Source organism: Rhodovibrio sodomensis, from assembly GCF_016583645.1.
GTDB classification, from domain to species: Bacteria; Pseudomonadota; Alphaproteobacteria; order Kiloniellales; family Rhodovibrionaceae; genus Rhodovibrio; species Rhodovibrio sodomensis.
In genome coordinates this window covers 1-86,498 of the sequence record NZ_NRRL01000008.1, presented here as the reverse complement: position 1 = coordinate 86,498, position 86,498 = coordinate 1, and the positions used below count along the sequence as shown (strand labels likewise).

Below are 86,498 nucleotides of genomic sequence, written 5' to 3'. Positions count from 1 at the left end.
CTCTCTCTGGAGGGCGCCATCCCCTCTCCCTCGAGGGGAGAGGGCGGGGCCCGCGACCCGCAGGGTCGTGGGAGGGTGAGGGTGGGACTGCCCGGCATCCACCGGCAAACCCACCCTCACCTGTCCTCTCCCCTCAAGGGAGAGGGACCCGCCGCAACGGCCGTTCGACGGGCAAGCGCGGCGCCCATGGGCGCCGCGCTTTAGGTACACGCACATATCCAAGGAGGACGAACCTTGGCCGATAAGAGCTACAAGGTTGTCGGGATCGGCAACGCCGTCGTCGACGTGCTGGTCAACGTCGAGGACAGCTTCCTGGAGAAGCACGGCCTGACCAAGGGCGGCATGCAGCTGGGCGACGAGCAGACCGCCGATCAGCTGTATCAGGACATGCCCGCGGGGCTGGAGTGCTCCGGCGGATCGGTCGGCAACACCGTCGCCGCGCTGGGCGCGCTCGGCGCCAAGGCCGGCTACATCGGCAAGGTCGCCGACGACGAGCTGGGCCTGGTCTACGCCCACGACATGAAGGCCAACGGCGTCACCTTCGCCACCGACCGCGCGGACGGGCAAATGACCACCGCGCGCTCGCTGGTCGCGGTCACCCCGGACGCCCAGCGCACCATGTACACCTCGCTCGGCGCGGCGATCACGCTGTCCAAGGACGACGTCGACACCGACCTGATCGCGGAGGCCGAGGTGCTGCTGCTGGAGGGCTATCTGTTCGACAGCCCGCAGGCCAACGAAGCCTGCCACATCGCCCTGCCGGCGGCGCGCAGGCACGGCACCAAGACGGCGATCAGCCTGTCGGACGCCGGCTGCGTCGAGCGCCATCTCGAGGAATTCCGCAAGATCCTCGACGACGGGCTCGACATCCTGTTCGCCAACGAGGAGGAGGCCAAGACGCTGTCCGGCGCCGGCGACGTCTGGTCGGCGGTCGAGTGGCTGAAGCGCGACGGCCTGATCGCGGTCGTCACCCGCAGCGAACGGGGCTCGATCGTGGTCGATGGCGGCGCGCAGACCGAGGTCGCAGCGGTCAAGCCGGCGCAGCTGGAGGACACCACCGGGGCGGGCGACATGTACGCCGCCGGCTTCCTCTATGGCCTGACCCACGGCTGGTCGCATGCCGACAGCGGTGCGCTCGGCGCCCGTCTGGCGGCGGAAGCGATCGCCCACCTGGGAGCCCGCCCGCGCAAGGACATCAAGCCGCTGCTGAAGCAGGCGGCGTAACCCCCCGCCCCAACAGCCTTCGGCGGCCTTCGCCGGCGGCCGCAAGCCCGGTACCGGACGCTTCCGGTGCCGGGCTTTCTTGTACCCGCGCGCCTGAAGTGCGCCCGGTTGTCGCAGATTGTCTGCGCACGAACGCGAGGCAAACGCGCTCATCGGCGGTTCACCGACAGACGAACGCGGTCGAAATAGTTTTGTGCAATGCAACAACGGAAAAAGTGAATCGGCATTTTTCTATCGGTTCGGCAGTCTGCGCCGTGTCGAAAGGCCGGGGTCGCCGGATCGCCGGATGCGAATACCCGAGCCGACGTTCAAGGCCCCCGTCCAAGGCGACCGATGCGGGCCAAGCGGAAGGGAGCGCGTGCCGCCATGCAAAACCTCAACCTGTGGCTCGCCGTGGACCGCCTGCGCGCCGTCGCCGGAGAGGATCCGGAAAGCGCGCGCGAGCTGTCCGAGCTGATCGACCTGATCCGCGCGCTCGACGGCACGCACGACACCGGCGACGCCGCGCATATCTGAGTTCGTGCGGCGCCGGGCTCCCTCGGGCCCGGCCGAGCTCCACCGACCCGACGTTGTTCCAAAGGGGACCCGACCGGCATGACCGATCCGACGACGACCGCCAGCAAGACCGAACGGCTCGACGAGGCGCTCGCCTGTGTGCGTAAGTACGGTCGGCAGACCGCGGCCGACACGCGCGCGATCGAATCTGCCATTCGCGACCTGCGCACCCGGATCGACAGCCGCGCGCGCGAGCTGGAGCCCGCGGAGGCCTAGAGGCGCCTGGCGTCGAACTCCTCCTGGCTTTCACGGATCGCCTCGTCCAGTGGGAGGAGGGGCGAGGGGAGGAGGGACCACGCGCATCCGTGCCGCGGGCAACCTCCTCTCTCCTCCCAGGGGAGGAGAAGGAACCGTTACGCTTCCACCGTCAGTCCCTGCACCGCCGCCACCGCGGCGCGCGCGTCGTCCACGCTCGCGTCCAGGTGAGTCAGCAGGCGCAGTTTGCGTCTGCCGATCCGGCCCACCTTGACGCCGCGCTCGCGTAGGCGCGCGCAGACGGTGTCCGCGTCCGGGGCACTGTCGGCCAGTTCCGCCACGACAATATTGGTCTCCACCGGCAGGACGCGCTTGACGATCGGCGCCGCGGCCAGGTCGGCACCCAGGTCGCGGGCCATCGCGTGGTCGTCGGCCAGCCGGTCGACGTGGTGGTCGAGGGCGTGCAGGCACATCGCCGTCAGCACACCGGTCTGGCGCATCGCCCCGCCCCAGCGGCGCTTCAGCAGCCAGGCGTCGCGGATGAACTGCGCGCTGCCCGCCAGCACGGCGCCGACCGGACAGCCAAGCCCCTTGGTGAACGCGAGCCAGGCGCTGTCGTGATGCCGGGCGTAATCGGCCGCCGGGACGCCGGTGGCGACGCTGGCGTTGAGCACCCGCGCGCCGTCCAGATGCGCCGCCAGGCCGTGGTCCCGGGCGGTCCGCGCCACCGCGTTCAGCTGATCGACCGGCCAGACCGCACCGCCGCCCAGGTTGGACGTCTGCTCGGTCACCAGGAGACGGCTGCGCGGGGCGAAGCTGGACGGCGGACGGAGCGCGGCCGCGACTTGGTCGGGCGTGAACAGGCCGCGCTCGGCGTCCAGCGGGTGCATCATCACCCCCGACAGCGCCGCCGGCCCGCCGCTTTCGGCGAAGATGATGTGGCTTTCCCGGGCGCAGATCACCTCGTCCCCCGGGCGCGTGTGCACCGCGATCGCGATCTCGTTGCACATCGTGCCGGACGGCAGGAAGACCGCCGCCTCCATGCCGAACAGCGCAGCGACCCGCCGGTTCAGGTCCAGGGTGGTCGGGCAGGCATCGTGGCGCTCGTCGCCGGTCTCGGCGTCCAGCACCGCTTCCCGCATCGCCCGGGTCGGCCGGGTCTGGGTGTCGGAGGAGAAGTCGATCATCGGCGGCTTCCTGCGTGCGCGTCGTGGGCGGGTGGGCGAAGCGGTGCAGCGGGTCCCCTCTCCTCCACTGGGAGGAGCGGGCTAGGGAGAGGAGGTGAGCACGTCGCCGAGAGCACGGCATCCTCCTCCCCTAGCCCCTCCTCCCCAGCGGAGGAGGGGAATTAGTTGCGGGACCAGGGCGGTCGCCCATGGATACTAACCCGGCACCGCCAGCGGGCGAGGCCCCCCGTTGAAACCCGGGTGCGGTTTATGGTGAAGATCGGGGTCGGCCGCGCCGGACGGTCGCAGGCCACACGCTCGTGTCGGGCGCAACGACCAGGAAGATAGGACGGCCACCGGTGGCTCAGATCATCTTCGACAGCCTGATCCGCAGCTCGACCCTGGCCCTGCTGGCCGTGGGCTTGACGATGGTCTACTCGGTGCTGCGGTTCCCGAACTTCGCCCACGTCGAGTTCGCGCCGCTGGGCGCCTACGTCGCGCTCGCCGGCGCCACCGTGGCCGGACTGCCGCTGGCGCTGAGCGCGGTGATCGGGATCGCGGTCTGCGGCGGTGCGGGCATCCTGGCCGATCGACTGGTGTTCCAGCACCTGCGCGACCGCTCGCCGATCATGCTGATGATCGCGGCCTTCGCGCTCGGCATCGCGATCCGGGAGACGCTGCGCGCGATCTTCGGGCCCAGTCCGCGCAACTTTCCGCTGCCCCTGCAGGCGCCGATGGAGGTCCTGGGCGCGAGCGTGACCACCGTGCAGCTGGTGATCATCGCCTCGGCGGTCGCCTGCATGCTGATCTTCCACGGCCTCTTGACCTACACCAAGCTGGGCGTGGCGATGCGCGCGGCCGCGGACAACCCGAACCTGGCGCAGGCGAGCGGCATCTTCACCGAACGGATCATCCGCGCGGTCTGGTTCATCGGCAGCGCGTTCGCCGGCCTGGGCGGCATCCTGCTGGGCCTGGATACGCAGATCTATCCGATGATGGGCTTCTCGGTGATCGTGCCGGTGTTCTGCGCGGCGATCCTGGGCGGCATCGGCTCGCCGTACGGCGCCATGCTGGGCGCGCTGGTGCTGGGCTTCGCCGAGAACGTCGGGCTGTCGATCAACTTCGCCTTCCTCGGGTCCCTGGTCGGTGTCGACCGGGACTTCCTGTTCATCCCCGCGGGCTATAAGCCGGCGATCGCGTTCGTCTTCCTGATCGCGGTGCTGCTGCTGCGCCCGCAGGGCATCATGGGGGCGGCGCGGCGATGATCGAGTTCCTGACCTACCTGCTCACGATCATTGGCATCTGGGCGATCCTGGCGCTCAGCCTGAACCTGCAGTACGGCCTGACCGGCCTGGTCAACCTGGGCCACATCGCGTTCTTCATGCTGGGCGCCTACGGCTCGACGATCCTGACGGTCGTGGTTGGGACCAACGTCGTCGTCGGGCTGATCGGCGGGGTGCTATTGGCGGCGGCGTTCGGCGCGCTGATCGCGCTGCCGACGGCGCACCTGCAGCAGGACTACTGGGCGATCTCCACCCTGGCGGCGGCGGAGATCGTGCGGCTGTTCTTCAAGAACACCACGATCGGCGGCACCTACCAGGGCGGCCCGCACGGCTATTCCGACATCCCGCAGCCGCTGTTGGACACGCTGGGCAACCAAGGATTCGGCATCTTCTATCTGGTCCTCGTCGCAGGGTTCGTGGCGCTTTCCTGGGGGCTGGTGCAGTGGCTGACCGGAATGCCGTTCGGCCGCGCGCTGAAGGCGATCCGGGAGGGCGACGAGGTGCCGCGGGCGCTGGGCAAGGACGCGCGCTGGCTGCGCATCCGCGCGATGGCGCTGGGCGGCGGCGTCGCCGGGCTGGCGGGGGTGCTGTACGCGCACTTCAACGCCTTCGTCGATCCGACCTACTTCAAGCCGCTGGAGACCTTCATCGTCTGGTCGATGGTGATCCTGGGCGGGGCCGGCAACCACCTGGGCGCGCTGGTCGGCTCGCTGATCATCCAGGCGATCTACAACTCCACCCGGTTCCTCGCCGGTGCAGTGCCGATCGACGCCGATACGCTGGGCTCCCTGCGCATGGTGGCGATCGGCGTGCTGATCATCCTGGTGATCATGTTCCTGCCGAACGGCCTGGTGCCCGAGCGCGTGCGCCGCTACGCCCACACCCGCAGGCGGCAGGGGAGCGACTAGGGTCATGGCCGAACCGCTGCTGCAGACCGACAACGTGCGCAAATCCTTCGGCGGGCTGACCGCGCTCGACGGCGTCTCGCTGGAAGTGCGCGCCGGCGGCGTGGCCGGGCTGATCGGGCCGAACGGCTCGGGCAAGACGACGCTGTTCAACGTGATCTCCGGCTTCGCCGCGCCCGACGTCGGCGAGGTCCGGTTCGACGGCGCGCGGATCGATGGGTTGAGCCCCGACCGGATTGCCCGGCGCGGGCTGGTCCGGACCTTCCAGGCCAGCCTGAACCCGCAGGCGATGACGGTCATGGAAAACCTGCTGCTCGCCCCGCAGCAGCAGGTCGGCGAGGGCGTGCTGGCCGCGCTGTTCCGCCCGGGGGCGATCCGCCGGCAGGAGGATCAGGCGCTCGAGCGCGCCTGGGAGATCCTGGCGCAGATCAAGCTGGACCACCAGGCGGACACGCCGGCGGGCTCGCTCTCCGGCGGGCAGAAGAAACTTTTGATGATGGGTCAGGCGCTGATGGTGCGGCCCAAACTGCTGCTGCTGGACGAGCCGGTCGCCGGCGTGAACCCGCGGCTGATCGACGGCATCGTCGGCGTGATCCGCGCGCTTCAGAGCCAGGGTCAGAACTTCCTGATCGTGGAGCACAACATGCAGGTCGTCCGCCGGCTGTGCGACAGCGTCACCGTGCTGGACGCCGGGCAGATCATCGCCAGCGGCGCGACCGACGAGGTGCTGCAGCGCGACGACGTGCTGCGCGCCTACCTCGCCCGGCAGAGCGGGCGGTGAGGGGACCCGCCGCCGCGTCGGGCAGCCCACGCGTAAGGGGAGAGGCAAGCCCATGGCCGTGATCGACGTCGACGGGCTGACCTGCGGCTACGGCGAGACGCAGGTGCTGACCGAGGTCGACCTGCACGCCGAGAAGCAGGAGATCGTGACCATCATCGGCCCGAACGGGGCGGGCAAGTCGACCCTGTTGAAGGCGGTGATGGGCTACCTGTATCCGACCGCCGGGCAGATCCGCTTCCAGGGCGAGGACGTCAGCCGGCTGCGTCCGGACCAGCGGGTGGTCCAGGGGATCGCCTACGTACCCCAGCTGGACAACGTGTTCCCCTCGCTCAGCGTGGAGGAGAACCTGCGGATGGGCGGCTACACGCTCGCCAAGGGCACGCTGAAGCAGCGCATGGAGGCGCAGTACGCGGGCTTCCCGCGCCTGGCCGAACGGCGCAAGCAGCGGGTCAAGACGATGAGCGGCGGCGAACGGCAGATGCTCGCCATGGCGCGCGCGCTGATGACCGAGCCGGACCTGCTGATGCTCGATGAACCAAGCGCCGCGCTCAGCCCGCAGATGGCCGACGAGGTGTTCCAGAAGGTGCAGGCGATCAACGCCGAAGGCCGCACCATCCTGATCGTCGAGCAGGAGGCCCAGCATTCGCTCGAGATCTCCCACCGCGGCTACGTGCTGGCGGACGGGCGCAACGCCTTCGACGGCAAGGCGCAGGATATCCTGAACGACGACAAGATCCGCCAGGCCTACCTCGGCGGTCAGGTGGCGGAAGCCGACGGCTGACCCGAGCACCGCTCAACCCGCCACCGGGTTAACAACCGGGCCAGTGATTGCTATCTCTGCCGGTAACGCGACAACAACAAGACCCGGACCGCGTGAACCGGGCCCATGGCGTGACGAAGCGGCCGGCGCGCAGGCACGGCCACAGCCGCGCCGGCGGGACGTCCAGAAGACCGGGCAAGCATCAGGGCAAACGCGGTCCCGCCGCTCAGCATCTTGCCCGCGACACAGAATCCGAACGCCGCCCGAGCCGGGCCGCGTGGCGGCAAGCGGCCTCCAGGGTCCGGCGGCGGCAGGACCAAGGGAGGCACCGTGATGCACAGTCTGAAACGTACGGTTGCCAGCGTGGTTGCGCTGGCCGCGACGGCCGGCCTGAGCGCCGGCCCGGCGGCGGGCGAGCCGATTCAGCTGGGTCAGCTGACCTCGCTGACCGGCACCAACGCGGTGGTCGGTCAGGACATGGAACGCGGCATGCAGCTGGCCGTCCAGCGGGTCAACAACGGCTACGAAGTGCCGATGGACGGCGGCGAAACCCGCAAGCTCGGTCCGGGCCTGCTCGACGGCCGCCAGGTCGAGGTGATCGTGGAGAACACCGAAAGCCGGCCGGCCTCCGCGATGGATGCGGTCCGCAAGCTGGTCAACGTCGACGACGTGCCGGTCGTGATCGGCGAGTTCTCCTCCGGCATCTCGGTGCCGACCGGCCAGTTCACCAACAGGAACCAGACCGTGCAGATCTCGGTCGGCTCGACTTCGCCCAAACTGGCGGAGATCGGGCCGTATATGTTCAACGCGATCGGCCTGGACAACATCATGGGCGCCGAACTCGCCCAGTTCGCCATGCAGGACAGCGGGGTGAAGAAGTTCGCCTCGATCACCCCGAACAACCCGTTCGGCGTCGGGCTGGAGCTGAACGCCTGCAAGACGGTCAAGCAGGCCGGCGGCGCGTGCACCCGAACGGTGCGCTATGAGCTGAACAAGTCGGACTACCGCCCGGAGATCAAGCAGCTGTTCCGCGGCGACACCAAGGCCGGCTTCTTCACCGCCTACGGCACCGAGGCGCGGCTGATCCTCCGCCAGATGTACGAGAGCGGCAAGGAGATGCCCAAGGGCTGGTACGCTGACTACATGACCATGTGGTCCAACGAGGTGAAGGAGATCCCGCAGGTCGCCGAGGGTATCAAGGGCCTTGTGGTCGGCGTCGACAGCAACTTCTACGACACCGAGTACGCCGAGGCCTACGAACGGGAGTTCGGCGAGGCGCCGCTGACCGCGTTCGGCGGCTACGCCTACGACGCGGCGATGATGGCGATGCTGGCGATCGACCAGGCCGGCTCCACCAAGCCCAAGCAGATCGCCGAGGCGCTGCATGAGGTCGCCGACGATTACCGGGGCGTGACCGGCGACAAGGCCGTCAACGAGAACGGCATGCAGAAAAGCGAGAGCTATCAGCGGAAGATCTTCAAGGACGGCAAGCTGCGGGACTACACCGTCTCCGGCAGCTAAACCGCGCCCGACCCGAGGTGGCTCCCCCCGGCACGGCCATGCGCCGTGCCGGGGGATTTTTGTTCCCTGTCCGCCGCCGAGGCGAAGAGGCTCTTGTAGGGCGGATTAGCCCTGTAAGCGGCAATCCGCCGTGACGCGGCCTCAAAAGGTGGGTTGCTGGCGCGAAGCCACCCTTACGGAAAACACCCTACAGGCGCTTCAGCGCTCGGGCGCGCGCAGGAAGACCACCTTGGCCTTGCCGTACTTGCGGGTTTCGATCTCCTCGAAGCCCTCGGGAACGCTCAGGTCCTCGGTCTTCATCAATTCGACAACGACCAGTGCGTCCGCGGCGATCCAGCCGCTGGACCAGAGGGCGCGCATCGCCGGCGGCGCCATGCCCTGGCGGTAGGGCGGGTCCAGGATCACCAGGTCGCAGGCGCGGGTGGCGCGCGGCGGATGCAGGCAGTCGCCGTGCACGATCGTGGCGTTCTGCTGCTCGCCGAGCGTCCTCAGGTTCTCCCGCAGGGCCGAAATCGCCGCCGCCTGGCTTTCCATGAACACGGCGTGCGCGGCCCCGCGGGAAAGCGCCTCCAGCCCGTTGGCGCCGGCGCCGGCGAAGCCGTCCAGGACCATCGCGCCCGGCAAGGGGTCGCCGTCCGCGGCGAACTTGCCGTGGGTCAGGATGTTGAACACGGATTCGCGGGTCAGCGCGCTGGTCGGGCGGGTCTGTTCGCCCGCGGGCGCGCTCAGCGGCCGGCCCCTATGACGTCCGGCGACGATGCGCATGCGGCTTGCTCTGCTTGTCCTGCTGGCCCTGGGGGTCGCGATTGGCCGCGCGGCCCGCCGGCTTGTTGCCCGGCTTGCCACCGGCGGGCTTGCGCGGCTTGTCCGGCTTGCGCGCGTTCTTCGGCGGCTTGGCCTTGGCGGTGCCGACCTTGCGCTCGGGCGACTGCGCCAGGCCCAGCTGTTCGGCCAGCACCTTGGGCGGCACCTCCTTGACCTCGCCTGGCTTCATCGACCCCAGCTGGAACGGGCCGTAGGCGACCCGCAGCAGCCGGTTCACCCGGTAGCCCAGGTGCTCCATCACCCGCCGGACCTCGCGGTTGCGGCCTTCGCGCAGGGAGACCGTGACCCAGGTGTTGGCGCCCGCCTTGCTATCGACCTGCGCGTCGATCGAGCCGTAGCGCACGCCATCGACCGTGATGCCCTGCTGCAGGGTCGCCAGCTGGTCGGCGTCGGGGTCGCCGAACACGCGCACGCGGTAGCGCCGGATCCAGCCGGTGTCCGGCAGCTCCAGCCGGCGCTTCAGCGCGCCGTCGTTGGTCAGCAGCAGCAGCCCTTCGGAGGTCAGGTCGAGCCGCCCGACCGGCATCAGCCGCGGCAGCCCGTCGGGCAGCACCTCGTAGATCGTCCGCCGGCCCTCGGGATCGCGTTCGGTCGTGACCACGCCGCTCGGCTTGTGGAAGCGGAAGATCCGGGTCGGCTCGGGCTGGGGCAGGCGTTCGCCGTCGATCGTGATCCGCTGGGGGTCGTCGACCGTGACGGCGGGGGTTGTCAGGGTCTGGTCGTCGACCGCCACGCGCCGCTGCTCGATCAGCCGCTCGGCCTCGCGCCGGGAGCAGACGCCCGCGCGCGCGATCAGCTTGGCGACCCGCTGGGCCGCAGCGCCGTCGGCGGCGCCGGTGTCGTCGGTCTTGTCGCTCATCTGGATGCGTCGCCCCGCGCGGCCTGGATGAAGGCGTCGAAGATCCGCTTGTCGCCGGCCGAGATGTGGAACTCCGGGTGCCACTCGACGCCGATGCAAAAGCGCCGGTCGGGCGCCTCGATCCCCTCGATCACGCCATCGGGCGCGCGCGCGTTGATCACCACGCCGTCGCCCACCCCGGCCGCGGCCTGGTGGTGGGCGGAGTTGACCTGCAGCTCGTCCGCCCCGCAGATCGCGTGCAGGCGGGTGCCCTTGACCAGCTGCACGGCGTGCCCGGCTTCGGTGCGCGGGTTCGGCTGCTCGTGGGCCAGCGCGTCCGGCACATGGTCGGGGATGTGCTGGATCAGCGTGCCGCCGAGCGCGACGTTGAGCAGCTGCTGGCCGCCGCAGATCCCCAGGATCGCCATGTCGCGGGCCAGCGCGCCGTTCAGGATCGCCAGCTCGAAGCGGGTGCGCGCGTCCTTGGTCTTGACCGTTTCGTGCTTCGCCTCGGCGCCGAACAGGCTGGGGTCGACGTCGAACGCCCCGCCGGTGATCACCAGCCCGTCGAGCTTGTCGAGGTAGGCCTCGGCCGCGTCGGCCTCGTGCGGCAGGGCGACCGGCAGGCCGCCGGAGGCCGCGACGGCTGCGCAGTAGTTCTGCCGCAGCGCGTACCACGGCATCTTGGACCAGCCGCCGGCCTCCTCGCTGTCCAGCGAGAGGCCGATCAGTGGGCGTGTCGACATGAAAGCGGGCCTTTATTTAGAGCAAGATGCTGAAAGGTGAAGCCACTTTTCAGCTGAATCTTGCTCTCTCTTCAAGCAGTTAGAGCAAACCTCACGATGAAGGTCGACCCGACCTTCATCGATTTTGCTCTAGGCGGGATGGCGGGGCGAGAGGCGGCGGGAAGACCCGCGCCTACATCGAGAAGGCGTCGGTGCCCTCGCAGGACAGGCCGAGCTGGCTCAAGCCCTCCTCCAGGTAGTCGGCGAGCAGCGGATTGCCCAGCAGGTATTCGGCCGCGTTGATTTCCGCGTGCCGGCTGGCGGCCTCGTCGAGCGCCTCCTGCCATTCGTCGGCGGCCGTGTAGTCGCCGCGGCCGAGCCAGGTCAGCGCGAGCAGCTCGATCTGCGCCTCCTCGTTCAGCTCGTCGATCACGCGCTTGGCCTCGGCGTAGATCGGGTCGTCCTGGGCCCGGCTCTCGTCCACGTCCGCCAACGCGTCTTCGGCATCCGGCGCGAGCGTGGCGTCGTCGTCGCCGGCCTCCGCCGGCATGGCGTCTTCCACCTCGAACTCGCGCACCTTGACGATCAGCCAGCAAATCGTCTCCAGGTCGGTGTCCAGCATGGGGCGCGCTCCCTGCCTGTCGCGTGATCCTTGATGCCGTGGACGGTTCGCGGGCGCCGGCCGCGGCCCAACTCTCGGGTGCTAGAGCAAAATCGATGAAGGTCGGGTCGACCTTAATCGTGAATCTTGCCCTAACTGCCTGAAGGGAGAGAGCAAGGCTCAGCTGAAAGGTGGCTTCACCTTTCAGCATCTTGCTCTAGCCGCTTTCCGGCCCCGGATCAATATGCCCGCCAGTTCGCACGCCCGTGGGCGCTTGACCGCACGCGGGACCGCCCACGACAGTGCCCGTCCACCCCGTCTAGCTGGAAACGCCCCACCCGTCACGCCAAGAACCGGAAGGGTCGCCATGCCGTCGATGACGCCGCCGCCGGGTGCGCGTGCGCAGGCGCCGATGCGCCGGGCGCTGACGCTGGCCGGGCAGGCGGCGGCGATCGGCGAGGTGCCGGTCGGCGCGGTCGTGGTCGACGGCGCCGACGGCCGGATCCTGGCGGAGGCGCACAACCGGGTGGAGGCGGACGGCGATCCGTGCGCGCACGCCGAACTGCTGGCGATCCGCGCCGCCTGTCGGGCGCTCGGGCGGAAATGGCTCGAGGCGTGCGACCTCTATGTCACGCTGGAGCCGTGCGCGATGTGCGCCGCGGCCCTGGCGCTGGCGCGGGTGCGCCGGGTTTATTTCGGCGCCTACGATCCCAAGGGCGGCGGGGTCGAGCACGGTGCCCGGGTGTTCGATCAGCCGCAATGCAACTGGCGGCCCGAGGTGATCGGCGGCCTGGACGAGACCGCCTGCGCCGAGCTGCTGCAACGCTTCTTCCGCGCCCGACGTTAGCGGGGTCATGCCTGGCGTTCGCATCTGGATAGAGTAAGCCGCGGCCGGCCGGGGACCATGAGCCGGCCGCGGCTGCGCGCCGTCGCCAGAGCAAGATGCTGAAAAGTGAAGCCGCCTTTCAGCTGAGCCTTGCTCTCTCTCTAGGCAGTTAGAGCAAAACTACGATGAAGGTCGACCCGACCTTCATCGATTTTGCTCTACACGGGTCCAGCTGGCGATCGATGCCGGGAGATCGCCGGGACCGGTCGGAAGCGCCGGCGGTCGCGCAGGTCGTCGGCCGTCAGGTCGAGTTCGCGGAAACGGTCGCGCGGGTCGACCAGGGTGGCACGGGTGCGCACGCCACGCGCCCGGTGGATCGCCGCGACTTCCCAGTCCTCGACGCGCCGGCCGTCGCGGTCGAGCAGGGCGAAGCGTTGGCCTTCAGTGAGCATCGTCTGTCGGCTCCCTCGGTTGGGTGCCGTGGCGCGCCGGCCCTGCACGCTGCATCGGACGGACGGCACGGCCCGGCGCGGTGCCTGGACCGGTCGACCGCGCCGCGCCGGCCACGCGACCGGAACGCAGACGCGCGCCGGGTGACCCGCGATGGGTTGGAGCTTACCGCGCATGCACCTGAGAATCGCCAACCCATGACAAGAAGCGGTGCGTTATCGCAGCCTGAGAAGTTACGGATTTCATGATGTTAGAGTCAGGAAGTCGTGAGAATCCGTCAAGTCGCGTGCCGCTTCCAGCTTGCTGCGACTTCTGTCATTCTTGATCGGCGCGTGTAAAAGTCGGTCCAACGGAGTGCGGGACGCAGGCCGACCGTGCGCGCCCCGCAGAGCGTCCGCTTCCCCGAAAGAGTGCCCGCTCGCGACGTGCACAGAGAGGTCTGCCTGCACACCATGGCAACCAACGACATGTCTCCGGGCGCGCGGGCGCTGCTGACCAAGCTCGACCTGTTCGCCAAGCTGGATCCGCAGGCGCGGCGCACGCTAGCCGGCCTGTTGGATCGGCCGCAGGTGAGCTACGAGCGCGGTCAGGACCTGATGACGCAGGGCGCGCTGCGCCGGGACAGCTACGTCATTCTGACCGGCTGGGCGGCCCGGTCGAAGACGCTGCCGGACGGCCGGCGCCAGATCCTGTCGTTCCTGACCCCCGGCGACGCGGTCGGTCTGTTCGGCGCGATCACGCCGGTGGCGACCAGTTCGGTGACCGCGCTGAGCGATCTGACGGCCGCGCCGTTCGCGCCGACCGCGATCGTGCGCACGATTGCCCGGTCGCCGCAGCTGGCCGCCGCCCTGGTCTGGGCGGCGGCGCGCGAGCAGGAGATCATGGGCGAGCACCTGGTCAGCCTCGGCCGCCGGTCGGCGCGGGAGCGGGTCGCCCACCTGTTCCTGGAGCTGTGGGCCCGGCTGAAGGTGCGCGGCCTCGCCGGCGGCGACCAGCTGCAGGTGCCCCTGACCCAGCAGATCATCGCCGATGCGCTGGGCCTGTCGGTGGTGCACGTCAACCGCACGCTGCGCCAGCTGGCCGCCGAAGGGCTGCTCGCGGTCAAGCGCGAGTCGGTCGCCCTGTTGGACATCCGCCAATTGCATCAGGTGACCGGGTTCGACGAGGACTACCTGATGCACCACGCCATGCCGCAGGATCTGGCGGCCGAACTGGCCCGGCTGGTGACCCACGGCCCGGGCTGATGGCGCCGTTTGCGGGGAGGGCCGGGCGCCGGGCATGCGGCCCGGGCGCCCGGTAACGGCTCAGAGCTACATGCTTGAAGAGAGAGCAAGATTCAGCTGCGAGGTGGCTTCACCTTTCAGCATCTTGCTCTAGTTGTTGGCCGCGGCGTTCGCGCGCGGATCGACGGCGAGCTGGAGGCGCTCGCTCTTGCCGTCCGTCTCGGCCGTACGGTGCGTGCTGTTTTCGGACGCATCGGCCGGGATCGACTGCTTGGCGGTCTGCTGCCGCTCGGTCTTCACGTCCAGGTCGGCGACGGTATTGGAGCTCTTCCAGCCGCAGCCGGCGGCGGCGCTGGTCGCACCGAACGCCACGATGGCCGCGGCGGCGATCACGCTTTTCATCATCTCCACCTCCCAGAACACGCGGTCCAGAACCCGCGAAGGCGTGTTTTCACGAAAAGTCGCCCGTCCCCTTTCGAGGACCAATTTGCAGTCTGCCAGTTCCGGCCGGCGGAGTCACGTCTCACGCGCCGCCACGGCCCCAGCACTCGCGTCTGCCGGTTGGCCGCGGGCGGGTGAGGGGCTGTGGCGCGGCGACGTGGCCTCAAGCCCCTCGGATGTTTCTTCTAGAAGTTAGGGGTGAGAAACTTGAATCGTCCGCCTGAGGAGCTGTGCGACGCCAAGCATCCCGAAGGATCCATCAGCGGCGCCGATGCATCGCCCCGTCACGCCCGCCGCCTCAGTCCTCCGTCTCGATCGTCGGCTTGGCCAGCGCGCGCCAGCCGATGTCGCGCCGGCAGAAACCGCCGGGCCAGTCGATCCGGTCGATCGCGGTGTAGGCGCGCTCGCGCGCCTCCTCCAGCGTGCCGCCCAGCGCGGTCACGGTCAGCACCCGCCCGCCGTTGGCGCGCACGCTGCCGTCGGCGTCGGCTTTGGTGCCGGCGTGGAAGACGACCAGGTCCTCTTCAGCCTTGAGCGCGTCCAGGCCGCCGATCGGCTCGCCCTTCTGGTAGCTGCCGGGGTAGCCGCGCGCGGCGATCACGACGGAGACGGCCGTCTCGGCGAACCAGCGCATGTCGAAGCTGTCCAGCACGCCGTCGCAGGCCGCCATCAGCGCCGGCAGCAAATCGGACATCAGGCGCATCACCAGCACCTGGCACTCGGGATCGCCGAAGCGGACGTTGTACTCCAGCACTTGCGGGCCGTCCGGCGTCATCATCAGCCCGGCGTAGAGCAGGCCCTTGAACGGCCGGCCCTCGGCTTTCATCGCCTCGACGGTCGGCTGCAGGATGGTGGCGTGGATCAGCTCGGCGGTCGGTTCGTCGACCAGCGGGGTCGGGGAGTAGGCGCCCATGCCGCCGGTGTTGGGCCCGGTGTCGCCGTCGTACGCCGGCTTGTGGTCCTGCGCGCAGGGCAGCATCAGCGCGGTCTCGCCGTCGACCAGCGCGAACGCGCTGACCTCCTGGCCGCTCAGGCACTGCTCGACGATCACACTGTCGCCGGCCGCGCCGAAGCGCTTGTCGACCAGCGCCGCGTCGATCGCGCGCTCGGCCTCGCCGTGGGTCTGGCAAACGGTCACCCCCTTGCCGCTCGCCAGGCCGTCCGCCTTGACCACGATCGGCAGCGGCTGGCTGGCGGCATAGGCCTTGGCATCCTCGGCGTCGGTGAAGCGCTGGAACGCCGGCGTGGGGATGCCGTGCTTGGCGCACAGCTCCTTGGCGAACGCCTTGGACCCCTCCAGCTCGGCGGCCGCCTTGCTCGGACCGAACGTCTTGACGCCGGCGCCCTCCAGCGCGTCGACCAGGCCCGCGACCAGCGGCGCTTCCGGCCCGACCACGGCGAGGTCGATCGCGCGGTCGGTCGCCGCGGTGACCAGCGCGTCGACGTCCTCGGCGCCGATCTCCAGGCAGGTCGCCTCCTCGGCGATGCCGGCGTTGCCGGGCGCGCAGTACAGTTCGTCGCAAAGCGGGGAGGCGGCGAGCGCCCAGCACAGCGCGTGCTCGCGGCCGCCGCCGCCGACAACCAGGATCTTCATCGCGGTCTCTCGTAGTGTCGTCGCTCGTTGGTTTCGGACGGGCTTTGGGATCGGCTTCGTGCGCACACCGGTTTTGTCAAACGCGGGGCGTCTAGCATAGTAATGATGGCATGACAGAGCCGCGCGCCTCCTCCGCCCCGATGCCGTTCGAGTCCGACGCCGACCCGCGCGGCGACAACCAGCCGATCTTCACCGTGACCGAGCTCGGCCAGGCGGTGAAGAAGACGGTCGAAGGCGCGTTCGAGCGGGTCCGCGTGCGCGGCGAGATCTCGCGGCCCAGCTTCCCGGCGAGCGGCCACGTCTACTTCCGCCTGAAGGACGAGAACGCGGTGCTCGACGCGGTCTGCTTCCGGGGCATGAAGCAGAAGCTCTCGATGCTGCCGGAGGACGGGCTGGAGGTGATCGCCTCCGGCCGTCTGACCACCTACGCCGGCAAGTCGTCCTACCAGATCATCGTCGACTCGCTGGAGATGGCGGGCGAGGGCGCGCTGCTCAAGCTGCTGGAGGAGCGCCGGAAGACGCTCGCCGCCGAGGGCCTGTTCGACGCGGAGCGCAAGCGCCCGCTGCCTTACCTGCCGGGCGTGGTCGGCGTGATCACCTCGCCGACCGGCTCGGTGATCCGGGACATCCTGCACCGCCTGGCCGACCGCTTCCCGCGGCATGTCCTGGTCTGGCCGGTCGCGGTGCAGGGCGAGCAGTGCGCCCCGCAGGTCACCGCCGCGATCCAGGGCTTCAACGCGCTCAAGAAGGACGGCGCGGTGCCGCGGCCGGACGTGCTGATCGTCGCGCGCGGCGGCGGCAGCCTGGAGGACCTCTGGGGCTTCAACGAGGAAAGCGTGGTCCGCGCGGCCGCTGCCTCGGAGATCCCGCTGATCTCGGCGGTCGGGCACGAGACCGACACCACGCTGATCGACTTCGCCGCCGACCGGCGCGCGCCCACGCCGAGCGCCGCCGCCGAGATCGCGGTCCCGGTGAAAAGCGAGCTGGTCAACCTGGTCGCCGACTTCGAGCGGCGGCTGATCGGGGCGGCGACCCGCGGGCTGGACAACCGGCGCACCCATCTTGAGGGGCTGGCGCGCGGCCTGCCCGATCCCAAGCGCAAGCTGGAGGAGTCCTGGCAGGCGGTCGACGACCTGTCGGAGCGCCTGGGCGGCGCGGTCGAACGGTTCCTGCGCCAGCGCCGGGAGAGCGCGGACAACCTGGGCCTGCGCCTGCCCACGCCGACCCAGAAGATCGCCCAGGTGCGCGAGCGGGTCGACAACCTGGGCGAGCGGATCGCCACCGCCGGTCACCGCCGGATCGAACGCGCGCGCGACCGGTTCGACGGCCTGGACGCCGAGCGCCGGCTGACGCAGACTACCGCCCAGCGCGTGCGCGACGCCCGCCAGCGGGTCGACGAACTGGGCCGGCTGCTCGAGGGCTACAGCTACCAGGCGACGCTGGAACGCGGCTTCGCCGTGGTCTACGCCGACGGCGAACTCGCCACCCGCGCCCGCGATGTCGCGTCCGGCCAGCACCTCGACATCACCTTCGCCGACGACACGGTGTCCGCCGTGGCCGGTGCGGGCCCCGGGGCGGGCGACCGGCCGTCACCGCCCCAGCCCGCGGACAAGCCCGCGGGCAAGCCCGCGCCCAGCCGCAGCCAACCGGCGAAGAAGACCGGCAAGCCGCGCGGCAAGCCGGCCGACGGCGGCGGGCAGGGGTCGCTGTTGTAGGGATCGCGGCCGGGTGCCTTTTCGGCCCCGTGGCGCAGGTGATCGGCCGGGGGCGCGGTGCGCGACCGGCCAGCCGTATCGCAGTTTGGCCACGCCTACGGCTCGGCAGTCGGACCAATGGCGACCTTGGCAGAATGTCTCGTAATAACCGGTTGGGCCAAAACCGGACTCCTTCCGTGAATGAAGGATATAGTCCAGGAAGGGCGGGGTTACGTAGGGAGGCCGTACACAGTGGCCTCGATGGTGTCGTCGTCGTGAAGCGTGACTTCGAGCACTTGGTTAACCAGGTCTCCTTCGAGTTCGTTGATTTCCGACAGGGCCTCCTCGAGGAGTTCAAGCTGGATTCGTCGGCTGTCGTTGTAAGGACGGTTCAAGCAAATCAGCCCCGCATGGATCTTGGCGCCGGAATATCCACCGGAACTTCCCGGGGTACCTGCCGGCCCCCGGAAATCGAACGCATTGCCGGTTATAAACGTCCAGTCCGCATCGAGGATCACCGCCATCAGCGCCTGGTCGGACCACCCGCTCTTATTTAGATGGGTTACATGTGTGGCCTGGTAGCCTGCCGTCTGCAGCCGGTTAACCAGCGCGGGCGACAGGCATTCGTCGACCAGGAATTTCATCAGGCGAGCCCGGCGGCCCCCGATTTTCCGTCACTGCGTTTGCGGCGCCGGGTTCGTACGACCGTAGCTCCCTCGGGAACCGAATGCGCCTTCGGACGTCCGCGGGGTGGATGCGTGTCGGCGTAGAGCTTCGCGAGTTCGACCGTGTCTTTATCGAGATTCGGATACGCCTTGAGCGCCCCCTCTGCCCCCTCATCGCCGTAAGTCCCGGCGACCGAGTGCACCGGGACCCGCGTTCCCCGGATGACGGGCGTCCCGCTGAGAATCTCCGAGCTGCTGTGCACAAGGTCTCGCGCCTTTTTGAGGCGGTCGAGACGCCCGCGCACCCGATCGATGTACGGCCCGACAAGCTTCAGGTTGTTGTCCGGGTCCTCGACTGAGAGATCGGTAAGCGAACTGGTCGACGGATCCATCGACAGGTTCGCATCGAGCAGTTCGGTACTCACCCGGTGCGCGACGTTGTCGATCACGCGCCGGCGCTCCTTACCCGTCAGCCTGTCCTTATGATCGACGTAGAAAGCGATCATGACAGACGCAGCCGGTGTGAACGCCCGTCGGCCGCCATTTAAACGCACCAGATCCTTAGGTACGAGGTCCTCGTCGATCGCTCTGTGGATCTCGCGCTCGTTCACGCCAGCCAGGTACGCGGCCTCGTGCGAGCTGAGCATCTCCACCTGTTCGCCCATAGCCAGGCCCCTAAAAATGTTTCCGAACTCTTGGAAAGTATATAGGCGGGCCGTCCGGGGCAACTACCAAGCTCGTAAAACGTGACCGGGACCCCTCACCACGGATCGCCGCCGCGGATTGGCGTCAGCGCGCGTTCGCGCACCTACCCCATATACGCCGGCTTCTCGAACCGGCGGTGCTGCCAGAGCCATTCGCCGGGGCGGGCTTGGATCCAGGTTTCCAGGCGGGCGTTGCAGGCGGCGACCAGCTGGCGGGTGCAGGTGTCGCGGTCGGCGTCCTGCGGCGGCGCCAGTGGGTCCTCGACGTTGACGCGGAAGCGGGCCGGGCCGGCGCGTTCGATCCGCACGGGGTAGAGCGGGATCTGCCGGCGCACCGCCAGGACGGCCGCGCCCGACGGGCTTTTCGCCGGCTGGCCGAACAGCGTCGCGTCGATCCCGTCGGACAGGCGCTGGTCGAGCAGCACGGCGAGCAGCGCCTTGTCGCGCACCGCCGCCATCATCCGCCGGCTGGCCTCGCGGCCCTTGTTGACCCGCTCGCCGCCGGCGACCGACCGGGCGCGCTCGACCAGCCGGGCGACGTAGGGGTTGTTGGGGTCGCGCACGATCGCGACCGAGCGCGGGGCGAGCTGGGCGGCGGCACAGCCCAGCACCTCCCAGTTGGCGAAGTGGCCGGACCAGCAGATCATCGCCTGCCGGCCGTCGACGGCGGGCTGCAGGCGTTCGTGGCCGCTGTAGGTCACCCGGCCGCTCGCGGGGTCCATGATGGCCGCGAGGTGGGCGTACTCCGCCGCCGTCCGGCCCAGGTTGTCCCAGGACGCGCGCACGATCTCGCGCACCCGCGGCTCGGGCAGGTCGGGGAAGGCGAGGCGGACGTTGGCGCGCGCGGTGCGGTCGACCGCCAAGCGCGGGCCGACCGTGCGCCCCAGCCAGCCGCCCAGGTCGGACGCCCGGTCGGGCGACAGCGCGCCCATCGCGCGCAGCCACAGCCAGGTCGCCGCCGCCTCCGCGAGCCAGCGCAGCGTCTTGCCCGGGCCGGCGCGCTTGCCCGGGCCGCGATGGTCGCGCGGCCGGCGGTCGGCGTGTCCGGTCGACGCGCTCATGCCGCCCCCGCGGCCGGCACGGCCCGATGCAGCAGGCTGTCCAGCCTGCCGTCGCCGGTCCAGGCGAGCCCGATCGGCACGACCTCCACCCGCGCCTGCGCCCAGGCGGGCAGGCGGGCGGCGTCCTTTTCCGTCGTCACCGGGGTCAGGCCGCCGCGCCGGGCCAGCTCGAGCACGCCGGTAAGCTCGCTCGGCCGGTAGCGGTGGTGGTCGGCGAAGCTGCGGGTCGCCGCGACCTCCGCGCCGATGTCGCGCAGCGTGGCGTAGAACTTGTCCGGCCGGCCGATGCCGCAGAAGGCGAACACGCGCACGCCGCTCAGGCGGGTGCGCGTGACCGGATCGACCGCGACCTCGGCGCGCGCCAGCGCCAGGCCCGCCGGCAGCCGGTCGGCGACCCCCGCGCGGTCGGGGCCGATCACCACGGCCGCGTGCACCTGCTCGAGCGTGCGGTCCAGGCGCGCGCGCAGCGGGCCGGCCGGGATCACCCGCCGATTGCCGAAGCCGCGCGCGCCGTCGACCACCAGGACGTTCAGGTCGCGTTTCAGCGCGGGGTTCTGCAATCCGTCGTCCATCAGGATCGCCTGCGCGCCCGCCGCCACCGCGGCGCGCGCGCCGGCCGCCCGGTCGCGCGCCACCCAGGTCGGCGCGGCGCGCGCCAGCAGCAGCGGCTCGTCGCCGACCCGCGCGGCGTCGTCGGCCATCGGGTTGACCGGGTGCGGCCCGGTCTCGCGGCCCTTGTAGCCGCGGCTCAGCAGGTGCACCAGCACACCCCGCATCTGCAGCCGGCGGGCCAGGTCGATCACCACCGGCGTCTTGCCGGTGCCCCCGGAGGTCGCGTTGCCCAAGCAGATCACCGGCACGCCGCAGCTGAACGGCGTGAGCCCGGCCGCGCGCCGGCGGCCGAGCGCGTCGTAAAGCGCGCTGAGCGGGCTCAGCAGCCGCGCGGCAGCGCCGTCGTGATACCAGAAGCTGGGTTCGCGCATGGCGGTCGAAGGCCCGTTCAGCTTGCCGCGGTCCGGTCCGCGGTCGGGGGGCCGGCGGACACGGGCGCGCCGGCCAGCGGCCGGCCGGCCGGTTTGCCGCCGGCGGGGCGCAGCGGGGCGAGGTAGGGGTCCAGTTCGTTCAGCACCGCGTCCAGCACGCCGGCCTGCGCTTCCGCGACCGCGCGGGCGGCGGCGGTCTGGTTGGCGCGCGTGTCCGGTTCCGACAGCAAGCGGTCGACCGCGCGGATCAGGCCGTCGGCGTCGGCGACCTGCCAGCTGCCGCCGGGTTCGCTCAGGTCCTCCGCGACCTCGGAAAAGGCGCGCATGTCCGGCCCGTGGACGACCGCGCAGCCCAGCCGGGCCGGTTCGATCGGATTGTGCCCGCCGACCTGGCCGAGCGACCCGCCGACGAACGCGACCGGGCACAGGCTGTAGAACAGGCCCAGCTCGCCCAGCGTATCGACCAGGTAGACGTCGGTCTCGGCGTCCAGGCTCGCCAGACCGTCGCGGCTGCGCTGGGCCACCCGCAGGCCGCGCTGGCGCAGCAGCCGCACGACCTCGCCCGCGCGCTCGGGGTGGCGCGGCGCGACGACGGTCAGCAGACCCGGATGGCGCGCGCCCAGGGCGCCGTGCACCTGGGCGGCGGCCGCCTCCTCGCCGTCGTGCGTGCTGGCGGCGAGCCAGCAGGGGCGGCCCGCGGTCGCCGCGCGCAGCTGCGCCAGCGCGTCCGGGTCGACCGCCAGCGGCTTGGCGGCGCATTTCAGGTTGCCGAGCGGCCGCGGGTTGCGCGCGCCCAGGTCCGCCATCCGTTCGGCCTGGGTCGGGTTCTGCGCCAGGCAGAAGCGGAAGCCCGCCATCAGCCGGTGGATGAACGCGGGCATGCGGCGCCAGTTGCGGAAGCTGGTTTCCGACATCCGGGCGTTCAGCAGCCCGGTCGGGATGCCGCGCGCCTGGGTCATGCCGAGCAGGTTGGGCCACAGCTCGCTTTCCACGTAGAGCGCGAGGTCCGGTCGCCAGTGGTCGAGGAAGCGGCGCACCCAGGCCGCGCGGTCGATCGGGTTGTACTGGTGGATCACCCCGGCGGGCAGGCGGGTCTGCAGCAGCCGGGCCGAGGTCACGGTGCCGCTGGTGACCAGGACGGTGAGCGCGGGTTCGCGCGTGCGCAGGGCTTCCACCAGCGGCAGCAGCGACAGCGATTCGCCGACGCTGGCGGCGTGCAGCCACACCAGCGGGCCGTCCGGGCGCGGCTGGGACGCGACGCCGAAGCGCTCGCGCAGGCGGCCCTTCTCCTCCTTCCCGCGCGTTACCCTGCGGTGCAGATAGACACGCAGCGCCGGGCCGGCCAGGAAGGTGATCACGCGGTACAGGGAATAGGCGCTCATGACCGGGCCACCCGGTGCTTGGGCGCGCTGTCGCCGGCGCCGGGCCGGGCCTGCGGCCCAGCGCTGTCGAGCCGCTCCGGCGCGGGGCCGGGCTCGGGGGCGATCGGCGGGTGGCCGAAGGCGACGTCGAGCTCCCGGGTCAGGCGGTTCATCTCCGATTCCAGCTGTCGGCGGCAGCGCTCCAGGGTCGCGCCATCCGCGTGGCGCGGGACGTGCACCGGCGCGCCGTACCGGATTTCCGCCCGGCCGAACGGGAACGCCAGCATGAATCGGTCCCAGCTGCCCAGAAAGCGCACCTTCGACGCCCCGATCGACACCGGCAGGATCGGCCGGCCGGTCAGCTGCGCCAGCTTGATCGCGCCGCCGCGGGCATGCATCCGCGGGCCCTTGGGACCGTCCGGGGTGATCCCGATCCACTCGCCCTGCCGGACCAGCTTGGTCGCTTGCCGGATCGCATTCAGCCCGCCGGTGCGCTTGTCCGCGCCGACCGTCTCGACCCGCATGTGACGGATCGCCTCGGAGATCAGGGCGCCGTCGCGGTGGTTCGAGATCATCATGTGAAACCGGCGCGGCCGCGGCGTCCAGGCCCGGTGCAGCAGCATCATCCGGCCATGCCAGAAGGTCGCGATCCCGCCCTGGCCGTCCGCGTCCAGGGCGCGCAGCCGGCTGTCGTCGATCTCGAACCGGGTGGTGCGCTCGACCAGCCGGACGTAAAGGAAGCTGAGGAACGCCAGGGTCCGGCGGGTCGCGGGCGCGTCGAGCAGCCGTTTGGTCAGCCGCATGTCGCCTCTACGCGCTCGCCGTCTTGTTGGTCGGGGCGGCCGCCGGGTCGCTCTCCTGCTCAGCGGTCTCGTCGGCGGCGGTCTCGTCGGCGGCGGTCTCGGCCGCGGCGCCGCCCGCGCCGGAGCTGCCGTCGGTGGCGAACTGCATGGCGTAGAGGCGGGCGTAAGCGCCGCGCTTGGCGAGCAGTTCGTTGTGGTCGCCGCTCTCGACGACGCGGCCCTTGTCCAGGACGTAGATCACCTCGGCGTCGCGCACGGTCGACAGGCGGTGGGCGATCACGATCGCCGTGCGCCCGCGCATCAGCGTGGCGAGCGCGTTCTGGACCTTGCGCTCGCTTTCGGTGTCGAGCGCGCTGGTCGCCTCGTCCAGCAGCAGGATCGGTGCGTCCTTCAGCATCGCCCGGGCGATCGCGACGCGCTGGCGCTGACCGCCGGACAGGCGCGCCCCGCGCGGGCCGACATGGGTGTCGTAGCCGTCCGGCAGTGCGGCGATGAAGTCCGCCGCCCCGCTCGCCTCGGCGGCCTGAACGACGTCCCGCTCGCTGGCGTCGGGGCGGCCGTAGGCGATGTTCTCGCGCACCGTGGCGTCGAACAGCATGACTTCCTGGCTGACCACGGCGAGCTGGCTGCGCAGCGAGGCCACCGTCAGGTCGCGGACGTCCTGCCCGTCGATCCGGACCGCGCCGTCCTCGACGTCGTAGAACCGCGGGATCAGGTTGAACACCGTCGACTTGCCCGCGCCCGAGGCGCCGACCAGGGCGCAGGTCTTGCCCGCGGGCGCGCGCAGCCGCACCCCGTGCAGCGCCTTCTCCTCGGTGTTGGCGTAGCGGAAGGAAACGTCGTCCAGCTCGACCTCGCCGGCGGTCAGCCGGAGGGGCCGGGCATCCGGCCTTTCCTGCAGCGTGGGCTGCCGGTCGATCAGGGAGAACACCCGCTGCGCGGCGGCCAGGCCGCGCTGCAGCTGGTTGTTCAGCTTGGCCAGCCGCTTCAGCGGCTCGTAGGCGAGCAGCAGGGCGGTGATGAACGCGAAGAAAGCGCCCGCCTGCTTTTCCCCGGAGATGACCTGATTGCCGCCGTAGATCAGCACCGCGACGATCGCCAGCCCGCCCAGCACCTCCATCACCGGGGTCAGCACGTTCTGCACCCGGGCGGCCTTCAGCATCAGTTTGAACACCCGGCCGATCGAGGATTCGGCGCGCTCGGTCTCGCGCTCCTCCATGCCGTAGGCCTTGACCGAGCGCATGCCCTGGAACGCCTCGTCCAGGGTCGTGGTCAGATCGCCCAGATGCTGCTGTGTGCGCCCGGAGACCTTGCGCATCTTCTTGCCGATCCGGACGATCGGCAGCACCGCCGTCGGAAAGGCGATGAACGCGACGGTGGCGAGCAGCCAGTCCTCGTAGAACATCACGCCGACCAGCGCGACCAGGGTCAGCGCGTGCTTGCCCAGCCCGGTCAGCGTCTCCGCCACGGAATTGCGCATCATCTGCACGTCGTTGACGAAGCGCGACACCAGCTGGCCCGGCGAATTGCTGTTGAAGAAGCCGAGCTCGGTGTGCATCAGCCGATGGAACATCTCGGTCTGGATGCGGGCCATGATGGCGAGGCCGATGTGGCTCATCAGCACCGCCTGGCCGTAGCTGGCGAGCCCGCGCGCCAGGAACACCAGCAGCGTCATGAACGCGATCGGCCAGAGCATGGCCGGGTTCTTGTTGACGAAGATTTCCTGGATGATCGGCTTCATCAGCTGGGTGAACGCAGCCGTCGTGCCGGCGGCCACCACCATGCAGGCGATCGCGGCGATCAGCCGACCCAGGTGCGGGCGCAGATAGGTGCGCACCAGCCGGCTGACCAGCGTGACGGTCCGGTCGTCGATGGGCAGGCTGGAAAGGGTGGAATCGGCCAAAGCGCTGGATCAGCTGTCCGGAATTCGCGGGCGTGCGCGCGTACGATAGCACGGGCCCGCGTGGGCTGACCACGCGGGCGGGTCCGCAGCCGCCGGCGTCGCGCAACGTACACGCCTTCCGGCTGACCGCGCGGGGGCCGACGACGGCGCCCGCGCTCTAGCCGATGGGGGCCAGATTGTCCAGGAATTGCTCGGCGCTGCGGGTCCAGGAATAGTCCAGCGCGAAATTCCGGCAGCGCTCGCTCGGGATCTCGGCGGCGGCGCGCGCCGCCCGGCCCAGATCCTCGTCCAGCACGCCGATGTCGTGGCCGTTGATCACGTCGTTCGGTCCCGGCACCGGATAGGCCGCCACCGGCAGGCCGCTGGCGAGCGCTTCCAGCATCACCAGGCCGTAGGTGTCGGTGCGGCTGGGAAACACGAACACGTCGCCGCCGGCGTAATGGTGCGCCAGCTCCGCGCCGTGCTTGGCGCCGGTGAAGGCGACGTCGGGGTGGCGCTGGCGCAGCGTCTGCAGCATCGGTCCGTCGCCCACCACGGCCTTGCTGCCGGGCAAGTCCAGTTCCAGGAAATCGCGCACGTTCTTCTCCACCGCCACCCGGCCGACGTAGAGGAAGACCGGCCGCGGCAGATGGTCGAACGCGCTCTTGTCGCCCGGGCGGAACATCTGCGTGTCGACCCCGCGCGACCACATCTTCAGGTTCCGGATGCCCCGGGCGGACAGGTCGCGGTACATCGTGGGCGTGTTCACCATCACGCCGGCTGCCTTGTTGTGGAAGCTGCGCAGCACGGCGTAGCCAAGCCCGGGCGGGAGGCCCGTGCGCGCCTTCACGTACTCCGGAAACTTGGTGTGGAAGGAGGTGGTGAACGGCCAGCCGCGCTTGACGCAGTGCCCGCGCGCGGCCCAGCCGAGCGGGGCTTCGGTCGCAATGTGGACGGCGTCCGGCCGGGCCGCGTCCAGCATCTCGCGCACCCGGCGGCGGGCGAACAGGGCGAGCCGGATCTCCGGGTAGGTCGGGCACGGCCAGGTCCGGAACAAGCCGGGATGGATCACGGTCACGGTGTGACCCTTGGCCCGGGCCTCCTCGACCATGCGCGTCAGGGTGCGGACCACGCCGTTGACCTGCGGCGACCAGGCGTCGGTGACGAGACAGAGATGCATGGGAACCGCTAGGCCGCCTGCGCCGGGATCTGCAGGACGCCGCCCTTGGCTTCCGCCCAGTTCAGGATTTCCATCCGGCCGTCCAGGTCCTCGATCAGCGCGGTGCAGCTCTCCACCCAGTCGCCGTCGTTGAGGTAGACGATGCCCTCCATCCAGCGATGCTCGGCATGGTGGATGTGCCCGCAGATCACGCCGTCGCAGTTCTTCCGGCGCGCCTCGTCGGCGACCGCCTTCTCGTAATTGGCGATGAACTGGACCGCGTTCTTGACCCGGTGCTTCAGGTAGGCCGACAGCGACCAATAGCCGAAGCCCAGCTTGCGCCGGGCGAAGTTGAACCACTCGTTGGCCGCGAGCATCAGGTTGTAGGCCCAGTCGCCCAGCAGCGCGAGCCACTTGGCGTACTTGACCACGCCGTCGAACTGGTCGCCGTGCAGCACCAGATAGCGGGTCCCGTCGGCGCCGACGTGGACGGTCTCGCGGACCACCTCGATGTCGCAGAAGTGCAGGCCGGTATAGGCGCGCAGCACCTCGTCGTGGTTGCCGGGGACGTAGATCACCCGGGTGCCCTTGCGCGCCTTCTTGAGGATCGTCTGGACCACCGCGCTGTGGCTCGCCGGCCAATGCCAGGAGCGCTTCAGGCGCCAGCCGTCGAAGATGTCGCCCACCAGATAGATGGTCTGGGCGTCGATCGAGTTGAGGAAATCGAGAAGGAACTCGGCCTTGCAGCCTTTCGTGCCCAAGTGCACGTCCGAGATGAAGACCGCCCGGTATCGCCGCCGCATCGGACCGATCGTGCCGTGCATCTGCGTGCCACCTCTTTCTGCCGGCTGGTGGTTTCGATGCTGCGGGACGCTATATCTAGTGTTTTGTGACTTTCGGTCAGTTCGGTAAAACTCCCGTGACAGGTAATCGTCCTGTCATACGGGCGGCATTGCGTCCGCGCGGGCCGCCCGCTATCAGGGCCGAATGACCGACTCCCTCGCACGCCCGCCCAGCGCCGGTCCGGCACAGGCCAGTCCGGCCCGCCCGAGCGACGCCTCCGCGGTGCAGCCGCGCCGGCTGCTGATCGTCCACAACCCGGCCGCCGGCTGGCGGCGGATCGAACGGTTCCGCCAGACGCTCGCGCAGCTGGCGCGTCACGGCTGCCCGGTCACGGTCAAGGCGACGACCGGGCCCGGCGACGCGGAGACGCTCGCGGCTGCCGCCGAGGACGTCGACGTGGTCGTCGTCGCGGGCGGCGACGGCACCGTGAACGAAGCGCTCAATGGCCTGATGCGCCGGGCGCGCGGGATGCTGCCGCTGGCGGTGATCCCGCTCGGCACGGCGAACGTGCTGGCGGGCGAACTGGGTCTGCCGGTCGAACCCGACGGTGTCGCCCGGGCGATTGCGCACGGCACGATCGCGGCCGCCCATCTGGGCCGGGCCCGTTTCGACGCGGGCGCCCGCGGGTTCGCGCTGATGGCCGGGGCCGGGTTCGACGCGCAAGCGGTGGCGCGGGTGCGCACGCCGGTCAAGCGCAAGCTCGGCAAGGGCGCTTACGTGCTGGCGGGCCTGGAGGCGGCGGCCAGCTACCGCTACCCGCGGCTGACGGTGACGGTCGACGGAACGCCGCACGCCTGCGCCCAGGTCGTGGTCTGCAAGGGGCACTTCTACGCCGGCCGCTACGTGCTGGCGCCGGACGTGCGGCCCTGGCTGCCGGAACTGCACGTCGTCCTGTTCGAGCGCGGCGGGGCGGTCAATGCCGCGCGCTACACGCTCGGCATGCAGCTGGACCGGCTGGACCGCATGCCCGATGTGCGGGTCCTGCCGGCCCGGTCGGTGCAGATCGACGGGCCCGCCGGCGATCCGGTGCAGGGCGACGGCGATCTGCTGGGCCATCTGCCGGTCGGGATCGATCTCCTGGAAGACGCGGCCCGGTTCGTGATCGGCGATCCGCCGTAATGCCGAGCGCCGTCTTCAGGGAGCCAGAGCAAAATTCACGATGAAAGCCGGTTCGGTTTTCATCGATCTTGCGCTAGCGTCCGGCGATGGCCCACGCCGGCCCGGCCGGCCGGTTGGATAACGGCCGGAATTTCAACATTCTTTTGGCAGACCGCCGGGGCGTGCGATAACACCCGCCGGCCGCGGCGTTGCGAGCCGTGCCTGTCCCCACCGTCCGACCCGTGTCTCCGCGAGCACCGACCCCCCATGCCGCAAAGCCTTCAAAAACGCCAACGCGGACGTAAGAAGCAGCTGTGGGCGCTGGCGGCGGTCTCGACCGGTCTGATCCTGGTCTCCGCCCCGTGGTTGCCGGCCAGTCATCCGGTACCGCTCGCCAAGGAGGTGCTTGGCGGCCTGCTGATCGTGCTGGCGGTCGCCGGTCGGGTCTGGACGACCAGCCACATCGGCGGGCGCAAGAAACGTGAACTGGTGACCACCGGCCCCTACGCGCTCTCGCGCAACCCGCTCTACGGCTTCTCGGTGCTGGGCGCCGTCGGCATCGGGCTCAGCACCGGCAGCCTGGTGATCGGGCTGGGCCTGGGCGCCGGGGTGTTCGCCGTGCTGGACGCGATCAGCCGGCACGAGGAGGCGTTCCTGCGCCAGCAGTTCGGGTCGGCCTACGACAGCTATTGCCGGCAGACCCGGCGCTGGCTGTCGCTGCGCCGGCCCCGGCAGCCGGCCGAGGGCGTGTCGCCAAGCCGCGAGCGCATCCTGTACAGCCTGCGCGACAGCAGCCTGATGCTGCTGGCGATCCCGTTCATCCAGCTGGTGCAGTACCTGCAGGCGCAGGATGTCCTGCCGCGCCTGCTGTTCATCCCTTAAGCCGGCCGGCTGCCGGACGCCGGCGCCGCCTCCGGCGGCCCCGTCCGAACGCTACTCGCCCGCCAGCGTCATCCCGTCGACCCGCAGGTGCGGCACGTCGATGCCGTAGCGGAACTCCAGGTCGCTCGCCGGGGTGATGTTGCGGAACATCTCCTTCAGATTGCCGGCGACCGTCACTTCGGCGACCGGATAGGCGATCTGTCCCCGCTCGATCCAGAAGCCGGCCGCGCCGCGGGAATAGTCGCCGGTCACCTGGTTGACGCCCATGCCCATCATTTCGGTGACGTAGAAGCCCTCGTCGATGTCCGCGAACAGCGCGTCGACGTCGATCTGGCCGGGTTCCAGCCACATGTTCGACGGCGACGGTCCGGGCGGGGCCGAGGTGCCGCGGCTGGCGTGGCCGGTCGGGGCGAGCCCGAGCTGCCGGGCGGACGACAGCGACAGGAACCAGGTCGTCAGCACGCCGTCCTGGATCACGGCGTTGCGCGTGCGCGCCAGCCCCTCGGCGTCGAACGGCGCCGACTTCAGGCCGCGGTGAACGTGCGGGTCCTCGACCACGTTCAGGCCGGGGGCGAAGATCTGCTCGCCCATCTTGTCCTTCAGGAACGAGGTGCCGCGCGCCACCGCCGGGCCGCTGATCGCGCCGGCCAGGCTGCCCAGCAGGCCGTTACCCACGCGCGGGTGAAAGATCACCGGATAGCGCCCGGTCTTGGCGCGCCGCGGGTTCAGGCGGCGCACGGTGTTCTGCCCGGCGCGCGCGCCCACCGCCGTGGGATCTTCCAGGTCGGCGCCGTAGACCGCGCGGTGGAACGCGTAGTCGCGCTCCATCCCGGTGCCTTCGCCGGCCAGCACCGCGCAGCCGACGGAGTGCGCGGAGACCGCGTAGCCGCCCCGGAAGCCGTTGGTCGCAGCGAGCGAGATGCGCGCCCGGCTCCAGCCGGCCTCCGCGCCCTCGGAGTTGGTGATCCCGTCGACCGCGCGGGCCGCCTCCTCGCACGCCCGGGCGCGCGCGATCAGGGTATCGGCGTCGGGCTCCTGGGGATCGCAACTGTCCAGGCTGGGCCAGTCGGTCGCCAACTGGTCGGGCGAGGCGAGGCCGCAGTACGGGTCCTCGGGCACGTTCCTCGCCATCGCGAGCGCGCGCTCGGCGAGCTCGTCCAGCGCCGTCGCCGACAAATCGGAGGAGGAGACGCAGGCCTGGCGCTTGCCCACGAAGACGCGCAGGCCGAGGTCCTGCTCCTCGCTGCGCTCCAGCTGCTCGACGTTGCCCAGCCGCTGGGCGTGGGAAACCGAGGTCGAATCGACGAACACGGCGTCGGCCGCGTCGGCGCCGGCGCTGCGGGCGCGCGCCAGCAGGTCGTCCAGCACGTCCAGATGGGCCGGGTCGTGGCTGTCGCGTGGGCTCATGGCGGGCAGGCTCCGCGGAAAGGTTGAACGGGCGGCGGGCTCGGCCGCGCCCCTGCTATATAGGTGGTCCGGCCGGGGCGGGACCAGGGTCGGTTCGCGCCCCCGCTTCACGCCGGGGGCATTCGAGCGGACGTTACAGAATGAACGCCTCGGCCAGCAGCAGCAGCGCGCCGCCGGCGTAGACCGCGAGCGTCAGCAGCATGCCGACTTGCCGGCCGATCGACACGCCCGAACTGCGCCACAGCCCGACGGCGTGGAACACCCGGCCGATCACCAGCGCCAGGCCGAGCACGTGCAGCGCCCAGATCGGCGTGGCCATCAGCTCCAGCACCAGGATCAGGATCAGCGCCCCCGGCACGTATTCCGCCGCGTTGGCGTGCGCGCGGATCGCCCGCGCCAGGTCGTTGTGCTCGCCGGCGTTGATGCCGACCTGGTGGTGCCAGCGCAGCGCCATCACCCGCCCGGCCAGGACCAGCAGCCAGAGCAGCGACAGCGCGGTGTAGAAGGCGGTGAGGTGAACGGGGATCTGCATGGTCATGGGTTGGTGATATAGCGACGCGGCCGCGCGCGTAAAGTTCGAGATCGCCGCACGGGTGGGCCCGGGCCTGCCGACGCCGCCAAAGGCGTTGACCGGGTTCACGGCCGGGGGCAGCAGGCACTCACGCCTGCCGCGCGCCGCCGATGTTGGCGTTCGCCAGCGCGACCCCGCCCAGCACCGCCGCGGTGCCGACCGCGAACGGCCAGCCGGGCTCGCTCGCGCCGATCGCGATCAGCAGCGCCGAGGCGACCAGCGGCACCGCGTAGGCGAGCAGCCCGACCGAGCGCGCCGGCCCGCGCCGGACGCCGTAGGCCCAGGCGACGAACGCCAGGCCGTAGGGGCCGACCCCGATCGCCGCACTGATCGCCAGGGCGTGGAGGGGCAGCGGCCACAGCGTCGCCTCCAGCCCCAGATGCAGCAGGCCCGCCGCGCCCGCGCCGAGCAGGAACACCCGCGGCCAGGCGCCGGGCCCGAGCGTCGGCCCGTGACGCAGCAGCAGGGAATAGACCACCCAGCAGCTGCCGCTCGCCAAACCAAGCAGGTAGCCGCCCAGTGTCGCCAGCCCGGCCGTGCCGGCGCCGGCGTCCCCCAGGACCAGCGCGGCGCAGCCGGCGAAGGCGACCGCGCCGCCCGCCAGCACGACGCCGCGCACCCGCCCGCGGGTCAGGATCTCGCTCGCGGAGACGAACATCAGCGGCCAGGTGTAGGTGACCAGCGTGACCTGCGCGGCCGGCGCCAGGTTGAGCGCCAGGAAGTAGAACGCGATCGCACCGACGAGCGCGACCGCGAGCCCGCCCAGCCGCAGCCACGGCACCGGCGGACCGGTCCCGGCCGGCCGGCCCTCGACCAGCCGGCCGCGCCCGAACTCGACGGCGGCCGCGCAGGCAAGCGCGATCGCGGCCATCTGCAACGGCGGCACCGCGGACGCCAGGTTGCGCAGCACGGGCATCGCCCCCCACAGGACGACGGCGAAGACCGCCGCCAGGAACGCCGTCTTTTCATCCCGGTTAAAGCCGACCGGGGCGCGCCGATAGACCTGCCGCATGACTGCCTTCCTTGCCTTGAATGCTGCGTCTCGACCTGTCAGGTAAGGGGTCGGCAAAGATCACGCGAACGCATCTTTTTGATGGTTTCGATCATGTAATGTGATGGGAAGCGGCGATGGCGACGGCCCCGACGCGCACTTTCGATCTCGACCTCCTGCGCAGCTTTACGGCGGTGCGGGAGACGGGCGGCTTCACCGCGGCGGCGCGGCGGCTGAACAGCACGCAGTCGACCGTGTCGATGCAGATCCGCCGGCTGGAAGCGCAGGTCGGCACGACGCTGTTCCAGCGCCTCGGCCGGTCGGTGCAGGTGACCCCGGACGGCGAGCGGCTGGCGCCCTATGCGGGCCAGCTGCTGGCGCTGAACGACCGGGCATGGAACGATGTTACGAGCGCGGAACTGTCGGGGCGGGTGCGTCTCGGCATCCCGGACGACTTCGCCTTCTACCTGCCGGAGGTGATCCGGGAGTTCCGGCAGCAGTATCCGGGGGTCGACCTGCAGGTGACCTGCGACCTCTCGGTGGCGCTGATGAACCGGCTGGCGGCCGACGCGCTCGACGTCGCGATCGTTACCCGGCACCCGCGCACGCCGGGCGGGCACCTGCTGCGGCGCGAGCCGCTGGTCTGGGTCGCCGCGCCCGACCACCAGCCGGAACGCCAGGACCCGTTGCCGCTGTCGCTGTTCCCGCGCGACATCTGCGTGTTCCGCGAGCGCGCGCTCGACGCGCTGAGCGAGGCCGGGCGGAATTGGCAGGTCGTCTACACCTCGATGAGCCTGACCGGCCAGCAGGCGATCGTCGGCGCCGGCCTGGCGGTGACCGTGCTGATCCCCAGCATGGTCAGCCCGCAGCTGCGCCAGCTGGGCCCGGAAGCCGGCCTGCCCGACCTGCCCAAGGTGGAGATCGCCCTGCACCGCCGGCCCGGCCGCCCGAGCGAGGCGGTCAAGCGCCTGTCCGAGACGATCGAGCAGCGCCTTGCGGCGGCCTGACATGCCGCATCTCGTCGTCGACATCTCCGGTCACGGCTTCGGCCACGCCGGGCAGGTGATTCCGGTCGTGCGCGACCTGCTGGCCGCGTTGCCGGAGCTCAAGGTGACGCTGCGCACGGCCGTGCCGGCGGCGGTGCTGGCGCGCCACGTCGGGCGCGAGCTGCCGGTCGAGGCGCCGCCGGCCGATGTCGGCATGGTCATGTATGGGCCGATGGACGTCGATGCAGGGGCGAGTGCGGCGGCCTATCAAGAGCTGCACGCCGACTTCCCGGCCGTGGTCGCCCGGGAGGCCGAGCGGCTGGCCGCGCTGGAGCCGGACCTGCTGCTGGCCGACGTGCCCCACAGCTCGATCGCGGCGGCCGCGCGGCTGGGCGTGCCGGCGGTGGCGCTGTGCTCGCTCAACTGGCTGGACGCCTACCGCGCCTATTGCGCCGACCGGCCGGAGGCTGGCCGGATCATGCGGGAAATCCGGGCGGCGTACGCCGCCGCCGACCTGTTCCTGCAGCCCCGGCCGCACACCCCGATGGCCGAGTTGGCGAACGTCCGCTCGATCCCGCCGGTCTGTCGGGTCGGCACCGCACGGCGTGCGGAGGCACGCGCGCCTGGGGATGAGCGAGGGCACGGCGCTGGTCGCGGTCGGCTTCGGCGGCCTGCCGGGCGCGGCGGTGGCCGAGCTGCCGCGCCTGGACGGCGTCGTCTGGGTGCAGGCGGACGCCCCCGCCGGTCGCTCCGATGTCGTCAACCTGGCCGAGCTCGGCTTCGACTTCGCCGACCTCGCCGCGTCGGCCGAGGTGGTGCTGACCAAGAGCGGCTACGGCACGCTGTGCGAGACGCTGGCGGTGGGCACGCGGCTGTTGATGGTCAGCCGTCCGGACTGGCCGGAGGATGCGGGCATGCGCGCCTGGCTGGCCGGTCGCGGCACCGCCGCGGTACTGCCGCGCGCCCAGGCGACGGCCGGCGGCCTGGCGCGCGCTGTGGGCGACCTGCTGGCCCGCCCGCGCGGTCTTCCGGTGCCGCCGGACGGACGCGCGGCGGCGGTTGCTGCCGTGCGCCGGCGGCTGCCCGTGTGATCGTCGCGGCGGCGGGTCCGGGAATCGCGGCGGGTTTGGGCTTGCAAATCCGGGCGCTGCCGCCGATATGCCCACCCGGGGCCTGCCGCCGGTCCCAAGACCGCACGCCGTGGGCGGCGCTTTCGGCGGTGGGTCAAGCACGCCCGCGCGCCGGCGACGGCGTTGCGCACGCCACCAATTCTGCCACCAAACGCGCGGCGTTCGCCGAAGCGCGCGCACCAGCAACGCGATCCAACCGATCCCAGCCGCGGCGCTCGAGCGGAGCGCGGGCGCAGTGCGCCCGGCCGCGCGGCGACCGGCGGGGCGGAACACATTCAACCGGGGGCGGCCGGGGTCGCGGCGGACGAGCAGCCGCGGCGGTCGGCCGGATAACGGACGCATGAACTATGTACTGGCGATCGGCGGACTGGTTCTCCTGTTCCTGGGCGGCGAAAGCCTGGTCCGCGGCGCGGTCGGGTTGGCCCGCAAGCTGGATGTCTCGCCGCTGTTCACCGGCCTTGTGGTGGTCGGCTTTGGCACCAGCGCGCCCGAGTTCGTGGTCTGTCTGGAAGCCGCGTTGCGCGGGCAGTACGACATCACGATCGGCAACATCGTCGGCTCCAACATCGCCAACCTGATGCTGATCCTGGGCGTGGCCGGGATGATCCAGCCGATCCTGAGCCGGGCCTCGATCATCAAGCGCGACGGGCTGGCCATGCTGCTCGGCGCGGCCGTATTGGTCGGCCTCGCCTTCCTGGGCGAAGTATCGCGTTTGCTGGGCATCCTGCTGCTGTTGATGCTGGTCGGCTTCATCGCGGCCTGTTGGATCTCCGAGCGCGCGACCAAGAACGGCGACAGCAGCGAGATCGAGGAGGAAATCGAGGAAGAGGTCGGCAAGCTTCCGGCCAGCACCTGGGTCGCGGTGTTCGCGGTGCTGGCGGGCATCGTCGGCCTGGTGCTGGGCTCCAACATGCTGATCGAGGGCGCGACCGGGATCGCCCGCGACTTCGGCATTTCCCAGGCGGTGATCGGCGTCACGCTGGTGGCGATCGGGACCTCGCTGCCAGAGCTGGCCGCGGTGATCGTCGCGGCGATCCGCAACCACGCCGACGTGGCGCTGGGCAACGTGCTGGGCTCCAACGTTTTCAACGTCTTCGGCATGCTGGGCCTGACCGCGGTGATCCAACCGCTGACGATCAGCCGCGCTTTCCTCGACCTCGATATGTGGGTGATGCTTGGGGTGTCCGCGCTGCTGCTGGTGTTCCTGACCACCGGCAGCCGCTTGAACCGCGGGGAAAGCCTGCTGCTGCTCGCGGGCTACACCGCCTATGTCGTGTTCCTGCTCGACCCCACGGGCATGCCTGGCGCCGCGGCGTGACGCGACGCAGACCAGGGTTGTGCGCGCGAGCGCGCGCGGGCGTTGACTCTGGCGCGCGCGCTCAAATATACGACAGACAAGCGTAGTAAGACGTATTTTAACATGATACGTCGTGGAATTGGGCCGGCCGAGCCCACAGGGCGCCGACCGGCCCGGTCCTGAAGGAGGACACGTCATGAGCTTGCGCCTAGGCGACACCGCGCCGGACTTCACCGTCGAGACGACCGAGGGCACGATCAACTTCCACGAGTGGATCGGCGAGAGCTGGGCCATCCTGTTTAGCCACCCGAAGGACTTCACGCCGGTGTGCACCACCGAGCTGGGCGAGGTGGCCAAGCTCAAGGGCGAGTTCGACAAGCGCAACGTCAAGCCGATCGGCCTGTCGGTCGACCCGCTGGGCTCGCACGAGCAGTGGAACCAGGACATCGAGGAGACGCAGGGCTACGGCGTCAACTTCCCGATGATCGCCGACCCGGACCGCAAGGTCGCCGAACTGTACGACATGATCCATCCCAATGCGGATGCGACCGCGACCGTGCGTACGGTGTTCATCATCGACCCGAACAAGAAGATCCGCCTGAGCCTGACCTACCCGCAGACCGCCGGGCGGAACTTCGACGAGATCCTGCGCGTGATCGATTCCATGCAGATGACCGATCGCTACAAGGTCTCCACGCCGGTCAACTGGAAGCAGGGCGAGGATGTGATCATCGTCCCGGCGGTCAGCGACGACCAGGCGAAGGAGCTGTTCCCGAAGGGCTTCAAGACGCTCAAGCCCTATCTGCGCTATACCCCGAACCCGGACGCGTGAGCCCTTGGCGGCCGGATCGGGACGCCACGGGCGATGACGCTTGCCAGCCTGACCCGCCGGGCCGCACGCCGGGCGGGTCTTCACCCTCGCGGCCGGCCGGCGCCCGAAGCGGCGCCGCGCCGGCCGTCTGCCGCCGAGCGGGACCGCTTGATGACCGAACACGGCTATGCCGGTGACATCGCGCCGGACACGGCCTGGGAAATTCTGCAGGACGACCCGACCGCCAAGCTGGTCGACGTCCGCACCCGGCCCGAGATTACCTTCGTCGGCCAGCCCGATCTCAGCCAGCTCGGCAAGGCGCTGGTGACGGTGCCGTGGAAGACCTATCCCGACATGGCGGCCAACCCGCGGTTCGTCGACGACGTGGCCGGGGCGGGCGTGAAGCCGGAGGATACCGTGCTGCTGCTGTGCCGGTCCGGCCAGCGGTCGGCCGCGGCGGCGCAGGCGCTGAGTGCACGCGGCTTCCAGCGCTGCTACAACGTCGCCGAAGGCTTCGAGGGCGACAAGGATACGCACGGCCACCGCGCCACGCACAACGGCTGGAAAGTGCGCGGCCTGCCCTGGATCCAGGACTGAAAAGACAGCACCCGACAATGGCGCGCGACGACGGCACCCCGAACGACCGCCCGGCGAACGACCGTCCGGCCGGCTCCGGCCGCTACCGCCCGCAGACCGAGTTGGTCCGCGGCGGGCAGACGCGCAGTTCGTTCAACGAGACGTCGGAAGCGCTCTACCTGACCAGCGGCTACGTCTACGGCTCCGCGGAGGAGGCGGAGGGCGCCTTCACCGGCGAGATGCCGCGGTTCGTCTACTCCCGCTATGCCAACCCGACGGTGGCGATGTTCGAGGAGCGGCTGCGCCTGCTCGAGGGGGCGGAGGCGTGCTTTGTCACCGCGACCGGGATGTCGGCAGTGTTCGCGTCGATGATGTGCCAGCTGCGCACCGGTATGCGGGTGGTTGCCTCGCGTGTGCTGTTCGGCTCCTGCCACTACATCGTGAACGATATCCTGCCGCGCTTCGGGATCGAGACCGAATTCGTCGAGGGCGGCGACAACGCCGCCTGGGCGGCCGCGCTGGAGCGGCCGGCCGACATCGTGTTCCTGGAAACCCCGGCGAACCCGACGCTGGAGATCGTCGACCTCGGCGTCGTCTGCGACCTGGCGCACAAGGCCGGCGCCTGCGTGGTGATCGACAACATCTTCGCCAGCCCCGTGCTGCAGCGCCCGCTCGAGTTCGGCGCGGACGTGGTGGTCTATTCCGCGACCAAGCACATCGACGGCCAGGGGCGCGCGCTCGGCGGGGCGGTGCTGGGCTCCAAGGCGTTCATCGACGACAAGCTGTTTCCGTTCGCCAAGCACACCGGCCCCAGCCTCAGCCCGTTCAACGCCTGGATCATGCTGAAGGGGCTGGAGACGCTCGACGTCCGGGTCCAGAAGCAGTGCGACAACGCCGAAGCGCTGGCCGATTTCCTGGCCGCACAGCCGGGCGTGCGCGAGGTGCGCTATCCCGGCCGCGGCACCGGTCACCAGGCCGATCTGGCGCGCAGCCAGATGAAGCGCGGCGGCACGATCGTCGCGTTCGAGGTCGCCGGCGGCAAGGAAGGCGCGTTCGCGGTGCTGAACCGCCTCGGGCTGATCGACATCTCCAACAACCTGGGCGACGCCAAGACATTGGCGACCCACCCGGCGACCACGACGCACCAGCGCGTGCCCGCGCAAACCCGGCACGAGATCGGCATCGGCGACGGCCTGATCCGGCTGTCGGTCGGGCTGGAGGACGTCGAGGACCTGAAGGACGACCTGGGCCACGCGCTCGCCGCAGCCGGCTAGAGCTATATGCTTGAACGCGAAACGGCCTTCAAGCTGAAGGTAGCTTTAACTCCCTGAATAGAGGGCACGAGTCAGCCGAAAGGTAATTCCGCCTTTCAGCATCTTGCTCTTGGCCGTTGTAATAGGTTTTTAGCGCTTGCCCTGACGGCGCTCGACCAGCGCCTTGTCGACGAACTGCAGCAGCACGACGCCGCCGTACATCAGCCCGGCCAGCGCCAGGAACGACAGCACGAACAACAGCTTGTTGTGGTCCTGGAACAGCAGGAGCAGGAAAGCGATCGCCAGCATCGGCGCGGCCAGGACGAGCCCAAGTCGGTGGGCGTTGCCGGTGTAAAGGCGTCTCATCGCGGCCCCTCGCAACGTCGGTTCGGTTGCCGTACCCGGGTGGCCGCGCGGACCGCGGCTGACCGGTATCGGGAAAAAGGGGCGCGGCCGGCAGGCCGCCGGCCGCGCGTCCAGGCTGGTGCAGATACGGCCGATCCCGGCGCGTTGTGCGCCGCGGTAACGGGCGAATCTAGAACGGAAATGGGCACGACCGGCGCGCGCGACCAGGGGGTGCGCCGGGTTATTTTTGGACTGCTAAGAAGGCCGCTGCCGCGAAGGCCGTGGTGGCCTCAAACCGTCAGCGCGGTCGAGCCGACGTAGGACACCAGCCCGGCCGCCGCGAGTCCGGCGATCAACAGGGCGACGATCGCCAGCCAATGCGGCTGCTTGGCCGGGGAACCCGAGGCGGATGGGGTGGCGGCGGTGTCGGGGCGCGGCATGGGAGTGGGTCTTGGCAGGGGCAGCCGTCGGGTCGGCGCGTGGTGGGCGGGTGCGGTGGTGACGGGGAAGGCGCGCCGCGGCCGTTGCAAGGGCCAGGCCCGGTCGTGCGGCGCGGCCGTTATCGCAGCTCGATGTTAAAAGATGGTTGTGATCCGGCCACTTTTGCACGGTTCGTGAGATGCAATTCTGTGCACGGCGCGCATGGCTGGCCTGCGGCTCGGTCGCTCCCGACCGCCGCGGGTGTGTCGGGGCCCTGCAGCCCCCGAACGCGAAGGCGCCGCGCCCCGGACGGGGCACGGCGCCTTCTGAACCGGAACGGCTCAGGGCCGTTGGTTCGCTCGGCCGCGGCTACTGCGCCTTACGGGACCGGATCAGCGGCGGCTTCGCCTTGGGTTCCTGCATCAGGCCCTTCACCAGGGCGTAGCAGGCGACCAGCAGCACCACCGCGAACGGCAGGCCGGTCGAGACGGCGGCGGCCTGCAAGGCCCCCAAGCCACCGCCCAGCAGCAGGGCGATCGCGACCAGGCCCTCGAAGATGCACCAGAAGACGCGCTGGGGCACCGGGGCATCGACCTTGCCGCCGGCGGTGATCGTGTCGATCACCAGCGAGCCGGAGTCCGACGAGGTCACGAAGAACACGATCACCAGCACGATCCCGACGAACGAGGTGATCGCGGCCAGCGGCATCTGCTCCAGCATGGTGAACAGCTTGAGCTCCAGCGGGGCATCCGCGATCGCGGACACGCCGGCGTTGACGAAGCCAATCGCCGTGCCGCCGAACGCGGTCATCCACAACACCGAGACGATCGAGGGCACCAGCAGCACGCAGAACAGGAACTCCCGCACCGTGCGGCCGCGGCTGACCCGGGCGATGAACATGCCGACGAACGGCGACCAGGAGATCCACCAGGCCCAGTAGAACGAGGTCCAGCCCTGCGAGAAGTTGGCGTCGTCGCGGCCGAACGGCATCGACAGCGCCGGCAGGTACTCGCCGTAGGCCATCAGGTTGTTAAAGAAGCCGGTCAGGATCGCGATCGTCGGGCCCAGGACGATCACGAACAGCAGCAGCAGGAACGCCAACACCATGTTGATCTCGGACAGGCGCTTCACGCCCGCCTCGACGCCGGCGATCACCGAGACCAGCGCGATGGCCGTGATGCCGGTGATCAGCAGCACCTTCGAGGTGTCCGAGGCCGGGATGCCGAACAGGTATTCGAGCCCCGCGTTCGCCTGCTCGGCGCCGAAGCCGAGCGAGCAGGCCAGGCCGAACAGCGTGGCGAACACCGCCACGGTGTCGATGACGTGGCCGGTCCAGCCCCACACCCGGTCGCCGAACAGCGGGTAGAAGATCGAGCGCATCGACAGCGGCAGGCCCTTGTTATAGGCGAACAGGGCCAGCGCCAGCGCCACCACGGCGTAGATCGCCCAGGGGTGCAGACCCCAGTGGAAGATCGTCGCCGCCATGCCGAGCCGTCGGGCAGCTTCCTCGTTGCCCGCCGCGCCGCCGAGCGGCGCCCAGCTGTCGGGCGAGCCCGCGCCCTCCGCGAAAGACGAGGAGAAGTGCGAGATCGGCTCGGACACGCCGAAGAACATCAGGCCGATGCCCATGCCCGCGGCGAACAGCATGGCGAACCAGCCGGCGTAGGAGAACTCCGGCTTGGCCTCCGTGCCGCCGATTCGGATCCGCCCCAGCGGCGAGATCATCAGGCCGATGCAGACCAGCACGAAGATGTTGCCGGCCAGCAGGAAGAACCAGTCGAACGTCGAGGTGACGGCCGGCCGCAGCCAGCCGAAGAAGCTCTCCGCCTGATCCGGCAGGGCCAGCGCGTAGAACACCACCGCGCAGATCACCAGGCCGGAGATCACAAACACGGGGTTGTGGATGTCCAGGCCGAACGGGCCCAGTTGTTTCTGGATGTTATCCTGACCGACGACGTAGTCGGTCTGGACGACGGCAGCGTCCCCATCCGGGGTGAGCGCATCGTCGCTCATGTCGCCTCCTTGCTCTGATTATTGTTGTCGCTGACTTTTCGCAGCGTCGGTTGGTTGCGTGTCCCCCCAAGGGAATGGTGGTCCGGCTGTCGACCCGTGCGCCGACGGGTCCGGGCCGCCGAACCGGCGGTTTTCGCCGGGTTTGGCGCCGCCAAGCCCGTGCGATGCTTCGGGGCCGGGATGCTCCGGGGCCGGGATGCTCCGGGGCCGGGATGCTCCGGGGCCGGGTAGGTCAGCTGTGGTCTTTCAGCGTCCGGTGTCTTTCAGCGTCCGGGTCTAGCGGACCACGAACACCGATACGTCGGCGTGCAGCGCCATCTTGCCAGCGTTGGATTCGAAGATGTGCTCCTGGATACCCGGCACGTGCGAGGCCATGACGACCAGGTCGCAGCCCTGCTCGTGAGCGGCCTTGATCAGCTTCTTGCCCAGATCGGCCACCGGGTCGGGATCGACGATCGTGTGCGATTCCGCGCTGTGCAGGCCGAGCTTCTGGTTCTCGGACTGGGCAAACGCCTCCAGCTTCTGGGCGAACTCCTCCGGTGTGTGGGCCACCGACGTTGGCGTCGACGCGGTCACGGCGGTGTAGCAGACGGGAATGCCGTACTGCTTGGACAGGTCCGCCGCCGTGGTGAGCGCCTTCTCCAGCCGGTCGGTGTGCGCCAAGTCCACCGGGATCATGATCTTCTTGTACATGATAATTCCCTCTTGTCCGGCGGGGTTTCGGCAGTATTTGGGCGAAGCACGGACGGTAGCACGGCCGTAGTCACACGAAAAGCGATTGATCGCCAGGATAAATCAAAGCCCGAATGATCGCCGAGCGATGCCTGCAAGACCGCGTATCGATGACCGGAAAAAGCCGGACGACATTAACGCTTGACTGGGTGATCGCGCCCGATCCGCTCGCGCGATGTGCTGCATCGCACAAATATCGCCCCACACCGGCGGTGCTGCGCGACCGATCGGATCGACGTCGGGCTGGGCGAGCGACTCAGCCGCCGCGGGTGTGCGTGTCGGCGGGCGGCATCCGCCTCTCTGCGACGGCGTGGCAGCGGACCTGGCCGCCGCCCGCGATGTCCAGCGTCGCCGGCACCTCGCGCTGGCAGCGGTCGCCGTCGGCGAACGGGCAGCGCGGGTGGAAGTGGCAGCCGTCGGGCGGCTGGATCGGGCTCGGCACCTCGCCGCCGACCGGCGTACGGGCGCGCCCGCTCATCTCCAGGTCCGGGATCGCCTCCAGCAGCATCCGGGTATAGGGATGCTGCGGCCGGGTGAACAGGGCGTGCGCCGGCGCCCATTCGACCAGCCGGCCGAGGTACATCACGCCGACGTAGTCGGAGATGTGGTAGACCACCGCGAGATCGTGGCTGATGAACAGATAGGTCAGGCCCAACTCGCGCTGCAGCCGCTTCATCAGGTTCAGGATCTGCGCCTGGACGGAGACATCGAGCGCACTGGTCGGCTCGTCGCACACCAGGAACTCGGGCTCGCTCGCCAGCGCCCGGGCGATCGAGATGCGCTGGCGCTGCCCGCCGGAGAATTCGTGCGGGAACTTCTCGCCGTCCGCCGCCGACAGCCCGACCAGTTCTAAAAGTTCGCCGACCCGGCGCCGGATCGCCGCCGCGCCGGCGGCCAGACCGTGCACCCGGATCGGCTCCGCGATGATCGTGCGCACCCGCCAGCGCGGGTTCAGGCTGGCGTAGGGGTCCTGGAAGATCATCGCCCAGCGCCGGCGCAGCGGGGCCATCTGGCGGCGGCCGCGGATGCTGGCCAGGTCGGTGCCGTCGAACGTGACCGACCCGCGGGTCGGCCGGTACAGGCCGACCACGACGCGGGCCACCGTCGACTTGCCGGAGCCGGATTCGCCGACCAGCGAGAAGGTGGTGCCGCGCGGGATGTCGAAGCCGACGTTGTCGATCGCCTGCACGAAGGCCTGCGGCTGGCCCTGCAGCACGCGGTTCAGCAACGGCGGCGAGACGTCGAAGGTCTTGGCCAGATCGCGGACCTGGAGGAGCGGCCGTTCAGCCACGCTCACCCCCACCCCTACCGGTGCCCGCGCCGGCAGGCTCCCCGGCGTGCAGCCAGCAGGCCGCCCGGCTGGCGCCGGCGTCGAGCAGCTCCGGGCGCTCCTGCCGGCAGCGGTCGAACGCCCGCGGACATCGGGGATGGAAGGCGCAGCCGGCCGGGATCTGCGACAGCCGGGGCATGGTGCCGCGGATCTGCGCCAGATCCTCGGTCCGGCCGCCGATCTTGGGGATCGCGTCCATCAGCCCTTCGGTATAGGGGTGCTTGGCGTTCTGCACGACCTCGCGCACCGGCCCGACCTCGACGATCCGGCCGGCGTACATCACCGCCACCCGGTCGGCCGTCTCGGCGATCACGCCCATGTCGTGGGTGATCAGCAACACGCTGGTGCCGTGCTCCCGGCACAGGCGCTTCAGCAGCTGGATGATCTGCGCCTGGATCGAGACGTCGAGCGCGGTCGTCGGCTCGTCGGCGATCACAAGCCGCGGCTCGGCGCACAGCGCGAGCGCGATCACCACGCGCTGGCGCATCCCGCCGGAGAAGTGGTGCGGGTACTGGTCGATCCGCTGTGCCGGGGCCGGGATGCCGACCTCGGTCAACAGTTCGATCGCACGCGCGCGCGCCTCGGCCTCGCCGCGGTCGGTGTGGGTGCGGATCGTCTCGGTCAGGTGGAAGCCGATGGTGTAAAGCGGGTTCAGCGAGGTCAGGGGGTCCTGAAAGATCATGCCGATCCGCTGGCCGCGCAGCCGGCGCATCTGGTCGTGCGGCAGGTGGTCGATCCGCGCGCCTTCCAGCTGCACGCGGCCGCCCGAAATTCGCCCGGGCGGTTCCAGCAGGCCGATCACGGCGGTGCCGGTCATCGACTTGCCGGCCCCGGACTCGCCGACCACGCCCAGCACCTCCCCGGCGTCGATCCGGAAGGAGATGTCGTCGACCGCCCGAAGCGTGCCGCGGCGGGTTGGAAACTCGACGGTCAGGTTGTCCACCTGCAGGACGGGCCGGGCCATGACGGACGCCTATCGCAGCTTGGGGTTCAGGGCGTCGCGCAGCCAGTCGCCCAGCAGGTTGACCGCCAGCACCAGGACCGCAAGCGCCGCGCCGGGGAACAGCGTGATCCACCATTCCCCGGAGAACAGGAAGTCGTTGCCGACCCGGATCATGGTGCCGAGCGAAGGCTGGGTCGGCGGCACGCCCACGCCCAGGAACGACAGCGTCGCCTCGGTGATGATCGCGAGCGCGAGCGAGATCGTGGCGATCACCAGCACCGGACCGAGCACGTTGGGGAGCACGTGGCGCACCACGATCAACCCCGGATGCACGCCGATCACGCGCGCGGCCTGGACGTATTCCTTGTGCTTCTCGACCAGGCAGGAGCCGCGCACCGTGCGGGCGTACTGCACCCAGAAGGATAGGCCGATCGAGACGATGATGACCGCGAAGGCGAGGTTGCCTTCCGCGTCGCCGCCCAGCACGCCGCGCGCCACCCCGTCGATCAAAAGCGCGATCAGGATCGCCGGGAACGAGAGCTGCACCTCCGCAACCCGCATGATCACCGCGTCCACCGTGCCGCCCAGGTAGCCCGCGATCAGGCCCAGCGTGACGCCGATCGCCGCCGCCAGCAGGACGGCCGCGAAGCCGACCAATAGGGACGCGCGCGCGCCATAGATGATGGTGGAGAGAATGCCCCGGCCCTGATCGTCGGTGCCCAGCGGAAAGCGTGCGTCGCCGCCGTCCATCCACATCGGCGGCAGGAAGGAATCCATCAGCGAGATGTTGGCGAGGTCGTAGGGATCGTGCGGCGCGATCCAGGGCGCGAGCAGGGCGGCCAGGAAGTACAGCGCGGTCACCGCGCCGGCCAGCATGGTGACCTTGGACTGCTTGAAGGAATGGAAAACGTCGCTGTCCAGCCCGCGATGGATCGCGCCGGCCAGGCCGGGCCGGTGGATCGGAGCGGTCGTGCGGTCGGCCGCCATCGCCTAGTGCCCCGCGCTGGTCGCCCGGTCGACCCGCAGGCGCGGATCGACGGCGTAGTACAGCAGATCGACGATCAGGTTGATCAGCACGAAGAAGAAGGCGATCAGGATCAGGTAGGCGGCCATGATCGGAATATCGACGTTCTGGATCGCCTGCAGGAACAGCAGACCCATGCCCGGCCACTGGAACACTGTTTCGGTGATGATGGCAAAGGCGATGATCGAGCCGAGCTGCAGCCCGGTGATGGTGATCACCGGCACCAGCGTGTTTTTCAGCGCGTGGCCGAAGTGGACCGCCCGGTCGCTCAGCCCGCGGGCGCGCGCGAATTTGATGTAGTCGGTGCGCAGCACCTCCAGCATCTCCGAGCGGACCAGCCGCATGATCAGCGTCATCTGGAACAGGCCCAGGGTGATCGACGGCATGAGCGCGGCCTTCCAGCCGCTTACGGTCAACAGGCCGGTGGTCCAGACCCCGAGGTCGACCGTCTCGCCACGGCCGAACGACGGCAGCCAGCCAAGCCAGACCGAGAAGACGAAGATCAGCAGGATGCCGATCAGGAAGGTCGGCAGCGAAATGCCGATCAGCGAGACGGTCAAAAACACCTTGGATAGCCAGGCGTCGCGCCGCAGGGCGGTGTAGACCCCCATCGGAATGCCGCAGGCAAGCGCGAACACGGCCGACAGGAACGCAAGCTCGAGCGTCGCCGGCAGGCGGTCGGCGAACAGCTCGGAGACCGGCTTTTTATGCTGGTAGCTGACGCCGAAGTCGAAGCGTGCGGCATCCGCGGCGAACCGGCCGAACTGCACCAGCATCGGATCGTTCAGGCCGAGCCGCTCGCGCAGTTCCGCGCGCTCCTCGGAACTGGTCTCGACCCCGACCATCTGATTGATCGGGTCGCCGATGTAACGGAACATCGAGAAGGCGAGCAGGGCGACCACCAGCATGACCACGATCGACTGGAGCAGCCGCCGGACGATGAACGCGATCAAGGCTGGGCGCCTGTCGTGGCGTGGCGGAGGGGCACGGGGACGATCCTGGCGGGCGGGGAACGGAGCTTACGGAAGCGGTAGCTTAACGATTCCCCTCCTTCCCATGGGAGGAGGGGGAAGGGGAGGAGGCGCCACGGGTCTATGCCGCGGACACCCTCCTCTCCCTAGCCCTCTCCTCCCAGTGGAGGAGAGGGAATCAGAGGGTGGCGGCGAGCGCCGTTGGTGCCGACCCGCGCACCCCAACTACTTCACGTTGACGTAGTACAGCAGCATCTTGTTGTCGGGCGATTGCTTCACCTCGACGTCGGTGGAGGTGCCCCAGGCCAGGTACTGCTGGTGCAGCGGGATGTAGCCCCAGTCCTCCTGCAGGATGCGGAAGCCCTCGGCGATCAGCTGGTTGCGCGCGGCCTCGTCGGTCTCGACCAGGATCTGCTCCGCCAGGGCATCGATCTTGGGATTGCAGTAGCCGCCCAGGTTGAACTTGGTCTGGATCGGGGTCTGGTCGCGATCCAGGCACATGATCAGGTTGGCGTAGATGTTGTAGCTATCCAGGCTGGAGGGCGTCCAGCCCAGCAGGTAAAAGCTGGTGTCGTAGGCCAGGACCTTGCCGAAATACTGCGCCTTGGGCTGGGCGTTCAGGTCGACCTCGACGCCGACCCGGGCGAGCATCGAGACCACCGCCTGGCAGATCGACTCGTCGTTGACGTAGCGGTTGTTCGGGCAGTCCATCCCGACCTGGAAGCCGTCGGGATAGCCGGCATCGGCCAGCAGCTGCTTGCTCGCCTCGGGATCGTAGCTGGGCCGGTCGAACCGGTCCGACAGCGCGAACAGCAGCGGCGAGATCATCAACGCCGACGGATCGGCCTGGCCGCGCATGATCTTCTGCTTGATCGCCTGGATGTCGATCGCGCGGTAGAACGCCTCGCGCACCCGGACGTCCTTGAACGGGTTCCTGCCCTCGACGTCGGAGTACAGCAGCTCGTCGCGCATCTGGTCCATGCCGAGGAAGATCGTGCGCAGCTCGGGGCCGGTCAGCGTCTCGGTCTGCGGGTTCGCGTCGACCCGGCGCAGGTCCTGCACCGGGATCGGGTAGGCCATGTCGACCTCGCCCGACAGCAGTGCGGCGACGCGCGTCGAATCCTGCGAGATCGGGGTGAACACGACCCGGCTCAGATTGTGCTGCGGGGTGTCCCACCAGTCCTCGTTGCGCACCAGGACCGTCTCGATGTCGGTCTCCCGGCTCTTGACCTTGAACGGGCCGGTGCCGTTGGCGTTGAACGCGGCGTAGTTGTCGGCCTCGGTGGTCACGTCGGTCGGCTGGACGGCGTTGTTCGCCTCCGCCCACTGCTTGTCCATGATGAACACGTCCTGCCACTCGTAGTGCAGGATCGGGTTCGGCTGGGCGGTCTTGAAGTCGACCGTGTAGTCGTCGACCTTGATGACCTCGGTGTTGGGCGCGATTTTCGAGCCCATGTCCGACCCGTCCATCTGGATGCGCTTGAAGGTGAACAGCACGTCGTCGGCATTGAAGGTGTTGCCGTTGTGGAAGGTCACACCCTTGCGCAGATGGAAGCGCCAGTGCGTCGGGCTCAGCAGTTCCCAGTCGGTGGCAAGCGCCGGCTCGATGTTGAGCTCGGTGTCGCGCCGGATCAGCCCTTCGTAGATGTTCGAATGGAAGCCGATCGTGAAGGTCTCGTTGAGCGCGTGCGGATCGAGCGACTGCGCGTCGCCCTGGAAGGCGTAACGAAACGTTTCCGCCTGCGCCGGGCTGGCCACGGCCAGGCCGGCTGCAACGGCGACGGCCGCCGCGAACCCGGTTTTCAAATTGGTCACCTGTGATCTCCCGACATTGAAGTAGGCACGGCCCCAAGTCTCCCCGCGGATGGTCGGGACGGGCGTTGGTGTGCGGCCGGCGGTCGCGCACGAAAGCGTGGGCACGGCCCGCCGTCGACCTGCCACCCCGAGGTCGCGACGTGCCCGCAGACCGCAGGACATTGCGCCAAATTAAGCGAGCCTGAGATGCGAAACAAGCCAGGCGTGTCATGGCGTCATCGGCGTAAATCGAAAACGCGGCAACCGGCCGTCGAATTCAGCGGATCGGCCCGCCGGCCCTCGCCGCTTCGCATTGAAATTAAGGTGTCCGGCGGTTTTTTTACCGGTTTCGTATTAAACGTCGCTCGGAATACACGCCGCGCGATCAGGACGCGCCCATCCGCCGCATTATCTAGGTCACGGGTACCGGTCGGGCCCTCAATAGTCCCAGTGGAACTGGACGCCGACGCTGCTGCCGCCCGAGACCCCGGCCGCGCTCTCCAGCTTGATGTGCTCGGTGACGTCGACTTCCACCTTAACCTGGGAGGAATCCAGCCCAGCGCCCTGTTCGACGCCGACGAACACGTCCTCGGTAACGTACTGGCCCGCTTCCACCGTCGGACCGGCGTCGGCGCTGCCGCCGATCTGCAGGACGTCCACGCCGACGAAGCTGCGCAGCCGCTCGATCACCCCCGGGCCGCCGCCGCCGAGCGAGAGCTGGGCCACCGCGGCGGCCAGCTGGGCGCTTTCCACCGGGCCCAGCTCGCCCGGCGACTTGCCGAACAGCAGGCGGGACAGCACCTGCTCCTGCGGCAACTGCGGCACCGACTTAAGCTCGAAGCTCGGCTGCGAAGCGCTGCCCGAGACCAGCACGATCGCGGTGAAATCGGGGCTTTCGTGGACTGCCCGGACGTCCAGTCGCGGATTGATCTCGCGCCCGCCGGAGAACGACACCTGGCCGCGCTGCAGGATGAACGTCTTGTTCAACAGCGATACCCGGCCGCGCACCGCCTGCAGCTGGCCGCGCACGATCGGCTGGCTGGCGGTGCCGGTGACCAGCAGGTTGCCTTGCCATTCACTGTCCAGCCCGTTGCCGCGCACGAAGGTCTGGCCGGGCACGTCGATCGCGATGTCCAGCTCGGTGCGGCTGGGCGCCTCGGCCGGCTGCGCGGGCCGGCCGGACTTGGCGGCCTTGTCTTCCGCCTGCTGGCGCGCCTGCAGCGCACGCTCGCTGACCACATTCAGGTCGCCGACCTCGGGCGGCAGGTTGTCCGGGATCCGGGCTTCGGCCTGGTTTACCGTGACGGTGCCCGAGATCAGCATGTCCTGCAGGCTGCCGGAGACCTGCATGTCGACATCGGCGTCCACGACCAGGAAGTCGAGGCGCGCCAGCTTGGCGCTGCGGGCGTCGATATCGACCGCGATCTCCGACCGCGTTCCGGAGCGCGGCAGGTCCAGCCCGCCGGTGATCTCGAGCGTCCCGTCGCCGCCGTCCTCGGCGGTGAAGCGCGCGATCTCGATCCGCTGGCCGGTCGCGCGCACGGTCGCTTGCAGCTCGGTTAGCAGGGTGCCGGTGTCTAGGTTCTCGTAGCGCGCTTGGTCCAGCCGCGCCGTGCCGAACAGCTCTGGGTTGCCCGGCGTGCCGGCGATCTGGAGGTCCAGGTTGGCCCGGCCGGTCAGGCGGTGGCCGGTCGCCGGGACCAGCGGCATCAGCGGGGCGACCTCGCCGGTCCAGGTCACCCGGCCGGTCATCTCGTCGTCCTGGCGCAAGCCGGCCTTGAAGCTCGGCGCGAGGGCGAGTTCGACGGGCACGTCGGCGGTCAGCTGCAGCGGGCTGTCGCCCAGCCCAGTCACCCGGCCGTTGGCGATCAGGCGGCCGGCCGGGTTCAGCCGCAGGTCCATCCGCGCGTCGAGCGGCGGCAGGTCGGTGCCCTCGCTGCCGACCTCCGACAGCGTCAGGTTGACCGCGCCGGTCGGCCCGTCGAGCGGGCCGGAGACCTGCGCGCGCGCGTTCAGCCGGCCGGTCAGCTGCGGCTCCGCCAGGGCGAGGCGGCTGTACGACAGCGGGATCCGGTCGGCGTCCAGGGTCAGCTCGATCCGCTCCGCGCCGCGGCGGGCATCGAGGGTGATCCGCCCGTCGCCGACGTCGAGCGCCAGGTCCCGCACCGCGAACTCCGGGCCTTGCAGGCGCATCCGGGCAGGCCGGGCGAGGGCGATGGTCCGCGCCCCGACCTCCAGCCGCAGCGTGGCCAGCGAGATCACCCGCGCGGGCCCGTCTTCGCCCAGGTTGCCGGCCAGCGAGACGGCGATCGGCTGGTCCAGCGTGCCCGCGCCGCGGCCCTGGCCCTCGGCTTTAATGTCGAGGTCGCCCGGCGTGCCGCGCGCGGTGACCCGCAGGCGTTCCATGGCGATCGGTCCAGCGGCGGCGCGCAGCAGGTTCACGCTCAGATCGGCGTTGGGCGTGGAAAACGCGTTGTCGACCGTGCCATCCAGCTCGATCCGCTCGACCGTCGGGCCGCCGTCGGGCAGCGCCACCTGGGTAATCGCGCCGCCGAGCGCGACCCGCTGGCCGCCCGCGCCGTCCGGGCCCAGCGTCACCGTCAGGTCGGCGGCGGCCGACGCGTCCAGCCCGGCGACCCGGCTCAGCAGCGGGCGCATCTGATCGCTCGCGATCTCCAACGCGCCGTCCAGCGCGCCGCCGGCAAGCGGGACGTCCAGCCGCTCGCCGCGCACGTCCAGCCCCGGCACTGCCGCCCGGATCGCGCTCAAGCGGAGGTTTTCGCCTGTAAGCGCGAACCGTGTTTCGGCGTCGACCGGTCCGGCCGGCCCATCGGTCGTGTCCAGCTGAAGCCGGCCCTGCGGGCGGCTCGCCAGCGTTCGCACGTCCGCCCGTACCCGGGCTGTGCCCAGGCGCTGGCCCGCCACGACGGCCTCGCTCAGGCGCAGGTCCGCGTCCACGCCCGGGTTGGCGAGTGCGCCCGACAAGTGCGCGGTCAGCTCCGCCGATCCGGCCAGCGGCACGTTGAGCGCCGGTGCCAGCACGCCCGCGTCGGGGACGGTGCCGGTGAACCGAGCGTCCAGGCTGGCGAAATCGCCCGGCACGGCGAGCTTGCCGCGGATGCGGGCGTTCGGCGTGTCCAGCGACAGCTCGGAAAGGGTCAGCCCGCCATCCGCGGCCAGCCGCAGGTCGGTGGCCAGCTGCACCCGGTCCTGCAGCAGCGCCTGCAGAAGCGGAATACTGGCGCCGACCTGCTGCAGGTCGCCCATGATCGTGGCCGCGACCAGCGGGTCGCCGCCGCTTCCGGTGGCGTCAAAGCGCGCATGTCCGCTCAGGGTGCCGTGGCCGCTCAGACCGAGCGGGACGACCGGGTCCAGCTGCGTCAGGTTCGCCAGCTGCACGTCGAAGGCGGCATCGCCGCTTGGTCCCGCGAGGTCGGCGCTGCCGTCCAGCCTGAGCTGCAGGTCGCGCAGCGACGCCGAGAGGCTGGCCTGCCGCAGGGTCATGGCGTCCAGGTCCAGCCGCCCGTCCAGCCGGGCGGAGATCGGGTGGCCGTCGTAGTGCGACAGCGCGTCGATCCTGAACCGGCTGCGGGCGCCGTGCACCTCTACGTGGGCGCGCCCTTGGGTGATCGCGCCGTCGGGCGTGTAGCGCAGGTCGACCGACACGCGCTCGGCCCCGGCTTGCGGCACACCGGCTTCCGCCGCCTGGGCGCTCAGCCGCAGCTCCGGCGCGGCGACGGCCCCGCGCGCGGTCAGGCGCGCGGACAGGCCGGCCAGCTCGACCGGCGCTGCGAGCGCGTTCAGCGGTGCGGGGTCGGTGACCGTCAGGTCGACCGCGGCGTCCAGCGTGCTGCCGTCCGGTGCCAGGCCGCCGGACAGTTGGGCGGCGAACGTTCCGGTCTGGATCTGCCCGCGCGCGATCGTGACGCCGGCCTCGCCGTTGCGCGCGACCGCCAGGTCGAAACGCACCGGGCCGCCGACCAGCCGCGCGACCGCGCCGCTCAGATAGCCCGGCGCCGCCGCCTCGCCGTCGAGCGCCAGGCGGGAAAAGTCGTCCAGCCGGACCGCGGTCTCGAGCCGGGCGGCCTCGCCGATCCGGGCCGTCAGCTCGCCCTGCCAGGCTTCGACCGGGCCGTCGCCGGTCAGCGACAGCGTCGCCCCGGCCCCGGCCGGCAGCTCCGCCAACCGCGCCAGCAGGCCGTCCGGCGGCGCGTCCAGCTTGAGGTCGACCGACAGGTTGCGGGGACCGGGATCGTATGCCGCGTCCAGGCGCAGGCTTCCCGATGGTCCGCCCAGCCGGGTGACGGCCAGTTGGGTGGTCAGGCGCCCGTCCTGAGGGGCCGCGGCTTGTCCGCGGACCTGGAAAGCGGCCGCGGTGCCGGCGATCGCCTCGCCGAGTTCCAACCGCGCGACCGCCAGGCGCCGCAGTCGGATCGCGACCGGCAGCTCCGGCAGTTCGAACGCGCCGGGCTCGGTCTCCTCGGCCGGTGCTTCCGCCGCCGCCGGACCGCCGGCGGGCAGGCGGTCCAGGGCGATCCGCGCGGCCGTCACGGCCTGCAGGTCCAGCCGGCCCGACAACAGGGCGAGCGGCGACCAGCTAAGCCGGACGCCTTCCAGGGTTAGCCACGGACCGTCGGCGTCGCGCAGCACCAGCCGGCCCAGCCGGATCTCCTGGGGCAGAGGGCCCTGCAGCCCCGCCACCGTCGCCGGGGTGCCGGGCGCGGACAGCGCGCTTTCGACCGCCGCCGCGATCCAGGCCTGGCCGCGCTCGGTGTTGGCCGCGGCCCACAGGCCGAGCAGCGCCAGCAGCAGCACGCCCACCAGGCTGCCCAGCGTCCAGCCGGCGATTTTGAGCGGACGGCGCAGTCGCATCGTCTAAAAAGCCTGACCCAGCGAAATATAGATTTCGAACGCGTTGTCGTTGCTCTCGCGCGGGTTGAGCGGGACCGCGACGTCGAGCCGCACCGGGCCGATCGCCGTGTAATAGCGCAGGCCCAGCCCGGCGCCGTAGCGCAGCGGCTCGTCGACGCTAAAGTCCGGGTAGACTGTGTCGTAAACTTGGCCGGCGTCGACGAACGGCACGATACCGATCGTCTCGGTGATCTTGATCCGCAGTTCAACGCCCAGTTCGACCAGCGAGCGACCGCCCAGCGGGTCGTTGTCTTCGTCCAGCGGACCGACCTCCTCGAACGGGAACCCGCGAATCGACCCGCCGCCGCCGGCGTAGAAGCGTTTGGAGGCGGGGACCTGCTCGGTTTCCGCGCCGAACAGCGTGCCCACCCGTGCACGGCCGGCCAGGACGAAGCGGTCTTGGGCGTCGATCGTGTAATAGGTCGCGCCGCCCAGACTGCCGGTGAAGAACGGCTGGAACGACTCGACGGTAGACAGGTACGGCGTGGCTTCCAGGGACAGCCGGCTGCCCTCGGTCGGGTCGAGCGGGTCGTCGCGGCTGTCGCGGGTCAGGGCGGTCGGCACGCCGAACAGGATGAACTCCCGCGTGCCCTCGTTGTCCGTCGTCTGCAGCGCCTCGACGGAGCCGCCCAGCCGCCCGGTCCACAGATCGTCGAACTCGCGTTCCACCGAGACACCGGCCTCCGCGGCATACTCCTCGAAGCTGTCGGAGTCCTTGTGGCGCAGCTCGAAGTTGCCCAGCAGATCCTGGTCGTCGCGGTTCCAGCGCGGCTTGCGGGCGGTCGCGGTAAAGCGCTGCTCGATCAAGCCGGCGTTCAGCTCCAGGCGCAGGTTTTCGTCCTGCCCCAGCAGGTTGCGGTGCTCCCAGAACGCCGTGCCGGACGGCCCGGTCGAGGTCGAATAGCGTGCGCCGAAGCCGATCGAACGATGCTCGCGCTCATCCAACGTCAGCTGGATCGGCGTCCGGCCGTCCGACGGTTCGCCGGCGCGGTCGACCTGGATGCTGTCGAACAATCCGGTTTCCAGGAGCTTGCCGCGCATCTGCTCGATCCTGCGCTGGTCGTAGACGTCGCCGGGCGTCCAGGTGCTGAAGCTGCGCACGTACTTCGCCTCGACCGTCTCGAGCCCGCTCACGTCGATCTCGCCGAACCGGGTGAACGCGCCGGGGTCGACCTGCCAATTGACCCGCATGGTTTTCTGGGAGCGGTCGATCACCGCCTGCCGGTCGCGCACGCGGGCGTCGGGATAGCCGTGGTTCTCCAGCGCGCTGAGAAGCCGCCGCTCGGCGGCCTGGATCGCTGGGGCGCGGGCCCGCATGCCGAGCTGCAGGTCCAGGCCTTCCGCGCCGCGCGGGATGCCTTCGCGCTCCGGCGGGGTCGCCGGCGTGTAGCTGATATCGACGCGCGCGAGCAGATAGACGGTGCCGGTCTCGACCTCGAAGGTGACCTCGAGCGGCTCGCGCACCGTCTCCGCCGGCGCGGGCACCGTGCTGTCGGGCGCTGGGCTGTCGGGCGCTGGGCTGTCGGACGCTGGCGCCGCGGGCGCGTCCGCCTGGGGGGCGCCGGCCGTCGCGTCGGGCGGCGGCTCCGCGATCTCGAAGCTGACATTGGCGTCGTAGAAGCCTTCGGAGCGCAGGGCCTTCTGGAAGCGCTCGACGTCGGCGCGGGCGCGCCGGCGGACGCCGGCGACCGTGGCCGGCAGGTCGTCCTGCAGCCCGATCAGCCGGCTGGAGCCGCGCAGCAGCGTCTCCAGGTCGTCCTCGCCTTCCGCCAGCCCCTGGATCTCGACCGTATAGGCGATCCGCGTATCGGTCTCTTCCGCCGATGCCTGGGCGTCGCCCGCCGCGCTGTCCGGGCGGCTCTCCGGCGGCGGCCAGGGCGCCCGGTCGTCCGCGCGGCCAACGCCGGACGATGTTATGCAGGCGCACAGCAGACCGGCGATCGCCACGGCGGCCCGGCGCGGACGGCGCCTTGGGCGGACCGGCGGGTGGGGGGAGGGCGCAAACGGAAGCGTGATCTTCAAGCCACTCTCGGGACCGGCGCTGCCCGGGTCGACGGGGCCTAGCGTCCGGATTTCAGCTCATGACGACAGGATGCCGCGGCCGGCTCGGGCCCAGCGGATGAATGGCAAGATGTAGCAGTGGCACTTCAAAGGGACCAGGGCGCACAGGCCTTACACCGCCCGCGCTAACCGGAAGATCACGCCGTCGACGGAAGCCCAGCCGGCTCTGGGGGCGGGCCTCTGCGGCGGGACAGGCGTGCCGGAACCTGACTACGCCGGCTGTAGCCAGCCAGCAATGCGCTGAAGCAACGGCAACGCCGATGGCGGCGCGCGCCGTTGCGTGATTGGGCGCTAGAGCAAGATGCTGAAAGGTGAAGCCACCTTTCAGCATCTTGCTCTCTCTTCAAGCCGTTAGAGCAAGATTCACGATCAAGGTCGAGTCGACCTTCATCGATTTTGCTCTAGTTCGCGACCGCGTTGTCGCCCGCGTTGTCGCCCGCGCGGCGCTCGGCGCCGACCTTGGGCGTGTTCATCTCGATCTCGCGGGTCTTCAGCCGGTCGCGGGCGCGGAACAGCCGCGACTTGACCGTGCCGACCGCCACGTCGAGCACCTCGGCGGCCTCCTCGTAGGTGAAGCCTTCCACGCCGATCAGCAGCAGGATCTGCTGGTCGCTTTCCTGCAAGCCGCGGAACGCCCGGCGAAAATCGCGCAGGTGCATGGCGCGCGGCTGTTCGGCGCTGGTCTGGGCGATTTCCATCCAGTCGTCGATCGGCACGTGCACGCCGCGGCGGCTCTGCCGGCGCAGGGTGTCGCAGTGCAGGTTGTGCAGGATGGTGAACAGCCAGGTCCGCAGGTTGGTGCCCGGCTGGAACTGCGCGAACCGCGAGATCCCGCGTTCCAGGCAGTCCTGCACCAGATCGTCGGCCCGGTCGCTGTCTCGGACCAGAGCGCGGGCATAGCGGCGGAGGGCGGGTATGTGTTCCTCGATCGCCATGGCGTCTTGCGGCGTCAGTCGCGCGTTGGGCACAATAGACCTCCCTCGCGTCGGTTCGGGGCCCGAAAATCGGACCCGCTGGATGACGCTGGAGACCAGTCAACACAGAACGCCGCCGGGTTTCTTTAACCTATGGTGTCGCGCGCAGTGTTTTCTGAATCACGCCGTTTCTGGGGGGCTGAATTCAATACTATGTTTGAATTTCAAATCCGTTCGGAAGGACTTCATATGTTAAGTTTGAGAAGGATGACGATTAGGTTGCAGCTCCGGCGCGACAGGGCACCCAAGTCGCCCGTACACGCACCACTTGGCGAGGACAGATGACCGGGGAGAACCGCCGCGACGCCCATGCGCCCGCCGGCCGGGGCGCGGCGGCGCAGGACGAGACCCTGCGTCTGCTGGCCGATCCGGCGACCCATGGCGGGCAGGCGGTGCGGCGGATCGACACCCACGCCTCCGCCGTGTTCCTGACCGGCACCCGCGCCTACAAGCTCAAGCGCGCGGTCACTTACCCGTATCTCGACTTCGGCACGCTGGAAAAACGCCGGCGGGCGGTCGCGGCGGAACTGCGCCTGAACCGGCGGACCGCGCCGGCGCTCTATCTCGGCGCGCGGCCGGTCGTCCGCACCGCCGCCGGCGGCCTGATGCTGGGTGACCTGCAGGCCGACGGGCCGGACCCGGACCGGGTCGCGGGCACGCCGGTCGACTGGCTGGTCGAACTCGCCCGGTTCGACCAGGCCGGGCTGATGGACCGGGTCGCGGCCGAGGGCCGGCTGGATGCCCGGACGGTCGACCGGCTGGCCGACGCCGTCACCGACCTGCACGCCCGGGCGGAACCGGCAGAGGGCGCCGGCGGGGCCGAGTCCCTGGAATTCGTGATCGACGAGAACGCCCAGCAGCTCACCGCCGCGCCCGAGCTGTTCCCACCGGCGGAGGCCGACGCGCTGATCGCCCGGACCCGGTGCGCGCTGGAGGCCGCGCGCGAGCTGCTGGACCGGCGCGCGGCGGCGGGCTGCGTGCGCCGTTGCCACGGCGACCTGCACCTCGGCAACGTGGTGCTGATCGACGGCCGGCCGACGCTGTTCGACGCGATCGAGTTCAACCGCCAGATCGCGGAAGTCGACACGCTGTTCGATCTGGCGTTCCTGCTGATGGACCTGGACCGGCGGGGGCTGCGCTGGGCGGCGAACCGGCTGCTCAACCGTTATCACCGCGCGCGCGACGACCTCGCGGGGCTGGCCGCCCTACCGCTGTTCCTGAGCTTGCGCGCTGGCATCCGCGCCCACGTCGCCGCCTCCGCGCGCGCCGCGCAGGCCGACGCCGACGGCCGCGCCGCCAAGCAGCGGGAAGCGCGCGACCTGTTCGCCGCGGCGTGCGGCTACCTGGACCCGGCGGCCGCGCGTCTGATCGCGGTCGGCGGGGTGTCTGGCAGCGGCAAGACCACGATCGCCCGCGCGGTTGCGCCCGAGATCGGCCGGGCACCGGGCGCGCTGGTGGTCCGCTCCGACGTCGAGCGCAAGCGGCTGTTCGGCGTCGCCGAGACCGAGCGCCTGCCCGAGCGCGCCTATCGGGGCAAGGTGAACGCGGCCGTCTACCGCGCCATGTTCGACCGCGCGGCCGCGGCGCTGAAGGCGGGGCACAGCGCGATCGTCGAGGCGACCTTCCTGGACCGCAGCAGCCGGGCCCATGCCCGCAAGACCGCGGAGGCGGCCGGCGCGGCGTTCCAGGGCGTCTGGCTGAGCGCGCCCGAGGAGACGCTGAAGGCGCGCGTCGACGCGCGTACCGGCGACGCCTCCGACGCGACCTCGGAGATCGTCGAGGGCCAGCTAACCCGCGCGCCCAAGGGCGAAATCGCCTGGCCCCGGGTCGACGCGGACGGGCCGCCGGAAGACGTCGCCGCCCGGGCGCTGGCGGTGTTGGGCGACCGGTGAGGGCGGTTGCGAGCGACCTCTGCTTGGCGGGATAGAGCAAGATGCTGAAAGGTGAAGCCGCCTTTCAGCTGAATCTTGCTCTCTCTTGAAGCAGTTAGAGCAAAATTCACGATGAAGGTCAGCTCGACCTTCATCGATTTTGCTCTAGTCCTCGAAACTGATCAGGTCCTTATAGGCGTGCCAGGTGGCGTGGCCGATAATCGGCATGGTGACGGCCAGGCCGATGTAGCCCGCGACCAGGCCGGCGGCGGCGAACAGCACGATCATCGCGGCCCAGATCGCCATCGGCGCCGGGTTGAGGCGCACCGACTGCACGCTGGCTGCGATCGCGGTGGCGACGTTGACTTGCGGCTTGTCCAGCAGCATCGGGATCGACACCGCCGAGATCGCGAAGACGAGCGCCGCCAGGATGGCCCCGCTGCCCACGCCGACGATCAGGAACGGCACCGACTCGGGCTGGAAGAACACCTCGGCGACGAAGTTGTCCAGGCTGGGCGGACGGAAGCTGAAGAACAGCGCGAAGATCAGCGTGGCCAGCCGGATCCAGGCCAGCAGGAAGATCATCAGCGCCACACCCATCAGCAGGATCTGGCTGGTGTTGCGGAAGATCGCGGTGGCGGCGTGGCCCAGCGTCGGCGTCTCGCCCGCTTCCAGCCGCCGGCTGATCTCGTACAGGCCGACCGCGACCAGCGGTCCCATCAGCATGAATCCCGCCGACAGCGGCAGCACCAGATAGAACCAGTCAAGGAACCATAGCGCGCCCAGCAGCAGGAAACCCACGATGGCGAAGAACAGGCCGTAGGTAATCGACACGCGCGGCGCCTTGCGCAAGTCGGCCCAGCCGCGGTTGAGCCAGCTCCAGGGCCGGTCGATCTCGATCGTCTTGATCCGCGGCGCCGGCCCGGCCAGCACGGGCACCGTGTGTGTCGTCGTGGTCATCGTCTTTCAACCTTGCTTCCCGAAGGGGTTCGGCCACCCGAGCGCAAAAAGTCCGAAGGCTGACCCAGCCTCGCGGCATCCCGCCCAACAGGCGCCGAACGATCGGCACTCACGACGCGTCTGCGTTGCGGTGCGTGTACCGCCGCCCTTTTACCCGGATATATGGTGCGGCAGGCTGACGCAGCGTGTCCAGGGGTTTGCGGATGGCGGGCCCGGTCGAATCCTGCAACCGTACACGTGATGGGTGTCGCGCCCATCGCGGTCCGCCGCGCCGGAAAGCGCGCGGGGAACCGGTCTTGATCCATATCAATGTTGGGGCTGCAAAGGTCCGTCATTAAACTAGACAAATTCGAACCCGGCGTTGGCGCCTTCGGAGTCTGTCCGCCAGACCGGCAGTCCCCACGGCCCAGGACGCCTTTCGAACATGCGCCGCACACGCGGCTTAACGTCTTGCGGCTTTGAGGGGACTGCCGAGTATGGCCCAAAGCGCCACAGCCACCGCCGACAACCGCGCGCCGGCGCGCGAGTATTACAACGAGGACGTCGTCCGTCTGTTCGTCATCGCGACGATGTTCTGGGGCATCGCGGCGTTCTCCGCGGGCGTGTTCATCGCCTTCCAGCTCGCCTATCCCGAGCTCAACCTGGGGTTCGCCGAGACCACCTTCGGCCGGCTGCGCCCGCTGCACACCTCGGCGGCGATCTTCGGCTTCGGCGGCAACGCGCTGCTCGCCACCTCCCTGCACGTGGTGCAACGGACCTGCCGGGCGCGCCTGTTCGGCGGCGAGGAGACGGCGCTGTTCCTGTTCCTCGGCTACCAGGCGTTCCTGGTGATGGCGGGGCTCGGCTACGTCTTCGGGGTCACCCAATCGCGCGAATACGCCGAGCCGGAGTGGTTCGTCGACCTGTGGCTGACCCTGGTCTGGGTGGTCTACCTGGTGGTCTACCTCGGCACGGTGATGAAGCGCCGGGAACCGCACATCTACGTTGCGAACTGGTTCTTCCTGGCGTTCATCATCACGATCGCGATGCTGCACATCGTGAACAACCTGGCGGTACCGGTCAGCTTCTTCGGCACCAAGAGCTACTCGCTGTTCTCGGGCGTGCAGGACGCGATCACGCAGTGGTGGTACGGCCACAACGCGGTCGGCTTCTTCCTGACCGCCGGCTTTCTGGGGATGATGTACTACTACATCCCCAAGCGGGCCGAGCGGCCGGTGTATTCCTACCGCCTGTCGATCATCCACTTCTGGGCCCTGATCTTCCTCTACATCTGGGCCGGCCCGCACCACCTGCACTACACCTCGCTGCCGGACTGGACGCAAACCCTCGGCATGGTGTTCTCGGTGATGCTGTGGATGCCGTCCTGGGGCGGCATGATCAACGGCATCATGACCCTGTCGGGCGCCTGGGATAAGCTGCGCACCGACCCTGTCCTGCGCTTCCTGGTGGTCTCGGTCGCGTTCTACGGCATGAGCACGTTCGAGGGCCCGGTGATGTCGATCAAGCCGGTCAACGCGCTCAGCCACTACACCGACTGGACGATCGGCCACGTGCACTCCGGCGCGCTCGGCTGGGTGGCGTTCGTCTCCTTCGGCGCGATGTACTTCCTGGTGCCGCACCTCTGGCACCGCAAGCAGCTCTATTCGATGCGCCTGGTCAGCTATCACTTCTGGATCGCGACCTTGGGCATCGTGCTCTACATCACCGCGATGTGGATCTCCGGGATCATGCAGGGCCTGATGTGGCGGTCGTACGACCAGCTGGGCTTCCTGCAGTACTCCTTCGTGGAGACGGTGGAGGCGATGCACCCCTTCTACGTGATCCGCGCCCTGGGCGGGGTGCTGTTCCTCGTGGGCGCCCTGATCATGGTCTACAACCTGGTGCGCACCGTGCGCGGCGACATCCGCGAAGAGAAACCGATGGTCGCCGAGCCGGCTGCCGCCGCAGCTCCGGCCGAGTAGGGAGAGCCTGGAGATGCACTGGCATAAGCGGATCGAAAAGAACGTCATCCTGCTCTCGATCCTGACCCTGATCACGGTCTCGATCGGCGGCATCGTGGAGATCGTTCCGACCTTCACCATCAAGTCCACGATCGAGCCGGTCGACGGGGTGCGTCCGTATTCCCCGCTCGAGCTGGCCGGGCGCAACATCTACATCCGCGAGGGCTGCTACACCTGCCACAGCCAGCAGATCCGCACCTTCCGCGACGAGGTGGAGCGCTACGGCCACTACTCGCTGGCCGCCGAGAGCATGTACGACCACCCCTTCCAGTGGGGTTCCAAGCGCACCGGGCCGGACCTCGCGCGGGTCGGCGGCAAGTACTCCAACGACTGGCACGTCGCGCACCTGGAAGACCCGCGCGCGGTCGTGCCGGAATCGATCATGCCGCCCTACGCCTTCCTGTCGGAAAACCGGCTGGACATGGACGCCGCGGCGCATCTGGAGACCAACGTCGACGTCGGCGTGCCGTACAGCGACACGCAGATCGAGCTGGCGGAGGCGGACCTGCGCGCCCAGCAGAACCCCGACGCCAAGGTCGACGGGCTGAGGCAACGCTACCCGCGGGTCGAGGTGGCGAACTTCGACGGCAACCCCGACCGGGTGACGGAGATGGACGCGCTCGTCGCCTATCTCCAGATCCTGGGCCGGATGGTCGACTTCTCGGACACCAGCACCGAACAACTGCTGCAGTAGGCGAAGGCGGATAGCCGATGGAATTGATAGCCGAACTCGCCGTCTGGCTGCGCCAGCTGTGGGTCGTTTGGTTGCTGCTCCTGTTCACCGGCGTGTGCGCCTGGGCGCTCTGGCCGTCGAACAGGGATCGCTTCGAGCAGGCGTCTAGGATCCCGCTCGAAGACAACAACGAGGAGAACTGAAGCGATGCCGACCAAGCCCGAGAAAGACCATCTGACCGGTCAGGAGACGACCGGCCACGAGTGGGACGGCATCCAGGAGCTCAACACGCCGCTGCCGAAGTGGTGGCTGTACGTCTTCTACGTCTGCATCGCGTTCTCCGTCGTCTACATGGTGCTGTACCCGTCGATCCCGTGGCTGTCCGGCCACACCGACGGACTGCTCGACTGGGACCGCCGGGTCGAGCTGCAGCAGGACTTGGAGCTGGCGCAGGCCGAGCAGGCGACGTGGGTCGATCAGATCGCGCAGGCCGACCTGCAGGCGATCGCGAACGACCGCGAGCTGCTGAACTTCTCCATGGCCGGCGGCCAGTCCGCGTTCGCCACCAACTGCGCCCCCTGCCACGGCCGGGGCGGCGCCGGTCTGCCCGGCGGTTACCCGTCGCTGGCCGACGACGCCTGGCTGTGGGGCGGCACGCTCGAGCAGATCCACCGGACGATCGCCTATGGCGTGCGCAACGAGCACCAGCAGTCCCGGGCATCGATGATGCCGGCCTATGGCCAGATCCTGGACCGGGCGCAGATCCGCAACGTCGCGCACTACGTCAAGTCGCTGTCGGCCACGGTTGACGCGCCGGAGTGGGTCGCGGCCGGCCAGCAGGTCTACGCCGCGCAGTGCGTCGCCTGCCACGGCGCCGAGGCGAACGGCAATCCGGCCCTGGGCGCGCCCAACCTGTCCGACCAGATCTGGCTCTACGGCGGCGAGATCACCGACCTGGTCTCCCAGATCACCAATCCGCAGCACGGCAACATGCCGGCCTGGCAAACCCGTCTGGACGACGAGACGATCAAGATGCTGGCGGTCTACGTTCACACCCTGGGCGGCGGGCAGTAGGGTCGGGGCGGCGATCTGGCCGCGCGCCGCGACACCTTGGCGCGGCGGGTATGAGCGGTTGCGCAACCAGCCTTGATGCACCGCAATGGCGGACCGGGCCGGGCCGCGTAGCATCTTGGCATTCGCAAGGTGTTTCCGTCGCCCCCGGGCCGGTCACCCCGGCGCGACCACGGGCGGCGCAAGACGAGTAGTACACGAACATGGCCGAGCAGACGATCCAGGAGGGCACCGAGGGTGCCCTGTCGCGGCGCCGGCAGAAGGAGCAGAACCTCTACGCCGGCCGGGTGAAGGTCCACCCGATGGGCATCCAGGGGTTCTACCGCAAGCTCAAATGGGCGGCGCTGATCGTGCTGCTGGGCATCTACTACCTCGCGCCCTGGCTGCGCTGGGACCGCGGGCCGAACGCCCCGGACCAGGCGCTGTTGATCGACATGCCCGCGCGCCGGGCGTACTTCTTCGGCCTGGAGATCTGGCCGCAGGAGGTCTATTACCTCGCGGGCCTGCTGATCATGGGCGCGATCGGGCTGTTCCTGATCACCAGCCTGTTGGGCCGGGTCTGGTGCGGCTATGCCTGCCCGCAGACCGTCTGGACCGACCTCTACATGCTGGTCGAGCGCTGGATCGAGGGCGACCGCAACGCCCGGCTCAAGCTCGACCGGCAGCCGATGAGCGGCAGCAAGCTCGCCAAGCGCTCGGCCAAGCACGCGGTCTGGCTGGTGATCGCGCTCGCCACCGGCGGGGCGTGGATCATGTACTTCGTCGACGCGCCCACGGTGCTTGTCAACTTCTTCACCGGCCAGGCGTCGTTCAGCGTGTACTTCTTCGTCGGCCTGTTCACGGCGACCACCTACCTGCTGGCCGGTTGGGCGCGCGAGCAGGTCTGCGTCTACATGTGCCCGTGGCCGCGCTTCCAGGCGGCGATGTTCGACGAAGACACCATGACCATCACCTACGAGCGCTGGCGCGGCGAGCCCCGCGGCAAGCCGAAGAAGGGCAAGACCCATGTCTCCCCGGCGACCCTGCCGCCCACCCGGCCGGACGACGGCGGCACGCAGGGCCTGGCGGCGATCGACTGGGCGCAGGCGGACGCGCTCTACGGCCGCGACAAGATCGACGGCAAGGGCGACTGCATCGCCTGCGACAAGTGCGTCGCGGTCTGCCCGACCGGCATCGACATCCGCGACGGCGTCCAGCTGGAGTGTATCGGCTGCGGGCTGTGCATCGACGCCTGCAACAGCGTGATGGAGAAGCTGGGCCGGCCGAAGAACCTGATCACCTACGACACGCTGGCCAACCAGGAACGCCGGGCGCGCGGGGACAAGCCGAGAATCAATCTGATCCGGCCGCGCACGGTGCTGTACAGCGGCCTGCTGGCGGTGGTCGGCGGGATCATGCTGTTCACCCTGATGACCCGCAGCAGCCACGACATCAACGTGCTGCACGACCGCAACCCGCTGTTCGTGCCGCTCTCCGACGGGGCGATCCGCAACGGCTACACGGTCAAGATCCTGAACAAGGAGCGTGCGACCAGGTCCTATACCCTGGAACTGCGCAACCTGCCGCAGGGCGCGCTGTCGGTGGTCGGCGCCAAGGACCCGAAGGCCCAGCAGGTGACGTTGACGGCCGACCCGGACTCGGTGGCAACATACAAGGTCTACGTGGAGCGTCCGGGCGCGGCGGTGACCCAGACGACCCGGGACTTCCAATTCCTGTTGACCGACGACGACGGCAACACGGTCGTGCAAGAGACACTGTTCCGGGGGCCCGAGACATGAGCGCGCAGGACGGCCGAATGCAGCGGCTCATCCGCTGGTACAAGCAGCCCAACGTCTGGATCCCGAGCTGCTTCTTCGGGATGTTCTTGGTCATCTTCGCGGCCAACGCGACGATGATCGGCGTGGGCATGAGCTCCTGGCGCGGCCTGGTCACGACCGACGCCTACGACAAGGGCGTTGCCTACCAGCAGGCGATCGAGGCGGAGCAGCAGGAGCAGGCGCTCGGCTGGTCGGTCGACCTGTCGGTCGACCACCCCCAGCCCAAGCGCGCCGACCTGCTGGTCTCGGTGACCGACGCGCAGGGCCGGCCGGTCGACGCCGACACCGTGCGGGTCGGCTTGGTCCGCCCGACCCAGGCCGGCTACGACAGCACGCACACCCTGACCGCGCTCGGCGGCGGCAGGTTCGCCAAGCGCGTCCAGCTGCCGCTGAAGGGCCTGTGGGAACTGCGCATCGAGGCGGAGAAGGGCGCGGACGCGCTGCGCGTCTCGCGCCGGATCACGGTCACGCAATGACCCCCGTTCGGACCCAGGCGTCATGAGCTGCTGCACCCCCGGCGTCGCCGACCTGGCCCGGAGCACGGCCGAAAGCGGCCGCCAGGCCGCCGGCGGGGCGCCGGAAGCCATTCCGGAAACGGTCGACGTCACGCCTTACGTGCAGACCGACCCGCACGGCCGCCACACCCTCGCGCTGATGGTCGAGGGCATCCACTGCGGCGGCTGCGTCAAGACGATCGAGCGCGCGCTGGGCGCGATGGGCGGGGTCGAGAGCGCGCGGGTGAACATGACCACCCGGCGCCTGCAGGTCGCCTGGCGGGGCGCGGTCGCTGAGGGCGGGGCGATGGTCCAGCGCCTGGGCGACCTCGGCTACCGCGCGGTGCCGTACGATCCCGAGCGCCTGAGCGACGACGACAGCCGGCAGGAAAAGGACCTGCTGCGCGCCATGGCGGTCGCCGGCTTCGCCGCCGCCAACGTGATGCTGCTGTCGGTCTCCGTCTGGGCCGGCCACGCGCAGGGCATGGAAAACGCCACCCGGGATCTGCTGCACTGGTTCTCCGCGCTGATCGCCCTGCCGGCGATCGTCTACGCCGGCCGGCCGTTCTTCCGCTCCGCGCTGACCGCGCTCCGGGCTCGGCGCACCAACATGGACGTGCCGATCTCGCTCGCGGTTCTGCTGGCGGGCGGGATGAGCCTGTCGGAAACCATCCAGTCCGGTCCGCACGCCTATTTCGACAGCGCGGTGACGCTGCTGTTCTTCCTGCTGCTCGGCCGCTACCTGGACCGCCGCGCCCGCGGCAAGGCGCGCTCGGCCGCCGAGCGGCTGCTGGCCTTGCGCAGCGGGGCGGTCACGGTGCTGGAGGCGGACGGTACCCGCCGCGTGATGCCGGCCGACCAGCTGCAGCCCGGCATGCGCATCCTGGCCGCGGCGGGCGAGCGGATCGCCGCCGACGGTCGGATCGTCGAGGGGACCAGCGAGCTCGACAGCTCGCTGTTGACGGGCGAGACGCTGCCCCACGCCGCCCAGCCGGGCGCCCGGGTCTATTCGGGCACGCTCAACCTGTCCGCGCCGGTGACGGTGGAGGTGACGGCGGTCGGCGAGAACACGCTGCTGTCGGAGATCGTCCGCCTGATGGAAACGGCCGAGCAGCGCCGGGCCAAGTACGTCGCGCTCGCCGACCGGATGGCGCGCGCCTACGCGCCCGTGGTCCACGCGCTCGCGCTTGCGGCCTTCCTCGGCTGGGTGCTGCTGGGCGGGATGGCCTGGCAGCCGGCGCTCTTGATCGCGGTCGCGGTGTTGATCGTGACCTGCCCGTGCGCTCTCGGCCTCGCGGTGCCGGCGGTGCAGGTGATCTGCAGCGGCCGGCTCTTGAAGCGCGGCGTGCTGCTGAAGTCCGGCACCGCGCTGGAGCGGCTCGCCAACGTCGACACGGTGGTGTTCGACAAGACCGGCACGCTCACCCTCGGCCGGCCGGAACTGCGGGACACCGACGCCGATCCGCTGGACCTGCGCGCCGCGGCCGCGCTCGCCGGGGCCAGCACGCACCCGCTGGCGCGCGCGCTCGCCCGCGCCGCGCCGGACGCGCCGGTGCCGGAGGGCGTGCGCGAGGAGCCGGGCTGCGGCCTGGCCTGGCGCGACGCCCAGGGTAACGAAACGCGCCTGGGCAAGCGCGCCTGGGTCGACGCCGAGGCCGGGCCCGCCGGCGACCACGACGGCCCGGAGCTGTGGCTCGCCCGCCCGGGTCAGGCGCCGGTGCGCTTCACCTTCGACGACCCGCTGCGTTCGGACGCGGCGGAGGTCGTGCGCGCCCTGCAGGCGCAGGGCAAGCAGGTCGTGCTGCTGTCCGGCGACCGCGCGCCGACGGTGGAAAAGGTCTCGGGCGCCCTCGGCCTCGCCGACTGGCAGGCGGAATGCGCTCCCGGACAGAAGGTCGCGCGGCTGGAACAGCTGGTCGCCGGCGGCCGGCGCGTGCTGATGGTGGGCGACGGCCTGAACGACGCCCCCGCGCTCGCCGCCGCCAGCGTGTCGCTGTCGCCCGCCAGCGCCGCCGACATCTCCCAGACCGCCGCCGACGCGGTGTTCCAGGGCGAGCGGCTGGCGCCGGTCCTGGAGGTGCTGGAGGTCGCCCGGCGCGCCGGCCGGCTGGTGCACCAGAACTTCGGCCTCGCGTTCGCCTACAACGTGGTCGCGGTGCCGCTCGCCATGGCGGGCTTCGTCACCCCGCTGATCGCCGCCGTGGTGATGTCCGCCTCCTCGCTCGCCGTCACCGGCAATTCCCTGCGCCTGGGTCTGGCGAAGACGGCGACAGGGTGGCGGGAGAGATCGCCTAACCCCTCTCCCTTGAAGGGAGAGGGAGGGGCCCACGTCCGTCAGGGCGTGGGAAGGTGAGGGTGGGACTCCTCACCGTACGACGGGGAGTCTCACCCTCACCTGCCCTCTCCCCTCGAGGGAGAGGGACCCGCCGAAGCGGTCGTCCCACACGCTGGCTGCCTGCCGAGCCAACCCAAGTTGCGGCGAGACGCCTTTACCGCCGGGCCTCCGGGCCTGCTACACTCCTGCCCATGAGCGTCCTGATCTACCTGATCCCGATCGCGCTGTTCCTGGGCCTGTGCGGGCTGGCGGCGTTTCTGTGGTCGCTCAAGAGCGGGCAGTACGACGATCTGGAGGGCGCGGCCCACCGGGTGCTGTTCGACGACGACGAGAACGACAGGAACGACCGCTCGCCGGGGTGAGGGCTGGGATGTCCCGCGGACCGTTCGAAGGGGTGCTGGCCCCGGTCGCCACGCCGTTCAACGACGACCTGTCGGTGGACCGCGCGCGGTTCGTCGCGTTCGCGCGGGACCTGTTGTCGAACGGCTGCAGCGCGCTGGTCCCGTTCGGCAGCACGAGCGAGGCGACCTCGCTGGCGCGCGGCGAACGGATGGACCTGCTGACCGCGCTGCGCGAGGCGGAGGTGCCGGGCGCGAAGCTGCTGCCGGGGGTGGGCCTGCCCAACCTGCCGGAGACGGTCGAGCTGACCCGCCACGCGCTCGATCACGGCTGCGGCGGCGTGCTGCTGCTGCCGCCGTTCTTCTACAAGAAGATCGACGACGCGGGGCTCTACGCCTACGTCCGCGAGCTGATCCAGCGGGTCGGCGACGACCGGCTGCGGCTTTACCTCTATCACATCCCCGGCCACGCCGGGGTGGGGTGGTCGCCCGAGCTGGTCGACCGCCTGGTCGCCGACTTCCCGGGGACCGTGGGCGGGCTGAAGGATTCCGGCGGCGACTGGGGGTACGCCGAGGCGCTGCTGCGTAAGTACCCGGGCTTCGGCGTCTTCGTCGGTAACGAGCGGTATCTGCGCGACGCCCTCGAGCTCGGCGGCCCCGGCACCATTACCGCGACCGCCAACGTCAATCCCGCCCTATTGAACCGCCTGTACGAACGCTGGGGCCGCGGCGGCGGCGACGCGTTGAACCAGGCAGTGATCGCCTACCGCCGGGCGCTGGAGGGCTTTCCGACCATTCCGGGCGTCAAGGCCGTGCTGGCGCATCAGACCGGCCATGCCGGCTGGGCGCGCGTCCGCCCGCCGCTGACCGCGTTGCCGGCGGACCAGGCGACCGACCTGGTGCAGAAACTGAGCGCCCTGGAAGCCCTGACCGCCGGCGCCGGCCGCCCGTCTGGCTCGGGCTGAATGCGCGGCGGTTTTAAGAGGCGCAGGGCGCCATGCGAGCCGATCGCCCAACCCAGCGCCGAATGCCCCGGCCACTCCAGCCTAAAGCCGGCTTGGCCCCGTTACTCGGCCGCCATCGACGCGCGGACGCGGGCGTTTTCGTCGACCCAGCCGCCGAGTTCGCGGGTCGCCAGGTCGGCGATCAGCTGGACGTGGTCCGGCTGGGCGTTCAGGCAGGGGATGTAGGTGAAGTTCTCGCCGCCGGCCTCGAGGAACGATTCGCGGCCTTCCTGATCCAGCTCCTCCAGGGTCTCGACACAGTCGCTGGCGAAGCCCGGCGCGATGATGGCGATGTTCTTCACGCCCTGTTCGGCGAGGTGTTCCAGCTTCTCGTCGGTATAGGGCTGCAACCACTCCTCGCGGCCGAAGCGGGACTGGAACGATAGCTGCACCTCGTCCGTGCTCCAGCCCAGCCGCTCGCGGATCAGGCGGGAGGTCTTGGCGCACTGGCAGTGGTAGGGGTCGCCGTTCAGCAGGTAGCGCTTGGGCAGTCCGTGAAACGAGGTGACCAGCACCTCCGGCGTCCAGTCGAGCTGCTTCAGGTGGGTCTTGATCGAGTTCACGACCGCGTCGATGTACTGCGGCTCGTCGTGATAGGGCGGGGCGGTGCGCACGGCCGGCTGCCAGCGCATCCGCATCAGCGCCCGGAACGCCTGGTCGTAGGCGGTCGCGGTGGTGGAGGCGGCGTACTGCGGATAGAGCGCCAGCATCAGGATCTTGTGGCAGCCCTGATCCTCCAGCTTCCGCAGCACGTCCTGGGTGCGCGGATAGCCGTAGCGCATCGCCCAGTCGACCACGACCTGCCCGCCGAAGCGCTGCTGCATGATCTCCGCGACCGAGTCCGACTGGTCGCGCGTGATCGTCTTGAGCGGGCTCTCGTTTTTCTCGGTGTTCCAGATCGACGCATAGGCCTTGCCGCTGGCCTGCGGGCGCTTGGACAGGATCACCGTGTTGAGCAGGATCTGCCAGAACACGGGATTGAGCTCGATCACCCGCTTGTCCGACAGGAACTCCTTCAGGTAGCGGCGCATCGACCAGTAGTCGGTGCCCTCGGGCGTGCCCAGGTTGAGCAGCAGCACGCCGACCTTCTCCTGCTTGATCGGCGGGTGATCGGCCGGGAAGTCCGTCTGGTAGACCGGCTCCCCGCCGCCGCGGGCCAGGCCGTCGCGGGCCCCACCATCACGCGCCTTGTCGCTGCGCTCGGCCATGACCTTGTCGCCCCTTCGTCGCTACGAGTATCCCGATGCCAAAGTAAACTTCACTACGCGGGGAGCAAGCCTGTCGGATCACCGGGCGCCGGCATGAAATGTCCGCGCGGGCGGATTGCCCCCGGCCGCGGGCGCTCGTCGTGGCCCCGCAAGTGTCCACGGGGTGGCCCTATGCGCGGGACGATAAACCCGCCTGCGGCGATCTGGAAACCGTGATCGGGCGCGTGGCGACCCAGTCACCCACGCGCCGCGCGGCCGAATGCCACGGCGGCGGCTAGAGCAAAATCGATGAAGGTCGCGTGGACCTTCATCTTGCTCTAACCCCACAACCCTGCGCTGGGCGGGTGGATGAAGCTGCCCGCGAAGGTCAGCGCGTCGTCGCGGTCCTTCGCCAGCAGCAGCGGGCCGTCGAGGTCGACGATCTCGGCGTCCTGGCCGAGCAGCACCGCGGGCGCCATGGCGAGCGAGGTCGCCAGCATGCAGCCGACCATGACGGCGAAGCCGGCGGCCTCCGCCTCGGCCTTGAGCGCCAGCGCTTCGCTCAGGCCGCCGGTCTTGTCCAGCTTGATGTTGACCATGTCGTACTTGCCGGCGAGCGCCTCCAGGCTGGCGCGGTCGTGGCACGACTCGTCCGCGCACACCGGCACCGGGCGGGCGATCCCGGCCAGCCCTTCGTCGTCGCCGGCGGGCAGCGGCTGTTCGATCATGTCGACGCCCAGCTCGCGCAGCTCCTCCGACAGGTTGCGGTACTGGTCGGCCGTCCAACCCTCGTTGGCGTCGACGATCAGCCGGGCGTCGGGGGCGTTGGCGCGCACCGCCGCCACGCGGTCCAGGTCGTCCGGGCCGGACAGCTTCAGCTTGAGCAGCGGCCGCTCGCGGTTGTCCTTGGCGCTGACGGCCATCCGCGCGGGGGTGTCGAGCGACAGGGTGTAGGCGGTCGCCACCGGCTGCGGCTCGGGCAGGCCCGCGAGTTGCCACACGCGCTTGCCGGCGCGCTTGGCCTCGAGGTCCCAGAACGCGCAGTCGAGGGCGTTGCGCGCGGCCCCGGCCGGCAGCCGGTCCTGCAGCGCATGCCGGTCCAGGCCATCGGCCAGCGCGGCGCGCAGGCCCTCGATCTCGGCGATCACGCCGTCGACCGTCTCGTCGTAGCGGGGGTAGGGCACGCACTCCCCGCGGCCGGCGTGGCCGCCGTCCGACAGCTGGACCACCACCACCTCCGCCGTCGTCCGGGTGCCGCGGGAGATCGTGAACGAACCGCGGATCGGCCAGCTTTCGCGCGCGACGCTGAGCTCCACCATGTCGGCTGCCGCGCCCCCTCAGGTCAGCTGGTCGACGATGCGCGCCACGCCGTCGCGCACCGGATCGACCGTGGGCAGGCCCAGGCGCTGCTCGATCTCCTGCAGGCACGCCTTGGCGGCGTCGCGGTCGAGCGCGCTGGTATTGACCGCAACCCCGATCGTGCGGGCGTTCGGGTTGGTCAATTGGGCGACCAGCTCGTTCTGCTGCAGGCAGCTCTCCAGATCGGGCAGGGGGTAGGTCGGCAGACCGCGCATGTGGCCGCGGGTCGGCTCGTGGCACAGCACCAGCGCGTCCGGCTGGCTGCCGTGCAGCAGGCCGGTCGAGACGCCGGCGAACGAGGCGTGGAACAGCGAGCCCTGACCCTCGACCACGTCCCAGTGGTCGTCGTCGTTGGCCGGGGTCAGCCATTCGGTCGCCCCCGAGATGAAGTCGGCGATCACCGCATCGACCGAGACGCCGTCGCCGGCGATGAAGATGCCGGTCTGCCCGGTGGCGCGGAAGTCCGCCTTGAGGCCACGCGTGCGCAGCTCCGCCTCGATCGCGAGCGAGGCGTACATCTTGCCGACCGAGCAGTCGGTGCCGACGGTCAGCAGCCGTTTTCCCGGGCGCTTCTGGCCGTCGGCGACCGCGAAGTCGCGGGTCGGGTGGCGGACGTCCAGCATCTGCCGGCCGTTGCGCTCGGCCGCCGTGCGCAGGCGCTCGACGTCGCCCAGCTTCTTGTGCAGGCCGGAGGCGAGGTCCATGCCCAGGTCCATCGCCAGTTCCAGCGCGTCGGTCCAGGCCTCGGAGATCACTCCGCCGCGGTTGGCGACGCCGACGATCACGGTGCGGCAGCCGGCCTTGGCAGCCTGTTCGATGGTCATGTCGTCGAGGCCCAGGTCGGCCTTGCAGCCGTCCATCCGGAACTGTCCCAGGCACCACTCCGGGCGCCAGTGCGCCACCCCCTGCGCGGTCTTCGCGGCCAGCTGGTCGGGCGCGTCGCCCAGGAACATGAGGTACGGGTGTTCGATGGCGGCCATGGGTTTCGTCCTGTCCCCCGGAAATGATCCTAACGCGCCCCTGTCTAAAGCATGGCGTCCGCCCGCGCCACAAGCGGCGTCGGTTGCGCGGGCGCGCACGGCCGGCCTAACGTATCCGGTAGGAACGCACGCACGCGCCCGGTTTCCCATCCTTCGAGCGACGGAGAGGGGACCCGCCGATACGCCCTGACAACGGACTCGGACAAGCCGCCATGACCTTCAGCACCCGTCCCGAGATCCGCGGCACCTTCGGCGCGGTCGCCTCGACCCATTGGCTGGCGAGCCAGGCGGCGATGGGCATGCTGGAGCTCGGCGGCAACGCGTTCGACGCGGCGGTGGCGGGCGGCTTCACGCTGCAGGTGGTGGAGCCGCACCTGAACGGGCCCGGCGGCGAGGTGCCGATCGCCTTCAAGCCGGCGGGGCAAGAGGTCGAGATCGTCTGCGGCCAGGGCCCGGCGCCGCGCGCGGCGACCATCGAGGCCTACCGTCGGCAGGGCCTGGACGCGGTGCCGGGCACCGGGCTGATAGCGGCCACCGTGCCGGGGGCGTTCGATGCCTGGATGCTGCTGCTGCGCGACCACGGCAGCCTGAGCCTGCGGACCGTGCTGGCACCGGCGATCCACTACGCCCGGCACGGCTACCCGCTGGTCCCGCGGATCGCCGGCACGATCGAGGCGGTCGCCGAGCTGTTCCGCACCGAATGGCCGAGCAGTGCGGCGACCTACCTGCCGGGCAACCGCGTGCCCACACCCGGCAAGCGGTTCGCCAACCCCACGCTGGCCGACACCTATGACCGCCTGCTGCGCGCGGCGGAGGCTCAGGGCCGCGACCGCGCGGCGACGATCGAGGCCGCCCGGCGCGTCTGGGCCGAGGGGTTCGTCGCCGAGGCGATCGCCGGGTTCTGCCGCATGCAACGGGTGATGGACACCAGCGGCGCGCGCCACGCCGGCTTGCTGGACGGCGACGATCTCGCCAACTGGCGGGCGATCAAGGAGGCGGCGGTCGCGCGCGATTACCACGGCTGGCGGGTGCACAAGGCCGGCGCCTGGTCGCAGGGGCCGGTGCTGCTGCAGCAGCTAGCATTGCTGCAGGGCTTCGACCTGGACGCGCTCGACCCGACCGGCCCGGACTTCGTGCATACGGTGACCGAGGCCGCCAAGCTCGCGTTCGCCGACCGGGAGCTGTTCTACGGCGACCCGGCGTTCGTCGACGTGCCGCTGCAAACGCTTTTGTCCGATGCCTACGCCGACCGCCGGCGCGCCCTGATCGGCCGGCAGGCGAGCCTGGAGCTGCGCCCGGGCGAGATCCCCGGCTACGGCGGCGATCTGGACCGGCTGCTGGAACTCGCCCTGGCGCCGCCGCCGGAGCAGGCGCTGGGCGCGTTCGGCGGCGGCGAGCCGACGGTGCAGGACGACACGCCGAAGCAGGGCGATGCCGGGCAGGGCGCCCGGCAGCACGGCGATCGCCAGGCGCCCGGCGACACCTGCCACATCGACGTGATCGACCGGCACGGCAACGCGGTCACGGCCACCCCGTCGGGCGGCTGGCTGCAGTCCTCGCCGGTGATCCCGGAGCTGGGCTTTTGCCTGGGCACGCGCGCCCAGATGTTCTGGCTGGAGGACGGCCAGCCCGGCAGCCTGGCGCCCGGCAAGCGCCCGCGCACCACCCTGTCGGTCACGCTCGCCACCCACGACGACGGCCGGGTGCTGGCGATCGGCACGCCGGGCGGCGACTACCAGGACCAGTGGACGCTGCACGCCTTCCTGCGCCACGTCCACGCCGGCTACGACCTGCAGCAGGCGATCGACGCGCCGGGCTTCAAGACCGACCACATGCCGTCGTCGTTCTATCCGCGCCGGGCCAAGCTGGGCACGCTCGACCTGGAAAGCCTGTTTCCCGAGGCGACCTTCGTCGAGCTCGGCCGGCGCGGCCATCACCTCGGCATCTGCGATCCCTGGTCGCTCGGCCGGGTCTCGGCGGTCGGCACCGAAGACGGCCTGATCAAGGCCGGCGCCAACCCGCGCGGCATGCAGGGCTATGCGGTCGGGCGGTAGGCGCCGTGCGCTGCGCCGCGAGGCCCGCTTGCCCGATCGCGGAAGTGCGCGCAAACTCGTGGAAAAGCTGCCGACGGTTCCAGTTGCGCGGGTGATGGATGATGGCTAAGCCGCTGTACGACGAGGACTTCGTCGCCTGGACACAGGCGCAGGCCGAAGCTCTGCGGGCCGTCCCACGCGTCCACAATCAGCTGGATTACGATCAGCTCGCCGAGGAGGTCGCGGATTTGGGCAAGCGGGACCTGCGCGAGCTGCTGAGCCGGCTGGAGGTTTTGATCGAGCATCTGGTCAAGCTGGACGCCGCGCCCGAGACCCAACCGGCCGCCCATTGGGCGCGCACGGTGCGCGACCAACGCCGGGAAATTGTCCGGCTGCTCGACGAAAGCCCGAGCCTGCGCGGCAAACTGAACGAGGCGCGGAAGCCAGGCACGGCGACGCGGCTCGACCAGGTCCTGCACGCAGGCTGGGAAGAAGCCTGCCAGAGCCTGCGTCAGATCGATGGCATTGTTCATGCGGACCTGCCGGAACGCCCGCATTGGACGCTGGACGACCTGATGAACCGCTGAGCCGGTCGCCGGGCCGGCATCGGTCGAACGAGGGGACCACGGATTTTGAGCGCACGGCAGGAAGGGCGCGACCGGTCGCTGGCGCAGGTCGAGATTTTCCGCGAACTGGCCGACGACGCGCGGCGGCGGATCGAGGAGCGGTGCCGCTGGCGCACCTACGCCGCGCAGGAGACCGTGATCGCGCGCGAGCAGGACAGCCACGAGGTGCACTTCATCGTTTGGGGCCGGGTGCGCGTGCTCGACTACGCCGCCAGCGGGCGCGAGGTCGCCTTCGACGACATCGGGCCCGGCGGCTCGGTCGGCGAGCTGGCGGCGATCGACGGCGGCGCCCGCTCGGCCTCGGTGGTCGCGGTGCAGCGGACCCTGACCGCCTCGCTCGACCAGCGGACCTTTCTGAACGTCCTCGCCGATTACCCCGAAGCCGGGCTCGCCACCATGCGCCGCCTGACCCGGATGATCCGGCAGGCGAGCGAGCGGATCATGGACTTGAGCGCGCTGGGGGCGAACAACCGGGTCCACGCGGAAGTGCTCCGCCTCGCCCGGGAGGCCGCCGGGCCGGACGCCGAGACCGCCCGGCTGTCGCCGATTCCCGTCCATTCGGAGGTCGCCAGCCGGGTTTCCACCACCCGCGAGACGGTTGCCCGCGTGTTCTCCGACCTGACGCGTGCGGGAATCCTGCGCAAGGAACGCAACGTGCTGGTGGTCGACGACATCCCTGCGCTCGCCGACATGGTCGCGAGCGTGCGCGGCGGGTAAGTCGGCCGGGCCGGCATCGCACGCCCCCGGCGACGCGGTGTGATCGCAGTCACTTCGACGCCCGGCCGCGACCTCCATGTTTCACATACAGACGGACGGCGGCGGCTGTCGCCCCCTCTCCCGCCCGCCGTTCGTCGCGAGCCGCGGCGCCCCAGGGATCCCTCCCGTCCCGGCTGCGCCGCGCCCGTGCCCGTCGGGTCCGCCCGGCCGTTCCTCCCCTCGTGCGGTCGGGCGGCCCTTCGGCCACGGTTGCGGCGGCGCCTGCCAGGGTGCGTCCCGGCCCGCGAGTCGCGCGTAGCCTCTCTGCCCTTCCCCGGCTGACGGCGGTGCCGCCCGTCACCGCCGTCAGCCGGGCCCCTTTTTCCAAGCCAGTTCTTGCCAGCCACCCGATCCGCGGCGCGGCTTGACAGCGGCCCGGCGCAGCGGTGATGACCTTGTGGCGGCCGCACCGGCGCGCACGGCCTCCGGGCCCCCCGCCCCGGCCGTTGTGGTAATGCCATTCGCGCGGGCGACCTCGGTGCGGGCCGTCCCGACCGCGACCGCAGTTCCTGCCCGAGCGTCCAACCCCAAGGCCGGTTCCGCCAATGTCCGCCGATCCGAAGCCCGCCACGCACGACTACCGCGTCAGCCCACGGAGCGACGGGTGGCAAGGGCGTCGGCTGCTGTCGGACAAGCTGCAGGCCCGGCTGGAACGCCAGCTGAGCGATACCATCGCGGCGGCGCTGACCCGGCTGGACCTGATGCCTGACGGCGGTTCGCGAGAGCTCGGGGCCTGGGCCGGCGAGTTCTTCCGGATCCACGCCGACAGCCCGGCGGGCGACAACCCGGGCGGCAGCGGGGTGAACGATTCGCTGTGGCTGTTCGTGCTCGCCCGCGCCCTGCGGCCCGCCCGGATCGTCGAAAGCGGCACCCATCGCGGGCACAGCGCCTGGATCCTCCACCGCGCCTGTCCGGATACGCCGATCGACAGCTTCGACGTCGACACCGGCAAGCTGACCTGGTCGCACGCGCAGTTGCAGGTGCACGCGGGCGACTGGACGCAGACGATCCAGCCCGACCCGGCGAACGCCGAGGCGCTGGTCTTCTTCGACGATCACATCAACCACGCCCGCCGGGTCGTCGAAGCGCACGCGCGCGGCTTCCGCTGGATGCTTGTCGACGACAATTTCGCCGCGACCCAGGTGCACGCGACCGGCGGTCCGCCGCTGCCCTCGCTCGACATGCTGTTCGATCCCGAGGTGGTACCGGGCGACGAGATCGCCTGGTCGCGCGGCGGCAAGGACTACGCCTGGACCTACACCGAGGCCGCCGAGCACGGCGCGCGGGATCTGATCGAAAGCTACGAGCCGCTGCCGGAGCTGGGCGGGATCACCCGCTTCCCGGCCGGCTCGGGCCTGTCGCTGGTCCGCCTCAAGGCCCCGAGAGCGGCCAGTCAGCCCTGATCCCCGAGCGCCGCATGGCCAGCCGCCCGACCCCGAAAAAACCGTCCAAGAACAAGGACCTGGAGCGTGCTTGGCAGCGCATGCTTTCGGGCCGCCGGCTCGACCTGCTGGAGCCGTCGCCGCTCGACGTGGAGATCGAGGACATCGCCCACGGTCTGTCCCGGGTCGCCCGCTGGAACGGCCAGACGTCGGGCGACTGGGCGTTTTCGGTGGCGCAGCATTCGGTGCTGGTCGACGACCTGGCGGGCCGGCTGCGCGCCGGGACCGCGCGCAAGTGGCGCCTGGCCGTGCTGCTGCACGATGCGCCGGAGTACGTGATCGGCGACCTGATCACACCGTTCAAGGCGGCCGTCGGGATCGATTACAAGGCGCTGGAGCAGCGGCTGATGCAGGCGGTGCTGCTGCGCTTCGGCCTGCCGGGCGAGCTGCCGGCCGAGATCCACCAGCTGATCAAGAAGGCCGACCGCGCGGCCGCCTACCTGGAGGCGACCCAGCTTGCCGGGTTCGAGCGCGACGTCGCCGACCACATCTTCGAGCCGCCGCCGCGGAAAATCTACCACCGCGGGCCGGTCACCCTGCAGCCGCTGCCCCCGCACGCCGCCAAGCGCCTCTACCTCGAGCGGTTCATGCAGCACGCGCCCAAAAGCCTGCACCCCGGCCTGCCCGAAGACGCCCAGCACGCCGACCCGACCGGCGGCGCCATCGGCGACGGCCACGAGACGGACGGTTAGGCGGGCAAGCTGTCCACCACTAAGCAGAGCGTTACGGCGGGTCCCTCTCCCTTGAGGGGAGAGGCGAGGTGAGGGTGGGACTCCCCGGCGCCAACCGAGGAGTCCCACCCTCACCCTCCCACGCCGCTACCGCGGCGCGGGCCCCTCCCTCTCCCCTCGAGGGCGAGGGGACTCAAGCCGCGGTCCGCGTCTAATCCACCCTACCGAACCATGGCGCATGGGCGTCTCCCACCCGCGCTAGTCCCGTCGGGACGCGTTCGTTACAGTCCGCGCGAGCCTGACCACCCCCGCTGGAGCCGCATCCCCCGTGAGCGCGATCGAGACGCCATCCGGCAAAGGCCGCGGCGACGAGAACTTCCCGGTCGCGTCCCGCCTGATCGCGCCCGGCTTGCGCGGCCACGTCCTGGCGTATTACGGCTTTGCCCGCGCGGCCGACGACATCGCCGACAATCCCGGGCTCGCGCCCGACGACAAGCTCGCCCGGCTGGACCGCTTGGGCGCCGGGCTGCGCGGCGAGGCGGGCGACGTCCCGGTCGCCAATCGGCTGCGCGCCAGTCTCTTGGCGACGGATGTGCCGCTCGCCCGCGGCCTCGACCTGCTGACCGCGTTCAAGCAGGACGCGGTCAAGGCGCGCTACGCCGACTGGGCGGAGCTGGTCGGCTACTGCCGCTATTCCGCGAACCCGGTGGGACGTTTCCTGCTCGACCTGCACCGGGAGCCGGCGGCGGCGCGACCGCTGTCGGACGCCCTGTGCACCGCGTTGCAGATCCTGAACCACCTGCAGGACCTGGCCGAAGACTATCGCCGGCTGGACCGCGTCTACCTGCCGGAAAGCTGGCTGACCGAAGCCGGCATCGGGGTCGCGGCGCTTGGGGCCGGCCGGGCGGAGCCGCCGCTGCGCCGGGTGATCGACCGGGCGCTGGACGGCGTCGGCGAGCTGCTGCCGGATGCGCGCGCGCTGCCGGCGCACCTGACCGACCGGCGGATGGCGATGGAAGCGGCGGCGATCGCCGAGCTGGCGCATGCGCTGCACGCCCGGCTGCGCCGGCAGGACCCGCTGGCGGAGCGCGTGGCGCTGTCCAAGCCGGCCAAGCTGTGGGTCGCCGGCCGGGGCGCGCTGTCCGTCCTGCGGCGGCCGTCGCCGGTTCCCGAAAACGCGTGAGGGCCGATCGGGCGATGGCGCGCACGCATGTGATCGGGGCCGGCATGGCGGGGCTCGCCTGCGCCGTGCGGCTGGCGCAGGCGGGCGAGCGGGTGACGCTGTACGACGCCGCCCCGCAGGCCGGCGGGCGCTGCCGCTCGCTCTACGATACCGAGCTCGAGCGCACGGTCGACAACGGCAACCATCTGCTTTTGAGCGCGAACCCGAACGCGCTCGCCTTCCTGCGCGCGACCGGGGCGGAACACCGCCTGACCGCTCCGCCCGGCGCGTATTTCCCGTTCGTCGATCTGGCGACCGGGGAGCGCTGGACCGTCCGGCCGAACGACGGTCCGCTGCCCTGGTGGCTGCTGGTCCGCAGCCGACGGGTGAGGGGGGCGAGCGCGCTCGACCATCTGCGCGGGGCCGCGATCGCGTTCGCGCGCGACGGCGATACGGTGGCCGACCGGCTCGCCCGGCCCGGCAGCGCGATCTGGGAGCGGCTGTGGAAACCGCTCGCAATCTCGATCCTGAACACCCAGCCGGAGGAGGCGGACGCGCGCCTGCTGCGCCGGGTGCTGTTGGACTCGTTCGCCCGCGGCGGACGCCACGCCCGGCCGCTGGTCGCGATCAAGTCGCTGTCGGACACCTTCGTCGAGCCCGCGCTGGCCGCACTCGAAACCGCGGGCGCGGAGCTGCGCCTGGGGTGGCGGCTGCGCGAGCTGGCCGGCGACGACGGCGGGATCACCGGCCTGGCGTTCGCCCAGGGCCACGAACCGGTGGCGCCGCGGGATCGCGTGGTGCTGGCGGTGCCGGCCCCGGTCGCCCGGCAGTTGATCCCGGGGCTGACCGCGCCGACCGAGGTGCGGCCGATCGTCAACGCGCACATCCGCCTGCCGCATCGCGCCCGGCTCGCCGAGGGGATCCCGTTCCTGGGCCTGGTCGGCGGCACGGCGGAATGGGTGTTCCTGCGCGACGACGTCGCCAGCGTCACCGTCTCCGCCGCCACCCATCTGGCCGAGCGACCGGCGGCCGAGATCGCCGAGATCCTCTGGCCCGATGTCGCCCGGGCGCTCGCCCTCGATCCCAAGCACCAGCCGCCGATGCGGGTGATCAAGGAACGCCGTGCGACCTTCGCCCAGACGCCGGCCGCCGTTCGCCGGCGCCCGGCGGCGGCGACGCCGGTGCCCAACCTGCTGCTGGCCGGCGACTGGACCGCGACCGGCCTGCCCGCGACCATCGAAGGCTCTACCGCCAGCGGCCACACCGCGGCCAACCTGGTGCTGGGCGCGCGGTAGAGCGCCCGACAGGGGCACCCACGCGATCGCGCGGACAATAAACCCCGGCGCCCAGGTTGGACGCCGGGGAGGCTCCAGGCCGATTGGGTGGCGGGTTACTCGGCCGCTTCGACCTTCGGGTAGGAGCCGCGGGGGAGCTGTTTGTCCGGGTCGTAGAACGGCACGCGATGCACCGCCGCCGGGACGTCGCCGGCTTCCGCCGGGAGGTCGACGTGCAGCTGGGTCCCGGCCTCGGCATAGGCGTTGGGCACGAAGGCGAGCGCGATGTTGCAGTCCATCTTGGGCGAATAGAACGCGCTCGTGACGTAGCCGACGTCGGTCGTGTCGGTGCCGTCGCGCACCGTCCAGAAGTCGCTGTTGTACCAGGTGATCCGCGGGCCGCCCATCACCAGGCCGACCAGCTGGCGCGCGACGCCCTGACGATAGATCCGGTGCAGCGCGTCCTTGCCGACGTACCAATCCTCCTTCTCGGGATCGAACTGCCAGGCCAGCGGCACCTCGAAGGGGTTGGTTTCGACGTCCATGTCCTGGCCGTAGGACATGATGCCGGCCTCGATTCGGCGGATGTGGCCCGGGGCGATCACCCGCAGGTCGTGCGGCTCGCCCGCCTGGACCAGCGTGTCCCAGAAGCGGTCGGCGTCGCGGTCCGCGTTGCGCAGGTAGATCTCGTAGCCGACCTCGCCCGAGAAGCCGGTGCGCGAGATCACCACGTCCATGCCGTACATCTGGGTCTGCTTGAGCTCGTAGTACTTCATGCCGTCGAGCGCGTCGCCGAAGATGTCGCGCATCATCGTCTGCGCCTTCGGCCCCTGCACCTGGACCGGCGAGACGTCGATCTCCTTCAATTCGACATCCATGTTCCAGCCCTGGTTCAGGCCCTTGAACCACAGCAGCAGGTCGGAATCGGAGATCGAGAACCAGTACTCGTCCTCCGCCACCCGCAGCAGCACGGGGTCGTTGATGATGCCGCCGTGCTCGTCGCACAGGATGACGTAGCGCGCCTTGTTGACCGGCATCTTCTTCTTCATGTCGCGGGTCACGACGCGGTTGACGAAGTCCTGCGCGTCCGGGCCCTTGACCATGATCTGCCGCTCGACGGCGACGTTCCACAGCGTGACGTGGTTGGTCAGGTAATAGTACTCGCCCATCAGCGCGTTCTGCTCTTCGGAGAAGTACAGGCGCGGATGGTACATGTGGTTGTAGACCGTCACCGCGCGCACGCCGTGCTCGACCGACTTGTGCCAGAAGGGCGACTTGCGCACCCGGGTACCGATCAGCATGCGGACGTCCGCGTCACCGCTTTGGCGCAGGTTGACGGGGACGTTGCGCTCCTTGGTCTGGGGCATGGCGGCGTTCCTTTATTCGCGCGACAGGGGGCTCAGCGGCTTTCCGGCGGCCGGGCCTGCGGCCGGCCGCCGCATCTATACCCCCACCGCTAACGCCGCCGGGGCGCGTGCGGATGGCTTTCGAGCGTTAACGGATTGACGATTTGCGACGCCCCGGTCTCACGGTTGCGCGACCTCGGCGCGACTTGGAGCAGACAAGTCGCGGCGATGTCGCAATCTGTCAAAGGTGTGTCGGCGATTGTCGATGCGATGAGAGGGCAGGACGGCGCAGCGGGTTCCCTCCCCTTCGCTCGAAGGGGAGGGCCGGGGTGGGGGTGGTCTGCAGGGCATGTCCGCTCCGCGATGGCGCGGCCACCTCCTCACCCTGTCCCTCTCCCCCCATTGGACTTTTGCACGATGGTGGCTATACCCGTCAGGCGTCCTTCGACACGCCGACCTGCGGTCGGCTGCTCAGGATGACGTCAGTATATTTAAAATTTTGATATTGTTATTCTTTTTAAGACTTTGACGGCATCCTGAGCAGGCCGCGCAGCGGCCGTGTCGAAGGACGCCTGACGGCTCTCCAAAGCGCCCGTGCAAAAGTCTCGCCAGCGGAGGAGGGGATCCGCCGACGCGCCGTGCTCACTGACAAGGGAATTCACAACCGCTGCAGCAGCGTCGCGCGCGTTGGCTGGTCGAGCCAGCAGGCGCCGTCGGCTTCGCGGGCGAGCTCGGCGAAGCGGGCGCGCAGCCAGTCCTCCTGCGCGGCGACCGTGGCCTCGCGGGCCGGATCGATCTTGACCAGGCCGTCGCGGAACGCCTGGAAGGTCGCGTACTTGACCGGCGCCGAATACTCCCGCCGGGCCGCCATCCGCCAGCCGGCGCCGGCGTGGGCGCGCGCCAGCGCGTCCTCCGCGGCCGCGCGCACGGCCGTCTCGTCCTCAACCACCCGGGTCAGCTCGAACAGCGGACCCTCGGCGATCGGCTCGACCGCAAGCAGCCGGCCGCCGGGCCGGAGCGTGCGGTGCGCCTCCTGGAGCGCGGCGTCCAGATTGGCCGCCGGGACGTGGTGCAGGGCGTTGAAGTACAAGACGTCGTCCAGCGCGCGGTCGGGCAGCGGCAGCGCCTCCCCCGCCGCCGCGGCCCAGTGCGCCCCGCTGTCGACGTCCGCGGCCATCGCCGCGGTGACGGCGGTCTCCTGCGGGTCCAGCCCGATCACTTCCGCGCCGTCGGCCGCCAGGCGCCGGGCGAGCGCGCCGTGCCCGCAGCCGATGTCGGCCAGATGGCGGCCCGTGAGGCCGCCCAGCAACTCGCTTAGAATCTCGGTGTGGCGCCGGGTTTCCCGCGCAGTCATGACCGGCTCCTCCTTCCCTTCGTGGACAGCGTTTTCATCAACCTTCACTGCCGGCTAATCTGGCCCCCCACCTCCGTCGACGCCAAAAAAGGAGCGTGTCGCCGCATGGCCCTGCCGTCACCCCTCGACGCCGACGCGCCGACCTGGCCGGAGATCCGTCAGGGGGTGCGCGATCTGTGCGCGCGCCTTCCCGGCAGCTATTGGCGCGACAAGGACCGGGAACGGGCCTATCCGAAGGAGTTCGTCGACGCGCTGACGGAGGCCGGCTACCTCGCCTGCCTGATCCCCGAGGCCTACGGCGGCAGCGGCCTGCCGCTGTCCGCGGCGGCGGCGATCCTGGAGGAAGTTCACAAATCCGGCGGCAACGGTGCTGCCTGCCACGCGCAGATGTACACCATGGGCACGCTGCTCCGGCACGGCTCGGAGGACCAGCGCCGGGCCTACCTGCCGGGAATCGCGCGCGGCGAGCTGCGCCTGCAGGCGTTCGGCGTGAGCGAGCCGGATGCCGGCAGCGACACGCTGTCGATCAAGACCACGGCCGTGCGGGATGGCGACGACTATGTCATCCAGGGTCAGAAAATCTGGACCAGCCGGGCCGAGCATTCCGATTTGATGCTGCTGCTCGCCCGGACGACGCCCAAGGACCGGGTGGAGAAGCGCAGCCGCGGCCTGTCGGTGTTCCTGATCGACCTGCGCCAGCACATCGGCCGGGGTGTCGAGATCCAGCCGATTCGCACGATGATCAACCATGCGACCACGCAGGTGTTCCTCGACGACCTGCGCGTACCCGTAAGCGCGCTGGTCGGCGAGCCGGACCGCGGCTTCGCCTACATCCTGGACGGCATGAACGCCGAGCGCGTGCTGATCGCGGCGGAATGCATCGGCGACGGCCGCTGGTTCGTCGACCAGGCGCGCCGCTACGCCAGCGACCGAACCGTGTTCGACAGCCCGATCGGCGCGAAGCAGGGCGTGCAGTTCCCGATAGCCCGCGCCTACGCCCAGGTCGAGGCGGCGGACCTGATGGTGCAGCAGGCCGCCCAGCGGTTCGAGCGCGGCCAGCCCTGCGGCAAGACCGCCAACATGGCCAAGCTGCTGGCGAGCGAGGCCGCCTGGCAGGCCGGCGACACCTGCCTGCAGACCTTCGGCGGTTACGGCTTCGCCGAGGACTACGACGTCGAGCGCAAGTTCCGGGAGACCCGGCTCTATCAGGTCGCGCCGGTCTCGACCAACCTGATCCTCGCCTACCTGGGCGAACACGTGCTGGGCATGCCGCGCAGCACGTGACCCGGTGTCGTTAAGCCTGTGCGCCGATAATCCCCTCTCCTCCACTGGGAGGAGAGGGATAGGGAGAGGAGGTTGCACGCGGCGCAGATGCCTGTGGTCCCTCCTCCCCTAGCCCCTCCTCCCAGTGGAGGAGGGGGATAAATTAAGATGCCGGCATTCTAAATCCTCGATCAGCCGGCAGATCCCTTCAGCGTCGCCATGTCGATCACGAAGCGGTACTTCACGTCGCCGCGCTTCACCCGCTCGTAGGCTTGGTTGATCTTGGCGATGTCGAGCATCTCGACCTCGCAGGTGATGCCGTGCTCGGCGCAGAAGTCCAGGACCTCCTGCGTCTCCGGCATGCCGCCGATCAGCGAGCCGGCGAGCACCCGGCGCTGCATCACCAGCTGGCCGCCCTCGACCGGCGGCTCCACCGGCTCCAGCAGGCCGACCAGGATGTGCGTGCCGTCGTAGGTCAGGGTCTGGAGATACGGGTTCAGGTCGTGCTGGACCGGCACGGTATCCAGGATGTAGTCCAGCGCGCCGGCCGCGTCGGCCATCTGGTCGTCGTCGGTTGAGATGATCACCCGGTCCGCGCCCTGGCGCTTGGCCTCGGCGACCTTGTTCTCCGAGCGGGTGAACACGGTGACCTCGGCGCCCAGGGCCTTGGCGAACTTGATGCCCATGTGCCCGAGGCCGCCCATGCCGACGACGCCGACCTTGTGGCCCGGCTTGACGCCGTAGTGGACCAGCGGGGAATAGGTGGTGATGCCGGCGCACAGCAGCGGCGCCGCTGCGGCCATGTCGAGCGCGTCGGGCACGCGCACGACGAAGCGGTCGCTGACCACGACGCTTTCGGAATAGCCGCCGAAGGTGATCGAGCCGTCGTGGCGGTCCTGGCCGTTATAGGTCAGCACCGGGCCTTCGCGGCAGTACTGCTCCAGCCCGTCCTCGCAGGCGTGGCAGTGGCGGCAGGAATCGACCATGCAGCCGACACCGACGCGGTCGCCGACCTTGAAGCCGGTGACCTCGCCGCCGACGGCGGTGACGCGGCCGACGATCTCGTGGCCCGGCACGACCGGGTAGGAGGTCATGCCCCAGTCGTTCTGGACGAAGTGAATGTCGGTGTGGCAGACGCCGCAGTAGTCGATCTCGATCGCCACGTCGTCGGTGCGCAATTCGCGCCGCTCGAAGTTGATCGGGGCGAGGCCGGACTCGGGGGATTGCGCGGCGTAACCGCGGGTTTCGCTCATCGAGAGCTCCCTTGGCAGATGTCTTTAGGCTTGGTTTGAGAGCGCGCCCATGTGCACGGGCCCCGCGCGGCGGGCCCGCCGGGACGCGCGGTTCGCGGCCATCTCTGGCCGGGCGTGCGGATCGGCACGCGTCTCCTGGCCCGCGCCGCCCGCACGGCGTGGCGGGACGGCGCGGGTCTAGAGCTAGGCGGCCTGGTCGGCCGTCAGGAACGGGTAGTCGGTGTAGCCCTCAGCCCCGCCGCCGTAGAAGGTGTCCCGGTCGGGCGTGTTGAGCGGGGCGTTCAGGCGCAGCCGCTCGACCAGGTCGGGGTTGGCGATGTAGGGCCGGCCGAACGCGATCAGGTCGGCCGCGCCGCGCTCGACGGCGTCGATCGCCATCTGCCGGTCGTAGCCGTTGTTGGCCATGTAGGCGCCGTCGAAACGCTGGCGCAGCGCGGCATAGCTGGCGCCTTCCGGCAGGTCGCGGGAGCCGCCGGTCTCTCCCTCGACCAGATGCAGATAGCCGAGGCCGAAGCCGTTGGCGACATCGACCGCGGTGCCGAAGGTCTCCATCGGCGTGCTGTCGGCGACGTCGTTGAAATTGCTGAAGGGGCTGAAGCGCACGCCCACCCGGCCGGCCGGCCAGACGTCGGTCACCGCCTCGAAGACCTCGCGCAGGATCCGGACGCGGTTCTCGATCGGGCCGCCGTAGCGATCCGTGCGCTGGTTGGGGTGGTCGCGCAGGAACTGGTCCAACAGGTAGCCGTTGGCGGCGTGCACCTCGACCCCGTCGAACCCGGCATCCCAGGCGTTGCGCGCGGCGCTGCGGTAGTCCTCGACCACGCGGGCGATCTCGTCGGTCGCCAGCGCGCGCGGCGTCGAGGTCTCGACGAAGCCGTTGCCGTCGAAGGTGTAGGCGCTGGCGGCCACGGCGGTCGGGCCGACCGGGGCGGCGCCGTCCGGCTGCAGCGAAGTGTGGGAGATCCGGCCGACGTGCCACAGCTGCAGGACGATCCGGCCGCCGGCGGTGTGGACGGCGTCGGTCACCTGGCGCCAGCCGTCGATCTGCCGCTGCGCGTGGATGCCGGGCGTCCAAGCGTAGCCCTTGCCCTCGGGGGAGATCTGGGTCGCCTCGGTGATGATCAGGCCGGCGCTGGCGCGCTGGCTGTAGTAGGCGGCGTGCAGGTCGAACGGCTCGTTGGTCTCGCTACGCGCCCGGTTGCGGGTCAGCGGCGCCATCACGACCCGGTTCGGGACCTGAATGTCGCCGACCTCGGTCGGGGTGAAGAGCTTGGGGGTGGTCATTGCGCGTACGCTCCTTTGGTTCGATATGTGGACCAGTCAGTCCAAAAATGGGCGGAGTCGATCGTCCGGGTGGGGTCGGCTGTGGCCGGCGGCTGTCTCGTCTGGCTATCGGGTGTCTAGCCCGGAAAATTCATGGGGGACGGCGGGTGTAGCCCAAGCTGCTGAATAGTCGTAAGATTTCGGTGTGGAGACGAAAACCTACGATCAGCAGGAGCTCACCCGCCGTGGTTGAACATACCCCTGAACTGCCGGGCCTGTCACCTGTCTCGGGCAAGCGTGTGCTCGCCCGATTTGACGGCGGCGAGATGTCCTCCGACGGCGGTCTTCTCCTTTTGCGCGAGGTCGAGGAACGGATCG

78 protein-coding genes are annotated in these 86,498 nt (G+C 70.1%); 37 read left to right on the top strand and 41 right to left on the bottom strand.

The genetic code is table 11. The features are described from left to right. Positions 1-234 precede the first annotated feature (234 nt). The 3 genes from CKO28_RS06085 (at position 235) to CKO28_RS06075 (ending at position 1,995) form a co-directional block, all read left to right on the top strand. Positions 235-1,224: an adenosine kinase gene (locus CKO28_RS06085; protein ID WP_200339729.1), complete on the top strand. Its 990-nt coding sequence runs from the start codon at positions 235-237 to the stop codon at positions 1,222-1,224. Between the two features lie 366 nt (positions 1,225-1,590). Then, complete coding sequence (locus CKO28_RS06080) at positions 1,591-1,740, top strand: hypothetical protein (RefSeq protein ID WP_200339728.1); 150 nt, start codon at positions 1,591-1,593, stop codon at positions 1,738-1,740. 78 nt (positions 1,741-1,818) lie between these two features. Then, complete coding sequence (locus CKO28_RS06075; protein WP_200339727.1) at positions 1,819-1,995, top strand: hypothetical protein; 177 nt, start codon at positions 1,819-1,821, stop codon at positions 1,993-1,995. Positions 1,996-2,132: 137 nt separating this feature from the next. Here the strand turns inward: CKO28_RS06075 and CKO28_RS06070 are convergent, their stop codons facing one another. Beyond that, positions 2,133-3,161, bottom strand: coding sequence for a threonine aldolase family protein (locus tag CKO28_RS06070; RefSeq protein WP_200339726.1), 1,029 nt, complete (start codon positions 3,159-3,161; stop codon positions 2,133-2,135). 338 nt (positions 3,162-3,499) lie between these two features. Between CKO28_RS06070 and CKO28_RS06065 the strand changes: the two genes are divergently transcribed. The 5 genes from CKO28_RS06065 to CKO28_RS06045 all read left to right on the top strand — a co-directional run bounded on the left by CKO28_RS06065 (position 3,500) and on the right by CKO28_RS06045 (position 8,390). Continuing rightward, positions 3,500-4,405, top strand: a complete 906-nt coding sequence (locus tag CKO28_RS06065) for an ABC transporter permease subunit (protein ID WP_200339725.1) — start codon at positions 3,500-3,502, stop codon at positions 4,403-4,405. Further along, positions 4,402-5,331: a branched-chain amino acid ABC transporter permease gene (locus CKO28_RS06060; protein ID WP_200339724.1), complete on the top strand. Its 930-nt coding sequence runs from the start codon at positions 4,402-4,404 to the stop codon at positions 5,329-5,331. The genes CKO28_RS06065 and CKO28_RS06060 overlap by 4 nt, the downstream gene beginning before the upstream one ends. 4 nt (positions 5,332-5,335) lie before the next feature. Continuing rightward, on the top strand, positions 5,336-6,109 hold the full coding sequence (locus tag CKO28_RS06055; protein ID WP_200339723.1) for an ABC transporter ATP-binding protein: 774 nt from the start codon (positions 5,336-5,338) through the stop codon (positions 6,107-6,109). Between the two features lie 52 nt (positions 6,110-6,161). Further along, entirely contained in the window at positions 6,162-6,890 is a 729-nt protein-coding gene (locus tag CKO28_RS06050) for an ABC transporter ATP-binding protein (RefSeq protein WP_200339722.1), read from the top strand. Between the two features lie 312 nt (positions 6,891-7,202). Beyond that, complete coding sequence (locus CKO28_RS06045; RefSeq protein WP_200339721.1) at positions 7,203-8,390, top strand: ABC transporter substrate-binding protein; 1,188 nt, start codon at positions 7,203-7,205, stop codon at positions 8,388-8,390. A 198-nt stretch (positions 8,391-8,588) separates the two neighbouring features. Here the strand turns inward: CKO28_RS06045 and rsmD are convergent, their stop codons facing one another. The 4 genes from rsmD to CKO28_RS06025 form a co-directional block, all read right to left on the bottom strand. Further along, positions 8,589-9,155: a 16S rRNA (guanine(966)-N(2))-methyltransferase RsmD gene (gene rsmD / locus CKO28_RS06040; RefSeq protein WP_200339720.1), complete on the bottom strand. Its 567-nt coding sequence runs from the start codon at positions 9,153-9,155 to the stop codon at positions 8,589-8,591. Beyond that, a complete protein-coding gene (locus tag CKO28_RS06035) occupies positions 9,130-10,074 on the bottom strand; it encodes a pseudouridine synthase (RefSeq protein ID WP_200339719.1) in 945 nt (314 codons plus the stop codon). The genes rsmD and CKO28_RS06035 overlap by 26 nt, the downstream gene beginning before the upstream one ends. Further along, positions 10,071-10,799: a gamma-glutamyl-gamma-aminobutyrate hydrolase family protein gene (locus CKO28_RS06030; protein ID WP_200339718.1), complete on the bottom strand. Its 729-nt coding sequence runs from the start codon at positions 10,797-10,799 to the stop codon at positions 10,071-10,073. The genes CKO28_RS06035 and CKO28_RS06030 overlap by 4 nt, the downstream gene beginning before the upstream one ends. A 172-nt stretch (positions 10,800-10,971) precedes the next feature. Next, entirely contained in the window at positions 10,972-11,400 is a 429-nt protein-coding gene (locus CKO28_RS06025) for a DUF3775 domain-containing protein (RefSeq protein ID WP_200339717.1), read from the bottom strand. 346 nt (positions 11,401-11,746) lie between these two features. Between CKO28_RS06025 and CKO28_RS06020 the strand changes: the two genes are divergently transcribed. After that, complete coding sequence (locus CKO28_RS06020) at positions 11,747-12,226, top strand: nucleoside deaminase (RefSeq protein WP_437127614.1); 480 nt, start codon at positions 11,747-11,749, stop codon at positions 12,224-12,226. 197 nt (positions 12,227-12,423) lie between these two features. Here CKO28_RS06020 and CKO28_RS06015 read toward each other — a convergent pair whose 3' ends face one another. Then, entirely contained in the window at positions 12,424-12,657 is a 234-nt protein-coding gene (locus CKO28_RS06015; protein ID WP_200339716.1) for a hypothetical protein, read from the bottom strand. A 450-nt stretch (positions 12,658-13,107) separates the two neighbouring features. Here CKO28_RS06015 and CKO28_RS06010 point away from each other — a divergent pair, with 450 nt between their 5' ends. Further along, positions 13,108-13,899, top strand: a complete 792-nt coding sequence (locus CKO28_RS06010) for a Crp/Fnr family transcriptional regulator (protein ID WP_200339715.1) — start codon at positions 13,108-13,110, stop codon at positions 13,897-13,899. Between the two features lie 129 nt (positions 13,900-14,028). On the opposite strand, the gene CKO28_RS06005 is transcribed toward CKO28_RS06010, so the two are convergent. Beyond that, positions 14,029-14,271 carry a hypothetical protein gene (locus tag CKO28_RS06005; RefSeq protein WP_207168749.1) on the bottom strand — a complete coding sequence of 81 codons (243 nt, stop codon included), beginning with the start codon at positions 14,269-14,271 and terminating at the stop codon, positions 14,029-14,031. Positions 14,272-14,617: 346 nt separating this feature from the next. Further along, positions 14,618-15,913: a phosphoribosylamine--glycine ligase gene (purD, locus tag CKO28_RS06000; RefSeq protein ID WP_200339713.1), complete on the bottom strand. Its 1,296-nt coding sequence runs from the start codon at positions 15,911-15,913 to the stop codon at positions 14,618-14,620. A gap of 110 nt (positions 15,914-16,023) precedes the next feature. On the opposite strand from purD, the gene xseA reads away from it, so the two are divergent. Then, a complete protein-coding gene (gene xseA, locus CKO28_RS05995) occupies positions 16,024-17,628 on the top strand; it encodes an exodeoxyribonuclease VII large subunit (protein ID WP_242480364.1) in 1,605 nt (534 codons plus the stop codon). 209 nt (positions 17,629-17,837) lie between these two features. Here xseA and CKO28_RS05990 read toward each other — a convergent pair whose 3' ends face one another. The 9 genes from CKO28_RS05990 to CKO28_RS05950 form a co-directional block, all read right to left on the bottom strand. After that, positions 17,838-18,251 (bottom strand): DUF5615 family PIN-like protein, encoded by a 414-nt coding sequence (locus tag CKO28_RS05990; RefSeq protein ID WP_200339712.1) that lies wholly within the window; start codon positions 18,249-18,251, stop codon positions 17,838-17,840. Next, on the bottom strand, positions 18,251-18,937 hold the full coding sequence (locus tag CKO28_RS05985) for a DUF433 domain-containing protein (RefSeq protein WP_200339711.1): 687 nt from the start codon (positions 18,935-18,937) through the stop codon (positions 18,251-18,253). Before CKO28_RS05985 ends, CKO28_RS05990 begins: the two co-directional genes overlap by 1 nt. A gap of 143 nt (positions 18,938-19,080) precedes the next feature. Continuing rightward, positions 19,081-20,037, bottom strand: coding sequence for an LpxL/LpxP family acyltransferase (locus tag CKO28_RS05980; RefSeq protein WP_200339710.1), 957 nt, complete (start codon positions 20,035-20,037; stop codon positions 19,081-19,083). Continuing rightward, on the bottom strand, positions 20,034-21,020 hold the full coding sequence (lpxK, locus tag CKO28_RS05975) for a tetraacyldisaccharide 4'-kinase (RefSeq protein ID WP_200339709.1): 987 nt from the start codon (positions 21,018-21,020) through the stop codon (positions 20,034-20,036). The genes CKO28_RS05980 and lpxK overlap by 4 nt, the downstream gene beginning before the upstream one ends. A 17-nt stretch (positions 21,021-21,037) precedes the next feature. Further along, a complete protein-coding gene (locus tag CKO28_RS05970) occupies positions 21,038-22,402 on the bottom strand; it encodes a 3-deoxy-D-manno-octulosonic acid transferase (RefSeq protein WP_200339708.1) in 1,365 nt (454 codons plus the stop codon). After that, a complete protein-coding gene (locus tag CKO28_RS05965) occupies positions 22,399-23,184 on the bottom strand; it encodes a lysophospholipid acyltransferase family protein (protein WP_200339707.1) in 786 nt (261 codons plus the stop codon). Before CKO28_RS05965 ends, CKO28_RS05970 begins: the two co-directional genes overlap by 4 nt. 7 nt (positions 23,185-23,191) lie before the next feature. Next, a complete protein-coding gene (locus tag CKO28_RS05960) occupies positions 23,192-25,087 on the bottom strand; it encodes an ABC transporter ATP-binding protein (RefSeq protein ID WP_242480363.1) in 1,896 nt (631 codons plus the stop codon). 157 nt (positions 25,088-25,244) lie between these two features. Next, entirely contained in the window at positions 25,245-26,246 is a 1,002-nt protein-coding gene (locus CKO28_RS05955; protein WP_200339706.1) for a glycosyltransferase family 4 protein, read from the bottom strand. A gap of 8 nt (positions 26,247-26,254) precedes the next feature. Next, positions 26,255-27,049 carry a UDP-2,3-diacylglucosamine diphosphatase gene (locus CKO28_RS05950; protein ID WP_200339705.1) on the bottom strand — a complete coding sequence of 265 codons (795 nt, stop codon included), beginning with the start codon at positions 27,047-27,049 and terminating at the stop codon, positions 26,255-26,257. A gap of 163 nt (positions 27,050-27,212) precedes the next feature. Between CKO28_RS05950 and CKO28_RS05945 the strand changes: the two genes are divergently transcribed. After that, on the top strand, positions 27,213-28,187 hold the full coding sequence (locus CKO28_RS05945) for a diacylglycerol/lipid kinase family protein (protein WP_200339704.1): 975 nt from the start codon (positions 27,213-27,215) through the stop codon (positions 28,185-28,187). Between the two features lie 246 nt (positions 28,188-28,433). Next, positions 28,434-29,048, top strand: a complete 615-nt coding sequence (locus CKO28_RS05940) for a methyltransferase family protein (RefSeq protein WP_200339703.1) — start codon at positions 28,434-28,436, stop codon at positions 29,046-29,048. Positions 29,049-29,099: 51 nt separating this feature from the next. Here the strand turns inward: CKO28_RS05940 and CKO28_RS05935 are convergent, their stop codons facing one another. The 3 genes from CKO28_RS05935 to CKO28_RS05925 all read right to left on the bottom strand — a co-directional run bounded on the left by CKO28_RS05935 (position 29,100) and on the right by CKO28_RS05925 (position 32,038). Beyond that, complete coding sequence (locus tag CKO28_RS05935; RefSeq protein WP_200339702.1) at positions 29,100-30,455, bottom strand: TldD/PmbA family protein; 1,356 nt, start codon at positions 30,453-30,455, stop codon at positions 29,100-29,102. A 133-nt stretch (positions 30,456-30,588) separates the two neighbouring features. Further along, positions 30,589-30,993, bottom strand: a complete 405-nt coding sequence (locus CKO28_RS05930) for an MAPEG family protein (RefSeq protein WP_242480362.1) — start codon at positions 30,991-30,993, stop codon at positions 30,589-30,591. A gap of 121 nt (positions 30,994-31,114) precedes the next feature. Next, positions 31,115-32,038: a DMT family transporter gene (locus tag CKO28_RS05925; protein ID WP_200339701.1), complete on the bottom strand. Its 924-nt coding sequence runs from the start codon at positions 32,036-32,038 to the stop codon at positions 31,115-31,117. Positions 32,039-32,154: 116 nt separating this feature from the next. Here CKO28_RS05925 and CKO28_RS05920 point away from each other — a divergent pair, with 116 nt between their 5' ends. Beyond that, a complete protein-coding gene (locus tag CKO28_RS05920; protein ID WP_200339700.1) occupies positions 32,155-33,024 on the top strand; it encodes a LysR substrate-binding domain-containing protein in 870 nt (289 codons plus the stop codon). 246 nt (positions 33,025-33,270) lie between these two features. Here the strand turns inward: CKO28_RS05920 and CKO28_RS05915 are convergent, their stop codons facing one another. After that, positions 33,271-33,426, bottom strand: a complete 156-nt coding sequence (locus tag CKO28_RS05915; RefSeq protein ID WP_200339699.1) for a hypothetical protein — start codon at positions 33,424-33,426, stop codon at positions 33,271-33,273. 206 nt (positions 33,427-33,632) lie between these two features. On the opposite strand from CKO28_RS05915, the gene CKO28_RS05910 reads away from it, so the two are divergent. The 5 genes from CKO28_RS05910 (at position 33,633) to metZ (ending at position 38,091) form a co-directional block, all read left to right on the top strand. Continuing rightward, positions 33,633-34,094: a hypothetical protein gene (locus CKO28_RS05910; protein WP_200339698.1), complete on the top strand. Its 462-nt coding sequence runs from the start codon at positions 33,633-33,635 to the stop codon at positions 34,092-34,094. 379 nt (positions 34,095-34,473) lie between these two features. After that, positions 34,474-35,451 carry a calcium/sodium antiporter gene (locus CKO28_RS05905; RefSeq protein WP_200339697.1) on the top strand — a complete coding sequence of 326 codons (978 nt, stop codon included), beginning with the start codon at positions 34,474-34,476 and terminating at the stop codon, positions 35,449-35,451. A gap of 175 nt (positions 35,452-35,626) precedes the next feature. Further along, entirely contained in the window at positions 35,627-36,262 is a 636-nt protein-coding gene (locus CKO28_RS05900) for a peroxiredoxin (protein ID WP_200339696.1), read from the top strand. Positions 36,263-36,412: 150 nt separating this feature from the next. Continuing rightward, complete coding sequence (locus CKO28_RS05895) at positions 36,413-36,838, top strand: rhodanese-like domain-containing protein (RefSeq protein ID WP_200339695.1); 426 nt, start codon at positions 36,413-36,415, stop codon at positions 36,836-36,838. Positions 36,839-36,855: 17 nt separating this feature from the next. Continuing rightward, positions 36,856-38,091, top strand: a complete 1,236-nt coding sequence (metZ, locus tag CKO28_RS05890) for an O-succinylhomoserine sulfhydrylase (protein ID WP_200339694.1) — start codon at positions 36,856-36,858, stop codon at positions 38,089-38,091. Positions 38,092-38,220: 129 nt separating this feature from the next. Here metZ and CKO28_RS05885 read toward each other — a convergent pair whose 3' ends face one another. The 12 genes from CKO28_RS05885 to CKO28_RS05830 all read right to left on the bottom strand — a co-directional run bounded on the left by CKO28_RS05885 (position 38,221) and on the right by CKO28_RS05830 (position 55,582). After that, on the bottom strand, positions 38,221-38,436 hold the full coding sequence (locus tag CKO28_RS05885) for a hypothetical protein (protein WP_200339693.1): 216 nt from the start codon (positions 38,434-38,436) through the stop codon (positions 38,221-38,223). Between the two features lie 269 nt (positions 38,437-38,705). Further along, entirely contained in the window at positions 38,706-38,855 is a 150-nt protein-coding gene (locus CKO28_RS05880) for a hypothetical protein (RefSeq protein WP_200339692.1), read from the bottom strand. 349 nt (positions 38,856-39,204) lie between these two features. Further along, positions 39,205-40,848 carry a BCCT family transporter gene (locus CKO28_RS05875; RefSeq protein ID WP_200339691.1) on the bottom strand — a complete coding sequence of 548 codons (1,644 nt, stop codon included), beginning with the start codon at positions 40,846-40,848 and terminating at the stop codon, positions 39,205-39,207. 276 nt (positions 40,849-41,124) lie between these two features. Continuing rightward, complete coding sequence (locus tag CKO28_RS05870; protein ID WP_200339690.1) at positions 41,125-41,541, bottom strand: universal stress protein; 417 nt, start codon at positions 41,539-41,541, stop codon at positions 41,125-41,127. Between the two features lie 295 nt (positions 41,542-41,836). Beyond that, the gene (locus CKO28_RS05865; RefSeq protein ID WP_338050058.1) at positions 41,837-42,871 is read right to left on the bottom strand and encodes an ABC transporter ATP-binding protein; all 1,035 of its coding nucleotides are present in this window, start codon (positions 42,869-42,871) and stop codon (positions 41,837-41,839) included. Further along, complete coding sequence (locus tag CKO28_RS05860; protein ID WP_200339688.1) at positions 42,864-43,874, bottom strand: ABC transporter ATP-binding protein; 1,011 nt, start codon at positions 43,872-43,874, stop codon at positions 42,864-42,866. Before CKO28_RS05860 ends, CKO28_RS05865 begins: the two co-directional genes overlap by 8 nt. A gap of 9 nt (positions 43,875-43,883) precedes the next feature. Then, complete coding sequence (locus CKO28_RS05855; protein WP_200339687.1) at positions 43,884-44,840, bottom strand: ABC transporter permease; 957 nt, start codon at positions 44,838-44,840, stop codon at positions 43,884-43,886. Between the two features lie 3 nt (positions 44,841-44,843). Then, positions 44,844-45,830 (bottom strand): ABC transporter permease, encoded by a 987-nt coding sequence (locus CKO28_RS05850; RefSeq protein WP_200339686.1) that lies wholly within the window; start codon positions 45,828-45,830, stop codon positions 44,844-44,846. Between the two features lie 243 nt (positions 45,831-46,073). Beyond that, positions 46,074-47,663: an ABC transporter substrate-binding protein gene (locus CKO28_RS05845; protein ID WP_338050057.1), complete on the bottom strand. Its 1,590-nt coding sequence runs from the start codon at positions 47,661-47,663 to the stop codon at positions 46,074-46,076. A 417-nt stretch (positions 47,664-48,080) separates the two neighbouring features. Next, positions 48,081-52,514: a translocation/assembly module TamB domain-containing protein gene (locus CKO28_RS28830; protein ID WP_200339684.1), complete on the bottom strand. Its 4,434-nt coding sequence runs from the start codon at positions 52,512-52,514 to the stop codon at positions 48,081-48,083. Between the two features lie 3 nt (positions 52,515-52,517). After that, positions 52,518-54,500 carry a BamA/TamA family outer membrane protein gene (locus CKO28_RS29080; RefSeq protein WP_200339683.1) on the bottom strand — a complete coding sequence of 661 codons (1,983 nt, stop codon included), beginning with the start codon at positions 54,498-54,500 and terminating at the stop codon, positions 52,518-52,520. 515 nt (positions 54,501-55,015) lie between these two features. Further along, positions 55,016-55,582: a sigma-70 family RNA polymerase sigma factor gene (locus tag CKO28_RS05830; RefSeq protein WP_338050056.1), complete on the bottom strand. Its 567-nt coding sequence runs from the start codon at positions 55,580-55,582 to the stop codon at positions 55,016-55,018. Between the two features lie 287 nt (positions 55,583-55,869). Here CKO28_RS05830 and CKO28_RS05825 point away from each other — a divergent pair, with 287 nt between their 5' ends. Then, a complete protein-coding gene (locus tag CKO28_RS05825; RefSeq protein WP_200339682.1) occupies positions 55,870-57,480 on the top strand; it encodes a bifunctional aminoglycoside phosphotransferase/ATP-binding protein in 1,611 nt (536 codons plus the stop codon). A 144-nt stretch (positions 57,481-57,624) separates the two neighbouring features. On the opposite strand, the gene CKO28_RS05820 is transcribed toward CKO28_RS05825, so the two are convergent. After that, positions 57,625-58,419, bottom strand: coding sequence for a DUF2189 domain-containing protein (locus CKO28_RS05820; protein WP_200339681.1), 795 nt, complete (start codon positions 58,417-58,419; stop codon positions 57,625-57,627). 476 nt (positions 58,420-58,895) lie between these two features. Here CKO28_RS05820 and ccoN point away from each other — a divergent pair, with 476 nt between their 5' ends. From ccoN to CKO28_RS05775, 9 genes are all read left to right on the top strand, one after another. Then, the gene (ccoN, locus tag CKO28_RS05815) at positions 58,896-60,380 is read left to right on the top strand and encodes a cytochrome-c oxidase, cbb3-type subunit I (protein WP_200339680.1); all 1,485 of its coding nucleotides are present in this window, start codon (positions 58,896-58,898) and stop codon (positions 60,378-60,380) included. Between the two features lie 13 nt (positions 60,381-60,393). Further along, the gene (gene ccoO, locus CKO28_RS05810) at positions 60,394-61,113 is read left to right on the top strand and encodes a cytochrome-c oxidase, cbb3-type subunit II (protein ID WP_200339679.1); all 720 of its coding nucleotides are present in this window, start codon (positions 60,394-60,396) and stop codon (positions 61,111-61,113) included. A 17-nt stretch (positions 61,114-61,130) separates the two neighbouring features. Then, positions 61,131-61,295, top strand: coding sequence for a cbb3-type cytochrome oxidase subunit 3 (locus CKO28_RS05805; RefSeq protein ID WP_200339678.1), 165 nt, complete (start codon positions 61,131-61,133; stop codon positions 61,293-61,295). Positions 61,296-61,299: 4 nt separating this feature from the next. Further along, positions 61,300-62,166 (top strand): cytochrome-c oxidase, cbb3-type subunit III, encoded by an 867-nt coding sequence (gene ccoP / locus CKO28_RS05800; RefSeq protein ID WP_200339677.1) that lies wholly within the window; start codon positions 61,300-61,302, stop codon positions 62,164-62,166. 200 nt (positions 62,167-62,366) lie between these two features. Further along, on the top strand, positions 62,367-63,941 hold the full coding sequence (ccoG, locus tag CKO28_RS05795; protein ID WP_200339676.1) for a cytochrome c oxidase accessory protein CcoG: 1,575 nt from the start codon (positions 62,367-62,369) through the stop codon (positions 63,939-63,941). Between the two features lie 17 nt (positions 63,942-63,958). Continuing rightward, a complete protein-coding gene (locus CKO28_RS05790; RefSeq protein ID WP_200339675.1) occupies positions 63,959-64,456 on the top strand; it encodes a FixH family protein in 498 nt (165 codons plus the stop codon). Between the two features lie 22 nt (positions 64,457-64,478). Continuing rightward, on the top strand, positions 64,479-66,827 hold the full coding sequence (locus CKO28_RS05785) for a heavy metal translocating P-type ATPase (protein WP_200339674.1): 2,349 nt from the start codon (positions 64,479-64,481) through the stop codon (positions 66,825-66,827). Between the two features lie 173 nt (positions 66,828-67,000). Continuing rightward, positions 67,001-67,171, top strand: a complete 171-nt coding sequence (ccoS, locus tag CKO28_RS05780; RefSeq protein WP_200339673.1) for a cbb3-type cytochrome oxidase assembly protein CcoS — start codon at positions 67,001-67,003, stop codon at positions 67,169-67,171. An 8-nt stretch (positions 67,172-67,179) separates the two neighbouring features. Continuing rightward, positions 67,180-68,112, top strand: coding sequence for a dihydrodipicolinate synthase family protein (locus CKO28_RS05775; protein ID WP_200339672.1), 933 nt, complete (start codon positions 67,180-67,182; stop codon positions 68,110-68,112). 101 nt (positions 68,113-68,213) lie between these two features. Here the strand turns inward: CKO28_RS05775 and hemH are convergent, their stop codons facing one another. The 3 genes from hemH to dgcN form a co-directional block, all read right to left on the bottom strand. Beyond that, on the bottom strand, positions 68,214-69,359 hold the full coding sequence (gene hemH, locus CKO28_RS05770) for a ferrochelatase (RefSeq protein WP_200339671.1): 1,146 nt from the start codon (positions 69,357-69,359) through the stop codon (positions 68,214-68,216). Between the two features lie 317 nt (positions 69,360-69,676). Further along, complete coding sequence (gene dgcA / locus CKO28_RS05765; RefSeq protein ID WP_200339670.1) at positions 69,677-70,657, bottom strand: N-acetyl-D-Glu racemase DgcA; 981 nt, start codon at positions 70,655-70,657, stop codon at positions 69,677-69,679. A gap of 18 nt (positions 70,658-70,675) precedes the next feature. Next, a complete protein-coding gene (dgcN, locus tag CKO28_RS05760) occupies positions 70,676-71,677 on the bottom strand; it encodes an N-acetyltransferase DgcN (RefSeq protein WP_200339669.1) in 1,002 nt (333 codons plus the stop codon). A 212-nt stretch (positions 71,678-71,889) separates the two neighbouring features. Between dgcN and CKO28_RS05755 the strand changes: the two genes are divergently transcribed. From CKO28_RS05755 to hpnE, 7 genes are all read left to right on the top strand, one after another. Then, positions 71,890-73,731, top strand: coding sequence for a gamma-glutamyltransferase family protein (locus CKO28_RS05755; RefSeq protein ID WP_200339668.1), 1,842 nt, complete (start codon positions 71,890-71,892; stop codon positions 73,729-73,731). Between the two features lie 101 nt (positions 73,732-73,832). Next, complete coding sequence (locus tag CKO28_RS05750) at positions 73,833-74,297, top strand: DUF29 domain-containing protein (protein ID WP_200339667.1); 465 nt, start codon at positions 73,833-73,835, stop codon at positions 74,295-74,297. A 45-nt stretch (positions 74,298-74,342) separates the two neighbouring features. Beyond that, on the top strand, positions 74,343-75,053 hold the full coding sequence (locus tag CKO28_RS05745; protein ID WP_242480361.1) for a Crp/Fnr family transcriptional regulator: 711 nt from the start codon (positions 74,343-74,345) through the stop codon (positions 75,051-75,053). A gap of 584 nt (positions 75,054-75,637) precedes the next feature. Further along, on the top strand, positions 75,638-76,495 hold the full coding sequence (locus CKO28_RS05740) for an O-methyltransferase (RefSeq protein WP_200339666.1): 858 nt from the start codon (positions 75,638-75,640) through the stop codon (positions 76,493-76,495). Between the two features lie 14 nt (positions 76,496-76,509). Then, positions 76,510-77,226 (top strand): HD domain-containing protein, encoded by a 717-nt coding sequence (locus CKO28_RS05735; protein ID WP_200339665.1) that lies wholly within the window; start codon positions 76,510-76,512, stop codon positions 77,224-77,226. 307 nt (positions 77,227-77,533) lie between these two features. Continuing rightward, on the top strand, positions 77,534-78,388 hold the full coding sequence (gene hpnC / locus CKO28_RS05730) for a squalene synthase HpnC (protein ID WP_200339664.1): 855 nt from the start codon (positions 77,534-77,536) through the stop codon (positions 78,386-78,388). A 14-nt stretch (positions 78,389-78,402) separates the two neighbouring features. Further along, entirely contained in the window at positions 78,403-79,662 is a 1,260-nt protein-coding gene (gene hpnE / locus CKO28_RS05725; RefSeq protein ID WP_200339663.1) for a hydroxysqualene dehydroxylase HpnE, read from the top strand. A gap of 95 nt (positions 79,663-79,757) precedes the next feature. Here hpnE and CKO28_RS05720 read toward each other — a convergent pair whose 3' ends face one another. Beyond that, positions 79,758-81,008, bottom strand: a complete 1,251-nt coding sequence (locus CKO28_RS05720) for a glycine cleavage T C-terminal barrel domain-containing protein (RefSeq protein WP_200339662.1) — start codon at positions 81,006-81,008, stop codon at positions 79,758-79,760. 637 nt (positions 81,009-81,645) lie between these two features. Beyond that, positions 81,646-82,341, bottom strand: coding sequence for a class I SAM-dependent methyltransferase (locus CKO28_RS05715; protein WP_200339661.1), 696 nt, complete (start codon positions 82,339-82,341; stop codon positions 81,646-81,648). A gap of 105 nt (positions 82,342-82,446) precedes the next feature. On the opposite strand from CKO28_RS05715, the gene CKO28_RS05710 reads away from it, so the two are divergent. Beyond that, a complete protein-coding gene (locus CKO28_RS05710; RefSeq protein WP_200339660.1) occupies positions 82,447-83,625 on the top strand; it encodes an acyl-CoA dehydrogenase family protein in 1,179 nt (392 codons plus the stop codon). 170 nt (positions 83,626-83,795) lie between these two features. On the opposite strand, the gene CKO28_RS05705 is transcribed toward CKO28_RS05710, so the two are convergent. Then, on the bottom strand, positions 83,796-84,857 hold the full coding sequence (locus CKO28_RS05705; protein ID WP_200339659.1) for an NAD(P)-dependent alcohol dehydrogenase: 1,062 nt from the start codon (positions 84,855-84,857) through the stop codon (positions 83,796-83,798). 183 nt (positions 84,858-85,040) lie between these two features. Further along, a complete protein-coding gene (locus CKO28_RS05700) occupies positions 85,041-86,141 on the bottom strand; it encodes an alkene reductase (protein WP_200339658.1) in 1,101 nt (366 codons plus the stop codon). Positions 86,142-86,498 lie beyond the last annotated feature (357 nt).

Bases quoted from the DNA above. Each gene is read 5' to 3' on its own strand.
- CKO28_RS05925 (WP_200339701.1), bottom strand. From the start codon at position 32,038: ATGCGGCAGGTCTATCGGCGCGCCCCGGTCGGCTTTAACCGGGATGAA.
- CKO28_RS05705 (WP_200339659.1), bottom strand. From the start codon at position 84,857: ATGAGCGAAACCCGCGGTTACGCCGCGCAATCCCCCGAGTCCGGCCTC.
- CKO28_RS05920 (WP_200339700.1), top strand. From the start codon at position 32,155: ATGGCGACGGCCCCGACGCGCACTTTCGATCTCGACCTCCTGCGCAGC.
- dgcN (WP_200339669.1), bottom strand. From the start codon at position 71,677: ATGGCCGCCATCGAACACCCGTACCTCATGTTCCTGGGCGACGCGCCC.
- CKO28_RS05985 (WP_200339711.1), bottom strand. From the start codon at position 18,937: ATGGGCGAACAGGTGGAGATGCTCAGCTCGCACGAGGCCGCGTACCTG.
- CKO28_RS06045 (WP_200339721.1), top strand. From the start codon at position 7,203: ATGCACAGTCTGAAACGTACGGTTGCCAGCGTGGTTGCGCTGGCCGCG.
- CKO28_RS05910 (WP_200339698.1), top strand. From the start codon at position 33,633: ATGAGCGAGGGCACGGCGCTGGTCGCGGTCGGCTTCGGCGGCCTGCCG.
- CKO28_RS06030 (WP_200339718.1), bottom strand. From the start codon at position 10,799: ATGTCGACACGCCCACTGATCGGCCTCTCGCTGGACAGCGAGGAGGCC.
- CKO28_RS05935 (WP_200339702.1), bottom strand. From the start codon at position 30,455: ATGAGCCCACGCGACAGCCACGACCCGGCCCATCTGGACGTGCTGGAC.
- CKO28_RS05785 (WP_200339674.1), top strand. From the start codon at position 64,479: ATGAGCTGCTGCACCCCCGGCGTCGCCGACCTGGCCCGGAGCACGGCC.
- CKO28_RS05955 (WP_200339706.1), bottom strand. From the start codon at position 26,246: ATGCATCTCTGTCTCGTCACCGACGCCTGGTCGCCGCAGGTCAACGGC.
- CKO28_RS05950 (WP_200339705.1), bottom strand. From the start codon at position 27,049: ATGCACGGCACGATCGGTCCGATGCGGCGGCGATACCGGGCGGTCTTC.
- CKO28_RS05715 (WP_200339661.1), bottom strand. From the start codon at position 82,341: ATGACTGCGCGGGAAACCCGGCGCCACACCGAGATTCTAAGCGAGTTG.
- CKO28_RS06020 (WP_437127614.1), top strand. From the start codon at position 11,747: ATGCCGTCGATGACGCCGCCGCCGGGTGCGCGTGCGCAGGCGCCGATG.
- CKO28_RS05750 (WP_200339667.1), top strand. From the start codon at position 73,833: ATGGCTAAGCCGCTGTACGACGAGGACTTCGTCGCCTGGACACAGGCG.
- CKO28_RS05875 (WP_200339691.1), bottom strand. From the start codon at position 40,848: ATGAGCGACGATGCGCTCACCCCGGATGGGGACGCTGCCGTCGTCCAG.
- CKO28_RS05965 (WP_200339707.1), bottom strand. From the start codon at position 23,184: ATGCGGCTGACCAAACGGCTGCTCGACGCGCCCGCGACCCGCCGGACC.
- CKO28_RS06070 (WP_200339726.1), bottom strand. From the start codon at position 3,161: ATGATCGACTTCTCCTCCGACACCCAGACCCGGCCGACCCGGGCGATG.
- hemH (WP_200339671.1), bottom strand. From the start codon at position 69,359: ATGGCCGAGCGCAGCGACAAGGCGCGTGATGGTGGGGCCCGCGACGGC.
- CKO28_RS05905 (WP_200339697.1), top strand. From the start codon at position 34,474: ATGAACTATGTACTGGCGATCGGCGGACTGGTTCTCCTGTTCCTGGGC.
- CKO28_RS06050 (WP_200339722.1), top strand. From the start codon at position 6,162: ATGGCCGTGATCGACGTCGACGGGCTGACCTGCGGCTACGGCGAGACG.
- CKO28_RS05860 (WP_200339688.1), bottom strand. From the start codon at position 43,874: ATGGCCCGGCCCGTCCTGCAGGTGGACAACCTGACCGTCGAGTTTCCA.
- CKO28_RS06060 (WP_200339724.1), top strand. From the start codon at position 4,402: ATGATCGAGTTCCTGACCTACCTGCTCACGATCATTGGCATCTGGGCG.
- CKO28_RS05820 (WP_200339681.1), bottom strand. From the start codon at position 58,419: ATGACCACGACGACACACACGGTGCCCGTGCTGGCCGGGCCGGCGCCG.
- CKO28_RS06075 (WP_200339727.1), top strand. From the start codon at position 1,819: ATGACCGATCCGACGACGACCGCCAGCAAGACCGAACGGCTCGACGAG.
- CKO28_RS05855 (WP_200339687.1), bottom strand. From the start codon at position 44,840: ATGGCGGCCGACCGCACGACCGCTCCGATCCACCGGCCCGGCCTGGCC.
- lpxK (WP_200339709.1), bottom strand. From the start codon at position 21,020: ATGCGCGAACCCAGCTTCTGGTATCACGACGGCGCTGCCGCGCGGCTG.
- CKO28_RS05700 (WP_200339658.1), bottom strand. From the start codon at position 86,141: ATGACCACCCCCAAGCTCTTCACCCCGACCGAGGTCGGCGACATTCAG.
- CKO28_RS06010 (WP_200339715.1), top strand. From the start codon at position 13,108: ATGGCAACCAACGACATGTCTCCGGGCGCGCGGGCGCTGCTGACCAAG.
- CKO28_RS28830 (WP_200339684.1), bottom strand. From the start codon at position 52,514: ATGCGACTGCGCCGTCCGCTCAAAATCGCCGGCTGGACGCTGGGCAGC.
- CKO28_RS05970 (WP_200339708.1), bottom strand. From the start codon at position 22,402: ATGAGCGCCTATTCCCTGTACCGCGTGATCACCTTCCTGGCCGGCCCG.
- CKO28_RS05775 (WP_200339672.1), top strand. From the start codon at position 67,180: ATGTCCCGCGGACCGTTCGAAGGGGTGCTGGCCCCGGTCGCCACGCCG.
- CKO28_RS05990 (WP_200339712.1), bottom strand. From the start codon at position 18,251: ATGAAATTCCTGGTCGACGAATGCCTGTCGCCCGCGCTGGTTAACCGG.
- rsmD (WP_200339720.1), bottom strand. From the start codon at position 9,155: ATGCGCATCGTCGCCGGACGTCATAGGGGCCGGCCGCTGAGCGCGCCC.
- CKO28_RS06025 (WP_200339717.1), bottom strand. From the start codon at position 11,400: ATGCTGGACACCGACCTGGAGACGATTTGCTGGCTGATCGTCAAGGTG.
- CKO28_RS05755 (WP_200339668.1), top strand. From the start codon at position 71,890: ATGACCTTCAGCACCCGTCCCGAGATCCGCGGCACCTTCGGCGCGGTC.
- ccoS (WP_200339673.1), top strand. From the start codon at position 67,001: ATGAGCGTCCTGATCTACCTGATCCCGATCGCGCTGTTCCTGGGCCTG.
- CKO28_RS05825 (WP_200339682.1), top strand. From the start codon at position 55,870: ATGACCGGGGAGAACCGCCGCGACGCCCATGCGCCCGCCGGCCGGGGC.
- dgcA (WP_200339670.1), bottom strand. From the start codon at position 70,657: ATGGTGGAGCTCAGCGTCGCGCGCGAAAGCTGGCCGATCCGCGGTTCG.
- purD (WP_200339713.1), bottom strand. From the start codon at position 15,913: ATGAAGATCCTGGTTGTCGGCGGCGGCGGCCGCGAGCACGCGCTGTGC.
- hpnE (WP_200339663.1), top strand. From the start codon at position 78,403: ATGGCGCGCACGCATGTGATCGGGGCCGGCATGGCGGGGCTCGCCTGC.
- CKO28_RS06055 (WP_200339723.1), top strand. From the start codon at position 5,336: ATGGCCGAACCGCTGCTGCAGACCGACAACGTGCGCAAATCCTTCGGC.
- CKO28_RS05805 (WP_200339678.1), top strand. From the start codon at position 61,131: ATGGAATTGATAGCCGAACTCGCCGTCTGGCTGCGCCAGCTGTGGGTC.
- CKO28_RS06015 (WP_200339716.1), bottom strand. From the start codon at position 12,657: ATGCTCACTGAAGGCCAACGCTTCGCCCTGCTCGACCGCGACGGCCGG.
- CKO28_RS06035 (WP_200339719.1), bottom strand. From the start codon at position 10,074: ATGAGCGACAAGACCGACGACACCGGCGCCGCCGACGGCGCTGCGGCC.
- CKO28_RS05720 (WP_200339662.1), bottom strand. From the start codon at position 81,008: ATGCCCCAGACCAAGGAGCGCAACGTCCCCGTCAACCTGCGCCAAAGC.
- CKO28_RS05895 (WP_200339695.1), top strand. From the start codon at position 36,413: ATGACCGAACACGGCTATGCCGGTGACATCGCGCCGGACACGGCCTGG.
- CKO28_RS05945 (WP_200339704.1), top strand. From the start codon at position 27,213: ATGACCGACTCCCTCGCACGCCCGCCCAGCGCCGGTCCGGCACAGGCC.
- CKO28_RS05930 (WP_242480362.1), bottom strand. From the start codon at position 30,993: ATGACCATGCAGATCCCCGTTCACCTCACCGCCTTCTACACCGCGCTG.
- CKO28_RS05885 (WP_200339693.1), bottom strand. From the start codon at position 38,436: ATGAGACGCCTTTACACCGGCAACGCCCACCGACTTGGGCTCGTCCTG.
- CKO28_RS05900 (WP_200339696.1), top strand. From the start codon at position 35,627: ATGAGCTTGCGCCTAGGCGACACCGCGCCGGACTTCACCGTCGAGACG.
- CKO28_RS05940 (WP_200339703.1), top strand. From the start codon at position 28,434: ATGCCGCAAAGCCTTCAAAAACGCCAACGCGGACGTAAGAAGCAGCTG.
- CKO28_RS05740 (WP_200339666.1), top strand. From the start codon at position 75,638: ATGTCCGCCGATCCGAAGCCCGCCACGCACGACTACCGCGTCAGCCCA.
- xseA (WP_242480364.1), top strand. From the start codon at position 16,024: ATGACAGAGCCGCGCGCCTCCTCCGCCCCGATGCCGTTCGAGTCCGAC.
- ccoO (WP_200339679.1), top strand. From the start codon at position 60,394: ATGCACTGGCATAAGCGGATCGAAAAGAACGTCATCCTGCTCTCGATC.
- ccoN (WP_200339680.1), top strand. From the start codon at position 58,896: ATGGCCCAAAGCGCCACAGCCACCGCCGACAACCGCGCGCCGGCGCGC.
- ccoG (WP_200339676.1), top strand. From the start codon at position 62,367: ATGGCCGAGCAGACGATCCAGGAGGGCACCGAGGGTGCCCTGTCGCGG.
- CKO28_RS06080 (WP_200339728.1), top strand. From the start codon at position 1,591: ATGCAAAACCTCAACCTGTGGCTCGCCGTGGACCGCCTGCGCGCCGTC.
- CKO28_RS05710 (WP_200339660.1), top strand. From the start codon at position 82,447: ATGGCCCTGCCGTCACCCCTCGACGCCGACGCGCCGACCTGGCCGGAG.
- CKO28_RS05870 (WP_200339690.1), bottom strand. From the start codon at position 41,541: ATGTACAAGAAGATCATGATCCCGGTGGACTTGGCGCACACCGACCGG.
- CKO28_RS05880 (WP_200339692.1), bottom strand. From the start codon at position 38,855: ATGCCGCGCCCCGACACCGCCGCCACCCCATCCGCCTCGGGTTCCCCG.
- CKO28_RS05735 (WP_200339665.1), top strand. From the start codon at position 76,510: ATGGCCAGCCGCCCGACCCCGAAAAAACCGTCCAAGAACAAGGACCTG.
- CKO28_RS05790 (WP_200339675.1), top strand. From the start codon at position 63,959: ATGCAGCGGCTCATCCGCTGGTACAAGCAGCCCAACGTCTGGATCCCG.
- CKO28_RS05980 (WP_200339710.1), bottom strand. From the start codon at position 20,037: ATGAGCGCGTCGACCGGACACGCCGACCGCCGGCCGCGCGACCATCGC.
- ccoP (WP_200339677.1), top strand. From the start codon at position 61,300: ATGCCGACCAAGCCCGAGAAAGACCATCTGACCGGTCAGGAGACGACC.
- metZ (WP_200339694.1), top strand. From the start codon at position 36,856: ATGGCGCGCGACGACGGCACCCCGAACGACCGCCCGGCGAACGACCGT.